85 protein-coding genes and 2 pseudogenes are annotated in these 98,368 nt (G+C 60.6%); 65 read left to right on the top strand and 22 right to left on the bottom strand.

The genetic code is table 11. The features are described 5' to 3' along the window. Positions 1 to 26: 26 nt before the first annotated feature. The 11 genes from DW796_RS06780 to DW796_RS06830 all read right to left on the bottom strand — a co-directional run bounded on the left by DW796_RS06780 (position 27) and on the right by DW796_RS06830 (position 12,009). Positions 27 to 1,172 carry a DUF4179 domain-containing protein gene (locus DW796_RS06780; protein ID WP_118094664.1) on the bottom strand — a complete coding sequence of 382 codons (1,146 nt, stop codon included), beginning with the start codon at positions 1,170 to 1,172 and terminating at the stop codon, positions 27 to 29. Further along, complete coding sequence (locus DW796_RS06785) at positions 1,153 to 1,713, bottom strand: RNA polymerase sigma factor (RefSeq protein WP_118094665.1); 561 nt, start codon at positions 1,711 to 1,713, stop codon at positions 1,153 to 1,155. The genes DW796_RS06780 and DW796_RS06785 overlap by 20 nt, the downstream gene beginning before the upstream one ends. 232 nt (positions 1,714 to 1,945) lie before the next feature. Continuing rightward, entirely contained in the window at positions 1,946 to 2,656 is a 711-nt protein-coding gene (locus DW796_RS06790; protein WP_117639531.1) for a metallophosphoesterase, read from the bottom strand. Continuing rightward, complete coding sequence (locus DW796_RS06795; RefSeq protein WP_118094666.1) at positions 2,653 to 4,572, bottom strand: BMP family ABC transporter substrate-binding protein; 1,920 nt, start codon at positions 4,570 to 4,572, stop codon at positions 2,653 to 2,655. The genes DW796_RS06790 and DW796_RS06795 overlap by 4 nt, the downstream gene beginning before the upstream one ends. Positions 4,573 to 4,666: 94 nt before the next feature. Then, entirely contained in the window at positions 4,667 to 5,434 is a 768-nt protein-coding gene (locus DW796_RS06800) for a mechanosensitive ion channel family protein (RefSeq protein WP_117635370.1), read from the bottom strand. A 335-nt stretch (positions 5,435 to 5,769) separates the two neighbouring features. Next, positions 5,770 to 6,564, bottom strand: a complete 795-nt coding sequence (locus DW796_RS06805) for an ABC transporter ATP-binding protein (RefSeq protein ID WP_022093887.1) — start codon at positions 6,562 to 6,564, stop codon at positions 5,770 to 5,772. Beyond that, positions 6,557 to 7,480, bottom strand: a complete 924-nt coding sequence (locus DW796_RS06810) for an ABC transporter permease (protein ID WP_117775872.1) — start codon at positions 7,478 to 7,480, stop codon at positions 6,557 to 6,559. The genes DW796_RS06805 and DW796_RS06810 overlap by 8 nt, the downstream gene beginning before the upstream one ends. Positions 7,481 to 7,684: 204 nt before the next feature. Further along, complete coding sequence (locus DW796_RS06815) at positions 7,685 to 8,665, bottom strand: ABC transporter substrate-binding protein (protein ID WP_118094667.1); 981 nt, start codon at positions 8,663 to 8,665, stop codon at positions 7,685 to 7,687. Positions 8,666 to 8,825: 160 nt separating this feature from the next. Beyond that, complete coding sequence (locus DW796_RS06820; protein WP_118094668.1) at positions 8,826 to 9,611, bottom strand: hypothetical protein; 786 nt, start codon at positions 9,609 to 9,611, stop codon at positions 8,826 to 8,828. Positions 9,612 to 9,860: 249 nt separating this feature from the next. Beyond that, positions 9,861 to 11,264 (bottom strand): asparagine--tRNA ligase, encoded by a 1,404-nt coding sequence (gene asnS, locus DW796_RS06825; RefSeq protein ID WP_117635367.1) that lies wholly within the window; start codon positions 11,262 to 11,264, stop codon positions 9,861 to 9,863. A gap of 181 nt (positions 11,265 to 11,445) precedes the next feature. Further along, positions 11,446 to 12,009 carry a PTS glucose transporter subunit IIA gene (locus DW796_RS06830; protein ID WP_117583092.1) on the bottom strand — a complete coding sequence of 188 codons (564 nt, stop codon included), beginning with the start codon at positions 12,007 to 12,009 and terminating at the stop codon, positions 11,446 to 11,448. Between the two features lie 246 nt (positions 12,010 to 12,255). Here DW796_RS06830 and DW796_RS06835 point away from each other — a divergent pair, with 246 nt between their 5' ends. Beyond that, on the top strand, positions 12,256 to 13,158 hold the full coding sequence (locus DW796_RS06835; RefSeq protein ID WP_117583091.1) for an alpha/beta hydrolase: 903 nt from the start codon (positions 12,256 to 12,258) through the stop codon (positions 13,156 to 13,158). Positions 13,159 to 13,430: 272 nt separating this feature from the next. On the opposite strand, the gene DW796_RS06840 is transcribed toward DW796_RS06835, so the two are convergent. Beyond that, entirely contained in the window at positions 13,431 to 14,081 is a 651-nt protein-coding gene (locus DW796_RS06840; RefSeq protein ID WP_117775869.1) for a GntR family transcriptional regulator, read from the bottom strand. Positions 14,082 to 14,335: 254 nt separating this feature from the next. On the opposite strand from DW796_RS06840, the gene DW796_RS06845 reads away from it, so the two are divergent. From DW796_RS06845 to DW796_RS06875, 7 genes are all read left to right on the top strand, one after another. Further along, positions 14,336 to 15,112: a dimethylarginine dimethylaminohydrolase family protein gene (locus DW796_RS06845; protein ID WP_117635364.1), complete on the top strand. Its 777-nt coding sequence runs from the start codon at positions 14,336 to 14,338 to the stop codon at positions 15,110 to 15,112. A 109-nt stretch (positions 15,113 to 15,221) separates the two neighbouring features. After that, complete coding sequence (locus DW796_RS06850; protein WP_118094669.1) at positions 15,222 to 16,685, top strand: basic amino acid/polyamine antiporter; 1,464 nt, start codon at positions 15,222 to 15,224, stop codon at positions 16,683 to 16,685. 464 nt (positions 16,686 to 17,149) lie between these two features. Beyond that, a complete protein-coding gene (locus tag DW796_RS06855) occupies positions 17,150 to 17,470 on the top strand; it encodes a hypothetical protein (protein ID WP_118094670.1) in 321 nt (106 codons plus the stop codon). 121 nt (positions 17,471 to 17,591) lie between these two features. Continuing rightward, on the top strand, positions 17,592 to 19,952 hold the full coding sequence (gene feoB / locus DW796_RS06860) for a ferrous iron transport protein B (protein ID WP_118094671.1): 2,361 nt from the start codon (positions 17,592 to 17,594) through the stop codon (positions 19,950 to 19,952). Between the two features lie 123 nt (positions 19,953 to 20,075). Continuing rightward, complete coding sequence (locus tag DW796_RS06865; protein WP_117786144.1) at positions 20,076 to 21,272, top strand: MFS transporter; 1,197 nt, start codon at positions 20,076 to 20,078, stop codon at positions 21,270 to 21,272. Between the two features lie 154 nt (positions 21,273 to 21,426). Beyond that, entirely contained in the window at positions 21,427 to 22,803 is a 1,377-nt protein-coding gene (locus tag DW796_RS06870; RefSeq protein WP_118094672.1) for an alpha-amylase family glycosyl hydrolase, read from the top strand. 3 nt (positions 22,804 to 22,806) lie between these two features. Continuing rightward, positions 22,807 to 23,370, top strand: coding sequence for a DNA-deoxyinosine glycosylase (locus tag DW796_RS06875; protein WP_118094673.1), 564 nt, complete (start codon positions 22,807 to 22,809; stop codon positions 23,368 to 23,370). Between the two features lies 1 nt (position 23,371). Here the strand turns inward: DW796_RS06875 and DW796_RS06880 are convergent, their stop codons facing one another. After that, on the bottom strand, positions 23,372 to 24,034 hold the full coding sequence (locus DW796_RS06880) for a hypothetical protein (protein WP_118094674.1): 663 nt from the start codon (positions 24,032 to 24,034) through the stop codon (positions 23,372 to 23,374). A 92-nt stretch (positions 24,035 to 24,126) separates the two neighbouring features. On the opposite strand from DW796_RS06880, the gene DW796_RS06885 reads away from it, so the two are divergent. From DW796_RS06885 to rpsJ, 12 genes are all read left to right on the top strand, one after another. Further along, positions 24,127 to 25,263, top strand: a complete 1,137-nt coding sequence (locus DW796_RS06885; protein WP_118094675.1) for a pyridoxal phosphate-dependent aminotransferase — start codon at positions 24,127 to 24,129, stop codon at positions 25,261 to 25,263. 505 nt (positions 25,264 to 25,768) lie between these two features. Then, positions 25,769 to 26,290 carry a 50S ribosomal protein L10 gene (rplJ, locus tag DW796_RS06890; RefSeq protein ID WP_089572500.1) on the top strand — a complete coding sequence of 174 codons (522 nt, stop codon included), beginning with the start codon at positions 25,769 to 25,771 and terminating at the stop codon, positions 26,288 to 26,290. Between the two features lie 102 nt (positions 26,291 to 26,392). Continuing rightward, positions 26,393 to 26,770: a 50S ribosomal protein L7/L12 gene (rplL, locus tag DW796_RS06895; RefSeq protein WP_006235005.1), complete on the top strand. Its 378-nt coding sequence runs from the start codon at positions 26,393 to 26,395 to the stop codon at positions 26,768 to 26,770. 314 nt (positions 26,771 to 27,084) lie between these two features. After that, on the top strand, positions 27,085 to 27,993 hold the full coding sequence (locus tag DW796_RS06900) for a UTP--glucose-1-phosphate uridylyltransferase (RefSeq protein ID WP_117716442.1): 909 nt from the start codon (positions 27,085 to 27,087) through the stop codon (positions 27,991 to 27,993). 350 nt (positions 27,994 to 28,343) lie between these two features. Next, positions 28,344 to 31,772 carry a DNA-directed RNA polymerase subunit beta gene (locus DW796_RS06905; protein ID WP_233539699.1) on the top strand — a complete coding sequence of 1,143 codons (3,429 nt, stop codon included), beginning with the start codon at positions 28,344 to 28,346 and terminating at the stop codon, positions 31,770 to 31,772. A 6-nt stretch (positions 31,773 to 31,778) separates the two neighbouring features. After that, positions 31,779 to 36,257 (top strand): DNA-directed RNA polymerase subunit beta', encoded by a 4,479-nt coding sequence (locus tag DW796_RS06910; protein WP_187362386.1) that lies wholly within the window; start codon positions 31,779 to 31,781, stop codon positions 36,255 to 36,257. Between the two features lie 312 nt (positions 36,258 to 36,569). Continuing rightward, positions 36,570 to 37,088 carry an RNA polymerase sigma factor gene (locus DW796_RS06915; protein WP_187362387.1) on the top strand — a complete coding sequence of 173 codons (519 nt, stop codon included), beginning with the start codon at positions 36,570 to 36,572 and terminating at the stop codon, positions 37,086 to 37,088. Further along, positions 37,039 to 38,115, top strand: a complete 1,077-nt coding sequence (locus DW796_RS06920; protein WP_118094677.1) for a DUF4179 domain-containing protein — start codon at positions 37,039 to 37,041, stop codon at positions 38,113 to 38,115. Before DW796_RS06915 ends, DW796_RS06920 begins: the two co-directional genes overlap by 50 nt. Before the next feature lie 682 nt (positions 38,116 to 38,797). After that, entirely contained in the window at positions 38,798 to 39,175 is a 378-nt protein-coding gene (rpsL, locus tag DW796_RS06925) for a 30S ribosomal protein S12 (protein WP_006235012.1), read from the top strand. Between the two features lie 73 nt (positions 39,176 to 39,248). Continuing rightward, a complete protein-coding gene (gene rpsG / locus DW796_RS06930; protein ID WP_006235013.1) occupies positions 39,249 to 39,722 on the top strand; it encodes a 30S ribosomal protein S7 in 474 nt (157 codons plus the stop codon). A gap of 19 nt (positions 39,723 to 39,741) precedes the next feature. Then, entirely contained in the window at positions 39,742 to 41,841 is a 2,100-nt protein-coding gene (gene fusA, locus DW796_RS06935) for an elongation factor G (RefSeq protein WP_118094678.1), read from the top strand. 60 nt (positions 41,842 to 41,901) lie between these two features. Further along, entirely contained in the window at positions 41,902 to 42,210 is a 309-nt protein-coding gene (gene rpsJ / locus DW796_RS06940) for a 30S ribosomal protein S10 (RefSeq protein ID WP_022094184.1), read from the top strand. A 117-nt stretch (positions 42,211 to 42,327) separates the two neighbouring features. On the opposite strand, the gene DW796_RS06945 is transcribed toward rpsJ, so the two are convergent. Further along, positions 42,328 to 43,104 carry a biotin--[acetyl-CoA-carboxylase] ligase gene (locus tag DW796_RS06945; protein WP_158563762.1) on the bottom strand — a complete coding sequence of 259 codons (777 nt, stop codon included), beginning with the start codon at positions 43,102 to 43,104 and terminating at the stop codon, positions 42,328 to 42,330. A gap of 176 nt (positions 43,105 to 43,280) precedes the next feature. Between DW796_RS06945 and DW796_RS06950 the strand changes: the two genes are divergently transcribed. From DW796_RS06950 to rplX, 25 genes and pseudogenes are all read left to right on the top strand, one after another. Further along, entirely contained in the window at positions 43,281 to 44,240 is a 960-nt protein-coding gene (locus DW796_RS06950) for a 3-oxoacyl-ACP synthase III family protein (RefSeq protein WP_117778561.1), read from the top strand. 52 nt (positions 44,241 to 44,292) lie between these two features. After that, the gene (locus DW796_RS06955; RefSeq protein ID WP_055285196.1) at positions 44,293 to 44,529 is read left to right on the top strand and encodes an acyl carrier protein; all 237 of its coding nucleotides are present in this window, start codon (positions 44,293 to 44,295) and stop codon (positions 44,527 to 44,529) included. Between the two features lie 2 nt (positions 44,530 to 44,531). Then, a complete protein-coding gene (gene fabK / locus DW796_RS06960; RefSeq protein ID WP_118094679.1) occupies positions 44,532 to 45,476 on the top strand; it encodes an enoyl-[acyl-carrier-protein] reductase FabK in 945 nt (314 codons plus the stop codon). Further along, the gene (locus tag DW796_RS06965; protein WP_117757103.1) at positions 45,464 to 46,390 is read left to right on the top strand and encodes an ACP S-malonyltransferase; all 927 of its coding nucleotides are present in this window, start codon (positions 45,464 to 45,466) and stop codon (positions 46,388 to 46,390) included. Before fabK ends, DW796_RS06965 begins: the two co-directional genes overlap by 13 nt. 30 nt (positions 46,391 to 46,420) lie before the next feature. After that, complete coding sequence (gene fabG / locus DW796_RS06970; protein WP_118094680.1) at positions 46,421 to 47,194, top strand: 3-oxoacyl-[acyl-carrier-protein] reductase; 774 nt, start codon at positions 46,421 to 46,423, stop codon at positions 47,192 to 47,194. 39 nt (positions 47,195 to 47,233) lie between these two features. Beyond that, on the top strand, positions 47,234 to 48,481 hold the full coding sequence (fabF, locus tag DW796_RS06975; protein ID WP_118094681.1) for a beta-ketoacyl-ACP synthase II: 1,248 nt from the start codon (positions 47,234 to 47,236) through the stop codon (positions 48,479 to 48,481). Positions 48,482 to 48,484: 3 nt separating this feature from the next. Continuing rightward, positions 48,485 to 48,958: an acetyl-CoA carboxylase biotin carboxyl carrier protein gene (accB, locus tag DW796_RS06980; protein WP_118094682.1), complete on the top strand. Its 474-nt coding sequence runs from the start codon at positions 48,485 to 48,487 to the stop codon at positions 48,956 to 48,958. Positions 48,959 to 48,967: 9 nt separating this feature from the next. Continuing rightward, the gene (gene fabZ, locus DW796_RS06985; RefSeq protein WP_022094192.1) at positions 48,968 to 49,390 is read left to right on the top strand and encodes a 3-hydroxyacyl-ACP dehydratase FabZ; all 423 of its coding nucleotides are present in this window, start codon (positions 48,968 to 48,970) and stop codon (positions 49,388 to 49,390) included. 10 nt (positions 49,391 to 49,400) lie between these two features. Next, a complete protein-coding gene (locus DW796_RS06990) occupies positions 49,401 to 50,744 on the top strand; it encodes an acetyl/propionyl/methylcrotonyl-CoA carboxylase subunit alpha (protein WP_118094683.1) in 1,344 nt (447 codons plus the stop codon). Then, positions 50,731 to 52,455 (top strand): acetyl-CoA carboxylase, carboxyltransferase subunit beta, encoded by a 1,725-nt coding sequence (gene accD, locus DW796_RS06995; RefSeq protein ID WP_118094684.1) that lies wholly within the window; start codon positions 50,731 to 50,733, stop codon positions 52,453 to 52,455. Before DW796_RS06990 ends, accD begins: the two co-directional genes overlap by 14 nt. A gap of 40 nt (positions 52,456 to 52,495) precedes the next feature. Further along, complete coding sequence (locus DW796_RS07000) at positions 52,496 to 53,710, top strand: PTS fructose transporter subunit IIB (protein ID WP_118094685.1); 1,215 nt, start codon at positions 52,496 to 52,498, stop codon at positions 53,708 to 53,710. Positions 53,711 to 53,858: 148 nt separating this feature from the next. Then, a complete protein-coding gene (locus tag DW796_RS07005; RefSeq protein WP_233539697.1) occupies positions 53,859 to 55,013 on the top strand; it encodes a cation diffusion facilitator family transporter in 1,155 nt (384 codons plus the stop codon). Between the two features lie 39 nt (positions 55,014 to 55,052). Further along, on the top strand, positions 55,053 to 55,679 hold the full coding sequence (locus tag DW796_RS07010; protein WP_118094687.1) for a histidine phosphatase family protein: 627 nt from the start codon (positions 55,053 to 55,055) through the stop codon (positions 55,677 to 55,679). A 450-nt stretch (positions 55,680 to 56,129) separates the two neighbouring features. Next, entirely contained in the window at positions 56,130 to 56,750 is a 621-nt protein-coding gene (gene rplC / locus DW796_RS07015) for a 50S ribosomal protein L3 (RefSeq protein ID WP_089572481.1), read from the top strand. A 46-nt stretch (positions 56,751 to 56,796) separates the two neighbouring features. Then, entirely contained in the window at positions 56,797 to 57,423 is a 627-nt protein-coding gene (gene rplD / locus DW796_RS07020) for a 50S ribosomal protein L4 (protein WP_006235032.1), read from the top strand. Beyond that, on the top strand, positions 57,424 to 57,711 hold the full coding sequence (rplW, locus tag DW796_RS07025; protein ID WP_006235033.1) for a 50S ribosomal protein L23: 288 nt from the start codon (positions 57,424 to 57,426) through the stop codon (positions 57,709 to 57,711). Between the two features lie 179 nt (positions 57,712 to 57,890). After that, a complete protein-coding gene (gene rplB, locus DW796_RS07030; RefSeq protein WP_055250219.1) occupies positions 57,891 to 58,721 on the top strand; it encodes a 50S ribosomal protein L2 in 831 nt (276 codons plus the stop codon). A 32-nt stretch (positions 58,722 to 58,753) separates the two neighbouring features. Further along, on the top strand, positions 58,754 to 59,014 hold the full coding sequence (rpsS, locus tag DW796_RS07035) for a 30S ribosomal protein S19 (RefSeq protein WP_006235035.1): 261 nt from the start codon (positions 58,754 to 58,756) through the stop codon (positions 59,012 to 59,014). A 14-nt stretch (positions 59,015 to 59,028) separates the two neighbouring features. Continuing rightward, on the top strand, positions 59,029 to 59,400 hold the full coding sequence (gene rplV / locus DW796_RS07040) for a 50S ribosomal protein L22 (RefSeq protein ID WP_006235036.1): 372 nt from the start codon (positions 59,029 to 59,031) through the stop codon (positions 59,398 to 59,400). Positions 59,401 to 59,406: 6 nt separating this feature from the next. Beyond that, the gene (rpsC, locus tag DW796_RS07045; protein ID WP_006235037.1) at positions 59,407 to 60,117 is read left to right on the top strand and encodes a 30S ribosomal protein S3; all 711 of its coding nucleotides are present in this window, start codon (positions 59,407 to 59,409) and stop codon (positions 60,115 to 60,117) included. Continuing rightward, positions 60,117 to 60,512 (top strand): annotated as a pseudogene (rplP, locus tag DW796_RS07050) (50S ribosomal protein L16); the annotation flags it as partial. The gene rpsC and the pseudogene rplP, both read left to right, overlap by 1 nt. Before the next feature lie 107 nt (positions 60,513 to 60,619). Then, the gene (rpmC, locus tag DW796_RS07055) at positions 60,620 to 60,835 is read left to right on the top strand and encodes a 50S ribosomal protein L29 (RefSeq protein ID WP_006235039.1); all 216 of its coding nucleotides are present in this window, start codon (positions 60,620 to 60,622) and stop codon (positions 60,833 to 60,835) included. 16 nt (positions 60,836 to 60,851) lie between these two features. Then, positions 60,852 to 61,112 (top strand): 30S ribosomal protein S17, encoded by a 261-nt coding sequence (rpsQ, locus tag DW796_RS07060; protein WP_117802948.1) that lies wholly within the window; start codon positions 60,852 to 60,854, stop codon positions 61,110 to 61,112. 118 nt (positions 61,113 to 61,230) lie between these two features. Beyond that, positions 61,231 to 61,599, top strand: a complete 369-nt coding sequence (gene rplN, locus DW796_RS07065) for a 50S ribosomal protein L14 (RefSeq protein WP_006235041.1) — start codon at positions 61,231 to 61,233, stop codon at positions 61,597 to 61,599. Between the two features lie 13 nt (positions 61,600 to 61,612). Then, complete coding sequence (gene rplX / locus DW796_RS07070; protein ID WP_099432059.1) at positions 61,613 to 61,918, top strand: 50S ribosomal protein L24; 306 nt, start codon at positions 61,613 to 61,615, stop codon at positions 61,916 to 61,918. Positions 61,919 to 62,684: 766 nt separating this feature from the next. On the opposite strand, the gene DW796_RS10650 is transcribed toward rplX, so the two are convergent. After that, entirely contained in the window at positions 62,685 to 62,786 is a 102-nt protein-coding gene (locus DW796_RS10650) for an IS3 family transposase (protein WP_231501554.1), read from the bottom strand. Positions 62,787 to 63,078: 292 nt separating this feature from the next. Beyond that, positions 63,079 to 63,186 (bottom strand): annotated as a pseudogene (locus DW796_RS10655) (hypothetical protein); the annotation flags it as partial. Between DW796_RS10655 and DW796_RS07080 the strand changes: the two are divergent. The 8 genes from DW796_RS07080 (at position 63,143) to DW796_RS07115 (ending at position 71,182) form a co-directional block, all read left to right on the top strand. Next, positions 63,143 to 63,460 (top strand): 5'-methylthioadenosine/S-adenosylhomocysteine nucleosidase, encoded by a 318-nt coding sequence (locus tag DW796_RS07080; protein ID WP_158567707.1) that lies wholly within the window; start codon positions 63,143 to 63,145, stop codon positions 63,458 to 63,460. The pseudogene DW796_RS10655 and the gene DW796_RS07080 sit on opposite strands and share 44 nt — an antisense overlap. Before the next feature lie 226 nt (positions 63,461 to 63,686). Next, on the top strand, positions 63,687 to 66,428 hold the full coding sequence (locus tag DW796_RS07085) for a PRD domain-containing protein (protein ID WP_118094689.1): 2,742 nt from the start codon (positions 63,687 to 63,689) through the stop codon (positions 66,426 to 66,428). 123 nt (positions 66,429 to 66,551) lie between these two features. After that, positions 66,552 to 67,025 carry a PTS sugar transporter subunit IIB gene (locus tag DW796_RS07090; protein WP_118094690.1) on the top strand — a complete coding sequence of 158 codons (474 nt, stop codon included), beginning with the start codon at positions 66,552 to 66,554 and terminating at the stop codon, positions 67,023 to 67,025. A 9-nt stretch (positions 67,026 to 67,034) separates the two neighbouring features. After that, positions 67,035 to 67,820, top strand: coding sequence for a PTS sugar transporter subunit IIC (locus DW796_RS07095; protein ID WP_117563755.1), 786 nt, complete (start codon positions 67,035 to 67,037; stop codon positions 67,818 to 67,820). Between the two features lie 2 nt (positions 67,821 to 67,822). Next, entirely contained in the window at positions 67,823 to 68,656 is an 834-nt protein-coding gene (locus DW796_RS07100) for a PTS system mannose/fructose/sorbose family transporter subunit IID (protein ID WP_118094691.1), read from the top strand. A 26-nt stretch (positions 68,657 to 68,682) separates the two neighbouring features. Beyond that, positions 68,683 to 69,081 (top strand): PTS sugar transporter subunit IIA, encoded by a 399-nt coding sequence (locus DW796_RS07105; protein WP_117629220.1) that lies wholly within the window; start codon positions 68,683 to 68,685, stop codon positions 69,079 to 69,081. A gap of 12 nt (positions 69,082 to 69,093) precedes the next feature. Further along, complete coding sequence (locus tag DW796_RS07110) at positions 69,094 to 70,218, top strand: glycoside hydrolase family 172 protein (RefSeq protein WP_172676343.1); 1,125 nt, start codon at positions 69,094 to 69,096, stop codon at positions 70,216 to 70,218. A 79-nt stretch (positions 70,219 to 70,297) separates the two neighbouring features. Then, positions 70,298 to 71,182 (top strand): ROK family protein, encoded by an 885-nt coding sequence (locus DW796_RS07115; protein ID WP_199579836.1) that lies wholly within the window; start codon positions 70,298 to 70,300, stop codon positions 71,180 to 71,182. 116 nt (positions 71,183 to 71,298) lie between these two features. Here DW796_RS07115 and DW796_RS07120 read toward each other — a convergent pair whose 3' ends face one another. Then, the gene (locus DW796_RS07120; protein WP_117786163.1) at positions 71,299 to 71,535 is read right to left on the bottom strand and encodes a hypothetical protein; all 237 of its coding nucleotides are present in this window, start codon (positions 71,533 to 71,535) and stop codon (positions 71,299 to 71,301) included. Between the two features lie 665 nt (positions 71,536 to 72,200). On the opposite strand from DW796_RS07120, the gene DW796_RS07125 reads away from it, so the two are divergent. Both DW796_RS07125 and DW796_RS07130 read left to right on the top strand, forming a co-directional pair. Then, the gene (locus DW796_RS07125) at positions 72,201 to 73,280 is read left to right on the top strand and encodes a Gfo/Idh/MocA family protein (protein ID WP_118094692.1); all 1,080 of its coding nucleotides are present in this window, start codon (positions 72,201 to 72,203) and stop codon (positions 73,278 to 73,280) included. 3 nt (positions 73,281 to 73,283) lie between these two features. Then, positions 73,284 to 74,030, top strand: coding sequence for a DeoR/GlpR family DNA-binding transcription regulator (locus DW796_RS07130; RefSeq protein ID WP_118094693.1), 747 nt, complete (start codon positions 73,284 to 73,286; stop codon positions 74,028 to 74,030). 399 nt (positions 74,031 to 74,429) lie between these two features. On the opposite strand, the gene DW796_RS07135 is transcribed toward DW796_RS07130, so the two are convergent. Continuing rightward, entirely contained in the window at positions 74,430 to 75,089 is a 660-nt protein-coding gene (locus DW796_RS07135; RefSeq protein WP_226798422.1) for an RluA family pseudouridine synthase, read from the bottom strand. 15 nt (positions 75,090 to 75,104) lie between these two features. After that, entirely contained in the window at positions 75,105 to 77,597 is a 2,493-nt protein-coding gene (locus DW796_RS07140) for a U32 family peptidase (protein WP_118094694.1), read from the bottom strand. A gap of 288 nt (positions 77,598 to 77,885) precedes the next feature. Here DW796_RS07140 and DW796_RS07145 point away from each other — a divergent pair, with 288 nt between their 5' ends. After that, on the top strand, positions 77,886 to 78,263 hold the full coding sequence (locus DW796_RS07145) for a RidA family protein (RefSeq protein WP_035137477.1): 378 nt from the start codon (positions 77,886 to 77,888) through the stop codon (positions 78,261 to 78,263). A 123-nt stretch (positions 78,264 to 78,386) separates the two neighbouring features. Here DW796_RS07145 and DW796_RS07150 read toward each other — a convergent pair whose 3' ends face one another. After that, a complete protein-coding gene (locus DW796_RS07150) occupies positions 78,387 to 79,043 on the bottom strand; it encodes a transcriptional regulator (RefSeq protein ID WP_233539698.1) in 657 nt (218 codons plus the stop codon). A 350-nt stretch (positions 79,044 to 79,393) separates the two neighbouring features. Between DW796_RS07150 and DW796_RS07155 the strand changes: the two genes are divergently transcribed. The 5 genes from DW796_RS07155 to xdh all read left to right on the top strand — a co-directional run bounded on the left by DW796_RS07155 (position 79,394) and on the right by xdh (position 88,768). After that, positions 79,394 to 80,788: a uracil-xanthine permease family protein gene (locus DW796_RS07155; protein ID WP_055285183.1), complete on the top strand. Its 1,395-nt coding sequence runs from the start codon at positions 79,394 to 79,396 to the stop codon at positions 80,786 to 80,788. A gap of 195 nt (positions 80,789 to 80,983) precedes the next feature. Then, positions 80,984 to 82,339: a putative aminohydrolase SsnA gene (gene ssnA, locus DW796_RS07160; RefSeq protein ID WP_118094695.1), complete on the top strand. Its 1,356-nt coding sequence runs from the start codon at positions 80,984 to 80,986 to the stop codon at positions 82,337 to 82,339. A 149-nt stretch (positions 82,340 to 82,488) separates the two neighbouring features. Continuing rightward, a complete protein-coding gene (gene ygfK, locus DW796_RS07165; protein WP_118094696.1) occupies positions 82,489 to 85,488 on the top strand; it encodes a putative selenate reductase subunit YgfK in 3,000 nt (999 codons plus the stop codon). A 10-nt stretch (positions 85,489 to 85,498) separates the two neighbouring features. Then, positions 85,499 to 85,978: a 4Fe-4S binding protein gene (locus tag DW796_RS07170; RefSeq protein WP_055252516.1), complete on the top strand. Its 480-nt coding sequence runs from the start codon at positions 85,499 to 85,501 to the stop codon at positions 85,976 to 85,978. A 12-nt stretch (positions 85,979 to 85,990) separates the two neighbouring features. Beyond that, on the top strand, positions 85,991 to 88,768 hold the full coding sequence (gene xdh / locus DW796_RS07175; protein WP_118094697.1) for a selenium-dependent xanthine dehydrogenase: 2,778 nt from the start codon (positions 85,991 to 85,993) through the stop codon (positions 88,766 to 88,768). Between the two features lie 469 nt (positions 88,769 to 89,237). Here xdh and DW796_RS07185 read toward each other — a convergent pair whose 3' ends face one another. After that, on the bottom strand, positions 89,238 to 90,236 hold the full coding sequence (locus DW796_RS07185; RefSeq protein ID WP_118094699.1) for a hypothetical protein: 999 nt from the start codon (positions 90,234 to 90,236) through the stop codon (positions 89,238 to 89,240). 653 nt (positions 90,237 to 90,889) lie between these two features. Between DW796_RS07185 and DW796_RS07190 the strand changes: the two genes are divergently transcribed. From DW796_RS07190 to DW796_RS07200, 4 genes are all read left to right on the top strand, one after another. Beyond that, entirely contained in the window at positions 90,890 to 92,269 is a 1,380-nt protein-coding gene (locus DW796_RS07190; RefSeq protein WP_118094700.1) for an ATP-binding protein, read from the top strand. Positions 92,270 to 92,351: 82 nt separating this feature from the next. Beyond that, entirely contained in the window at positions 92,352 to 92,528 is a 177-nt protein-coding gene (locus DW796_RS10430) for a hypothetical protein (RefSeq protein WP_158567708.1), read from the top strand. Positions 92,529 to 92,610: 82 nt separating this feature from the next. Next, the gene (locus DW796_RS07195; protein ID WP_118094701.1) at positions 92,611 to 93,906 is read left to right on the top strand and encodes an ATP-binding protein; all 1,296 of its coding nucleotides are present in this window, start codon (positions 92,611 to 92,613) and stop codon (positions 93,904 to 93,906) included. Between the two features lie 458 nt (positions 93,907 to 94,364). Then, positions 94,365 to 95,099: a 3'-5' exonuclease gene (locus DW796_RS07200; RefSeq protein WP_158567709.1), complete on the top strand. Its 735-nt coding sequence runs from the start codon at positions 94,365 to 94,367 to the stop codon at positions 95,097 to 95,099. Positions 95,100 to 95,323: 224 nt separating this feature from the next. Here the strand turns inward: DW796_RS07200 and DW796_RS07205 are convergent, their stop codons facing one another. Beyond that, entirely contained in the window at positions 95,324 to 98,236 is a 2,913-nt protein-coding gene (locus DW796_RS07205) for a type I restriction endonuclease subunit R (protein ID WP_118094703.1), read from the bottom strand. Between the last annotated feature and the right edge of the window lie 132 nt (positions 98,237 to 98,368).

Here is a 98,368-nt window from a genome sequence, read left to right on the forward strand (position 1 = left end):
TTGCAGCGACGGACCTCGGGACGCTCTTACACCACGTCTGCGCGCGCCACCATGGGAATGACCGTATCGCCAATTTGTACGCTTGCAATCTTGTCTGTGTCACAAACTTGCGAGAACGGCCAGGTCTTGTGGACATCAGTGGTGCCGTTATCCAGTTTATTTGCGAAATAGCCGCTGTGGCTGGTTGCGTCCTCAACATGACCGTCTTTGAACGTCACGATGAGGGGTATGTTGCCAACGGCATCCATAGACTCCTCCATGTTTTGAGACATCTTGCCGCTGTTGTTGTCGTGTTCGATGGAACGATCTATGTTGTAGCGGACTGAAACGCCAACGCAGGATACGGTGGCCTCTTGAATCGTCGCCTTGGTGCCGTTAAAGTTGACCGATTTGGGCGCGGGAATCGTAACGGATGTATCTTCGTAATTCAGCTGGAACTTAAGATCCCATGGGCCCGTAAGTATTTTCTTATACTCGGGAAGCTCTTTGCCAGCACGTGGCACAACGAGAGAGTTGATATGCGTGCGGACGGTCCTGCCCATAAGGCCGGGTGATTCAACGCTGAACTGTGCAAAGTATTGAATGCTGGAGTCATTGGGGTTCTTGTCAATGAGCCATGATTGGCCTTGGCCGCCATGCTCGCCATCAACGTATACGTTTCCATCGACACTTCCGGCGATAGTTCCGTTCTCGCCCGGCTCGGAAAGCTTTTTCAGGGCAGCGGGATCGTCGAACGTAAGCGTATAGGCGATGGTAACCATATCCTTGTCGCCCATGATGGCGTCGGCGGTCACGGTGACTCCGTTGTTGGAGCAGCTAGCACCGACGGGCCGGCCAATACGGTCGATGATCTCGGTTTGAGAAGCAGGTCCGTCAAAGATGTCGGAAAGCATGTCAGAAGGAAGCGGCAGGACGCCTGTTGCCATAGCCGTGCCAGCGCCTCCAATGACGATAGCGAGGACTGCCGTTACAGCGGCAATGCGAGCGACTGTTCTTACGGGATGGCGGGCGATGCGCGGCTTGCGTCGCGTGCCATTAAAGTTGCTTTGAGCGGTCGCCGCATCGCTCGAGGCGACGGACTGAGCAATCGAGTTTGCCATGTGCTGCTTCGCATTATCGGTAAACGAAATGTGCTCCAGGGCGTGGCGATAGTCATTCGAATTCGTAGTCATTGTGGTCTCCTTTCAAGGAAAGCCGAAGTGACGCACGTCCGCGGCTAAGGTGCTGGGCGGTTGCAGCTGGCGTCGCGTGAACGGCGTCTGCGATTTCCCTGATGCTCATGCCTGCGTAGTAGTGCAAAAAGATGGCGATGCGCTGTGCTTGAGGCAGGACCGTGACAGCGGAAAGAATGGCGCAGTCGCGTTGCGCGAATTCTTGCTCGGTATGTGTTACGGGTGCGCAGAAATCGGGGAGCGAATCGAGGTCGACAACCGGGTGATTCGCGTGCGTACGGCCGATATCGCGACATGCGTTCAGTGCGACTCGGATCACCCAAGCACGTTCGTGTTCGAGCGAGTCGAACGGTTGAGTGCGCTGGAGAATCTTGATCAGCGTGTCCTGGCAGATGTCTTGAGCGTCGTCAGCGGATCCAAGGGCCGAATAGCACAATCGAAGGATGAGGTCGGAATACGTGTCGACCAAGCGCTTTGCTTCCCGCTCGATCTGATCGGCATCGCATCGGAGCGTGCTATTGCGGTTACGGCGTGCAGGCATAGTGTCACCTCCAATTGGTCGTGGTGGATATAGGGAAGGCGTCTCGCGAGGTCCCTCTACATACAACACGGTCGAGACTGCATAAGTTGACAAAAAAAGACGGCACGTGAGCGCCGTCCTTACAAAACAATGAGTGTTCTCGTTAATTACACAAGCACCGTGATGGACAGGTCGGACGAGTCAGCAAAACCACCATAAAGGTGCCTATCCCCTTCGTGGTGGTTGTTGGCAGTTACCAGGGGGTTCTGGCGGTTGAAGACTCGATTGCTTCGTGGCGTTTGAGCTCGCGGCGCATGGTTTGCGAGTTGAGCCAAGCGGCCTTCCAACCGCGCGTGGGGTAGCGCGCCTCGTCAATTTCGATCTTGGTATAGCCGCAGGCGTTGACAATCTTCGTTCCGCATGGGTGTTGGCGCTCGCGTTGAAAGTTGGGGCCGTAGCTTTGGTGCACATGCCCGTGAATCATATAGTCGGGACCCCAAGACTCAAGAGCCGCATTAAAGCACTCGAATCCTCGATGCGGCAGGTCGTCCAGGTCGCCCATGCCTGCGACGGGTGCATGGGTAAGTAGAATATCGCATCCGTCTACCAGTGCGATTTTTCGCGATAGCTTGCGCATGCGTTTTGCCATCTCGCGCTCGGTATACATGTTCGCGCCGTCGCGGTAGCGCATGGAACCGCCCAGACCCGCAATGCGAATACCTCGGTACACATATACGCTGTCCTCAACACAAATGCACCCGCCCGGTGCATGGCGCGCGTAGCGGTCGTCGTGGTTGCCACGAACGTACACAAGCGGTTTGTTGATGACAGTGACCAAAAACTCAAGATAGTCCGGATCCAGGTCGCCTGCGGATAGAATCAGGTCAACGTCCTCAAAGCGCTCCTTGCGAAAACATTCCCACAGGCAGCGCTCCTCTACATCGGCAATGGCTAGGATATTCATAGGGCACGGACCTCCGGCTCGTTATCGAGCTGCGGAATCGAGCCTATAACGTTGTCAGCCAGCCAGTTCATCTCGACAATCTGCGTACTCGGCAGGGGAGGGAAGCCCTCAATCTGAACCACGCCGTCCTGGCTGTGGAGCTCGCCGCCAAATGGGTTGATGGAGCCCTCGACAATGCCGTTGCGAAGCAGCTGCACAAGTTTACGCGTCTGATAGGGTAGGCCCGGAGCGTAGCGAATATCGATGACGCCGGAGCTCATACCGTACCAGTAATTGACGGCGCGCACCTGCTGGTCATCGGCGGTCTCGTCCCATGTGCCGTGCAGTAGGCTGCGTACGATGAGTTCGTAGTAACGGCCCCAGTTCCATACCGGCATAGCAATACCGGTAACTTCCTTGCCGTTTACCAGACGGTGAAGCCCGTAGGCGGTGGGGTCCTCGAGAGACTTGGACATATCGGCGCCGGTCATGACGCTCACGCCTTCGCGGCACATGGCCTCGGCAAGGCCTCCGGCGGGCACATCGCCCCAGGTCAGGATAATTTGCGCACGGGGGTCGAGCAGCGAGGCGCCAATCGCAAAGGCGTTGATCTCGCTGAGTGCGCCCGAGGCGAAGACTGACGCGTGATAACCGATGCGGTGGTTGTCCGCCATGCTGGCGGCAAGGGCGCCCAGGAGAAACTTGGCCTCGTACATCTTGCCAAAGTACGATCGGACGCTTTGGTGGGGAAGGCCGATAGAGCAGTTAAGGAACCGAACCTGGGGATACTCAACCGCAGCCCTGAGCGTGTATTCCATCAGGCGGTGCGAGGTCGAGAAGATGACGTTTGTTCCATGTTTGACAGCCGTTTCCACGGCGGCGTAGAACACGTCCGGATCGTGACAGTCCTCGAACGCCTCGGTGCGCACGATACCGCCAAAGTGCTCATCGAGATACTGACGTCCTTGGTCGTGCAGGCTGTCCCAGCTCGACGTCGCACAGGGGAACTCATGGATAAAGGCGATGCGCAGGGGGTTGGCCGCCGAATAGACGGTCTTGCCCATAAAGAAGTTGAGCACGCCGGAGGTGGACTTGGCGGGTGTCTCTTGCTCATCGACGCTCGGCGCTTCGACAAGATCGACTTTGTCCTCGTCGCTTTTGCCGGCAATGACAAGCTCGCGCCAAATCTTGCACAGACGGTTGACGACGATATCCGTCGGCGTATCCAGCAGACGGTCCTGGTTGTAGACGTTGAGGTAGACGAGCATGGCATCGGCAGGCGTAATGTCCAAGTGGTCGCCGCCCGCGCGAAGATAGGCGCGCTTAAAGAGCAGGAAGGTGTGACGTAGGTAGTCGACCTTCTTTTGAGGCCATTTTTCGACAAGATCTTGGCCGAGCATTTTGGCAAGCATCTCGTAGCTGCCCTCGCGCGAAAACTCAATCTCGTACAGGGGGCATACGTACCAAAAGGCGCAAAACTCACCGTACAGGCGGCTCTCGACGGAATCCCACTTACCGGGGTACAGACGCGTCACCTTGGCCGAAACCGTCGGAGCGTCAAGGAATTTGAGGACGCTGACACGCTTGTTGCCCTCTTGGACGTAAAAGCGGTGCATGAACTCGGTGACGATGATGGGGTCGCGGTAGCCCTCGGAGATTTGGATATCGTAGAGGTTGGACCATTTGCGGGCGAATTCGGTATTCCAGGGGAGCAGCGGCATAAAGTTACACGAAAAGGCGGACTGGCGACCTTTGGTAACCGTGCCGACGACCATTTCGAGCGGAATGTCCCGCAGGCCGATGTTCTCGCGCTGCCCGCAGGGAAGCTGGGCGACCAAGCTGTCGAGGTCCGTAAGATATGGATGCTCGCTTTGGCTGATGGCGCGACGGCGTCCCTGTTCGCCGCGCTTGCGCGCTTGACGATAGGCCTCTTCCATGGTGTCTACTCCCTTAGTCGTTTAAACAACGATATGAACCATGGTACCACGATGCGAAACCACCACAAAGGTGCCTGTCCCCTTTGCGGTGGTTTTAGGCGATGATGGGGGCGATGGCGCGGATGCAGGCGTCGGCTGCCGTAAAGGTGGTGCTGTCGTCACTGACGATAAAGATGATCTTACCCTTAATGCCAAAGTCGCCGATCTCGCTAAAGAGCACGTAGGGTTCCTTGTCAAAGCCCGAGATGGGTGAAACGGCGACCTTGGTGGCACAGGCGAGCTCGTCTGCCAGCGCATCGAGCGAGTCCCACTTTGACGTGTCCTTCACCGCGACGGGAACGACAACGCGTCCAAAGGGCATGAGGTGCACGAGTGTGTTCTTGGAGATGTTGGAGTTGGGGACGATGATGGTCTGTCCGCAGGCGTCCTCGATGGTCGTGTGGCGCCAAGTGATGTCCTGGACCACGCCCGACACGCCGCCGACCTCGATATTGTCGCCGGGCTTGATGATGCCCATAAAGGTCACTTGCATGCCGCCGATAAGGTTTGATAGCGTGTCCTGAAAGCCGAGCGAGATGGCGATGCCGCCGACGCCAAGAGCGGCGACGAGCGCGTTTGCGTTAATGCCAAAGCAGTTGTCGAGGATAAAGCTGCCGCCGATCATCCAAATGACGGCACGCGCGATGTTGATGAAGATGCTCGATGCGGGAAGCGGGTTGTCGTCTCGGTTGAGTAGGTGGCGCAGGGTCTTGGATGCCACCTTGGCGGCGATGGCGGTGACTATTACCAAGATGACGGCCCAGATGATGTTGTGGACCCAGCGCTGCTCAAAGAAATGAAGAATCGGTTCAAACAATTCCATGTAGGGAAAACCTCCTAATGATCATTCAACCATGATACCCACCAAAAAGCCCGTCCGATCACATCGGACGGGCCGATAACTTGAGATGGGGTGGCCGCGGTGGCGTAAGCTGGGCCGCCGGCGAGCACGCCGGCAAGGAGTGCGGCGGTCAAGCAAGACGGGGAAGGAGTCTTCTCATGGCAGTTTCCTTAGTTCTTAACCAGTGGTTCCTGCTGACGCTGGATTATCGACATGATATGCGAAAACCGTCGCAAAGGTATCTGTTCCTTTGCGGCGGTTTTGACGTTTGCGCAGATAAAACCTGCCAAAATAAACCTGTCCCTTATTGGCAGGTTTTAGCTCAGCAGCATGCGGTCGTTGGCGAGCTCGCCGCCCGAGACCTCCTCGAACTTCTGCAGCAGGTCGGCGACGGTGAGCGACTTCTTCTCGTCGCCCGCCACGTCGTAGATAACGTGGCCCTCGTGCATCATGATCAGGCGATTGCCCAGACGGATGGCGTCATTCATGTTGTGCGTGACCATGAGCGTGGTCAGGTGGTTCTCGTCGACAATCTCCTCGGTCAGATTGAGCACCTTAGAGGCGGTCTTGGGGTCGAGTGCCGCGGTGTGCTCGTCGAGCAGCAGCAAGCGCGGCTTGGTGAGCGTGGCCATGAGCAGCGTGAGTGCCTGGCGCTGGCCACCCGAAAGCAGGCCGACCTTGGCGTTGAGGCGCGTGTCCAGGCCAAGGTCCAGGCGCTTGAGCAACTCAACGTACTCGTCCTTCTCGGCCTTGGTGACGCCCCACGAAAGGCCGCGACGCTGGCCGCGACGCTTGGCGAGGGCCAAGTTCTCGGCAATCTGCATGTCGGCTGCGGTGCCGCGCATGGGATCCTGGAACACGCGGCCCAGGTACTTGGCGCGCTGCGACTCGCTCAGGCGCGAGATGTCGGTGCCGTCGAGCTCGATAACGCCCGAATCGAGCGGATATACGCCGGCAATCATGTTGAGCAGCGTGGATTTGCCGGCGCCGTTGCCGCCGATCACAGTTACAAAGTCGCCGTCGTTGAGGGTAAGGTCGACGCCGGTGAGCGCGCGCTTCTCGGTGACGGTGCCCTTGTTAAAGGTCTTCTTGACGTGCGAGAGCTTAAGCATCTGCCTCATCTCCCTTCGTGTAGGAGCTGCGGAGCTTATAGCGCTCCCAAACCACGGGCACGCACAGGGCCACGGCGACAATCACGGCGGAGAGCAGTTTCATGTCGTTGGCGTCCATGCCCAGCTGCAGCACGATGGCGCGGATGAGGAAGTACACCACGGAGCCAAAGACGGCGGAGGCCAGACGGACGGAGAACTGCGTGAGACCGCCGGGCAGCAGGCGGCCGAGCACCTCGCCGATGACGATGGCGGCAAGACCGATAACGATGGCGCCGGTGCCCATGCCAATGTCGGCATACTTCTGGCTCTGGCAGATGAGCGCACCCGAAAGGCCAATGAGGGCGTTGGAGAGCACGAGGGCGATCATTTTGGTGGTGTTGGTGTTAACGCCCAGGGCGCGGATCATGTACTCGTTGTTGCCGGTGGCACGCAGTGCCGAGCCGATCTCGGTGCCAAAGAACCAGTACAGGATGGCGACGATGGCCACGGCCAGCACGATGCCTAGGATAATGGCAACAGTGGACTGCGGCAGGCCCGTCATGTTGCTGACAGACGAGAAGATAGTGCCCTTGGCAAGGATGGGCGTGTTGGACTTGCCCATGATGCGCAGGTTGATGGACCACAGACTGATCTGGGTGAGGATTCCGGCGAGGATTGCGGGAATCTCAAAGACGGTGGTCAAAATGCCCGTGACCGCGCCCGCGATGGCGCCGGCGCACATGCCGGCCAAAACGGCGAGCAGCGGGTCGACGTCGTTATTGACGATGAGCACGGCGCAGACACAGCCGCCGAGGGCAAAGCTGCCGTCGCAGGTCATATCGGGGATGTCGAGCAGGCGGAACGTGATAAACACGCCAAGCACCATAATGCCCCAGAGGACGCCCTGCGAAACGGCGCCCTGCAATGCAATGAGCATGCTTCATACCTCCTAGGATAGGGTGGACACGTGATTTTCCATAATAGCGGTACCAATGCATAAAAGAGCTGCGGACGGATGTTTTGTCTCATCCGAAACAAGCAGGGCGAACGCCGGTCTTTAGCGTTCGCCCCAAGGACTCAGATATTGAATAACGCGGCTGTGGCGCGCGTGCGGGCCCTAGACGCGTTACCGCGCATGGCGCTACTCGTCCAGAGCGGAAAGGTCGATGCCTAGGGCCTCGGCCATCTCGTCGTTCTTGACGACGACCAGGTCCTTGCTCGAGAGGTGCTTGATCGGCATATCCTCGGGCTTGGCCTCGCCCTTCAGGATCTTAACGGCCATCTCGCCCGCGGCGTAGCCCAGGTCCTTATAGTTGATGGAGAGGGTGAACAGGCCGCCGGCCATGCACATACCCTCCTCGCCGGTCACGAAGGGGAGCTTATTCTCCTTGCAGATCTGGCCGACCTGCGAAGCGCCCGCGGCGATGGTGTTGTCAGTGGGGGAGTACAGCGCGTCGACCTTGCCCACGGCAGACTCGACGACGGACTGAATCTCGTTGGAGCTCGAGACGGTGAAGTCAGTGTACTCGAGCCCCAGCTTGTCGAGCTCCTTCTTGGCGGCCTTGATCTGGACGTCGGAGTTGGACTCGGCGGTGCAGTAGAGCAGGCCGACCTTTTTAACGTCGGGCAGGACCTTCTGCATCATCTCGAGCTGCTCGGCGACCGGGGTGAGGTCGGAAGCGCCCGTGACGTTGGTGCCGGGCTTGTCGTTGTCCTGGACCAGGCCGGAAGCGGCGTAGTCGGTGATGGCGCAGCCAACGATGGGGATATCGGCCGTGGCGCCGGCGGCAGCCTGCGCGGCGGGCGTAGCGATGGCATAGATCAGGTCGACGCCATCGCCCACGAACTTGTCGGCGATGGACTTACACGTGGACTGGTCGTTCTGGGCGTTCTTCTGGTCGATCTTGACCTTAAGGCCGCTCTCCTTGATGGCCTTGACAAAGCCGTCGTTGGCGGCATCGAGTGCGGAGTGCTCGGTGAGTTGCAGAACGCCGATGGTGTAGTCGGAACCGGCGGCAGCAGAGCCGGAACCAGAGTTGCCGCCGCATCCGGCGAGCGGGGCGAGCGCGAGCAGACCGGCGGAGACCAGAAGGCTCCTGCGGCTGATGGTGATGTCCTTCATATCATTACCCCCAGTATAAAAATGGCTGGAAACACTGCACTGGGACAAAGTGCAAGTGGAACTATAGTAGCGCTGATGTCCATTTTTACAACAGCCTGGCGGGTTTTTTAATACAGAATCGGATGGGCGGTACGGGTAGTCGAATGGACGGCGGAGGGTCTTATGCGGTGGGGGCGGCGTCGTCCTCGTCCAGGGCGGCGAAGAGCTTCTTGCCGTCGAGGAGACGTGTGGTGACGTTTCTCATGCGGCCGATCTCAACGGTACGCAGCGTGTCGTCGGCGCCTCGCGCGTCATAGACCGTTCCCAGCAAATACGAGATGCCGTCTCGTTGCTTGATGGCAAAGGGCCGGAGTGTCATCCGTGCCACTTCGACCTCTCCGCGTGCCGTGACACTCGAAATATCAAAACTCACCGTGGTTCCGTGGTCGATGGCCTGCTCGATGAGCTCGCAGGCATCGATGCGCTTGACGGGCGTGCGTGTGGCCTTGGTGGATTTGCCGCCTACGCTTGGAGCAGGCTCGGGTGCATCGAGGTAGCCGCGAACGTCGGCGCTCGCCATGGCGACCAAGTGCTGCGCCATGCTCTTGCGGATAGCGATAGGCGTGGAGCGGTTGCGCATGACCATACCGTGGAGCCGGATGATCTCTTCATCGGTGAGCGGGCGGGTAAGAAGTTTGTAGCCCACGCCGCGTTTGTACTCAATTTCGTATCCGGCATGGCGAAGCGCGGAGATGGCGGTGTAGATGCTGCGCCGCGCCGCCGAGATGGGCATGCGGGCGGGGTCGTCGGGATGGGCGAGGCACCGGATCAACTCATCGGAAAGCATGGCCTTGTCCTCGCCGGTGTTTTCGCTTAATAGTTGCAGGATGCGAACGGCGCGATAGGCTGCCATCGAAGCGGCGCCCCTCGTCGTGGTGTCGTAGGTTTCAACAGCGGCTTCGGTCATGGTGTCCACGTCCTTTCCGTTTTGGGTGGCGACGGTATGGAGCCTAGGACGTGGGGCTTTCCCAGGGGCGCAGGGCGCTCTGGGCGGTCGGTAGTCGTCGGCAAGCGGCGGGTCGAGTTTTCAACAGCCCTGCCCAACTGACCAAAAACTTGCCAAAAGCTTGACGGATGCTGTTGAAAAAAGCGCCCCTCGGCTTGCCGAGAGGCGCTGGCGTGATGCGCTGGAACGCGTTTGGTGGCGCTGTGGCGATTAGAAGTCGGCGTTGCCCACGGTGCGCGGGTGCGGCAGGACGTCGCGGATGTTGCCCACACCGGTCAGATACATGACCAAGCGCTCGAAGCCCAGACCGTAGCCGGCGTGCTTGCAGGAACCGTAGCGGCGCAGGTCAAGGTAGTACTTGTACTGCTCGGGATTCATACCCAGATCCTTGATGCGGGCCTCGAGCAGATCCAGGCGCTCCTCGCGCTGGGAGCCGCCGATAATCTCGCCGATACCGGGAACCAGGCAGTCGGCGGCGGCGACGGTCTTGCCGTCCTCGTTCATGCGCATGTAGAACGCCTTGATCTCAGCCGGGTAGTCGGTTACGAAGGTCGGTCGCTTAAAGTGTTCCTCGGTCAGGAAGCGCTCATGCTCGGTTTGCAGGTCGATGCCCCAGCTCACGGGATAGTCAAACTTGTGACCGGCGGCGACGGCCTGCTCCAGGATTTCGACGGCCTCGGTATAGGTGACGCGGGCGAAGTCGGAGTTGGCGACATGGTCCAAGCGCTCGAGCAGACCCTTGTCCACAAACTTGTTGAGCATATTGAGCTCGTCGGGGCAGGTGGCCATAACGTCCTTAAGGACGTACTTGAGCATGGCCTCGGCGTTATCCATGTAGTCGTTAAGGTCGGCGAAGGCCATCTCGGGCTCGATCATCCAAAACTCGGCGGCGTGGCGCGTGGTGTTGGAGTTTTCGGCGCGGAAGGTGGGGCCAAAGGTGTACACGTCGCCAAAGGCCATGGCGAAGTTCTCGGCGTTGAGCTGGCCGGATACGGTAAGGCTCGCGTGCTTTCCAAAGAAGTCCTGGCTCCAGTCAACCTCGCCGGACTCGGTGAGGGGCGGATTTTTGGGGTCGAGCGTGGTCACGCGGAACATCTCGCCGGCACCCTCGCAGTCACTCGTGGTGATGATGGGGGTGTTGACGTAGACAAAGCCTTGCTCCTGGAAGAAGCGGTGGATGGCGGCAGCCGCGACAGAGCGGATGCGGAACACGGCGCGGAACAGGTTAGTGCGCGGGCGCAGGTGCTGCTGGGTGCGCAGGAACTCGACGGTTGCGCGCTTCTTCTGCAGCGGGTAATCCGGGGCGCTGACGCCCTCGACCTCGATGGAGGTGGCAGAAAGCTCGAAAGGTTGGGGCGCATCGGGGGTCAGCTTGACGGTGCCGGTGCAAATGAGTGCGGCCGAGACGTTTTGATGGGCGATCTCGTCGTAGTTGTCGAGTGCCTCGCGGTTCATGACGACTTGCAGGTCGCGGAAACAGCTGCCGTCGTTGAGCGTGACAAAGCCAAAGTTCTTCATGTCGCGGACGGACTTGACCCAGCCGGCGACGGTGACGGTCTGGCCGCCGAGCGACTCGGCATCGGCATAGAGCTGCGCGATTTTGGTGCGGTTCACGTATCCTCCCATAACGGTTGAATGATAGTTATCCATACAGTTCGATATTCTAGCAGCTCGGCTCATTTGGGCTATACAGATAAGGCATTGGCGGGATGGTTTTTCAAACGAAAAGCGCCCGCGGCCAAATGGTCGCGGGCGCTTGACGAGGTGCCTTTTGGCTGTGTGGTGCGGGGCCTGGCTACTTGGTCTTGGCAACCAGCAGCGGATCGCCAAGCTTGACGAGCGGATTGCCGCCGATAAGCGTGCCAGACTCGCCGACGTGGTCGATGCTCTTGAGGCGGTCGAGCTCAGAGATGATGACGGTCACGATGTCCTCGTGACCGGCGGCCTTGATAGCGTCGCGGTCGAAGCTGATGAGCGGCTGGCCGGCCTTGACCGTGTCGCCCATCTCGACAAAGCGGGCAAAACCCTTGCCGTTCATTTCCACGGTGCCCAGGCCAACATGGATGAACACGCGAAGACCGTCCTCGGTGATCATACCGATGGAGTGGTTGGTGACGGTGGTGGCGCCGATACGGCCGTTAGCGGGGGCGTAAATGGTGCCGGTAATGGGCTCGATGCCGTAGCCCTGGCCGAGCATGCCCGAGGCGATGGTCTCGTCGGGAACCTCACTCAGATTGACGAGCACGCCGTTGACAGGAGCGTAGATGACGCCTTCGCGGGTGGCGAAGCTTGCTGCGGGCGGAACGGACGCCTCGCCCGACGAAGTGAACGTGGACTTGAGCGAATCGAGCAGACCCATAGATGCCTCCAACGTATCAGGCGCGCATGTTGCACGCGTGTGGTTTGCCGGAAACGTTTCGTACGTGTTTCCCAGCACGGTCAGCGCTCCTATTTTACGCTGTCCAACGATACCTCTGAACAGCGATTTTGTGATATATCAGTTGAAGGCCAACTTATTGCGGGGGTGTTTCTGCGCCGCGGGCTCAAGTGGGGTACGCTAAGGTGCGAAAAACGAGTGCGCACGAATCGCACGGAGGGAGCACCTATGATTATTGAGAACCATGCGCTGTGGGGCGAGGAGCCGACCGAGGATTATCCGGCGACGTTTACGTATCTGGGTGCCGAGCCGCTGCCCGACAAGCCCAATGGCCGCCGCCCCGCGGTGATTATCTGCGGCGGAGGTGCGTTTACGCATATCGCTCCGCATGAGCAGGATCCCGTGGCGTTTGCGTTTTTGGATCACGGTTACCAGGCCTTTGTGCTCAACTATGTGACGAGCGGCACGGGTGACGTAAGTTTTCCGCACCCGCAGGCAGATCTTGCCAAGATGGTCGCCACGGTGCGTGCGAATGCCGACGAGTGGCATGTCGATCCCAAGCGCGTGTGCGTCGTGGGCTTTTCTGCGGGCGGTATGATCTGCGCCTCGCTGGCAACACAATGGAAGGCTGGTCCCTTCGCGGGCCTGGCAGGGGCGCGTCCGGACGACATTCGTCCCGATGCCGTAGTGCTGGGCTATCCGCTGCTCGACTTTGCCTATGTGCGCGACATGCAGACGCGCGACCCGCGCATCGACCTGCGCGTGCCAAAGACGGGCGGCAAGACGGGGCGCGATCTGCTCAACGACTACCTGTCGATGGTGACGGGTGGCGAGGCAACTGACGAGCATTTGGCCGATATCTGCCCCACCACACATGTTTCGCGTCAGATGCCGCCAACCTTTGTGTGGGGCGTGTCCGACGACAAGACGGCGCCGATCGCACAGGTCTACCCGTTTGCCCAGCGCATGGCCGAGGAGGGCGTCGTATGCGAGATGCACGTCTTTGACCAAGGTGGTCACGGCCTTTCGCTCGGCAACGCCAATACCGCGGTCGATAACGAGGACAAGCAGGTGGCGGTCCGTCCATGGATTCGCCTAGCCTTCCGCTTCCTGGAGCGCCACGGTTTCTAGTTACGCGGTTTTACCAAACCGCGTAACAGCTCGACGCTGCAAGCCCGCCAGAGCGGCAATCTGCCTTTCAACTTCGGCGGCATGACCAGAAGGTCAATGCCGCCTCGTTTCAAGGCACCTTGCTCGCTCTGGCGGGCTTTCGCTGTCCGATCCAAAGCATCGGCGTTGTCTTGGCTGCCAGAAGAATGATCCCTCGGGGACGGAGGAAAGCGGATTAGTTTGGGCGGTGCTGTCGCCAAGGTTTAAGACCGACGTCGTCCCTTGTTGTTTTCCTACCAGACGGTGAACTGGGCGTTTTCTGTGTTCCAATGGACATCGCGAACGTAGTCGCGCACGCCCGTCGCATCTCGTGCTTCGAACAACTCAAGAATATGAGCATGTTCGTTGTTGGCTTTATTGAGCAGCTTACACGCCGTCTCCTGGTCAACAGTCTCGTAATCGCGCTTGATAAAGCAACGCTCGAGCTGCGAGATCATATCGCGCAGACGGTCGTTGCCACAGCGGTTGAAGTACGTAAGGTGAAAGTCTCGCTGAATGTCGTCATACTTACGGATGAGACCGCCTTGGATCGCGAGGTCCATGGAGCCGACGAGAAATTTCAGCTGCGTAATATCGTCGTCAGTTAGATTCGGACAGGCGAGATATGCGGCCTGCCCGTCGAGCGGCCCCATAATCTCAAAGACTTCAACGGCGTTTTGCTGATCGAACCCACGGACGCGGAATCCGCGGCGGGGGAGATTGTCCAGGTAGCCATCGCTTGCCAGCTGGATGAGCGCCTCGCGGACCGGCGTGCGCGACACGCCCATGGCATCGCAGATCGCTTGCTCGCTCAGCCGGTCGCCGGCGGACAACTCGCCGGCGTCAATACGGCTCGAAATATAGTCGTATACGTGGTCCTTCAGGGGCCTTCTGAGCGTTTCCATGAGCTTGTGTTCCTTAACGGTATATTTCTAAAATTAAATACGTTTCGCTTGAATAGCTCAGTCGAATTATAGAACGACCAGCTAAATCGTGCTACTTTGCGCCGATAAGCAGGAATACGCTTACCGAGGATTATCTACCGTTCGGGATTGTATACAATATACAAAACAGCAAAGACACCCTAAGATAAAGCCATCGGAAGGAAGGCGGACGCAAGGAAGTCCGCTCAGTACTATGAGATCCAAGGAGGATCATCATGACCAAGTTCAGCCACGTCATCATCCGTCGTCCCGGCAAGTCCCTGAGCAATGGCATCACGAGCGCTCCCGAGCTTGGCCAGCCCATCTACGAGCGCGCTATCGAGGAGCATTACGATTACGAGCACGCACTCGAGCAGTGCGGCGTTGACGTGTCGGTGCTGCCGGCACTCGAGCAGTATCCCGACAGCTGCTTCGTCGAAGATCCGGCCGTTATCACTCGCTGCGGCGCCATCATTACCAACCCCGGCGCCGACAGTCGTAATGGCGAGAAGGACGAAATCGAGCCGGTCGTCCGTCGCTTCTTTGACGACGAGCATGTCAAGCACATCGTTTCTCCGGGCACGCTTGACGGCGGCGACGTCATGATGGTCGGTGACCATTTCTACGTCGGTCGCTCCGCTCGTACCAACGAAGAGGGCATTCGCCAGTTCTGCGAGATTCTCGAGGGCTGGGGCCTTGAGGGTTCTGAGGTTCCGCTGGAGGAGGTCCTGCACCTCAAGACGGGCGTCAACTACATCGAGGACAACAACATGCTCGTCTCCGGTGAGTTCATCGATAAGCCCGACTTTGCCCAGTACAACAAGATCGTCGTGCCCGAGGACGAGGCGTACGGCGCAAACTGCATCTGGGTCAACGGTACGGTCATCGTTGCCGAGGGCTATCCGACTGTGCTCAAGGCCGTGCAGGATCTGGGCTACAAGACACTCGTCGTTGACACCTCCGAGTATCGCAAGGTCGACGGCGGCCTTTCTTGCCTGTCGCTGCGCTTCTAACGCGATAGCTGTAACAGTCTGATGATCGCTTGACCGATGGCCCGGCACCCGATTCGGGACGTCCGGGCCATCTTTCGTTCGATCACATGATGAAGGGGGTGCACATACAATGGCCTCTAAAGCTCAAAATGAAGAGATTATCGACCCTAATGGCCTCGATCTCTTTCGTCTGACCATGATGGTTATTACCGCCAGTATTTGTGGCGGCATCTTTTCGCTTGCCGGCGATATGGCAGCAGGCGGGGCAAATACCGGTGCGGTTATCGTCTCGTGGGGAATTTGCTTTATTGGCGTCTTTGCGCTGATGATGGTGTTCAACGGTTTGTCTCAGGCCCGTCCCGACCTGACCGGCGGCATCTATGCATACGCTGCGGCCGGTTTTGGCGATTACATTGGATTCAACTCCGCTTGGGGCTACTGGATCAGCGCATGTCTTTCCAACGTGAGCTTTGCGCTCTTGCTGTTTAGCGCGCTGGGCTATTTCTTCCCCGCGTTTGGCGCGGGTAACAACCTGCTTTCTATCGTCTGCGCCAGCGTGTTTTTGTGGTTCCTTACCGCCCTTGTGCTTCGTGGCGTTAAGGAGGCTGCGTGCATTAACACAATCGTCACGTTGGCGAAGCTGGTGCCGTTGGGGCTCTTTGTGCTGAGTATCGTGCTCCTGGGTAAGTTCAACGTCGATATCTTTATGGACAACTTCTGGGGAGAGCCGGCTGGTCCTGGCTTTGGCGAGCAGGTTGTCTCGACCATGATTGCCCTTGTCTGGGTCTTCACGGGCATCGAGGGCGCTGTCGTTATCTCGGGCCGTGCTAAGTACGTGCGTGACGTCGGCCGCTCGACGGCGCTCGGATTTGCGGCTGTATTCACGCTGTATCTGATCATCTCGATGCTGTCGCTCGGCATTATGCCGCGCGAGGAGATGGCACAGCTTGCAACGCCCTCCATGGCGGGAATTCTCGAGTGCGCAATCGGTCCGGTTGGTGCTGCCATCGTAAACCTTGGCGTTATCCTTTCGTTGGTCGGCGCGCTGCTGGGCTATGTCATCATTGCGTCCGAGACGCCGTTCGAGGCGGCGCGCCAGGGATCCTTCCCTCTGGCGTTTGCCAAGACGAACAAGCACGACGCCCCGGTGGTAACGGTTCTCGTGAGCTCCGGCATTACGCAGCTCTTCTTGATCGTGTCGTATGTGGCGGCGAGCACCTACCAGTTCTTCTATAGCTGCGCAGTCAACACGATTCTGGTTCCGTATGTCTGCTCGGCTGCCTATTACATGGTGATTGGTTGGAAGAAGGAGCATCTGGACGGACCGCATGCGCCAAGCGTCGGCAAGGCGCGATTCTTCGGCACGCTCGGCTTCATTTACACATTGTTCCTTGTGTGGTCGACGGGCCTCCAGGGCGTCATGATCACGACGATCCTTTTTGCTCCGGCCATTCCCGTTTATATGCTGGGCGAGCGAGGTCGCGGTAAGCCGGTACTTCCGCACCTGCACGACAAGCTGATCGCAGCGGTGGTCATTGTCGTGGCGGTCATCTCGCTGTATCTGCACTTTGCCGGCATTGCGCCGATAGTCTAAGACTGCGGCAAGCTTCATCGCTTGGTAAGCCGACGGAGGCGTCGCGTGCCGGTGCCGTTCGGTAATCCTTAACTGACGTGGGCCTCTGTAACGTGCCTTTGTGAGCGCCCACCAAGCCCGCGCAGGTGACATTTGTTGCCAGCGCGGGCTTTTGCTGTTGCGGCGAAATAGTTCCTGTTTTTGCTGGTTAAAGCATCAAACAGGAACTATTCCACCGCAACTTGTTTTGATTCGCTGGGGGACGGAGGAAGCGGCGATCCGGAATCCACCTGCACAGTCGCTCCGCATCCCGTCCGTTGGCGCAAGTGGTACCAAATGTAATCTGCCCCCCCCCTTGCACGCTTGTCCTCCTTGCAGCAATCTGTTGGTTGAACGTCGTTATGTGCTTGCAGTTTCTGGGCAAGCCGTCTCGCAGCAAAGTAGACTAGATGGCCATTTCAAAAAGCCTACTCAGAGGAGGAACCATGCTTGAGGGTACGTATGTGGTTTCGGCCCAGACGCCGGTGGGGAGTAGACGCGGCGAGGTGACGTTTTCACATGGGGTGAACGGCGCGCTCAGGGCAGTACTAAACGTCAGGGGTCTCAATATCGCTCTCTCGAGTGCCCGTGCTGAGGGCGATTTCTTTGAGCTCTTGGGTACTATCTCCCACGTCTTGATAGGCAAGGCGCCCTTTACATGCACGGGGTCGGTCGAGGGTGATCGACTCACTGCTACCGCGCGGTCGGGTTCCGTTTCGATCTCGCTGAGCGGTATGCGTAAAGAGCCTTCGGGGCGCACCGCATAAAGTTTGCGCAGGTAAACATCGGTATTTGACTTTATAAAATAGTTCAGAGCGCTATCATTTGTCGTTACGAGTTGGTTAACCCCGGTAAACGGTTAACCGCGTCTAACGAAAGGATGAGCGCGTGAAGCTCGATACACTCGAGATTGGAAAGGACGCCGTTGTCGCATCGGTGACATCCGACGACCAGGCGCTCCGTCAGCATATTTTGGACATGGGCCTGACGCCGGGCACCGAAGTCACCATGATGAAGTACGCCCCCATGGGCGACCCGCTCGAGATTCGCCTGCGTGGCTACGAGTTGACGCTGCGCAAGGACGATGCCGCTCGCATCGAGCTCGTGGGTATTCACGACACCGATACGGGTCCGCGCGCTAACGCCGCAATCGGCACGACGGAGCATCCGGCACTCGGCGAGGGGACGTATTCGCCCCGTGCGGCAAAGACGGCCGTGCCCGAGGGCGCGCCGCTGCACTTTGCCCTCGCCGGCAACCAAAACTGCGGCAAGACCACGTTATTCAACCAGCTGACGGGCTCCAACCAGCATGTCGGTAACTTTCCCGGCGTGACGGTCGACCGCAAGGACGGCACTATCCGTAACCACCCCGAGGCGAGCGTTACCGACTTGCCCGGTATTTACTCGTTGTCGCCGTACACGGGCGAAGAAATCGTCAGCCGCCAATTCATCTTGGACGAAGACCCCGACGCCATCATCGACATCATCGACGCCACCAACATCGAGCGTAACCTGTACCTGACGCTGCAGCTTATGGAGCTCGATCGTCCCATGGTCATCGCGCTCAACATGATGGACGAGGTGACGGCCAACGGCGGCGCCGTGGACGTCAACCTGCTCGAGAGCCTGTTGGGCGTGCCCGTTGTCCCCATTAGCGCTGCCCGCAACGAGGGTATCGGCGAGCTGGTGGATCATGCCTTGCACGTGGCGCGGTTCCGTGAGCGCCCCGGTCGCCTGGACTTCTGTGCGCCCGATGGTCCAGACGGCGGTGCACTGCATCGCTGCATCCACGGCATTGCCAACCTGATCGAGGACCATGCCGCGACGGCGCACATTCCCGTGCGTTTTGCGGCGACCAAGCTGGTTGAGGGCGACGAGCTGGTGACCGAGGCACTTCATCTGGATCGCAACGAGCTTGACGCCATCGAGCACATCATTACCCAGATGGAGGGCGAGGCCAGCACCGACCGTCTATCTGCGCTGGCCGACATGCGCTTCGGCTTTATCGGCGACGTGTGCGGGCGCTGCGTCGTAAAGCCGCACGAGAGCCGCGAGCACGTGCGCTCCGTCAAGATTGACCGCATCCTGACAGGTCGTTACACAGCCATTCCGGCGTTCCTGGTGATCATGGGCCTCGTCTTTTGGCTGACGTTTGGCGTGATCGGCGCGGCGTTGCAGGGACTTATGGAGGACGGCATCGCTGCCATCATCGCCTCGGCCGATGCGGGTCTCAAGGCGTTCGGCACCAACGACGTGGTGCGCTCGCTGGCCGTCGACGGTGTTCTCACGGGCGTGGGCAGCGTGCTGACCTTCCTGCCGATCATCGTCGTGCTCTTCTTGTTCCTCTCCATTCTGGAAGACTCGGGCTACATGGCGCGCGTGGCCTTTGTCATGGATAAGGTATTGCGTCGCTTTGGCCTGTCGGGCCGCAGCTTTGTGCCCATGCTCGTCGGTTTTGGCTGCACCGTGCCGGCTATCATGTCGACCCGTACGCTCCCATCCGAGCACGACCGCAAGATGACGGTCATGCTCACGCCGTTCATGAGCTGTTCGGCCAAGTTGCCGGTCTACGGTCTGCTGTGCGGGGCGTTTTTCCCGCAGGCGACAGTTCCCGCCATGGTCTCGCTCTATCTGATTGGCATTGCGGTCGGATGCATAGCGGCTTTGGTGCTCAACCGCACGGCATTTAAGGGCGACCCGGTGCCGTTTATCATGGAGCTCCCCAATTACCGCCTGCCGAGCGTTAAGACGACGGTGATGCTGGCATGGGATAAGGCCAAGGACTTCATCACCAAGGCCTTCACCATTATCTTTGCCGCTACGGTGGTCATTTGGTTCCTTCAGACGTTCGACATCCGCTTTAATGTGGTCGCCGATCAGTCGCAAAGCCTGCTTGCGGGTCTCGGCAGCATCATCGCGCCGGCGCTGGCGCCGCTTGGGTTTGGCGATTGGCGAGCATCCACGGCGCTCGTCACCGGCCTTATCGCCAAGGAGAGTGTCATCTCGACCCTCACGGTGCTTTTGGGCGCGACCTCGCCCGCGGCACTGTCGACCATGTTTTCGCCGTTTACCGCTTACGTGTTCCTGGTCTTTACGCTGCTGTACCCGCCCTGCGTGGCGGCCATCGGTGCCGTCAAGAGCGAGCTGGGTGCGCGCTATGCCGTTGCCGTGTTCGCGTTTCAGGTGACGGTCGCCTGGATCGTGGCGTTTGTCGTGCATTCGGCGGGCATATTGTTGGGGTTGGCTTAGCTATTTATTGACGGCGCAACCCCTGTGTATTGAGTTGATTGCGGTCCCGCATCTGTACTGACGGATGCGGGGCCGTTGCTATATAATCGCCCACCGCCCATGACAATCGGAGAGGTTTCCTACATGACCCAGGCAAGACAAGATGGCATCTCGCTCAAGCAGTGGCTCCCGCTTATCGGGCTCGCCTGCTGTTCGTTCGTGTTCAACACATCAGAGTTCATGCCCATCGGCCTTCTGACTGATATCGCCGCGTCGTTCTCGCTCACCGAGGCCCAGGCAGGCATCATGATTTCGGTCTATGCCTGGGGCGTCATGCTGCTGTCGCTGCCGCTTATGGTGTTTGCCTCGCGCTTTGAGTTCAAGCGGATGCTGTTGGGCGTTTTGGCCGTGTTTTCGCTCGGCCAGTTCCTGTCCGCTGTGGCGCCCACCTATCCTATTTTGGTTTGCGCGCGTCTGGTGGTCGCCTGCGCGCATGCCGTGTTCTGGTCAGTCGCTTCAATCATGGCCTCGCGCCTGGTCGACAGTCGCCACGGGGCGCTCGCCATCAGCATAATCGCCACGGGCTCGTCCATCGCGCAGATCTTTGGCCTGCCGATCGGCCGCGCCATCGGACTAGCTGTGGGCTGGCGCATGACGTTTGCCGTGGTCGGTGCCTTCTCTGCCGCCGCGGTGGTGTACCAGGCCGCGGTGTTCCCGGCCATGCCGGTGGGCGAGCGCTTTACCGTTAAGCAGCTGCCCGAGCTGCTCAAGAATCCATTCCTCATCGCGCTTTATGCGGTCACGGTGTTCATGGCAACCGGCTATTATGCGGGTTACAGCTATATCGAGCCGTTCCTGGCGCAGGTCGCGCACGTCGACGCAAGCGCTATTACCATGACGCTGACGGCGTTTGGCTGCTCCGGTCTGCTCGGAAGCTGGCTGTTTGGCCGCCTGTTCGATGGGCATCGCTTCCCGTTCTTGGCTATCACGCTCTCCGGCGTGCCGGTGGCTCTGCTGCTCATGGGTCCGGTCGCATCGTCGCTCGTAGCAGTGCTTGCCGTCTGCGCGCTATGGGGCTGCTGCTCCACAGCCTTTAACGTGGCGTTCCAGGCCGAGCTCATCAAGTACACACCGGCGGATTCGTCGGCCGTCGCCATGTCGATCTTCTCGGGCCTGTTTAACCTCGGCATCGGCACGGGCACCGCAATCGGCGGCGCCGTGGTTTCGGGTCCCGGTATCGCTTGGATTGGCTTTGCGGGCGGGGCGATTACCGTCGTGGGCGTCATCCTCGCCATTACGGTGCTGTTCCCGGTCATACGCCGCGCAAAGCCCGTCGCCTAATCACGTTCCCTCATCAGTTGCGGTGGAATAGAGACTGTTTGCCCGGTTTATTGGTCTCAACAGTCCCTATTTCACCGCAACTTATTTTGGGGGAGGGGATGCGCGGCGGGCATACAATGGATGGCGTTGCGTGAAAGATTGCCGGGAGGTTGCTATGTGGGCATACGAGACGACGTTCTATCAGATCTATCCGCTGGGCTTTTGCGGAGCTCCGCGCGAAAACGCCGCCCCTGTTGCCGAGGATGAACTCGCCCAGGCTGCCAACGCTGCGCCCAACCCCGATGCGCCCATAATGAAGATTGCCCAATGGGCCGACTACCTGCAAGAGCTCGGCATCGGTGCTGTGCTCATTAACCCGCCGCTCGAATCCGACAGTCACGGTTACGACACGCGCAGCCTGCGCCATATCGACCGTCGCCTGGGTGGGGATGCCGACTTTGCCGCCGTGTGCGAGACACTGCATGCCCATGGCATCCGTGTGGTGCTTGATGCCGTCTTCAACCATGTCGGTCGCGGTTTTTGGGCCTTCCGCGATGTTCAGGAGCGCAAGTGGGACTCGCCCTACAAGGACTGGTTTCACATTAGCTTTGACGGCGACTCCTGCTATGGCGACGGCTTTTGGTACGAGGGCTGGGAAGGCCATTTTGAGCTTGTGAAGCTCAACTTGCAAAACCCCGCCGTGGTCGATTACCTGCTTGAGTCCGTGCGTCGCTGGGCCGAGGGCTTTGGCATCGACGGCCTGCGCTTGGACGTCGCCTATATGCTCGATCGCGATTTTATGCGCCGCCTGCATACTTTTACCCGTGAGCTCAAGCCCGATTTTGTGCTGATTGGTGAGACGCTCCACGGCGACTACAACCAGATCGTCAACGACGAGATGCTCGACTCCTGCACCAACTACGAGTGCTACAAGGGCCTGTACTCCAGCTTTAACTCGGTCAATATGTTCGAGATCGCGCATTCGCTGCATCGCCAGTTTGGCGGCGATCCGTGGTGCATCTACCGCGGCAAGCACCTGCTGTCGTTTGTCGACAACCACGACGTGCCGCGCCTGGCAAGCATCCTCACCGACAAGTCGTGCCTGCGTCCCGCCTATGGCATGCTCTTTGGCATGCCGGGCATTCCGTGCGTCTACTATGGCAGCGAGTGGGGGATTGCCGGCGAAAAGGGCGGCCCCGATGGTGACTGGGCGCTGCGACCTGCGCTCGATGAGCCTGCGCCCAACGAGCTGACGGCGTTCATCACGCAGCTTGCGCACCTTCGCTCGGCCGATGACGCGGCGGCCTGTGCTCTCAACTACGGTGCCTATCGCAACGTGGTGATCCAGAACAAGCAGCTGCTGTTCGAGCGCGCCTGTGATGACGCGACGGTGCTCGTGGCGGTGAACGCCGTGGGCGAGCCTTACACCTTTGGCGCCGGCGAGCTCAACGGGTCCTTTGTCGACCTGCTTGCCGACGATGCGCCCACGGTCGAGCTGACGGGTACCCTTGAGCTTGCACCCTACGAGGTGCGCTATCTGTTGAGAGCCTAGCCCATGGCCGTGTCTGACGAGGACTATCAACATATTGAGCATGGGTTTGAACCCGTGTTTGACGAGCGCTCGCGCGTTTTGGTGCTCGGATCGTTTCCCTCGGTGCTTTCGCGCGCCAACGCCTTTTATTACGGCAACCCTCAGAATCGCTTTTGGCGTGTGATGGCCGCGTGCCTCGGTGTGCCCGTGCCGCCCAACGAGGGAGACTCTTTGGCGAGCGGCGAGCCCGCGACGCTCGACGCCTCGGTTGCTGCCAAGCGGGTTATGCTGCTCAACGGCGGTGTGGCCCTGTGGGACGTGATCGAGAGCTGTGACATCAAGGGCTCAAGCGACGCGAGCATCAAAAACGTCGTTCCGGCGCATGTCGAGCGCATTGCCGGCGCAGCTCCGATTGAGCAGGTGATATGCAACGGTGGTACAGCTGGCCGGCTCTACAAGCGCTATCTACAAGAACGCACCGGGCTGCCCGCCATCGTCCTGCCCTCGACAAGTCCCGCCAATGCCGCCTGGCGTCTGGGGCGTCTTGTTGAGCGTTGGCACGAAGCCGTTGACTGGGGCGCCCTGTAATTTAGATATCTGATTGAGCATGGGCGCCGAGGCGTTTGATGATGGCGTGCCAGATCGGCGCGGGCAGCGCGGGCTCGACACGCACCATGCCGTCGGCGTTGACGCTACCGGCATCGCCGCCGCCGAGCAGCTGGGCGTGCTCAACTGAGCAGCCCATGCGCACGGCACCCACAAGCTTATCCATCGCTTCCGAAAACGGTCGCCGCAAGAGTCCCATGCGCGGGGAGCGACGAAGCGCCGCAATGCCGCTGCCGGCGCAGATGGCAACGCCGCCACACCACAATTGGTCATGGCGCTCACATGCCTTGTGCAGGCGAACGGCGGCCCCACGCGCCTGCTCAGTGCCCTCTTGTGCGGCTCGAATCGCGGCATAGACGCGCGTTCCCGTACCGCCAAAGCGCTCAAGCGTCTGCTCGATAGCTGTCAACGTCTCATCGTCAGCCACATCTTCAATGGCCAGCACGATGCCATCGGCAACGCTGCCGGCGTCATTTGCCTTCAAGTCGACCGGGCGGGGGAGTGCGGTGCCGGAAAGTTGAGCATAGGCGGCGATGGCATCCTGCAGGTCCCAGAGCAAAAAATCAAGATCGGCGCTATTGGGAATACTGATATACGCAATGGTGTGCAGTGTTTTTGGTACATCGCCGCGCGCGGTCGTCTCCATGCCATCTCCTTTCCGGCTCGTTTCCGTTTAGGTTACACCGTCTGGTGGCGCTGGGCGCGCTATCCTAGTGCAACCCTTACGAAAGGAACGCCATGCGTCTGCCCATGAATACCTCGCTTGCCACGCTCAAGCCCTCCGGCATCCGTCGGATTAACGCACTCGCCGCTCAGCACCCGGGATGCATCGCGCTTGCGCTTGGCGAGCCCGATTTTCCCACGCCCGATGTGATTAGTGCCGAGGTGACCGCCGCACTGGACCGCGGTGACACGCACTATCCGCCCAACAACGGTCGCCCCGCCCTGCGTGATGCACTGTCCAAATATATGGATGACGCGGGCCTGGCGTTTTCCGCCGATGAGGTCATCCTGACCGACGGCGCGACCGAGGCACTGTCGGCAACATTCATGGCCATGCTCAACCCCGGCGACGAGGTCATTATCCCCACGCCGGCCTTTGGCCTGTACGAGAGCATCGTTGTGGCCAACCACGCCAAAGCGGTCTTCTTGGATACGGAGCCCGCGCAATTCCAGATTGACGAGGATGCGCTTCGTGCTTGCGTGACGCCGGCGACCAAGGCCATCGTCATCTGCTCGCCCAACAATCCCACGGGTTGCATCCTCGACACGGCATCGCTCGACGCCGTGGCGCACGTGGCGGAGCAGGCGGGCATCTACGTGGTCTGCGACGACGTATACAACCGCCTGGTTTATGTGGATGGCTACGAGCGCTTTGCCCAGCGTCACCCGGAGCTGCGTGAGCAGACGGTCGTCATCGAGAGCTTCTCCAAGCCCTGGGCTATGACCGGCTGGCGCCTGGGCTGGCTCGCAGCAGCGGCACCCGTCATCGCCGAGATCGCAAAAGCTCACCAATACTTAGTATCGAGCGCCGTTTCATTTGAGATGGACGCTGCAGCTCGAGCTCTGACCGTCGACTCCACCCCCATGCTCGAAGTCTACCGAGCTCGTCGCAAACGTGTACTCGCAGCCTTAGAGGCCATGGGCCTCGACGTAGTGGAACCGGCAGGTGCCTTCTACGCCTTCCCCAGCATCAAACAATTCGGCCTAACAAGCGAAGACTTCTGCATCAAAGCCATCAAAGAGGCAAACGTAGCCCTAGTCCCGGGCGACTGCTTCGGCACCGAAGGCCACGTCCGCCTCAGCTATTGCGTTTCCGATAAAGACCTGGACGAAGGCCTCCGCCGCCTGTCCACCTTCCTTTCAACCTTGTAGCCATCAGGGACGCAACATATCAGCCCACCGACTTAAGGCTTATGAGTGGGGGCGCCGGCCAACGGGAAACCGGGCTGCCCCAAAGTCACCGCAGGCCGCGCCGCCGAAGGCCAGGCGCAAGGTTTTCGTAGATTCCGCACGAGCCGAAGAGCACTTAATGTGCTCTTCGTGCGAGCTCAGGACCTGACCGAGCGAAAACCTTGCGCCTGGCCTTCGGCGGCGCGGCCGGATGGTGGAATTGTGTGCAGCCCGGTTTCCCGTTGACCGACGCCGGGGTCCCCGCCATAATACTTTCGGTTCACGCACGAATCCGCTGCCAGAGACAGCCGGCGCAAACGGGTCTTACCCGCGAGCTTAATGGGACTTCCCGCCAGCCGAGGTGGTCGAGTAGATATGTCTTCTCGCCCCCGTCGCTCATGCAGCGCGGGGGCTTTCTTTTTGGACATGCCCCCGTCACGTCCTTGTGGCGGACCGTGCCCGGAAAGAATTCGAGGAGGTGTAATTCATGCCCCAGCAGTACAAAATCGACAAGGTTGCAGAGATCGAGTCCCGTATCGCCGAGAACGCCGGTCTGTTCGTCGTCAACTACAACGGTCTGACGGTTAAGCAGGCTCAGGAGCTGCGTCATCAGCTTCGCGAGTGCGGCGCCGAGATGAAGGTCTACAAGAACAACCTGGTCAAGATCGCTCTCAAGAACCAGGAGCAGCCCGAGCTCGACGAGATCCTCGCCGGCCCCGTCGCTTATGTGTTCTACGAGACCGAGCCGGTCGAGGCCGCTAAGGCCCTTAAGGACTTCTCCGCTAAGTCCAAGGGCGTCCTTGAGATCAAGGGCGGTATCTCCGACGGCAAGGCCGTTTCCGCTGATGATGTTAAGGCTATCGCCGAGCTGCCCACCAAGGATCAGCTTCTCGGCCAGATCGCCGGTCTCATCTCCGGTTTCGCTCGCGACATCGCTGTCTGCGTCAACGGCGTTTCCTCTGGTCTCGCTCGTTCGATCCAGCAGGTCTCCGAGCAGAAGGCAGCCTAGTTGCTGTTTTCACCCGCGGCGGCAACGCCGCACCCCTGGCGCATTCGCGCCGTGTTTTAACTGATCTCCGTGCATCCGCACGGAAACCGAAAGGACTTAGAAATGGCTAAGCTTACCACCGATGAGATCATCGATGCTCTTAAGGAAATGACCCTTCTCGAGGCTTCCGAGCTCGTTAAGGCTATCGAGGACACCTTCGGCGTTTCCGCCGCTGCTCCTGCCGCTGTTGTCGCCGCTCCCGCTGCTGGCGCTGCTGAGGCCGAGGAGAAGACCGAGTTTGACGTCGTGCTCGAGGGCTTCGGCGACAACAAGATCCAGGTCATCAAGGCCGTCCGTGAGCTCACCAACCTTGGCCTGAAGGAGGCCAAGGAGGTCGTCGAGGGCGCTCCCAAGGCTGTTCTCGAGGGTGCCAAGAAGGAGGACGCCGAGGCTGCCAAGGAGAAGCTCGAGGCTGCTGGCGCTGCTGTCACCCTCAAGTAATCAGGCTTTCTCGCCAGATTTCTTTGCAGACGGGGTTCGCATTGCGAGCCCCGTCTTTTTTGTTTTTAGGTCCCTCGGTATCGGTTGCTCAAACTGCCATGTTCTGTGATTTGCGTCGTATCGGGTGTCCTGCCGTTGGGCAATTAAATTGCACCATTCGAGCAATAATTTGCGTTGACCTGCTGAAGAATTGTCCCTGCCTTGTAGCGACATATAGTTCCAGCAGTAAGATGCTTGGGTATCGCAATTTGGTCTGCGGCTGTGCGCCGCACGCATGGGGCGCTTTTGCGCCTGCGAAAGGATCTTTGAATAACATGAAGGCAATCATCCCCGCCGCCGGTCTTGGCACGCGTTTTCTGCCTGGCACCAAGTGCACGCCCAAAGAGATGCTGCCGGTGCTCGACAAGCCGGTCATTCAGTATGTCGTTGAGGAGGCACTCGACCCCGAGGAGGTCGACGATGCCATCATCGTTACCTCTCCCGGTAAGCCCGAGCTGCTGAGCTACTTCCAGCCCGACCGTTCGCTCGAGAACCTGCTGCGCGAGCGCGGCAAGGATGCTTATGCCGACGCCGTCGCCCATGCGGGCGGTATGCCGGTCGACTTCCGTTATCAGTACGAGCCCAAGGGCCTCGGTCACGCTATTCGATCTGCCGCCGACGCTGTGGCGGGGGAGAACTTCCTGGTTCTTCTGGGCGACTACGTTGTGCCCAACCGCGACATCTGCGACAAGATGCTCGCCGTCTCCAAGGAGCACGGTGGCGCTTCGGTTATCGCCGTCGCTGCTTGCTCGCCCGAGGAAGTCAGCCGCTATGGCGTTATCGCCGGCGAGCGCGTCGGTTCGCTCGAGGGCGCCGAGGGCGTTGCCGATGCCGAGCCGGGTGCCGTGTGGCGCATCGGCGGCCTGGTGGAGAAGCCCGCTCCCGAGGCGGCTCCGTCCAACCTGTACATCGTCGGTCGCTACCTGCTGAGCCCGCTGGTCATGGACCTGCTGGCCGATCAGCAGGCCGGTAAGGGCGGCGAGATTCAGCTGACCGACGCCATGGCACGTTCGCTCGACCGCGAGGCCATGTACGCTGTCGTCATCGATCCGCTCTCGGGCTACGACACTGGTACCCCGTCTGGCTGGATGGCCACCAACGCCCTCATGGCCGCAAGCGATCCTCGCTTTGCCAGCGCCTTCTGGGACGCCATCGACGAGCGCGGCGGCTTGATGCGTAAGTAAGCCTTCGGGCATCGACATTTACGGGTGCGGACTTTGGTCTGCACCCGTTTTTTATGCGAGCTGCGATCGCCGGCTCTCTGTTCACAGAAAATATATGAACAGGTGTTCGATACGCATATATCTACCTGCACCTTTTCTGTCGAAAAACTTTGCTACTCCAAAAACTCAATCGCGTCAAGGCTTTTCTTGCTCAACGGTCGGTACCTGATAAACTATTAGATTGCGATAACTGGCGAAGCTATGCCTCGCCAACCCACCGAGCATTTCCGTGAAGGAGGAAAAACCTGGTGACCTACGCATACACTGCCACTGAGCGCAAGCGCGTCAGCTTCGGGAAAATCCCGGAGGCCATGGAGCTCCCCAACCTTATCTCTGTTCAAAGGGAATCCTTTGAGCGTTTTAAGGACGAGGGCCTTCGTGAGGCGTTCAAGGAATCCAGTCCCATCCAGAGCCAGAACCATGTTCTCGAGGTTACCTTCGGTGAGCATCAGTTTGGCGATCCCGCGCACACCGTCGAGGAGTGCCGCGAGAAGGACATGACCTATCAGGCCCCGCTTCTGACCGACGTCCGTCTCACCAACAAGGAGACCGGCGAGATCAAGGAGCAGCTCGTCTTCATGGGCGACTTCCCCATGATGACCGATCAAGGCACCTTCATCATCAACGGTACCGAGCGTATCGTCGTCTCGCAGCTCGTCCGCTCCCCGGGCGTGTACTACAGCTCCGAGATGGATTCGGGCAAGCAGATCTACAAGGCCCAGATCATCCCGTCCCGCGGTGCCTGGCTTGAGTTTGAGGTCGACAAGCGCGATCAGCTCATGGTCTCCATCGACCGTAAGCGTAAGCAGAGCGCCACGATGTTCCTGCGCGCCCTTGGCATCGCCGTCACCAACGATGACATCATCGAGCTGCTCGGTAACTCCGATGTGATCAAGCGTACCCTGGAGCGCGACACCGCTCTCACTCGCGAGGACGCCCTCATTGAGATCTACCGTCGTCTGCGCCCGGGCGAGCCTCCCACCGTGGACGCTTCCCGCAGCCTGCTCGAGGGTCTGCTCTTTAACCCGCAGCGCTACGATCTGGCCCGCGTCGGTCGTTACAAGGTCAACAAGAAGCTCAACCTCACCACCGAGGAAGAGGTCACGGTGCTTACCGACGAGGATATCGTCGCGACGCTGCGCTACCTGCTGTCCCTCGCTGCCGGCGAGCAGGGCTTCAAGGTCGACGACATCGACCACTTTGGCAACCGTCGTATCCGCACCGTCGGCGAGCTTGTCGCCAACCAGTTCCGTATCGGCATGAGCCGTATGGAGCGCGTCGTCCGTGAGCGCATGAGCTCCCAGGACATCGACGAGATCACCCCGCAGTCGCTCATCAACATCCGCCCGATCGTGGCCTCCATCAAGGAGTTCTTCGGTTCCTCGCAGCTCTCGCAGTTCATGGACCAGGCGAACCCCCTGACCGGTCTGACCCACAAGCGCCGTCTGTCCGCACTCGGCCCTGGTGGTCTTGCCGGTCACAAGTCCGGTTCCAGCCGCCGCACCAACGTGCCGACGGCCGTCCGCGACGTTCACAACTCGCACTACAGCCGCATGTGCCCGATCGAGACCCCCGAAGGCCCCAACATCGGCCTGATCGGCTCGCTCGCCCTCTATGCCCGCGTCAACGAGTACGGCTTCATCGAGGCCCCGTTCCGTCGTGTCGAGAACGGCGTTGCCACCGACCAGATCGACTGGATGACCGCTGACGAGGAAGAGAAGCACGTCATTGCGCCGGCCAACACGCCGCTCGATCCCAAGACCAACGAGTTCATCACGACCGATGCCGAGGGCAAGCTCGTCCGCCCGCACGCCGTGATCGCCCGTACCCGCGACTTCGACGGCTCCTTCGGCGCTCCCGCCGACGTGCCTGTCGAGGACGTCGACTACATGGACGTCTCGCCGCGTCAGATGCTCTCCGTCGCAGCCACGCTGATCCCGTTCCTTGAGCACGACGACGCCAAGCGTACGCTGATGGGCGCTAACATGCAGCGTCAGGCCGTGCCGCTGGTTCACCCCGCCGCTCCCTATGTCGGTACCGGCATGGAGCGCCGCGCCGCTCTGGACTCCGGCGAGGTCACCCTGGCCAAGAACGCCGGCGAGGTCATCTTTGCCGACGCCGCCAAGATCATCGTCAAGCATGCCAGCGGCATGGACGAGTATCACCTGGCCAAGTACCAGCGCTCCAACCAGTCCACCTGCATCAACCACCGTCCGCTCGTGCGCGTCGGTGACACCGTTGAGCAGGGCGAGCCTCTGGCTGACGGTCCTTCGACCGATCACGGCGAGCTCGCACTGGGCCAGAACCTCACCGTGGCCTACATGCCGTGGGAGGGCTTTAACTACGAGGACGGTATCGTCGTGTCCGAGCGCCTGGTGGCCGAGGACCTGCTGACGACCATCAACATCACCCGTCACGAGATCGACGCCCGCGACACCAAGCTCGGCCCCGAGGAGATCACCCGCGAGATCCCGAACCTCTCCGAGGACATGCTTGCCAACCTCGACGAGGACGGTATCATCCGCATCGGCGCCGAGGTCGGCCCTGGCGACATCCTGGTCGGCAAGGTCACGCCTAAGGGCGAGAGCGCTCTGACCGCCGAGGAGCGCCTGCTGCGCGCCATCTTCGGTGCCAAGGCTCACGACGTTCGCGACACTTCCCTTAAGATGCCTCACGGCGCTTACGGCCGCGTCATCGATGTCGTCCGCTTTAGCCGCGAGAACGGTGACGACCTGGCCCCCGGCGTCAACGAGCAGGTGCGCGTCTACGTCGCCCAGCGTCGTAAGATCCAGCAGGGCGATAAGATCGCCGGCCGCCACGGCAACAAGGGTGTTATCTGTAACGTTCTGCCGGTCGAGGACATGCCCTACATGGCTGACGGTACCCCGATCGACGTTATCCTCAACCCGCTGGGCGTTCCTTCGCGTATGAATGTCGGCCAGCTGCTCGAGTGCCACCTTGGCTGGGCTGCTGCCTGCGGTTGGGATACCGAGCAGGCCGACTCCGACAAGTACGTTCCCGGTCCGTTCTTTACCGCCACGCCCGTCTTCGACGGCGCCAAGGAGGACGAGATCGCCGAGGTCATCCGTCGTGCCAACAAGAACATGCTCAACAAGGCCACCGCTGCTTTTGGCGATCACATGCGCCCCGAGTTCGTCACCCAGCTTGACGAGCGCGGCAAGACCCGTCTGTTCGACGGCCGCACCGGCGAGGAGTTCCGCGAGCCCATTACCGTGGGTACGTCCTACATCCTCAAGCTCGGCCACATGGTCGACGACAAGATCCACGCCCGTTCGACCGGCCCTTACAGTCTGGTTACCCAGCAGCCTCTGGGCGGCAAGGCCCAGTTCGGCGGCCAGCGCTTCGGCGAGATGGAAGTTTGGGCACTGTACGCATACGGTGCTTCCAACGTCCTGCAGGAGATCCTGACCGTCAAGTCCGACGATACCGTGGGCCGCGTCAAGACCTACGAGTCCATCGTCAAGGGCGAGAACGTTCCGGTCCCGGGTATCCCCGAGTCCTTCAAGGTTCTCGTCAAGGAGATCCGCTCCCTCGCACTGGACATCGAGCCCATGCACGATGCTGACGAGGACGCCTCCGCCCCTGTGACCGCCGAGGAGACCTCTGCTCTCGACGACCTGGCTGCGCTCGCCGGCGTTGACGCCGACGTCGAGGCCGAGGATGCCGAGACCGCCGAGGCGCCCGAGGCTGTCGCCGCCACGACCACTGATAAGGAGTAGTTGACTGTGGCAGATTTCGAAGCTACTGATTTTGACTCGGTAAAGATCTCCCTTGCCTCCGCCGACCAGATCCGTTCCTGGTCGCACGGTGAGGTCAAGAAGCCGGAGACCATCAATTACCGTACCCTCAAACCCGAGAAGGACGGCCTGTTCTGCGAGAAGATCTTCGGTCCCGCCAAGGACTGGGAGTGCTCCTGCGGCAAGTACAAGGGCATCCGCTTTAAGGGCATCGTCTGCGAGCGCTGCGGCGTCGAGGTCACCTCGGCCAAGGTGCGTCGCGACCGCATGGGCCACATCGAGCTCGCCGCTCCCGTGTCCCACATCTGGTACTTCAAGAGCCCCACGAGCTTCCCGATGAGCCGTATGCTCGACATCAAGTCCAAGGACCTCGAGAAGGTTCTGTACTTTGCCAGCTACATCATCACCGAGGTTGACTATGAGGCCCGCGAGGCCGACGCTGATGACCTGCGCGAGGAGCTCGCCGCCGATCTGGAAGAGATCGATGCCGAGTGCGCCCGCCAGATCGAGTCCCTCAAGGAGCAGGGCGACCCCGAGAACTTTGACGAGTTCTCCGATGAGGAGCCGCTGACCCCCGAGGAGATCGCCTCTGGCATCGTCGACATCGAGGAAGAGTGCAAGGACGAGAAGCAGCTCCGCACGGACGCCTTCAACGCCTTCATGAAGCTCACCGAGCGCGACCTCATCTCCGATGAGCCGCTGTTCCGCGAGATGACCCGCTACTACTCCATGTACTTCAAGGGTGGTATGGGTGCCGAGGCCGTCCGCGACCTGCTCGCTGCCATCGACCTCCCCTCCGAGGCCGAGAAGCTCAAGGCCATCATCGCCGACGAGGACTCCCAGAAGCAGAAGCGCGAGAAGGCCGTCAAGCGCCTCGAGGTCGTTGACGCCTTCCTGAAGGGTGGCAACAGCCCCGCGAACATGATCCTGGACGTCATCCCGGTCATTCCGCCCGATCTGCGCCCGATGGTCCAGCTCGACGGCGGCCGCTTTGCCGCGTCTGACCTCAACGACCTGTATCGTCGCGTGATCAACCGTAACAACCGACTCAAGCGCCTGCTCGACCTGGACGCCCCTGCGATCATCGTGAACAACGAGAAGCGCATGCTCCAGGAGTCCGTGGACGCCCTGTTCGACAACGGCCGTCGTGGTCGCCCGGTCTCTGGCCGTGGCGGTCGCCCGCTCAAGTCGCTCGCCGAGGCCCTCAAGGGCAAGCAGGGTCGTTTCCGTCAGAACCTGCTGGGTAAGCGTGTCGACTACTCCGGCCGTTCGGTTATCGTTACCGACCCCAAGCTGCTGCTGCACCAGTGCGGTCTGCCCAAGACCATGGCGCTGGAGCTCTTCAAGCCCTTCGTCATGAAGCGCCTGGTCGAGCTTGGCAAGGTCGAGAACATCAAGGGCGCCAAGCGCGCTATCGACCGCGGTGCCACCTTTGTGTGGGACATCCTCGAAGAGGTCATCGACGGCCGCGTCGTGCTGCTCAACCGCGCACCGACCCTGCACCGTCTGTCCATCCAGGCCTTTGAGCCGGTGCTGGTCGAGGGCAAGGCTATCCACCTGCACCCGCTGGTCTGCTCGCCCTTCAACGCCGACTTCGACGGCGACCAGATGTCTGTCCACGTGCCGCTGTCCAGCCAGGCTCAGGCCGAGGCTCGCGTGCTCATGCTCTCTGCGAACAACCTGCGCTCGCCGGCATCCGGCAAGCCGGTCAACATCCCCTCGCAGGACATGATCATCGGTGTGTACTACCTGACCCAGGTCCGCGACGGTCTGCCGGGCGAGAACCACGTGTTCGCCAGCTTCGACGACGCGCTGCACGCCTATGACTGCCGTTCCGAGGTCGACATGCAGGCCAAGATCCAGGTTCGCGTGTCCGCTGCCGATGCCAACGTCATCAACGAGGACGGCACCCGTATCTTCCGCGTCAAGAACGGCAAGAACGAGTTTGTCGACTACGACGTCACCGGCAACAAGACCGCGCGCTTCGAGACCTCTATCGGCCGCATCATCTTCAACCGCCAGTGCCTGCCCGAAGACTATGAGTTCATGAACTACAAGATGGTCAAGGGCGACGTGGCCAAGCTGGTTGCGGACTGCTGCGATCGTTACCCCGAGGCCAAGGTCGGCCCGATCCTCGACGCCATCAAGTACTCCGGCTTCCACTACGCTACCCGCGCCGGCCTCACCATCTCGGTGTGGGACGCTCTCATCCCTGCCGAGAAGCAGGAGCTGCTTGACCGCGCCCAGGCCAACGTCGACCAGATCAACGAGTACTTCGAGGAGGGCTTCATCAACGAGACGGAGCGCCACATCGAAGTCGTTAACGAGTGGACCGCTTGTACCGACAAGGTTGCAGCGCTCATGCTCGACATGTTCGACGAGGAGAACCCGCTGTACATGATGGCCGACTCCGGCGCCCGTGGTTCTAAGACCCAGCTGCGTCAGCTCGGCGGCATGCGTGGCCTGATGGCAGACATGTCCGGCGAGACGATCGACCTTCCCATTAAGGCGAACTTCCGCGAGGGCCTGCTGCCGCTCGAGTACTTCATTTCGACCTACGGCGCCCGTAAGGGCCTGGTCGATACCGCATCCCACACCTCGGACTCTGGTTACCTGACCCGTCGTCTGGTCGACGTGGCCCAGGACGTCATCGTCCGCGAGGAGGACTGCGGTACGCACGAGGGCGTCACCTACAACCTCATCATCCCCGGCACCACCGACCTCAACACCGACCTCGTCGGCCGTTGCTTCATTGAGGACGTCGTGGCTCCCGATGGCACCGTGCTCTTTGAGCAGGACGGCTACATCGAGAAGGTCGCCGACATCCAGAAGATGGTCGATGCGGGCCTCAAGAAGGTCAAGCTCCGCGCGCTGCTCACCTGCCGCTCCAAGTACGGCGTGTGCCAGAAGTGCTACGGCTGGGATCTTTCCACCCGTCGTCCGGTCGCCATCGGTACCGCGGTCGGCATTATTGCCGCCCAGTCCATCGGCGAGCCCGGTACGCAGCTTACGATGCGTACCATTCACTCCGGCGGCGTCGCTGGCGTCGACGATATTACGCAGGGTCTGCCTACGGTCAGCCGTATGTTCGATATCGTCGGCAACGTCAACGAGAAGATCCTGGGTCGCGAGGCCGAGCTGGCTCCGTACTCCGGTCACCTCTCGATTAAGCCCGAGAAGTCCGAGTACGTGCTGACGCTCACCGACTCTGAGGATCACACCCGTGTCCTCGACGAGCGTCGCGTCCCCGCTTCGGTGCGCTTTATGCCCGAGATCGAGGACGGCTGCGAGGTTCGCGCCGGCGACCAGATCACCAAGGGCTTCGTCAACTTCCGCAACCTGCGCAAGCTGACCGACATCGAGTCGACGATGCACACCTTCGTCGAGAGCGTTAAGGACGTCTACACCAGCCAGGGCGTCGACCTGAACGACAAGCACATCGAGGTGCTCGCACGTCAGATGCTGCGTCGCGTTCAGATCACCAACCCCGGCGACTCCAAGTACCTGCTTGGTCAGTACGTCGACCGCTACGAGTTCGCCGACGAGGTCGAGCGCGTTGCCCGTCTGGGCGGTCAGGCTCCCGTGGCCGAGCCCGTCATCCTGGGTACGCTCAAGGTCGCGTCCAACATCGACTCCTGGCTGTCGAGCGCTTCGTTCATCCGCACCGCCGGTGTCCTTACCGAGGCTGCCATCGAGGGCAAGGTCGACCACCTGCTCGACCTTAAGTCCAACGTCATCGTCGGTAAGAAGATCCCGGCTGGTACCGGCCTCAAGCCGTATGCCAACGCCAAGCTGACGTATCGTACGGCCGACGGCTACGTGGACATCGACGGCCCGGCTTCGCCCAACGCCAAGTCGCTGCCCGAGTGGGCTCCGGTTGAGCTCAAGGACCTGGACGAGCAGCTCCCGCAGCAGCTCGACTGGGCCGGCTACGACGAGTTCGGTGGTGCTGACGGTTCGTTCACCCGCAACGGCCACACCATCTCCGCCGAGAAGGCTCGCCTGTACCTGTTCGACGACCTGGGCGTGTCGCAGCGCTGGACCAACAAGTTCAGCGAGGTCGGCATCGAGACGGTCGGCGACCTGGTCGGCAAGTCCGAGGAGGATCTGCTGCGCATCGATGGCATCGGTGCCAAGGCGATCGAGGAGCTCCGCGACGGCCTGGAGGCCCACGACCTGCTCTACATCCTCGAGAACAACGACGACGTTGCCGACGAGGAAGACCTCTCGCAGCTGCTGCAGATGGTCTTTAGCCCCGACGGTCCGGACGACATCCTGCTGGGCACCTCCGCCACGCCGACGCATCACGCCGACGCCGACGAGGAGCTCCTGGGCGCCCCGATCGACGACAAGAAGGCTCCCGCCAACGGTGCCATCAACGAGGACATGGCTTCCCTCGACGAGCTGCTCAACCAGCTCGTGGACACCGATGACGCCGAAGAGGCCAAGGACAACGACGAGGAGTAACTAGTTCCGCCGTTCTAACGAACGGCGGCGACCTCCGTCGCTGCGCGGCCCCCAGAGCTACAATCTGTCATTCAAAAGGCAGGGCATGACCAAAAGGTCAATGCCCTGCCTTTTTCATGCCACCTTGTACGCTCTGGGGGCCGCTCGCTTGCGTATGTTCAACCTGTTGCGTTTCGTTGATCCCTTGCCAAAAAGTGACGGATTTATTTTTTGGTAGGTTTTTCCTGCTTGGATTTGAAACATTTCACTCGGTCAAAGCGTATCTATGGTGAGGGCCCCATCAAGAACCATCAATGTCACCGGGAGGTGATTATGGAAGAACAAGCTTTTAGACAGGCGGTCGAAGACCACCGGGATGTCGTGTTTCGGATCGCGTTGACGTACCTGCGTGATCGCGCCGACGCCGACGATGTCGCTCAAGACGTCTTTCTGAAGTTACTCAAAAGCGATGCGCAATTTGAAAGCTGGGAACATCTTCGTCGATGGCTTATCCGGGTCACGATCAATGAATGCAAATCGCTCTTTCGAAAGCCGTGGAGGCGTGTGGAGGATATTGAGAACCTGGCCGAGTCGCTTTCGACAGCGCAGGATGAGACCAAGGCCGTCCTGTCAGATGTCATGCGGCTTCCGGAACGATTCCGTATCCCCATCGTGCTCTATTACTATCTGGGCTTCTCGACTTCAGAGATTGCCGAGTTACTGCATGTGCCAGCCGCGACCGTTCGAACGCGTTTAGCTCGCGGCAGATCGAAACTCAAGTTCATCCTAGAGGAGGGCGACCGTGAAATCCAACCAAATCAAGCAGGCCTTCGAGTCCGTCCAAGCCGATAGCGATCTTGCTGACCGTGTTCTTTATGCCGCTGCTGGCGAGCCGCTTCGCCGAAAGGGTCACGCGAAGCCTCTGTATGTTGCCGTAATCGGATGTCTTGCCGGAGTGCTGGCGACCGGAGGGGTCGCCTACGCTGTTGTCAATTCCAGTTATTTTGCCTCTGCCTGGGGAAACCATGGCAACGGAGAGTCCGTTACCTGGACTCAAGGTGGCTCGTCGGGGACGAAATATACCTACACCAGAGAGTTTGGTGATGGTATCGCGCCCCAAAGCTTGGAGGGTTCAGTACAGAAGGTCAATCTGTCCGTCGAGGGCAACGGCTATACACTCGACATTCATGATATGGCTATCGACCAAAACGGCTGCGGTGCTGTGACGTTTACGCTGTCCAATCCAAATGGTGTTAACTACTACAAGCCGGCAGCAGAGACAGGCGAACTTGTTCTCTATGGTGAAGAAGAACAAGGCATCGGTACACCCAGCATGAACTTCGGCGAGGAATGGGCTGATACACGCTGCACCATTGATAAGGACACATCAAGCGATACTGTCATTAATGGCACGATGTACTTTGCTTCTATGGATCGCGAGCGAGGTTTTCAACATGCGGTCACCTGGAATATCTCGTGGACCGAGGGCGAAGGAGAGGATGCGAAGCCGTTCGAGGCATCGACGCCCGAGTTTAGCGTTGGAGCGTACGTCGATACTAAGGAACTCCGCTCCGATGACTCGCCTCTCGAGATCAGCCCGTTTTCCATCCAGACGCACATCGATGATCTGGGCATTGACGCAGTCACGAAGAAGTTGACGGTTACCTACAAGGATGGATCGGAGCAGATTATCGAAGATGACGACGCAGGGGCGTTCAACTTATATTTTTCTTATACGCGCAATAGCGGAGAGAACATCTGGGTGCCAACGAAGTTGATTGATGTCGACCAAGTGGTTTCAGTAACGCTCGAAGGCACACGCTGCACTTCAACAGGGGGCGCCGAAACGCCGGAACCCTTTACCATCGTCTATTCGTAAGATTTGGGGCCGCTTTCTACTAGGGGAAGCGGCCTTCTTTGCGGTAAATGGGCGGTTAGACCGCACGATATTCGCCTGCATTCCTGAAGTATGCGGCAAAATCTTGATGGGTCGACCACACCGTATATGCTCAAGCGCTCTACCTGCGGGTTTATTATCGAAAAACCCCGGTGTGCTCGGCAGGTCCAGAATTTGCCGCATACTTCCGAAAACGCCGCCGATTTCCCTATGACAGATGAGGGCGGATCACCGCTGGAGCGCGACGTTTCCGCAGATAAAACCGACCAAAATAAACCTGTCCCGTTTTGGCAGGTAACGTTGCCCCAACGAGCACGTCGGATCCCCGGCCCGGGCGGCCCGCTGTTTAAGTTTGTCGCGAGTTCCGCACGCAAAGGAAAGCACTTAATGTGCTTTCCGTCTTGCGCAGGACTGTAGAGCAGCAAACTTAAACAGCGGGCCGCCCGGGCCGGGGATCCGCCAGCGCGCACAGGAGGGGATTCCTTTTGTGTAGGCTTTGCGGAAATGTGCCAATTTTGGGATACGCCCGGCGGCGTGGTCTGTTGACGGCACAGCTAACGCCACGTATCCTATCGAACTGCGTGTTTCGTAGGGGGATGCTGACCCCTCGATTCAAGCCGTTGCACTTTACAGAAAGCTGGAATCATTCGAGAAGGAGTACGCTTTGCCTACTATTAACCAGCTGGTTCGCCAGGGCCGTCGTTCCGTGCCCAAGAAGTCCAAGAACGCTGCTCTGCAGCACAACTCCCAGAAGCGCGGCGTGTGCACCCGCGTCTTCACCACGAGCCCCAAGAAGCCGAACTCGGCTCTTCGTAAGGTTGCCCGTGTTCGCCTTGTCAACGGCATCGAAGTTACTGCTTACATCCCGGGTGAGGGCCACAACCTGCAGGAGCACTCCATCGTGCTCGTCCGCGGCGGTCGTGTCCGTGACCTCCCTGGTGTCCGTTATCACGTCATCCGTGGCGCCTACGACGCTGCTCCGGTCCAGAACCGTATGCAGGCCCGTTCCAAGTACGGTGCTAAGCGCCCCAAGGCCAAATAAGCCAGATAACGTTTTGATACTTTCGCCGTGTGCCGCTTAAGCGCCGCACGGTAGACACTTAAGGAGATTTCACATGCCGCGTCGTGCAGCAGCTAATCGTCGTGAGGTTCAGCCTGACGCCGTTTACAACAACCGCCTGGTGACTCAGCTCATCAACAAGGTCCTTCTTGATGGCAAGAAGGCCACCGCTGAGCGCATCGTTTACACCGCTTTCGAGATCGTTGCCGAGAAGTCCGAGGGTGGCGACGCTCTCGCTACCTTCAAGAAGGCTATGGACAACGTCAAGCCCACGCTCGAGGTTAAGCCCAAGCGTGTCGGTGGCGCTACCTATCAGGTCCCGATGGAGGTCAACTCCCGTCGTTCCACCGCTCTGGGCATCCGCTGGATCGTCAACTTCTCCCGCGCTCGCAAGGAGAAGACCATGGCCGAGCGTCTCGCCAACGAGATCCTCGACGCCTCCAACGGCCTGGGCGCTTCCGTCAAGAAGCGTGAGGACGTCTTCAAGATGGCCGAGGCCAACCGCGCGTTCTCTCACTATCGTTGGTAAGTTAAGGTAAGGAACTAACATGGCTAAGCCTAAGTACAAGCTTTCCGATACCCGTAACATCGGCATCATGGCTCACATCGATGCTGGTAAGACCACCACGACCGAGCGTATTCTTTACTACACCGGTAAGACCCACAAGATCGGTGAGGTCCATGAGGGCGCTGCCACCATGGACTGGATGGTTCAGGAGCAGGAGCGCGGCGTAACCATTACCTCCGCTGCTACCACGTGCTTCTGGAACAAGGACGGTAAGGACTACCGCATCCAGATCATCGACACCCCGGGCCACGTTGACTTCACCGCCGAGGTCGAGCGCTGCCTGCGCGTCCTCGATGGTGCTGTCGCCGTCTTCGACGCCGTTGCCGGCGTCCAGCCCCAGTCTGAGACCGTTTGGCGTCAGGCTTCCACCTTCAACGTCCCCCGCATCGCCTTCATCAACAAGTATGACCGCGTGGGCGCTGACTTCTTCAACGCTATCGAGACCATGAAGGACCGTCTCGACGCTAACGCCGTGGCCGCTCAGGTCCCGATGGGCGCCGAGGACAACTTCTGGGGCGTTATCGACCTGGTCACCATGACTGCTTGGGACTTCAAGGCCGACGAGAAGGGCATGACCTACCCCGAGCCGATGGACGAGATCCCGGCTGAGTTCGCCGACATCGCTGCCACCAAGCGCGAGGAGCTCCTCGACGCTGCTGCCAGCTTTGATGACGAGCTCATGGAGAAGATTCTCATGGAGGAGGACTTCACCGTCGAGGAGCTCAAGGCAGCTCTGCGCAAGGGCGTCCTGGCCAACGAGCTCAACCTCGTCTTCGTGGGCTCCGCCTACAAGAACAAGGGCGTTCAGGAGCTGCTCGACGCTGTCGTCGACTACCTGCCCAGCCCGCTTGACGTCGAGGGCGTCACCGGTACCGATCCGGACACCGGCGAGGAGATCGAGCGCCATCCTTCCTTCGACGAGCCCTTCTCCGGCCTGGTCTTTAAGATCATGACCGACCCGTTCGTCGGTAAGCTCACCTACGTCCGCGTTTACTCCGGTCGTGCCGAGTCCGGCTCCTACGTGGTCAACGCTTCCAACGGTCAGCGCGAGCGCCTCGGCCGCATCCTCGAGATGAACGCCGCCGAGCGTATCGACCGTGACGACGCTGCCGCTGGCGACATCGTCGCTTGCGTCGGCTTCAAGAACTCCACCACCGGTGACACCCTGTGCGCCGAGGGCAAGGAGATCGTCCTCGAGAAGATCGAGTTCGCCAAGCCCGTTATCGACGTTGCCATTGAGCCCAAGACCAAGGCCGAGCAGGACAAGATGTCCCTGGCTCTGACCAAGCTCGCCGAGGAGGACCCGACCTTCCAGGTGTCCACCAACCACGAGACCGGCCAGACCATCATCGCCGGCATGGGCGAGCTGCACCTCGAGATCATCGTCGACCGTCTGCTCCGTGAGTTCAAGGTTGACGCTAACGTTGGTAAGCCCCAGGTTGCCTACCGCGAGACCGCTGGTCACGACGTCGAGAAGGCTGAGGGCAAGTTCGTCCGTCAGTCCGGTGGTCGCGGTCAGTACGGCCACGCCGTCATCAAGCTCGAGAAGATGGAGGAGGGCTTCGGCTACGAGTTCGTCAACGCTATCGTCGGCGGCGTCGTGCCCAAGGAGTACATCCCGTCCATCGACAAGGGCATCCAGGAGGCCCTGAACACCGGTGTTATCGCCGGCTTCCCGGTCCTCGACGTCAAGGTCACCCTGTTCGACGGTTCTTACCACGAGGTCGACTCCTCCGAGGCCGCCTTCAAGATCGCCGGTTCCATGGCTATCAAGGACGCCCTCAAGAAGTCCGATCCGCAGCTGCTCGAGCCGATCATGGCTGTCGAGGTCGAGACCCCCGAGCAGTACATGGGCGACGTTATGGGCAACCTCTCCGGTCGCCGCGGCAAGATCGAGGGCATGGAGGATCGCAAGAACAGCAAGCTCATCCGTGCCAAGGTGCCGCTGGGCGAGATGTTCGGTTACGCTACCGACCTTCGCTCCCAGACCCAGGGCCGTGCATCCTACACGATGCAGTTCGACTCTTATGAGCCCGCGCCCAAGTCCATCGTGGACGAGGTCATGAGCAAGAACGCCTAAGTTCGAGCTCCCTGTTACGTAATCCGCGAGATCATCTCTCGCACTCTTTGGAGGTTTAAGTTGGCTACCCAGAAGATCCGCATTCGCCTCAAGGGCTATGATCACGAGGTCGTCGATCAGTCCGCGAAGCTCATCGTCGAGACCGCTCAGAAGACCGGTGCTCGCGTTTCCGGTCCTGTCCCCCTGCCCACCGAGCGCAACCTGTACACGGTTATCCGCTCGCCGCACGTGAACAAGGACTCCCGTGAGCAGTTCGAGATGCGCACCCACAAGCGCCTCATCGACATCCTCGACCCCACCTCGGGCACCGTTGATTCGCTCATGCGTCTCGACCTCCCCGCTGGTGTCGACATCGACATCAAGCTCTAAGCGATATCGCTCATAGCTTACAGAGCCCCGCTGCCATTTTGGTAGCGGGGCTCTTTTGTTTTGAATGATGACCTTGGGGGGGCCGGGTAATGCTGTCGAGCGGGTGGCTGTGGCGCCTTATTTACCCATGGGACGCAGCGATGCCTCCTCAAAATGGAAGGAACGTAAGCCGTCTTCCGTTTCGATACACGCGCGACCAAAGGCATCGACCGTTTGAAAGATGCCACGTGCCAGCTCGTCACCGGCAGGGGAACGGGCGATAACGTGCTCCCCAATCCAATTGAGATGAGCGACATAATCATCGTGAACGGGCGCGATCGGACCAGCGTCTTCTTCCATGGCGTTGAGCAGATCTACCCACGCGTCCACAGCGTTTACGACGGTGTGATAGACCTCCTTGAGTAGGACATCGACGGTGGGAACATTCTCGTTGAGGTCTGACAGACCGATTGCCGGCAGGCCGCTATCGGGAACCTCCGAGGGCACATAGTTCACATTGACGCCAATGCCGCAGACGGCAAAGGGCTTGCCTTCGTTGTCACGAGCCGCCTCGACCAAGATGCCGCCGAGCTTATGTCCTCGTGCGACGAGGTCGTTGGGCCATTTGAGGCCGATCTCGTTAGCAAGACCTTGCGCCTCGAGCGCCTCGAGCACCGCTAGGCCGCTGACGGCGGCAAGGCCAGAGTACTTGGCGGGATTAACACGAGGACGTAGGACAATCGAGAGCAACAGGTTGCCGGCGGTTGAATCCCACTTGTGGCCGCGTCGGCCGCGTCCTGCCGTTTGCGCGCGGGCGGCAAGCCCCGTGCCGTGCGGCGCTCCCTGTTTTCCTGCCTCGAGCAGGTCATCGTTGGTCGATCCGGTTACGTCGACTATCGTTAATTGGGCATCCATAGCGGCTGCTACCTCCTTAATGAATAAGTGAATGACGCAATGGTGTCGAGAGATAGACACAATGTGAAGCCTTTGTCGCATTTGGACAATTTAATGTTAACACGTCAACAAAGCGAAGAATGCGCTATCCTCTCTTGGTCGATGTAAACACGTCAACAACTCAAAGGAGGTTAGTGATGGGTTTCACGATTCTTGGAACAGGCTCGGCGCTTCCCAAGCGCAGTGTTTCCAATGACGAGCTGTCCGAGTTCCTCGATACCTCGGATGAGTGGATTTTTACCCGCACAGGCATCAAGAGCCGCCATGTGTGCACCACCGAGTCGCTCGACGACCTTGCCGTGGCAGCGAGCGAGCAAGCGCTCCAGACGTCCGGAATCGATGCGAGTCAGCTGGATCTTATCGTCTGTTCGACGACGACGGGCGACCATCTCGTTCCCGCCGAAGCGTGCGCCGTTGCTGAGCGCCTGGGTGCCACATGTCCTGCCTTCGACGTTTCGGCGGCTTGTGCCGGCTTCGTATTTGCGCTCGATGTCGCCGAGGGCTATATCGCCCGCGGTCGTGCCAGGCGCGTGCTTATCGTTGCTGCCGAGCAGATGACGCGCGCGCTCGACTGGACCGACCGTGCCACCTGCGTGCTCTTTGGCGATGGCGCGGGTGCTGCGGTCATAGAGGCTGGGGGAGAGAATCCCCTCGCCGTTGAGCTTTCGACGTCGCCTGACGTCGAAACACTGCGTGTCCCCGGATTGGCGGGCTCCTCGCCGTATAAGACAGCGCAGGACCGCGAAAGCGTGCTGTCCATGAACGGTCGTCGTGTGTTCAAGTTCGGCGTCAATGCCATCTGCGACATGGTCCATAAGCTTGCGAGCGATGCGAGCATTGCGGTCGAAGACATCGATCATTTTGTATTCCATCAGGCTAACGAACGAATCCTGAGCCAGGCGGTCAAGCGCTTAGGTGTGCCGGACGACCGTGTGGTCCGAACGTTGCGTGAAACCGGCAATATTTCGAGCGCCTGCATTCCCTTTGCGCTTGATCGGCTGGCGCGCACCAACGCACTGAATGCGGGCGACACCATCGCCCTCGTTGGATTTGGCGCCGGCTTGGATGTAGGTGGCTATCTACTTCGCTGGAAGTAGTTGCACATAGGAAATGAAAACGCCCCTGGGGCACAAACAAAGGAGAACTACCATGGCAGATCAGAAGACCTTCGAGCGCGTTTGCGACGTTATCCGCGAGACCGCCGGCCTTGACGATGTCGAGATGAAGCCCGAGTCCACGCTCGAGGAGATTGGCCTCGACAGCCTGGGTACCGTCGAGATCCTCGTTGCCGTCGAGGACGAGTTTGGCATTGAGCTCGATACCGAGGAGAACCCCAAGACGGTCGGCGAGTTCGTCGATACGGTCGAGGCGGCATTGGAGAAGTAGTGATGCTCAAGTCTCCTCTCTGCGATCTGCTCGGCATCGAAAAGCCCGTGTTCCAGGGCGGTATGGCCTGGATCGCCGACGCCTCGCTGGCGTCCGCAGTGTCCGAGGCGGGCGGCTTAGGGATTATCGCGGCCATGAACGCCGACGCCAACTGGCTGCGCGACCAGATTCATGAGCTGCGCGCCAGGACGGATAAGCCCTTTGGCGTCAACGTCATGCTCATGAGCCCGTTTGCCGACGAGGTCGCGCGGGTCGTGATTGACGAGCGGGTGCCGGTCGTCGTGACGGGTGCCGGCAATCCCACCAAGTACATGAAGGCGTGGAACGAGGCGGGCATCAAGGTCATCCCGGTCGTTGCCTCGGTGGCGCTGGCGCGTCTCGTGGCGCGTCGTGGAGCCACTGCCGTGGTTGCCGAGGGTACCGAATCAGGCGGCCATATTGGCGAGACCTCGACGATGGCACTGGTGCCACAGGTTGTCGATGCGGTCGATATTCCCGTGGTTGCGGCTGGCGGTATCGCCGATGGCCGCGGCGTGGCGGCCGCCTTTATGCTGGGCGCCGCCGGCGTGCAGGTGGGTACGCGCTTTCTGATCGCAGATGAGTGCACCGTATCGGAGCAGTACAAGGAGATGGTCCTGAAGGCCAACGACACCTCGACGCGTGCGACCGGCCGCTCGACGGGACACCCGGTGCGTGCCCTCAAGAGCCCCTTCACTAACGCCTACGCCAAGAGCGAGGCGGCGGGCGTAAGCGTCGAGGAGCTCGGGGCCATGGGCACGGGCGCCCTTCGCAAGGCCGCCAAGGACGGCGATTACGAAGAGGGCTCGTTTTTGTGTGGACAGATTGCCGGCATGGTCAACGAGCGCCAAAGTGCACGTGAAATCGTTGACGACCTAGTCGATGGCGCCGAGCACGTCCTGAAGGGTGCGTGCGCATGGGTGGCGTAGCGTTTCTGTTTGCCGGCCAGGGCGCCCAGCACCCCGCGATGGGCGTCGACCTGATCGAGGCATCGCCGGCGGCCGCCGAGGTGTTCGCCATTGTCGACGAGGTGCGCCCGGGGACCAGTGAGCAGTGCCGAAGCGCCTCCAAGGAGGAACTCTCGCAGACCGAGAACACGCAGCCGTGCGTGTTCGTTCACGATCTGGCAGCGGCTGCCGCCCTGCGTGAGCGCGGCGTGGTACCTGCCGCCTGTGCGGGTTTTTCGCTTGGCGAGGTCGCCGCGCTCACCTTTGCGGGGGCGTTCGATACGCGAGCGGGCTTTGAGCTCGTGTGCGAGCGCGCGGCGCTGATGGCCGCGGCTGCCGAGCGCCATCCGGGCGGCATGCGCGCCGTCATCAAGCTCGATGCGGCGCAAGTCGAGAACCTGGCAAAACAGGCCGGCGAGGACTGCTGGCCGGTCAACTACAACAGTCCGCAGCAGACGGTTGTTGCCGGAGCGCCCGAGGCGCTGCAGGAGCTCGACGTCCTAGTAAAAGAGGCTGGCGGCCGCGCTATGAAAGTCGCGGTGTCGGGCGCATTTCATAGCCCCTATATGGCCGAGGCGACTGAGGGGCTGGCGACGTATATCCAAGCCGGCCACGCGCCGTCACCGCTGCTGATTCCGGTCATGGCAAACATGACGGCGGCGCCCTATCCGGCGGACCCGCGAGCGGCATCGGATGTCTTGGCCAATCAGGTGAGTCATGCCGTTCGTTGGGTCGACACGCTGCATACTCTGCAGAATCAGGGCATCGACACGTTTATTGAGGTCGGCCCTGGCAAAACGCTGTCGGGCCTGGTCAAGCGTACGCTGAGCGACGTTCGCGTGTATTCGTGCGAAACGGCCGAGCAGGTCGCAGCTATTGCCGACGAGCTCGCATAGTCCACAGGGCTGTAACCCGAAAGGAATGACATGGGCAACTTGAACAACGGCGCGCTCGGGCGCGACGGATCGCGCCGCGTGGCGCTGGTCACGGGCGGCTCACGCGGCATTGGTCGCTCTTGTGCCGTGGGCCTGGCGGAGGATGGCTACGATATCGCCGTCGTTTATGCCGGCAGCGTCGATGCGGCGTGCGAGGCGTGCGAGGCCTGCGAGGCGGCTGGCGCCACGGCGCGCGCATATCAATGTGACGTGGCCGATCCCGCCGCCGTCAACACGTGCGTGGAGACGGTCCTCAACGACTTTGGCTCCATTTGGGCGCTCGTCAACAACGCCGGCATCACGCGCGACGGCCTGTTCATGCGTATGGGCGACGATGCCTTCGACCGCGTGCTCGATGTCAATCTCAAGGGCACGTTCAATACGACGCGCGCGCTCGCCAAGACCTTTATGCGCCAGCGCGGCGGTTGCGTCATCAACATGAGCTCGGTTGTGGGCCTGATGGGCAATGCCGGGCAGGCCAACTACGCTGCCTCCAAGGCGGGCGTGATAGGGCTTACCAAGGCGGTAGCGCGCGAGCTTGCGCCCCGCGGCGTACGAGTGAACGCGGTCGCCCCGGGGTTTGTCGAGACGGATATGACGTCAAAGCTCTCGGAGAAGGTTCGCGCGGCAACCGAGGAGCAGATTCCCCTAAAGCGCATGGCGCGCCCCGAGGAAGTGGCCGGCGTGGTGCGCTTTCTGGCGAGCGATGCGGCTTCCTACATTACGGGCGAGGTTGTACGCGTCGACGGCGGAATGGCGATGTAGAAACCAGGGCCGAAGAACGGCTTGGATGAGGAGACCATGATGGAACAGAGAGTTGCAATCACCGGCATAGGTGCCGTATCGCCGCTCGGCAACACCGCGCTTGCCACCTGGGCGGCCATGTGTGCCGGGACCTGTGGCATCGGCCCGATTACGCACTTCGATACGGATGCGTTTGCTGTCAAGGTGGCGGCCGAGGTCAAGGGCTTTGACGGCAACGAGTACTTTGGCAAGCGTGACGCCAAGCATCTCGACCCCTGCGTTCAGTTTGCGATGGCGGCTTCGGACGAGGCCATGCACGATGCGGGCTTTGATGTCGAAGGCGCCATCGATCGAGAGCGCCTGGGCGTCTACGTGGGCTCGGGTGTGGGCGGCATGCAGACACTCGTCGACAACGTCCACGCGATCGCCGATCGGGGGCCTCGTCGCGCATCGCCTTACATGATCGCGATGATGATTCCCAACATGGCTTCGGGCAACATCGCGATTCGCCATAAGGCAAAGGGCCCGACCCTACCCGTCGTGACTGCCTGCGCGACTTCTGCCCATGCGGTGGGTGAGGCGTTCCGCGCCATCAAGCACGGCTATGCCGACGCGATCCTCGCGGGCGGCGCCGAGGCCGCAATTATCCCCGATGCCGTTGCGGGCTTTACGTCCTGCCGCGCATTGACCACCAACCCCGATCCTGCGACGGCTTGTCGTCCGTTCGATGCGAATCGCGACGGCTTTGTGATGGGCGAGGGCGCCTGCGTGCTCGTGCTCGAGAGCATGGAACATGCGCAGGCGCGCGGTGCGCACATTTATGCCGAGGTCGTGGGCTACGGCAACACCGATGATGCCTATCACATCACGAGCCCCGATCCCGAGGCTGCCGGCATTGCCCGTGCGATATCGCTGGCGGTGGCCGAGGGCGACGTTAAGCCTTCCGAGGGCCTCTACATCAACGCTCACGGCACCTCGACTAAACTCAACGATTCGTCCGAGACGGCGGGCATTAAGCGTGCACTCGGCGAGGACGCGGCACGCGCCGCGCACGTCTCGTCGACCAAGTCGATGACGGGGCACATGATCGGTGCCACGGGGGCCATCGAGGTCATGGCCTGTGCCATGGCGCTCGAGCAGGGCGTGGTGCCCCCGACCATTAACTACCACACGCCCGATCCCGCCTGCGATCTTGATTACACGCCTAATCGTGCGGTTCGCGCCGACCTTACCTGGGCGCTTTCGACCAACCTGGGCTTTGGCGGGCACAACGCCGCCATCGCGCTGCGTAGATATGCAAGGAGCTAGAGCATGGATTCCAAAAGACTTGCCGAGATAGCCGATGTTATGGAGGACCGCGGCCTCACGCGCGTGCGTGTTGAGGAGCCCGATGGCACCGCGGTCGAGCTCGAGCGCGCGAGTGCGGCGCAGCCGGTTGCCGTGCCCATGCCCGTGCCGAGTGCCATGGCCGCTCAAGTTACAGCTCCCACAGTCGCGCCTGCCGCACCGGAGCCCGCCGCGCAGGCGCCTGCCGCCGCACCGGAGCCCAAGGGCACCGAGGTGACCGCTCCCATGGTCGGCGTTTTCTATGCTGCCCCGGCGTCGGGCGACGAGCCGTTTGTGCACGTGGGCTCCAAGGTCAAGGCCGGCGAGACCCTCTGCATCATCGAGGCCATGAAGGTTCTCAACGAGGTAACGGCAGAGGCGGATGGCGAGGTGCTCGAGATCTGCGTGGCCGACGGCGACCTTGTGGAGTTTGGAAGCTGCCTCATGAGGATCGGATAGGTGATATCCATGAACAAAGAAGAGCTCAAGAAGCTGTTGCCGCATCGCGAACCGATGCTTTTGCTCGACGAGGCCGAGCTGGTGGGCGACGAGGCCCACGGCAAGATCACGATTACGGGTGACGAGTACTTTTTGCAGGGGCATTTTCCGGGAAACCCGGTAGTCCCCGGCGTGATTCAGTGCGAGATGCTCGCCCAAAACTGTTGCGTGCTGCTGATGGGCGACGAGGAGGCGCGCGGCGCGACGCCGTTCTATACGAGCCTCGATAAGGTGCGCTTTAAGCGTCCGGTGCGCCCGGGCGACACGGTTGATCTGGTGTGCACCATCACGCGTGCGCGCGGGCCGTTCCGCTTTGCGACGGGTACTGCGAGCGTCAACGGTGAGGTGTGCTGCCGCGCCGATATGTCTTTTGCACTCATGCACGAAAGTTAAGGAAGGCTTCATGTTCGACAAAGTGCTCATCGCCAACCGCGGAGAAGTCGCGGTCCGTGTTATCCGCGCGTGCCGCGATATGGGCATCAAGACCGTCGCCGTTTATTCCACGGCCGATGCGGACGCGCTACACGTGCAGCTTGCCGACGAGGCGTATTGCATCGGCGGCCCGCGTCTTGCCGAGAGCTACCTCAACGACGATGCCGTGCTCACCTGTGCCGTAAAGTCGGGAGCTAAGGCAATTCATCCCGGCTATGGCTTTTTCTCCGAGAAGGCGAGCTTTGTGCGCGACTGCGACAAGTACGGTCTGGCGTTTGTTGGTCCCTCGGCCGAGGTCATCGACAGCATGGGCGACAAGGATGCCGCACGTAGAACGGCTGCCGCGGCGGGCGTGCCCATCGTGCCGGGCTGCGATTTGCTCAAAAGCCCCGAGGAGGCGACGGCCGAGGCCGAGCGCATTGGCTGCCCCGTGCTTATTAAGGCGCGTGCAGGTGGTGGCGGTCGCGGCATTCGCAAGGTCGAGCGCGTGGAAGATGCGGCAAAGGCGTTCATCGAGGCGCGTGCCGAGGGCGAGGCCGTTTTTGGCGACGGCGAGTGCTACATGGAGAAGTTCGTCGCGCCGGCGCACCACGTTGAGGTGCAGATTATGGCCGATAAGCAGGGCCATGTGTTTTCGCTCGGCGAGCGCGAGTGCTCGGTGCAGCGCCGCAACCAAAAGCTGATCGAGGAGAGCCCCGCGCCGTGCCTCGACGGACGCGATGGTATTCGCGCGCGCATGCACAAGGCCGCGCGCGACCTGGCTCGTGCCGTTGGCTATGAGGGCGCTGGCACCATCGAGTTTCTGTACTCGGACGACGGCAATTTCTACTTTATGGAAATGAACACGCGTTTGCAGGTTGAGCATCCGGTTACGGAGTTTGTGACCGATACCGACCTGGTTAAGTGGCAGCTGCGCGTGGCTGCCGGCCAGCCTCTGCCCTTTGAGCAGGAGGACATACCAGTCCGCAATCATGCCATGGAGTGCCGCATCAATGCCGAAACACCGGACTTCCTGCCGTCATGCGGAACGGTCACTGCGTTGCGTGTACCGGGTGGTCCGTGTGTGCGCTGGGATTCGGCCATGTTTACCGGTGCAAAAGTTCCGCCGTACTACGACTCCATGCTCGGCAAGCTCATCGTGTGTGCGCCCACGCGCGACGGCGCCATTCGCAAGATGCGCTCGGCCCTGGGCGAGCTCGTGATTGAGGGCGTAAGCGAAAACAGCGAGCTTCAGCTCGACGTGCTGGCAAACGACGAGTTCTTGTCGGGCATGTATCACACCGATCTGATGGGGCATCTCTATGCTGATGAATAGAAAAGCGAAGACGGTCAATGTCCTTGAGGGGCCGATAACCGAGTCGTGCGCCGAGTTTCCCGCGCGCCACGTGTTTATCAAGTGCCCGGAGTGCCGCCGCGTGATCGATGAGGCGCGCCTGCACGACAACCTCGAGGTCTGCCCTCGCTGCGGTAAACACTTTCGCGTGAGCGGTCGCGCGCGCATGCGCATGACGGTCGACGAGGGCACGTTTGAGGAGTGGGATGCCGAACTGGCGTCAGAGGACTTCCTCTCGTTTCCCGGTTATGCCGACAAGCTTAAGAGCGCTTGCGAACGTTCGGGCGAGCGCGATGCCGTTGTGTGCGGCAGGGGCAAAATCTGCGGCTGCGATACCGCGCTCTTCTTTATGGATGCCAACTTTATGATGGGCTCGATGGGTTCCGTGGTGGGCGAAAAGATCTGTCGCGTCTTTGAACGCGCGATCGAGCTGGGATTGCCGGTCGTCGGCTTTACCGTTTCGGGCGGTGCGCGCATGCAAGAGGGCGTGACATCGCTTATGCAGATGGCCAAGATTTCTGCGGCGGTTAGGCGCCACAGCGAGGCGGGCGGCCTGTATATCACGGTGCTCACCGATCCCACGACCGGAGGCGTAACCGCGAGCTTTGCCATGGAAGGCGACATTATCCTGGCCGAGCCCGATGCCCTGACGGCATTTGCCGGCCCGCGCGTGATCGAGCAGAACATGCACAAGCGTCTGCCCAAGGGATTCCAGCGCTCCGAGTTTTTGCTGGAGCACGGCTTTTGCGATGCCGTTGTTCCGCGTGGCGAGATTGCGCTCACGGTAGGCGAGCTGCTGGCGCTGCACGAAGGGCACGCGCCTGGCCTGGGGGCACCGCATGAAATCGTGCATGCGGTTCGCCGCGGCAAAAAGTTGGGACACTTGTTTAAGCGCTCGGCGGCACCAAAAACCGCGCTCGAGATTGTCAAGCAGACCCGCTCGGCAGATCGCGCCACGGCGGGTGAGATGGTCTCGCTGGGCCTGGATGGATTTGTGGAGCTGCACGGCGACCGTTACTTTGGCGACGACGCCGCTGTGGTGGCTGGCATTGGCTGGAAAGACGGACGCCCCGTAACGGTCATCGCCATCGAGCGCGGCACCACGACCAAAGAGCGCATGCGCCGCAACTTTGGCATGGCGCATCCCGAGGGCTACCGCAAAGCGCGTCGCCTGATGCGCCAGGCCGAAAAGTTTGGTCGACCGGTTCTGTGCCTGGTCGATACTTCGGGCGCGTTTTGCGGCATCGGTGCCGAGGAGCGCGGCCAGGGCGAGGCGATTGCCCAGAATCTCATGGAGATGAGCGGCCTTAAGACGCCGATTGTCTCGGTGGTGACAGGCGAGGGCGGCTCTGGTGGCGCGCTGGCGCTGTCCGTGGCCGACCGCATCCTGATGCTCTCGAGCTCGGCCTATTCGGTCGTGAGCCCCGAGGCCTGTGCGTCGATCCTGTGGAAGGATACCGAGCGCGCGAATGAGGCCGCCGAGGCGCTGAAGCTCACAGCCCCCGATCTGTTGGCACTCGGCATCATCGACGGCATTGTTGACGATAGGGGCCTGTCGCATGAGGAGATCGCCGGTGCCGTCATGTCCTCGGCATTTGATGCCTTCGATACGCTTGAGCAGCTCGACGACGCGACCCTCACGAACCTCCGCTACGAAAAGTACCGCGCAATCGGTCAGTACCGCACGATGTGACAAAGGGACAGTCCGCATGTCACATTGGGAAAGGCGTTCCATGCCACAAGTTTCTAACACCTCGTTTACAACGACGGTTTCATCAAACGCCATGGCCGTGGTGGACTATCTGTCCAAAAGCATGATGTCGGCTCTGCCGTTTATTGTCTGCGCGGCATTGTTCCGCACCGTCGCCGTCATTATGGGCGAAGGCATGCTGGGCCTGTGGTCTGCCGATTCCGAAATCTATCGCCTGTTCTACAGTTGGCTCTACAACGCCGGCTACTACTTTTTGCCCATTTATCTTGGTTGGGCGGCCGCCCGCCAGCTCGGTTGCTCGGAGCAGCTGGGTATGATGCTGGGCGGCGTATTGATTGCACCCGATCTGCTTAAGCTTGTCGATGCCGCATCGACGGCGGGGGCATCGATGACTTATGTGTATGGTCTGGTTCCCGCGCCGGTCAACGATTACACGACGACTGTTATTCCGGTTCTCATCTCGGTGCCCGTGCTATGGCGAGTGGAGTGTTTCTTTCAGCGCATTATCCCCAAGGCCGTGGCGTTTTCGTTCGTTCCGTTTGCGACCATGCTTGTCATGGTTCCGGTTTCGCTGTGTATCACGGCGCCGGCGGGCAGCTATCTGGGCATGCTGCTGGGCCAGCTTATGTTTATGCTTGGCAATTCCGGTGGCGTCGTGTCGCTGCTCACGCTCATGGGGCTTGCCGCGGGTTGGGAGTTCCTAAAGATCGCGGGCGTCAGCAACGTTGTCCTATCGCTCGCCTATGCGCAGTTTATGAGTGTGGGAACGGATTCGTGCATCCTGATCGCCGCGACGATGGCAACGTTCGCCGTTTGGGGCATGCCCTTTGGCGCGTCGCTCCGCGTTGCGGATAAGGACGAGAAGGCGCTCATGCTGGGCTATTCAATCTCGGGTGTTCTTGGCGGCGTAAGCGAGCCGGCGCTGTACGGTTGCGGCTTTAAATATGGCAGGTGCCTGACGTGCATGGCCATTGGCGGCGCCGTCGGAGGCCTTGTTGCAGCCGTGGGCCACGTTACGGCCTATACCATCGGCATGACAAATGTCCTCATGGTCATTGGCTTTGCCACGGGCGGCATCTCGAACCTGCTGTGGTGCTGCGTTGCCGGCGGTGTGGCATTTGCGGTGTCTGCGGCGCTGAGCTACTGCTTTGGCGTGGTGCCGGCGAAGGGGTGGGCGGCAGAAGACGAAGCCGATTCGCCCGAAACAGTGGCGAGCGCTGCTGAAGTAAGCGCATAAACCTGTGCGACAAAGGACGATTCCTTTGTCATGTTCCAAGGCCGTGGCTCGTGTGGGTTGCGGCCTTTTTGTATCTGGAGGACAAAGTGGCTACACTACAATCCGTTTGAGCAATAGATATTAGGTAGTACCGTGGGGACTGATGAGGATGGTCGAGTGGATTGTTCGTCGTGCGCAGGGCGACCGTGCGCGCGTGGGCACGTTGACGGGCGTGGTGTGTATTCTCGCCAATGTGGCACTATGCGCTGCGAAGGGTGCAATTGGCGTGCTGTCGGGATCGGTTTCGATCGTGGCGGATGCCATGAACAACCTGTCCGACGCCAGCTCGAACATCGTGAGCGTGCTGGGCTTTAAGCTGGCGGGCAAGCCAGCAGACCCCGAGCATCCTTACGGCCATGGCCGCTACGAGTATCTCTCGGGTCTGGTCGTGGCGGCGCTCGTGCTGCTGATCGGCCTTGAGCTTATCAAGTCCTCGGTTGAGCGCGTCATCCAACCCGAACCTGTCGAGTTCTCGCTTGCCCTGGTGGCAGTCCTTGCGCTTTCGATGGTCGTTAAGCTGTGGATGGCGGCCCTCAACCAAAAGCTCGGCGATCGCATTGAGTCCGAGACGCTGCATGCGACCGCTCAGGACTCAAAGAACGATGTCCTAGCCACGGGCGCCGTGTTAGCGTGCGCAATTGTTTCGCAGGTGACGCACATCAATCTTGATGCATGGGTTGGACTTGCCGTTGGCGCCTATATCGGCTGGAGCGGCTTTGAGCTCATCCAAGATACGGTGAGCCCGCTTTTGGGCCAGGCGCCCGATCCCAAGCTGGTCAAGCACATTCGAGACAAGATCATGAGCTACCCCGGCGTTTTGGGCGTTCACGACCTGATGGTTCACGACTACGGCCCGGGCAGGAAGTTCGCAAGCGCTCATGCCGAGATGGCAGCCGAGGCCAGCCCGCTGGAAAGTCACGACACGCTCGATAACATCGAGCGGTCGTTTAGGAACGAAGACGGTATGATCGTCACGCTCCATTACGACCCCATCGTGACCGACGACCCCAAAGTGGCGAGCATGCATCTGCGCATCAACGCTATGGCTCAAGAGATCGATAGCCGCCTCTCGATCCACGACCTGCGCTGTGTTCCGGGCCCCACGCACACCAATGTGATTTTTGACTGCATGCGACCCTCGGATTTGGCGATGAACGCCGAGGACCTAAAGCGCGCGTTGGCGAAACGTGTCGAATCCGAATATCCTAAGTCGATTGCCAAGATCACGATCGACGAAGACTATGTCGGCCATGCCCACGAGTAGGGCTGCGCCGGTAAAGCAAGTTATACAGAAGGGGAGAGCATGAAGCGTCTATATCTACTCCGCCACGGCCAGACAGAATTCAACGTTAAAAAGCTGGTCCAGGGCCGCTGCGATTCTCCGTTGACCGACCTGGGCCGCAAACAAGCGGGAATGGCAGCCGCATGGCTCAAGGACCACGACGTCGTTCCCGACAAAGTGGTCTCTTCGCCCTTAGGCCGAGCCATGGACACGGCAAGTCTTGTCGCAACCGAACTCCTCGGCCTTGATGCAGCAGTCGAGCCCTGCGGAGGCATCATCGAGCGCAGCTACGGCTCCTTCGAAGAGGGTCCCCACGATGCGCTGCCCACCGACGTCTGGGATCCAGGCGAGGACTTGGTTCCCTTTGGAGGAGAAGGAAGTCATGCCCTGCAGGAGCGCATGGTAGGCACTCTCACCAATCTCATGGGCGCCGAGGGCATCGAAACCCTCCTAGCAGTAAGCCACGGCAGCGCCAGCCGCCAATTCATCAAGGCCGCAGCCCCAGAGGGCTTCGAGCTCCCAACAAAACTCCCCAACTGCGCCATCATGATCTTCGATTTTGAAGAGGCAAAGCCACAAGCAGAAGGCGAGCCCCATCAATGTAAGTTCACCCTTCAGCAAATAGTGGACCCCCAACAAAGTCATTAGCCTGAGCGAGCAAGGTTTAGCAGACATCAACGTGGCGTCTCCCGAGCACGGCGGAGGGCCGGAGAAATATATTAAGGTCATCGCGAGTTCCGCACGCAAAGGAGAGCACTTAATGTGCTCTCCGTCTTGCGCAGGACTGTAGAGCAGGGACCTTAATATATTTCTCCGGCCCTCCGCCGTGCTCGGGAGCCATCCACGCACTTTACCTGCGTAAACAATGTGAGTGAAATATGAATCTCGATGGATACGCCCGTAGCCGTGTATACTAAACAGCTGTGTGTAACCAGGGGAGTATTCTGGCTGGACAAAATGCCTGCTTAATAGGGTTGTCAGGTAGTCTGGGCGAAATACAAGGCTGGGGAGCACGTCGTGTAAGTAGTGGTCCTCTAGGGGCGTACGCTCGGTGGTGTACGCATTGTCCCAAGACCACGCGAGAGTTGGGATCATATCTTGATCAGCATGATTCTCGGCCGCAAGATTGGCATGACCCAGGTTTGGGACGAGAACGATAACGTCGTTCCCGTCACGGTCATCCAGGCTGGCCCCTGCGCTGTCTCGCAGGTTAAAACTCAGGCAACTGACGGCTATGACGCCGTCCAGATTGGTTTCGGCGACATCAAGGCCAAGAACGTGAACAAGCCCATGGCTGGTCACTTCGCCAAGGCCGGCGTCGAGCCTGTCCGCTTCCTTCGTGAGGTCCGCGTCGAGAACGGCGAGGAGCACAAGGTCGGCGAGGTCGTCACCGTCGCTGATTTCGCTGATGTCGAGAAGGTCGACGTCATCGGTACCTCCAAGGGTAAGGGCTTCCAGGGTCGCATCAAGCGCTGGGGTCAGCGCCGCGGTCCTATGACGCATGGTTCTCACTTCCAGCGTCACCCCGGTTCTATCGGTCAGTGCGCCTATCCTGCACGCGTCCTCAAGGGCGTCAAGATGGCCGGTCACATGGGTAACGAGCGCGTTACCGTCAAGAACCTTTCCGTTGTCCGCATCGATGCCGAGCAGAACCTCATCTTGGTCAAGGGCGCTGTCCCGGGTGCCAAGAATGGTCTCGTCGCCATCCGTATGGCCTAAGGGCCCAGCCCATTTAGCCCAGCGTCATACCAAGGAGAACACTTAAATGGCAAAGTTTGAAGTAAAGAACAGCGAGGGCAAGAAGGTCGCCGAGGCCGAGCTCGCCGCTGAGGTGTACGGCATCGAGCCGAACATCCACGTTATGCACCACATCGTCAAGTGCCAGATGGCCTCTTGGCGTCAGGGCACCCAGTCTGCTAAGGGTCGCTCTGAGGTTTCCGGTGGCGGCAAGAAGCCTTGGCGTCAGAAGGGCACCGGCCGTGCCCGCCAGGGTTCCATCCGTGCTGCCCAGTGGCGTCACGGTGGCGTTGTCTTCGCCCCCAAGCCCCGTTCCTACGCTAAGCGTATGAACAACAAGGAGGTCAAGCTGGCTATGCGCTCCGCGCTGTCCGCCAAGCTGGCCGATGGCGAGCTCGTGCTCGTCGACGACTACGGCTTCGAGAAGCCTTCCACCAAGGCTGCCGTCGCCATGCTCAAGGCTCTCGGCCTTGAGGGCAAGCGTCTGACCATCATCGTTCGCGATGAGGACGTCAACGCCTACCTGTCGTTCCGCAACATTCCCAAGACGTTCATCATCACTGCCGACGAGGCCAACACCTACGATCTCGTCAACAACAACGCCGTGCTGATGCCCGCCGACATCGCCGCTCACTTCGGGGAGGTGCTTGCATAAATGACCGCCCACGAGATCATCATCCGTCCGATCGTGTCCGAGCGTTCCTTCTCCGGCATGGAGCAGAACAAGTACACGTTCGAGGTCGCCAAGGATGCTAACAAGTATCAGATCAAGGACGCTGTCGAGGAGATCTTCGGCGTCAAGGTCGTTCGCGTGAACACCCTGACGGTCAAGCCCAAGACCAAGCGCGTGCGCTATGTCGCTGGCAAGACCCGTTCTTGGAAGAAGGCCATCGTCACGCTGGCCGAGGGCGACACCATCGAGGTCTTTGGCAACCAGGCCTAAGACTCGCTGCTGTTGAGTGAGCTCATGCCTCCCAAATAGGGGAGGCGAGAGCTCAAGGTTTTGGGCGTATAAAATGGACACGCCCGGAACCGTGTATACGTCCGGTGTCATCGCACCCGAGGCAGAACCTCGAATCCCTGTCTGCGATGGCTAACGGATTCCTATTGAAAGGGATTGTAATGGCTGTAAAGCACCTTAAGCCGACCTCCGCTGGTAGGCGTTGGCAGACGATCTCCGATTTCTCCGAGATCACCTGCACCAAGCCTGAGAAGTCTCTTCTCGAGCCCCTGCCCAAGAAGGCCGGTCGTAACAACAACGGCCGCATCACCACCCGCCACCAGGGCGGCGGCGTGAAGCGTCGTTACCGCGTGATCGACTTCAAGCGCAACAAGGACGGCGTGCCCGCCAAGGTTGCCACGATCGAGTACGATCCGAACCGTTCCGCTCGCATCGCTCTGCTGCACTACGCTGACGGTGAGAAGCGCTACATCCTGGCCCCCAAGGGCCTCGAGGTCGGTCAGACCATCATGTCCGGTTCTGACGCCGACATCAAGCCGGGCAACGCTCTGCCCCTCGCCGACATCCCCGTCGGTACGCTCATCCACGCCGTCGAGTTCCAGCCGGGCAAGGGCGCCGCTATCGCCCGTTCCGCCGGTAACTCCTGCCAGCTGATGGGTAAGGAGGGCAAGTACGCTATCGTCCGTATGCCTTCCTCCGAGATGCGCCGCATCCTCGTTACCTGCCGCGCCACCGTCGGTGAGGTCGGCAACGCCGATCACGCCAACATCGTCATCGGCAAGGCCGGCCGTAAGCGTCACATGAACGTGCGCCCGACCGTCCGCGGTACCGTCATGAACCCTGTCGACCACCCGCACGGCGGTGGCGAGGGCAAGAACCACACCTCTGGTCGTCCCTCTGTTACCCCCTGGGGTAAGCCGACGAAGGGCCTTCGTACGCGCAAGAAGAAGAAGGTCTCGAACCAGCACATCATTCGTCGCCGTAAGAAGTAATTTCGGATACCGAGTTTTAGGAGAAAGCACTTATGAGCAGAAGTCTCAAAAAGGGCCCGTTCGTGGAGACTCGCCTTCTCTCGCGTATCACCGCGATGAACGAGGCTGGCAAGAAGGACGTCGTGAAGACCTGGTCCCGCGCGTCCACCATCTTCCCCGAGATGGTTGGTCACACCATCGCCGTCCACGACGGCCGCAAGCATGTGCCCGTGTATGTTACCGAGTCCATGGTTGGTCACAAGCTCGGCGAGTTCGCGCCGACTCGTACGTTCCGTGGCCACAAGGCCAAATAGGGGGTTAACCGTAAATGGCAACTAAGTCTATTGAAACTGAGGCCACCGAGGTTCGCGCCGTCGCTAAGTACGTGCGTGTTTCCCCCAGCAAGGCCCGCCTGGTGGTCGATCTGATTCGCCGCAAGCCTGTCGCTCAGGCCTTCGACATCCTCCACTTCTGCGACCGCGCCGTCGCCGTGGATGTCGAGAAGGTTCTCCGTTCCGCCGTTGCGAACGCCGAGAACAACAACGGTCTGCGTGCCGACAACCTGGTTGTCGCCGCTGCCTATGTTGACGAGGGTCCGACGCTTAAGCGCATCCGTCCCCGCGCCAAGGGTTCCGCTTCTCGCATTCTGAAGCGTACTTCCCACATCACCGTCGTCGTTGCTCCTCGAAAGGAGGCGTAAAGCTGTATGGGTCAGAAAGTCTACCCCACCGGCTTCCGTCTTGGCATCACCGAGAACTGGCGCTCCCGCTGGTTCGCAGAGAAGGATTACGCTAAGACCCTCGGTAACGATCTCGAGATCCGCAAGTACCTCGAGAAGCGTCTTTCCCGCGCAGCTGTCTCCCGCGTCGAGATCGAGCGCGCTGGCGACAAGGTGAAGGTCATCATCCTCACCGCTCGCCCCGGCGTTGTCATCGGTAAGAAGGGTGCCGAGATCGATACCCTCCGCACCGAGCTCGAGAAGGTCGCTGGCGTCTCCAAGGGCCAGCTCTCCGTCGACGTTGTCGAGATCAAGCGCCCCGAGCTCGACGCCAATCTCGTTGCTCAGTCTATCGCCGAGCAGCTCGAGGGCCGCGTTGCCTTCCGTCGCGCCATGCGCAAGGCTGTCCAGTCTGCCCGCAAGGCCGGCGCTAAGGGCATCCGTATCCAGTGCTCCGGTCGTCTCGGCGGTGCCGAGATGGGCCGTCGTGAGTGGTACCGCGAGGGTCGCGTGCCTCTGCACACCCTCCGTGCCAAGATCGACTACGGCACGGCTGTCGCCAGCACCACCATGGGCGCTTGCGGCGTGAAGGTCTGGATCTACCTGGGCGAGAAGCTCCCGGGCCAGCCTGTTCCCAACCCTGCACTCGAGGGCTCTTCCCGTCCTCGTCGTCGTAACTCCGAGAGGAGGGGTCAGTAGTGCTTGCCCCTAAGCGTATTCTTCACCGCAAGGTGCAGCGTGGCTCCATGAAGGGCCAGGCCAAGGGTAATACCGAGCTGCATTTCGGCGAGTTTGGTATCCAGGCTCTCGAGGCCCATTGGATCACCAACCGTCAGATCGAGGCCGCTCGTATTGCCATGACCCGCTACATGAAGCGTGGCGGTCGTGTCTACATCACGATCTTCCCCGATAAGCCCATCACCAAGAAGCCTGCCGAGACTCGCATGGGTTCTGGTAAGGGTAACCCCGAGGAGTGGGTGGCCGTCGTCAAGCCCGGCCGCATCATGTTCGAGGTCAAGGGTGTTCCCGAGGAGGTCGCTCGCGAGGCTCTGCGTCTTGCGCAGCACAAGCTCCCCATCAAGACCAAGATTGTTGCTGCCAAGAACGCTGAGCAGCGCATCGAGAAGGAGATGGCTGAGGAGGCCGCTCTCGAGGCCAAGTGGGCTGCTGAGGACGCCGCCGCCGCCAAGGAGGAGAACTAATGAAGCCCGCAGAGATTCGTGAGCTCTCGGACGCTCAGCTCGTTGAGAAGCTGAAGGAAATGCGCGCCGAGCTCTTTAACCTTCGTTTCCAGATGGCCACCAGCCAGCTGGACAACACCGCTCGCGTCAACACCGTGAAGAAGGACATCGCTCGCGTCCTCACGGAGCAGCGCGCCCGCGAGATCGCAGCGGAGAAGTCCGCTGTCGCCGAGTAGGACCTAAGGAGAGAACATGACTGATTCGCGTAACACGCGTAAGGTCCGTACGGGTGTCGTTACCTCCGTCTCCGGTGCCAAGACCATCGTTGTCACCGTCACCGAGCGCAAGCGTCACGCCAAGTACGGCAAGATGATGACCAGCTCCAAGAAGCTGCACGCTCACGACGAGGAGTGCACGGCTGGCGTGGGCGATACCGTCCGCGTTATGGAGACCCGTCCTATGTCCAAGATGAAGCGTTGGCGCCTCATCGAGGTCGTCGAGCGCGCTAAATAAGCAGTCGCTCTTACGACTTGTACGTTTCCGAAGATGTGCGTATGCCTGGCTTGCATACCACAGGCCGTATAAAGGCTGCGCACCTCTCTTCGGTTCTTAGTTCGGAGGAACATCTACCATGATTCAGATGCAAACCATGCTGAACGTCGCCGACAACTCCGGCGCTCGCAAGATTCGCTGCATCAAGGTGCTTGGCGGTTCCAAGCGTCGTTATGCAGGCATCGGCGATGTGTTCATCGGTGCTGTCCAGGAGGCTACCCCTGGCGCCAACGTCAAGAAGAAGGACGTTGTCCGTTGCGTCGTCGTTCGCACCGTTAAGGAGATCCGCCGCAAGGATGGCTCCTACATTCGCTTTGATGAGAACGCTTGCGTTGTCATCAACAACGATGGTTCGCCCGTCGGCACCCGTATCTTCGGGCCCGTCGCTCGCGAGCTTCGTGACAAGAAGTACATGAAGATCGTCTCGCTCGCTCCCGAGACCCTGTAGTTAGGGGAGATATATGTATATCAAGAAGGGCGATAAGGTCCAGGTTCTCTCTGGTAAGGATCGCGGCAAGCAGGGCGTTATCCTGCGTGCTCTCCCTGCCGAGAACAAGGTCGTTGTCGAGGGCGTTTCGGTCGTCAAGAAGGCCGTCAAGCCCAACGCTGCCAACCAGCAGGGCGGCATCGTTTCGCAGGAGGCTCCCATCGATGCCTCCAACGTCAATCTCGTCTGCCCCGAGTGCGGTAAGGTTACCCGCGTCGGTCACGAGAAGGACGGCAAGAACAAGCTGCGCGTCTGCAAGAAGTGCGGCCACAAGTTCTAAGCTGCCCGCAACATCAAGTTGCTAGCAAAGGCCCGGATGCCACGGCACCCGGGCCTTTTTCTATCCCCACTCGATGGATTCGGTTCTGCCGTCCCGTCATTCCGGTTGCCCCACTTTTCGGTGCCGTCTCGAATCGAGTGCCGCCAGGTGACACCCTGTCGCGTTTCGTCGGCTTCGGGGACAAAAGTCGGGACAACTCCAAAAACTATTTTCGAATTCAGGGCTTTGAGTTTTTGTTTTTGTCCCAAAGGGCGCGGCGGGATGCCTTTGGAGGCTCGATAGCGCCGAAAACGCCCGTTTTGAAACTTAAATGCCTTTTCGCGTGCAAGCCGCCAGCTGCAATAGGAAGTGAATCAACGCAGGCGGCTTTCAAGCAGTTTGCAAAACTGCAGGTCGCAGGTCTTCATTGCCAGTAGGAGAAATGAGTAGTCTCAGGTGGCTTGCCCATGAGTTGACGAACGGGATTTGAGATTACGCTGACGTCCGGAAACGCTTCGAGCACGGCGTTACGTTTTTGGGGTTTGGGCGTAGCCCCTGCACCCGCGAGCGCGGGCCTTAAGCCCGCCGAGAGGGTGACGCGTCGAAAACGAAAGGGAAAGAGAGAAGGGGCCGTCCCTATTATTCAGGTTGCGACCGAAGAAGACAAGGAGACCCCCTGAGCCTGAATGATGCCCCACAGACCGCGTCCGACCGAGCTCAAGCCGAGCTTTTCCTGACGTCCGCCTTCGCGGAGATGATGGCTGGATTGGCTATGGATTGGCAACACTTATTTGGACGATTCCGGGAGGGACGGCCCCGCCTCCCTGAACTCGACCGGCGACATGTAGCCCAGCGTCGAGTGGATCCTGAAGTTGTTGTACCAGTGCACGTAATCCAAGAGCTTGGCTCGGAGCTCGCGCGTCCCTCCTCAGTCCTTCGGAGTGGCCGACGATCTCCCCGTTGCAGAGGTCGATGAGCAGGCAGACGTAGTTCCATGACGCCCCGACGCGCACGCAGGCCAAGTCGCTGCTTATATGGGTGCACGGCGCCCTGCCGCCGAAGCCGCGCGCGACGACGTTGGGCACGTCGGCCTCGTTGACCGTCCCGGGGTGCACCTTGAACCTCTTCCTGCCGTATGCGCCGGCCAGGCCGTTCTCCCTCATGATGCGGCAGACGCGGCGCCGGCTGACGGTAACGCCCGACCTCCCGGGCGACGCCTTGATCTTGCGCGATCCGTTCCGGCCCTTGCTGGCGGCGTGCGCCGCCGCGGCCGCCGTCGCCCCCGACATTAAGGTCCTCAAGGGCCGTGTCGTCTCCGGCGACCAGTTCGTCTCGCCCGCGGGACAGAAGGAGCACATCCTCGCGACCTTCGGCGACCTGTGCTGCGAGATGGAGGGCTGCACCATCGCGCAGGCCGCCTATCTCAACGGCGTGCCCCTCGTCGTCGTGCGCGCTATCAGCGACAAGCCCTGCGCCGAGGGCCAGGTCGTCGACTACAACACCTTCGAGAAGAAGGCCGCCTGCGACTGCGCCCGCATCGCCGAGCGCATGGTTAAGCTTTAGACCCTGTGCACCGGGGCCCTTCTTTATGTTGGGGCCCCGGCGCGCAGGGCCCTTTCCAAAGCGAAGTGTCGAGCCGAAGTGTTGAGCGTCGGCCCTGAATGTTCAATGGCCGTTGTTTTCTGCCCCTCAAGTGGTGAACTTCTCCTCGGGGCTGTTGATTCCCCCACGCGCCCCCTTCCGTTCTCTGTGTTCCCCTTATACTCCTTGTACAAGGAGGTAAGAAGTCATGGACAAGACCGCACAGGACAGCTTGGCAAAGAAGCCCGTCGACATGAGGGACAGGATTCTCGAGCATCTCGAGGCCCTCACCTCTGCCGTCTCGCTCGACGACCTTGCCCGTCTGTCCACCTCCGACATCGCCGAGACGCTCATCATCTCCAGGAGCCTGGCGAGCCAGTACCTCAACGACCTTGTTCGCGCCGGCCTTGTGGTTAAGGTGGCGGGCAGGCCTGTCCGTTATTTTCATCGCCGCGCGTTCCAGAAGCGTTTTCAGGTAAAGCTCTCTGCAAGCGAGTACGCCTCGCTCGCCGACCTCATCCAGGCGACGGGAATCGCCGATCACCGCGACTTCGCGCGTGCCGTGGGCTTCGACCTGAGCCTCAGCTCCGTTGTCGAGCAGTGCAAGGCTGCGGTTCAGTACCCTCCGTTTGGCCTGCCCATCCTCTTGAGCGGCGGCGTGGGTGTCGGTAAGTCTTTCCTTTCTCGCCTTGTGTACGAGTACGGCAAGAACCAGGGCTTGCTGTCCCGCGACTCCTCCTATGTGCGCATCGACTGTGCCGGGGTCCCGGACGCCGCCTCGTTCAACGGGCTTCTTGACGAGTCGATCGCGAAATCGCACGGGGGTGTGGTCTTTGTCAACGGCATCGAGACACTCTCTCCCTCTGCGATGGAGCGCTGCCTTGCGACGGCCCTCGGGCTCGATGCCTCCCAGGATGCGCCGCGCGCTCGCCTCGTTCTTTCGACGACGCTTTCCGCCGATGACCTGAAGGTTTCCTCGGCCTACAGCAAAATGCCCATCTGTGCCCGCGTCCCCTCACTCAAGGAGCGGACCCCCGAGGAGCGCGAGGATCTCATCTTGAGCTTCCTGCGCAGCGAGGGGTGCCGAATCGGTTCTGATGTGAAGATCAGCCGCGGCGCATACCGTTGCCTCGTGAACGCGGACTTTTCCGATAACATCGCCGGCTTGCGCGCCTGCGTGACGAACTGCTGCGCCAAAGCGTTCCTCAATCGCGAGGGCGACTACGTCGTCGTTCGCCCGTATCTTCTTCCCAGTGGGCTCCTCTCCTCCGCGCAGATCGATCAACAGCCCGACGATGGCGTTCTGATCGACGCGTCTCTGGATGCCGCCGAGAGCACAGGGCCGGTCGAGCAGGCGCTCGATGCCCTGTGCTCCCTCGATGAGCGATTCTGCGCCGGGGAGCTCTCTGTCTCCGAGCTTGTCTCGCAAGCTGTCTCCGCTGTGCGCGGCGTTGAGGATCACTTGATCTTCGACCACGGCGTCGCCTCCTCGAGGTCGCGCGCCTTCGAGCGCGTCGTGGGCGCGGTCCTTGCCGACGCAGGCTCTTCTTATGGCATCGAGCTTTCGAGGAAGGTCGCTTTTCTACTGGCCCAGGAGATTTGCCTGCAGTTGTGGCCGGGTATCGGCCTGGCTAAGCGAAAGTCTGCCTGTGCGGAGCAAATCTCCCATCTCCTCGGTGCCGTGACCTCCGAATTGCCGTTTGCCTCGAGTGTCTCCGATCAGGTCGCCGCAGACGTGGAAGGGGCGCTGGGAATCTCGCTCGATCACTTCACGAAGACGCTTCTGACGCTGTGCGTCGCATCGGAGTCTCGCGATGCGAAGGCCCTTCGGACGCTCTGCGTCATCTTGTCCCACGGCTACTCAACGGCGACGAGCATCGCCGACGCGGCGAACCGTATGCTCGGCATGCATGTGTACGAGGCTGTCGACATGCCCTACGACCAGCAGCTGAAGGACATCGTCGGTCCGCTCCAGCGCCTCGTCGACCGCCATTCCTACTGCACCGGGGTCGTGTTCCTCGTCGACATGGGCTCCTTGGAGGAGGCCTATAAGGCCCTCGAGAACGTTACCGACTCCACTATCGGCGTGGTGAACAACGTCTCTACCGGTCTTGCGCTCGAGATCGGGGTCGGGCTGCTCGGCGGCAAGTCCATCGCCGAGGTTCTTGGCGATGCGACCGCCGCGTGCGTGACGCACTGCAAGGTGATCGAGCGCGTCAACCGTGAGGACGCCATCGTCTTCTGCTCCGAGTCCGGGGTCGAAGCCGCGGAGAGGATACGCCAGCTCGTCTCGCAGAGCCTCCCGCGCACCATAGGCGCGCGCCTGCTCACGAGGCCCTTCAAGCAGCTCGTCGCGAACGGGTCGAACGACGCCGTTTTCTCCGAGCACCGCGTCTGCGCCGTCATCGGCACGGGAGACCCCGGGGTCGCCTCCGTCCCCTTCGTCGCCCTCGAGGACATCATGTCGACGGCGTCCGCCTCTAAGGTTGATGCCGTGTTCGGCAGGTGGCTTGACGCTTCCGAGCTCTCTTCTTTCCACGAGAAGCTGCTCTCGAACATGACGCTGCAGAACGTCATCCGCTCCATCACCATCCTCGACCCGGAGCGGCTATTCCACGAGATCGAGAGCGCCGTGCACGAGCTTCAGCGCAGGACAGGCGAGAAGATCGGCAGCAACGCCATCATTGGGCTCTACGTCCACCTCTGCTGTCTCGTCGAGCGCCTTGTTACCAGAAACCCCATTGAGACCTACGTTGGCCAGGACCGCTTCGAGGAGGAACGCGCCGATTTCATCGAGTCCTTCAGGCAGAGCTTCTCGAGCATCTCGACGCGCTATCGCGTAGAGGTTCCCGTAAGCGAGATCGCATATGTCTTCGACTACATAAGCGTGAGCGCCGCCCCGGCGCGAGAAGAGCGCCTCGGCTCCTCGGACCTCCTGCTCGACGAGTGACCTTCCCCGCGCCGCCGCGAGCTGACCGCGCGTCCTCAATAATCCGATAACCCCTTGCCCGGCGCGAATCCGGATAGCGCCGAGGCAGTACCGAACGTAAAACTTCATTTGATAGGAGCAAACATGAGTGTTGTTATGGCACGAATCGACAATCGCCTGCTTCACGGCATCATCGTGACGCAGTGGGCCCCGGTGTCGGGCGCGAACCGAGTCATGGTCATCGACGACAAGGTCGCCGGCGACGAGGTCCTGAAGTCCACCATGAGGATGGCGCGCCCCGCGGGCATGGCCGTCTCGATCATCTCCGAGCAGACCGCGCTCAAGAACTTCGCGGCGGGCAAGTACGACCGCGAGAAGGTCTTTGTCATCGCCAAGGAGCCCGAGACGATCCTTCACCTGGTCGAGTCGGGCATCGAGCTCCCGTCGCTGATCGTCGGCGGCTCTCTTGTCAAGGAGGGCGGCGTCCAGCTCACCCAGCGCGCCTATGCCTCCGCCGAGAACGTCCAGAGCTACAAGGCGCTCATCGCCCGCGGCGTCAAGGTGACGGCACAGTTCGTGCCCGCCGACAAGCCCGTCTCCGTCGCCGACCTCATCTAAGGAGGGATCATGGTCAACTTCACTATCCTGCAGGTCGTCCTTTTGACCCTGCTGGCCTTCATCAAGCACGTGGACTACTACGGCATCCCGATGATCTTCGTCAACTATGCCGTCTTCTGGGGCCTTATCACCGGTGTCGTCATGGGCGACTGGCAGACCGGCCTCGTCATCGGCGGCACCATCCAGCTCATGCAGCTCGGCGTCGCGGGCTTCGGCGGCTCGTCGATTCCCGACTACGGCACGATGGCCATCATCGCCACAGCCTACGGCGTGACCCTGGGCGCGGACACGGGCCTCGCCATCGGCCTGCCGGTCGGCATGCTCGGCATCCAGCTCGACGTCATCGTCAAGATCCTCAACGGCTTCGTCGTCGAGAAGTCCCAGAAGTTCTGCGACGAGGGCAAGTTCAAGCAGATGAACGCCATCCTGTGGGTCTGCCCCGTGCTCTTCGGCCTGTGCGCCGCCCTGCCCGTCTTTGTCTCCGTGACCCTCGGCCAGCCCGCCGTCAACTGGCTCCTCGAGGTCATGCCCCAGTGGTTCCTTTCCGGCCTCACCCTCGCCGGCAAGATGCTCCCGGCCGTCGGAATCGCGATGCTGCTGCGTTACATGCCCACCGGCAAGTACTTCCAGTACCTGCTCGCCGGCTTCTTCCTCTCGGCCTTCCTGAACGTGCCCATCATCGGCGCCGCCATCGTCGGCTTTGCCCTCGCGATCGCGTTCTACCAGCGCGCCGAGAGGGACACCGAGCTCGCCGCCCACGCTTCCGCAGACGCCTTCATCGGAGAGGATGAGTAACCATGGAAAACGAGAACATCACCGCCGTCGCCAAGGGCAAGCCCTCCGGCTACAAGGTCACCAAGAAGGACCTGCGCAACGCGAACTGGCGCTGGCTCATGAGCGTGTGCACCTTCAACTACCAGACCCAGCAGGGCGCCTCAGTCGCCTACGCCCTCTCGCCGGTCCTGAGGAAGATCTACACGAACGACGAGGACTATAAGCAAGCGCTCAACAACCACTTCCGCTACTACAACACCCAGCCTTGGCTCGCCGCCATCATCCTTGGCGCCTGCGTGGCCATGGAGGAGCGCGACGGCCTAGCGGCGGCGGACGCCGTCCAAGACCTGAAGATCGGCACCATGGGACCGCTCGCCGGCGTCGGCGACTCCCTGCTCATGACCATGATCCCGACCATCATGGGCTCCATCGCCGCCTACATGGCCATCGAGGGCAACCCCGTGGGAGCCGGCATCTGGTTCGCGCTCATCCTGGCCATCTTCTGGGTCCGCATGCACGCCCTCGAGTTCGGCTACAAGCAGGGCGTGAAGCTCGTCACCGACTTCAGCGAGAAGCTTCCCAACCTCACTGCCGCCGCCTCCGTGCTCGGCCTCACCGTGGTCGGCTGCCTCATCGACTCGGTCATCGGCGTCACCTGCCCGATTAGCTTCAGCTTCGGCGACGTCGCGATGGAGATTCAGCCGCTGCTCGACAAGATCCTGCCTGCCATGATCCCCGCCGCCATCACGGGAAGCGCGTATTACCTTCTTACCAAGAAGAACGCGAGCATGACGGCCCTCATCCTCGTGGTGATTGTCCTCGCGATGGTCGCCTCCGCTGCCGGCATCCTCGCTTAGCTTCGACCCAAGAGATTGGTGAATCAATGAGAAAGATAGTTGTGGCGAGCCATTCCCTTCTCGCCCAGGGCTTCAAGGACACCCTCGAGTTCCTTACGGGTAAGGGCGACGCCGTCAACGCCGTGTGCGCCTACGTGAACGACAACGGCGAGGGGCTCGACGCGGCGGTCGAGGCGGCTCTTTCGGGCACTGACGAGGTCGTCGTCCTTACCGACGCGTTCGGCGGTAGCGTGAACCAGCGCTTCTCCCGCTTCGCCTCCGACCGGATCCACGTGATCGCGGGTGTCAACCTCCCGCTCGCCATGACGGTCGCGCTCGCGCGCCCCGACGAGAAACTCGACTTCGACGCCCTCGTCAACGAGGCGCGCCAGCAGATCATCTACGTGAACGGTGTCAGTTCTGCCGAGTGCGACGACGACGAATAGAGGAGGTCAACGATGAGAGAGTTCCTTAAGGACGTGTGGATGCACGGCGGTGAGGAAAGCCGCGCCATCACCCCCGAGAACATCACGGGCGAGAAGGGCCGCGCCGCCATGTCAGCCAGCCACCTCGGCGTCGGCCGCAAGGGCTCGTGCTGCGTGCCCCTTGAGTCCGGCGAGACCATCACGCTCGCGGACATCGAGGGCCCCGGCATCATCCGCCACATCTGGATGACCGTCCCCGACAAGACCGCCGCCGGCAGCTTCGTCATGCGCGACCTCGTGCTGCGCTTCTACTGGGACGACGAGGAGACCCCCTCGGTCGAGTGCCCTGTCGGCGACTTCTTCTGCAACGGCTTCGGTGAGCGCGCCATCGTCAACTCAATGCCCATCTGCGTGAACCCGACGGGCGGCATGAACTGCTACTTCGAGATGCCCTTCAGGAAGCACGCCAAGGTCACGCTTACGAGCGAGCACCCCGGGTTCATTAAGTACATCTTCTACACGTTCAACTACGCGCTCACCGACGTGCCGGACGACGCCATGTACTTCCACGCTCGCTTTAACCGCGAGCGCAGCACCCGCAGGGGCGTCGACTACACCGTGCTCGACGGCGTGCGCGGCAAGGGCTACTACGTCGGCACCTACATGGCCCTGTGCGCCCTGGAGCGCTATTGGTGGGGCGAGGGTGAGATGAAGTTCTTCCTCGACGGCGACGAGGAGTTCCCCACGGTCACCTCGACGGGAGCCGAGGACTACTTCGGCGGTGCCTGGGCCTTCCTCGACAGGCCGCCCCACGCGCTGCCCGAGGCGCAGTGCTTCAACACGCTGTTCGCCGGCTACCCGTACCGCTCGACGCGCGACGCCACGCGCGACCGCTTCAGCGCGGGCAAGCCGAACCCGAACCCGATGCTCGCGACCAACGACGACGCGCTTCCCAGGCACGGCCTCTACAGGTGGCACCTTCCCGATCCGATCTCGTTCAAGGAGGACCTGCGCGTGACGTTCCAGGACCTCGGCAACGACGACATCAAGCTCTACGAGCGCGAGGACGACATCTCCACCGTCGCCTACTGGTACCAAAGCGAGCCGCACGCCGTGCTCGCCCCGTTTGCCGCAAGGCAGGACCGCGTGCCCAGGTAGGGTCGCCTCGAAACAAGCCAACGTTATGGGCGCCCGCGGTTGACCATGACTGCGGGCGTCCCTTTGCAAGGAGGATCACATGAGCGAAAAGCAAATGAGGCTCGGCGCCCTCGAGGCCGGCGGGACCAAGATGGTCTGTTCCGTGGTGTCCGGCGACGGCGAGGTCCTCGACCGTATAGAGACCCCGACGCTTACGCCCGTCGAGACCGTCCCGCAGATGATCGAGTGGTTCACTGCCCGCGATGTGGACGCGTTGGGCATCGGCGCCTTCGGCCCGACCTGCGTCGACCCCGACGATGAGCGCTACGGCTCCATCCTCCAGACGCCCAAGCTCGCGTGGCGAGGCTATGGTCTTCGCGCCGCGTTCGCCGACGCCCTCGGGATTCCGGTGGCCTACGACACGGACGTGAACGTTGCCTGCCTCGGCGAAGTGGTCTTCGGCTGCTGCAAGGGGCTCGAGGACGCCGTCTACGTGACCATCGGCACCGGCGTGGGCGCGGGCGTCATGTGCGCGGGCAGGCTCCTTCACGGCATGCTGCACCCCGAGGCCGGCCACATGCTGGTAAGGACCCGTCCCACCGAGGAGGGACGCTGCGTCTGCCCGAGCCACGCGAGCTGTCTCGAGGGCCTCGCCTCCGGCCCCGCCATCGCCGCGCGCTGGGGAAAGCCCGCGGCCGAGCTCGCGGACAACGATGAGGTGTGGGCGCTCGAAGGGGATTATCTGGGGCAGATGTGCGCGAACCTCGTGCTCATGTACTCGCCTCGCCGCATCGTCCTCGGCGGCGGCGTGATGCACCAGGAGCAGCTCTACGGCATCGTCCGCAAGAAGACCCTCGAATATCTGGGTGGCTACATCCAGACCGCCGAGCTTAAGGACATGGAGAGCTACATCTGCGCCCCGGGCTGCGGCGGCGACCAAGGAATCCTCGGCGCGGCCGAGCTGGCAAGAAGGGCGCTCGCGTAACTTGCGCTCTCTCCGCCATACAACGCGTTAAGAAAAGACGAGCGCTTCTTGCCAATTGAGCGGCAAGAAGCGCTCGTCTTTTGCATTTGTTTTTGGGGCAGGACGCCCCGCCTCCGCTAGAGTCCCTGGACCGCCACACCCACGAGGTTTGGACCGGTGTGGACAAGAAACGCGGGGCTGATGTCGGAGCGGACGACCTCCACCGCGTTGGCCACGCGCTCGCACAGGGCCTGCTCCATGCGGTCGTAGAGGTCGGCGTGGGCCGAGGTGCAGCTCGCGGCAAAGCGCACCTTGGGGTGCTTCTCGACGATGGCGGCGATGAGCTTGATCTCGGTGCGATGCGGTGCTTGCACAGCCATTTCGTGTGCGCGAGGCTGTTGGCTTTCTGGGCCACAGCAATCACCTTCCCCCTAGCATGATGACCTGAACAATCCTCATGCTAGGGGGAAGGTTTTTGTCGCGTAGCGGAAATTGGCCTCCACCCGCTGAGCGGGTGGCTTTCTATGCCGCGCGTGCCGTGCGGCACGGACTAAAGTCCATGAATAAAAACGAGGAAGGCCACGTCCGGCCTCCCTCGCAAAGAGTCTCTGATTGCTCCCACTCATTGGGGACAGACTTACATGAGTGATTGCACTTATTGGGGACAGACTTAAATGAGTGCTCTTGAAATGCCGGCGCCTGGGGACGTTCTTTTTCTGTCTGCAGTTTGGGACGTTCCTTTTCTGTCGGCAGTTTGGGACGGTCCTTAGAGCTGCAGCGCGCCATGAGCGACGAGGCGAAGCGGATCATCCTGTCTTTCGAGTTCTAAGCAGAATTCCCCGTCTCTGAGTAATGATTAGTGCGCATTTGTGCGTATTTGTGTGCGTAGGATTGCGTGGCTATGCGTGTATAAGCGCCGTCTGCGGCTGTATTTTGACCATTTAGCGGTTATATACGCAAAAGTACGCACATACGCGCTAATTTGTGCGAATATAGAGACGGCAGAAATGTTAGACGCTCCATGACCCAGGAGGCACATATGGCAGATTCCAAGCAGGCTCCACTCGACGCCGCGGCAGCCGCCAAAGCAGCATTCGCTTCGGTCCAGGACAAGCCGTTCCCTAACGACATCTTTACGGCTCCCGAGCTCCGCTGGGCCGTGATCGGGTGCGGCGTTATCGCCAACCAGATGGCCCAGTCCCTCGCTCTTGCCGGCCGCAAGCTCGCGGGCGTCGCCAACCGCACGCTGTCCAAGGCTCAGACTTTTGCCGAGCAGTATGGCATCGAGAAGGTCTATGACACGGTCGAAGACCTCTACGCCGATCCGGACATCGACGCTGTCTATATCACCACGCCGCACAACACGCATATCACCTATCTGCGTGCCGCGCTGGCCGCCGGCAAGCACGTGCTCTGCGAGAAGGCCATTACCCTCAACTCTGCCGAGCTCGACGAGGCCCGCGCCATCGCCGACGAGCACAACGTGGTCCTTATGGATGCCACCACGGTGCTCCACATGCCGCTGTATCAGGAGCTGCGCCGTCGCATGGATGCGGGCGACTTTGGCCACATGAACCTCGCCCAGCTCAACTTTGGCAGCTATAAGGAGTACGGCGACCTGACCAACCGCTTCTACAACCGCAGCCTTGCCGGCGGCGCCATGCTCGACATCGGCGTCTATGCCCTTTCGGTCATGCGCCTCTTTATGGCAAGTCAGCCCGCTGAGGTCGTGTCTCTGGGCAACACCTGTGAGACTGGCGTTGACGTCGCGGGCGGCATTGTCTGCCGAAACGCCGAGCAGCAGCTGGGCGTCGTGAGCCTTACGCTCCACTCGAAGCAGCCCAAGCGCTCGGTCATCAGCTTTGACAAGTGCTATATCGAGGTCAACGAGTATCCGCGTGCCGACCATGCGATCATCGTGTGGACTGCAGACGGTCACCGTGAGGAGGTCCACGCCGGCACCGAGGCCTACGCGCTGTGCTACGAGATGGCTGACCTCGAGAAGGCCGTCGCCGGCGATGATTCCAAGCGTGAGCTTCTGGATTATGCTTCTGATGTTATGGAGCTGATGACCAAGCTCCGTGCCGATTGGGGAGTCGTCTACCCCGAGGAGGAGTAAGCGATGCTCGCGGAAGATAGGCTCAATGCGATCGTCTCGATGGTGCAGCAGGCTGGTTCAGTAACGGTGCCAGAGCTTGCCGATGCCCTGGGTGTGACGGCTTCTACCATTCGACGCGACCTGCAGACGCTTGACCGAGCGCACCGCATCGCCAAGGTGCACGGTGGCGCGACAAGCCTTGAGCGCGCGCACGTGACGCGCGACTTAACGATCAGTGAGCGCAGTGATCTCCATAACGATGACAAGGAGCGCATCTGCGCCCGTGCGGCGGCGCTTGTGGAGCCCGATAGTTTCGTGTATATCGATTCGGGTTCCACGACCCTCAAGCTCATCGAGCATCTTCCGCATCTCGAAGGGGTTACCTATGTGACTGATTCCGTGCTCCATGCTCAGCATCTCGCTTTGCGCGGCATGCGTACCGTGGTGCTGGGCGGCGAGCTCAAACCCGAGACCGAGGCGCTCGTTGGCCCCGATGCCTTGGCAACTCTAGAACGCTACAACTTCAACTGCGGCTTTTGGGGCTCCAACGGCATTGCCGCCGAGCAGGGTTTTACGACTCCCGATATCGAGGAAGCGCAGGTCAAGCGTATCTCGATGCGCCATACGGCCAAACGCTTCGTAATCTCGGACGCCAGCAAATTTGGCATGGTGGCGCCCGTCAAGTTCGCGGACTTCCGCGACGCAACAATTATTACCGCGGGCGAGGTGCCCGCAAAGTACCGGGCAATGGACAACGTCATCACGGTCTAGCGACGGGGCAAGGCCAAAATCATTTAGTTCTCTCAATAGAAAAGCGGCAACGTCCATTACGGGCGTTGCCGCTTTCGTTGTCTGCCGGTTTGTCTAAATCTGTAACAACCAGACCGTTAAAAGCAGGCTAGATGTTACAGATTGAGATTGCTTGGGGCGACGCTGGTGGTTTGTCTAAATCTATAACATCTGAGGCTGATTATGCCGAGTTACTGTTAGAGATTGAGATTTTCCCTTAAGGGGGATTCGAATGTCTCGATCTGTAACAGATAGACCGGAAAACGGGTTCTAACTGTTACAGATCGAGACGTTTTGGCGCCACGGCTGAGCCATCGTGGTGGCTTTGACGTTTTCCAAGATAAAACCTGCCAAAATAAGCCTGTCCCTATTTGGCAGGATTTAGGGCTCCCAGGGGCAGGGAGCTTCGATGTGGATGTGCTCGCCGGTTACGGGATGCGTAAAGGACACGCTGTGGGCGTGGAGCATCAGGCCGCAGGGACGCGGCGTGCCGTAGAGCTCGTCGCCAACCAGGGGATGGCGCTCGCTTGCCAGGTGCACGCGGATCTGATGCTTGCGACCGGTGAGCAGCTCGACATCGATATACGAGCGCGTGGGCAGACCTCGGCGGCTCTTAAGGCGCTTGAGCACCTTCACGCGCGTCTGAGACGGCTTTCCGCTGGCGCCGACGCGCATCTTGCGGCTATCGTGGCGGTCGCGCGCGATGGGCTTGTCGATGAGCTTCTCGTTCCAGTCGATCTTGCCCTCGGCGAGCGCCAGGTAGTGCTTTTCGAACGCGTGGTCGATGACCATCTGGTCAAAGGCGGGCTGCGTCTGTTTGTCGAGCGAGAACAGCACCACGCCGGTGGTGTCGCGATCCAGGCGGTTGAGCGGCTGCATGTCAGTCGCGGCAAAGCCGTCGCCCATCGCCAGCAGCAGATCGCTGGCGTAGTCGGTAAGCGTGCGCTCGCCGGTGCCGTCGCCGTGGACAATCATGCCGGCGGGCTTGTCGATGGCCATGAGCCAGGCGTCGCAGTAGAGGACTTGAGGTTCTTCGTTCACGTGTAAGCCTTTCGGTTAGCTGATTCCCACAAACATGCAGCCCGAGGTCGCCCCGCGTAGGCGGGCGGCGGGCTTGCGGCCGGCCTGCGCTGCTTCGACGGCGCGACGGACGCGAGCGACGGCACGGCCCACCTCATCCGTCTCGAGCAACGTTCCGTCCACCATGAGACGACGCACGCCGGCATCGAGCAACTGTGGTACCTGCGGCGTGAGGTCGATGGGGTAGGCATCGTACAGGCGAGAGCGGCCGTGGATGTCGGTGCGGACGGGCATGACCTTTCCGTCGATATTCTTGAGCGAGAGCTTGCGGGCACGCAGGCGGCAGTTGGCACAATCGTGGATGCAGCCGTTGGCAACCTGCAGAATGCAATGCTCGCTTGTCATGACGCGCGGGCGGCCAAAGACGGTGATGCCCAGAGCCGCGGGCGCGGCGGCGCCGAGCGAGACAATCTCGTCGAGCGTGATCTCGGGCGAGAGCCAAAACGCACCGGCTCCGCACTCGGCAAGCGCTTCCATGCAGGGCGTGTTGTGAACCGGCAGGCAAGAGCGAATCTCGGCCGTGGCGCCAACCTGGGCGGCCAGGGCAAGCTCGGAGATATTGCCGACGGCGACGGTGGCCCCGGCATTGATCCAGGGATCGACGCGTACGTGGTCGACGGCGCGGCAGACCTCGTCGAGTACGGGCACGATACCCTGCTCAAATGCATCGGCAGGGGAGATACCGGCGGCCTCGAGCGCGTCGGTGGTCATATAGATGCGCGCGGCGCCCTCGGCACGAGCTGCCTCGGCGGCTTCGAGCGTGGTGACGGCGGCGCAGATCTGCGGCCCGTCGCGGTAATGCTCGGGCATGGCGCGCGTACATTTGTCGAGTACCGGCAACTCGAGCGTCTTCGCGCGCTCCTCGTACGGCGCCAGAATGGCCTCCTCCAATGCCTTACAGGCGGCGGCGCGCACCTTGTGCACGGCGGAGAAGCCCATACCGCAGCCGGCGTCGAGCGAAACGTCAAAGCTCGCTGCCTCAAAGGGCGAGGAGCCCATGCGGCCCACATGCTCAACCAGGTCTGCCGCCTCGACGGCGCGGGTCTTGGCGGCCTCGACGGTGAAGCCCGTGGCGGTGGCGGTGAGCGCGGGGTTGTCACAGCAGGTGAGTGTAACGGTAAACGGCTCGCCCAGGCGCGCCACGACGGACACATCAACAGCTCGGCGGCGCAGTACATCGCGCTTGAGTGCGGCGCCGGCGGCGTCGATGGCGCGCTGACTGCGAATCACGCGGACGCGGCAGCCCTCGGGCATGCTGCGGGGCACGCGACATTCGATGATGTCGCCCGCGGCGGCATCATCGGCGGCAATGGTGGTCAGGAACTGGTCGAACTCATCGTCGTGGCGAAGCTCCAGCAGGTCGCCCTTGCCCACGGGCTCAAACAACTCAATGCGGGCGATGGCGGCGCGGCGACGGCGGTCGTCGGGCTTGAGGCCGCGCACATCGCGGTTGGCCGGGCGGCTGCCCAGCACCGTGCCCACGATCTGGCCGCGGTTGTTGGAACGCTCATAGCTCATCATCTCGTCGCCCGAGGTGCCGTCCTGATAGGCGTGCGTAAAGTCGCGGTTGAAGCAGCGCTTGAGCTGGCGCTGGCGGGCAGCTTCCTCGTCCTTGGCAACGGTGGTTCCGGCCAGCATGTCATCAATCTGATGACGATACACGTCGACGATGGAATACACGTAATCGGGAGCCTTCATGCGGCCCTCGAGCTTGAGCGATGCGGCGCCGGCGTCATACAGACGGCGAACAAGCTGTGAGGTGTTGGTGTCACGCGGGCATAGCGCACGCTCGCGGCCGGCGGGGGAGAGCGTGCGGCCGTTCTCGTCGATCAGCTCGTAGGGCAGGCGGCAGGGCTGGGCGCACATGCCGCGGTTGGCCGATCGTCCCGCCATGGCAAAGCTCGAAAGCAGGCACAGGCCCGAGTAGCAAAAGCAGATGGCGCCATGGCTAAAGACCTCAAGGTCCACATCGGGCGCGGCATCGTGGATGGCGGCAATCTCGTCGATGGAAAGCTCGCGCGAGAGAGTCACGCGGTCGGCGCCCTGCTCGCGGCACCAAAGAGTTCCGCGGTCGTCGTGGATGTTTGCTTGGGTTGAGATGTGCGTCTCGATGCCGGGCATCGTGCGCTTGACCTCAAAGAACAGGCCCCAGTCCTGGATGATAAAGGCGTCGGCGCCCAACGTGGAGCAGCGGTGGATGAGTTGCAACGCATCGCCCATCTCGGACTGCTTGATGACGATGTTGACCGTGACGTAGACGCGCGACCCGGCTAGATGCGCGGCGCGGCAGGCTTGCTCAAAGGCCTCGTCGGTAAAGTTGGTGGCCTTGCGGCGGGCGTTGAAGCTGCCCATGCCGCAGTAGATGGCGTCTGCCCCGGCGGCGAGTGCGGCGGCAAAGGGCTCGGGCCCTCCGGCGGGCGCCAAAAGCTCGGGTCTGCGGTTGGTGGTTCGACTGGCGGTTGCGGTCATATCCTGCCTTTCAAAATGCTCAGATATTCAAAAGTATAGTGGTGCTGTTGCGATGGACGATGCCCGCAGTCTAAGCAGGACAAAGTTTTCAGGTGGGTCGCCAGTCACGCCGCTCATCGGCCCGTACGCGCCGTTGGGCGATAAAATATTCTCGCAACGTGATAATAATCTTGCACTGCGCGGAAACCTTGAGTACTATCCCAATCAAGCGCGGCGTTCAGACCGAACTGTGCCTCCCGGTGTGAACGCCGCGCTCACGCTCTCTCAACTGATCGTAAGGAGAAAAACATGAGCAAGACCGTCGTGTCTTCCGATAACGCACCCGCAGCCATCGGCCCGTATTCCCCCGGCATCCAGACCGGCAACATGGTGTTCCTGTCCGGCCAGCTGGGCATCGACCCCGCAACCGGCAAGATGCCCGAGGGCGTCGAGGCCCAGGCCAAGCAGTCCCTTGCTAACGTCGAGGCCCTGCTGACCGCTGCCGGCGCCACTTTTGCCGATGTCGTCAAGACCACGGTCTACCTGGCCGATATCGCCGACTTCGCTGCCGTGAACGAGATCTACGCCTCCAAGTTCGAGGCTCCGTTCCCCGCGCGCAGCGCCTTCCAGGTTGCCGCCCTTCCGGCTGGCGGTCTGGTCGAGATCGAGGTCGTCGCCGCTCTCTAAGGCGTTGACAACAACTAAACATGACATGCAAAAAGACCCTGCAGTGCGTGTGAACTGCAGGGTCTTTTGTCAAGCGATGCGGCAAAATGATCTGTTTTCCTTCGTCCCCAAGGGATCAGCGGGTTAGCCCTCCTTGCGGACTTTTTGCAGGTAGCGGTATACGCTGGGCTCCGAGATGCCCAGCGCGGTGGCGGCGCAGGCCACAGCGCCCTTGAGCATGAACACCCCGTTGCCGTTGAGGTGGCGAATGACGTCCACGCGGTCGCTCTGACCAAGCGACGCTACATCCAGCCCGCGCGCGCTCAGCAACTCGGCAATGCTGCGGTCGATGAGCTCCTGTGTAGATTCCGAAAGGCTTTCGACCTCGATAGACGCGGGCTCCGCCTGCCTAGACACAGCGTCGAAGTATGCCATGAGCTGCTGCGCCATGGCGTTGATGGAGCGCACGGTCGAGAGGTCGGTGTTGACGCAGAGCATACCGACGATCTCGTCATTTTCGCGGATAAAGAACGTCGCGGACTCCAACGTCTTGCCACCGGCACCGCGCCCCTCGTAGCCCGTAATAAACGGCAGGTCGCGATACTTGGGGTCGTGCATGATCTTGAGCGCCAGATCGGTGGCGGGACCGCCGACCTTACGGCCGCTCACGATGCCGTTGCGAATATCGACGATGGCGTGGTCGGGATCCGAGAAATCATGCAGGACGATCTCGCTGTTCTTACCGAGTATCTGCTCCAGGAAATCGACCATCGGCAAAAAGCGACGTACGGTCTCGTTCACGGGCAACTCCTTTGGGTGAAATCGGAAGGTTCATAACAATTTTTTCTCATGGTAACACGCTGCTCTTCATCTCGTATATCCGCAGGTACATTGCGTAATACAGACGAACGGTAGGAATTTGGCGGTAAACGGTTGACCAAAAGAAAAGTTAGATGTTATTTTGACCAGACACTTTCCTGACCTGCGGAAATGCATTATCTCAGCTGAAGAATAGTCTGATAACAAAAAATTATTATTGAGAATGAGAATCATCTTTAATACGATATGCAACGAAGGCACAACCTCAACCCCGCACTGCGTCACAATAGAGCGTTAGATGCGAAACAACTATTTCGAGGATTGGTGGTCAAATGACCCAGGAGACGGTTACGAACGGCACTGAAGCCCTGTTCACTCGTGAAGGCATGCCTCCCGTTAAGGAAATGATCCCGTGTGCCCTTCAGCACGTACTGGCTTCGTTTGCCGGTATCATCACCCCGGCTGTCATCATGGCCGGCGTCTACGGCTTTAATAGCCAGCAGAGCACCGACATCATTCAGGTTGCGCTCATTCTTTCGGCGATCGATACGGCCCTTCAGGCCTTCGCTCCCTTCCGTCGCATCGGCGGCGGTCTGCCCATCGTCATGGGCGTTTCGTTCGCGTTCCTGCCGGCCCTGCAGGCCATGGGTGCCTCGGGCTTTAGCTTTGGTGCTCTGCTGGGCGGCGAGATCGTCGGCGGCGCCGTCGCGGTCCTCTTTGGTCTGGCCTACAGCAAGATCAAGTGGCTGTTCCCGCCCGTCGTGACCGGTACGGTCATCTTCTCCATTGGCGTCTCACTCTATCCCACGGCCGTCAAGTATATGGCCGGCGGTATGGGCACGCCGCTGTGGGGCACTCCGCAGGCCTGGTGCGTCGCTCTTATCACCTTCGCCGTGGTCTTTGCGCTCGCCAACTTTGGCAAGGGCACGCTCAAGCTGGGATCCGTGTTCTTTGGCATGATCGTTGGCATGATCGTTTCGATCCCCTTTGGCATGATCGACTTCTCCAGCGTCGCTACCGCCCAGGTCTTCGCCCTTCCCAAGCTCATGCCCTACGCGCTCGAGTTTGATCCCGAGGTCTGCATTACCCTCGCTGTTGTGTTCCCCATGGTTGCCATCCAGGTTATCGGTGACGTTTCCGCCGCCTGCCTGGGCTCCATCGACCGTATGCCCACCGAGCGCGAGCTCTCCGGCGCTATCGTGTCCCAGGGCCTCACCTCTATGGTCGGCGGCCTGCTGGGCGGTCTCCCCACCAGCGCCCTTGGCCAGAACGTTGGTATCATCTGCTCCAACAAGGTCGTCAACAAGTGGGTCTTTGTGATCATCGCGGCCGTCTTTGCCATCGCCGGCCTGTTCCCGCAGCTCTCTGCCGTCCTTTCCGCTATCCCGCAGCCCGTCATCGGCGGCGCGACCGTCGGCGTCTTTGGCACCATCACCATGAACGGCGTGCGCATGTTCACCCGCGAGGGCCTTACGCAGCGCACTACCACCATCGTCGGTACCTCCGTCGTCTTTGGCCTGGGTATCTGGATGGCCAGCGGTTGCCTTGCCGGCGAGGGTATGCCCGCCTGGGTATCCACCGTCATCGGCTCCAATGCCGTAACCCCCACCGCCATTATGGCCATTGTCCTTAACCTGATCCTTCCGCAGACGCCGGTCGTGGCTCAACACATCGATGCTGCCAAGGACGCTGCCGTGGATCTGGTCTTGCCCGAGAGTAAGAAGTAACCAATTCGGTGCTATTCGTCGGCGGGCGCATCGCCTCGTCCGCCGACGTCATGCGGCGCCAAGCCGCACTTCAAAGGGTTTGTCCCTTTGGTGAAGCGTTGACGGGAGAGGGCCCGTTTCCGGTGTAGGCCGGCGCTTCGCACTCCGCCATGTCAGAGGTGTCAAACCCCGCCCCTGATGTTGAAGGGAGCATTCATGCTTCTGGTCGCTAACGGTTCCGTTTTTACCCGCAACGCTCAGACCCCGTTCATTCCCAACGGCGCGGTCGCCATTGACGGAGATACGATCGTCGAAGTAGGTCCCGAGTGCGAGCTCAAGGCCAAGTACCCGGATGCCGAGTACGTCGACGCCCAGGGCAACCTCATCATGCCCGGACTCATCAATTGCCACACCCACATCTACTCGGGTCTGGCCCGCGGCCTTGCCATTAAGGGCTGCAACCCCACCAACTTCCAGGAGAATCTTGAGCAGCAGTGGTGGAAGATCGATGACAACCTGACGCTCGACGGCACCAAGGCCAGCGCCTATGCCACGATTCTTGACTCCATCCGCGATGGCGTCACCACGATCTTCGATCACCACGCGAGCTTCTGCGAGATCCCAGGCAGCCTCTTTACCATTAAGGATGCAGCTCAGGAGCTGGGCATGCGTTCGTGCCTGTGCTACGAGGTCTCCGACCGCCGCGGTCAGGAAAAATGCGACCAGGCCATTGCCGAGAACGCCGAGTTTGCCCAGTGGGCCGCCAAGGAGCGTCGCGATAACGACAACCACATGATCGCCGCCATGTTTGGCGGTCACGCCACCTTTACGCTTTCGGACGAGACCATGGACAAGATGGCCGAGGCCAACAACGGTCTGACCGGCTTCCACATCCATGTGTGCGAGGGCATGAATGACGTGTGGGACTCCCGCCTCAACCGCGGTGGCATCAGCCCCGTCGAGCGCCTGCTGCAGCACAACCTGCTGGGTCCCGACACCATGCTCGGCCACTGCATCCACGTGACGCCTGCCGAGATGGATATCGTCAAGGAGTCCGGTACCTGGCTCGTCAACAACCCCGAATCCAATATGGGCAACGCCGTGGGCTGCGCCCCCGTGCTCGAGTTCTTCCGCCGCGGCATCCCCGTGTGCATGGGCACCGACGCCTACACTCACGATATGCTCGAGAGCCTCAAGGTCTTCCTGATCATTCAGCGCCACAACGCCGCCATGCCCAACGTGGGCTGGTGCGAGGCCATGACCATGCTGTTCGAGAACAACGCCAAGATGGCGAGCAAGTACTTCGACCGCAAGCTCGGTGTGCTCGAGGCCGGCGCTGCCGCCGACGTCATCGTTATGGACTACAAGCCCTTTACGCCGCTGAGCGAGGAGAATATCGACGGCCACATGCTCTTTGGCATGATGGGCAAAAACTGCCGCACCACCATCATCAACGGCCGCGTCCTGTACAAGGATCGCGAGTTCGTTGGCATTGATGAGGACAAGATCAACGCGTGGACCATGGCTGAGTCCAAGAAGCTCTGGAGCACGCTCAACGGTCGCACCTACTAATTCACAAGTAGATTCGCGCGCGTCAGATGTTTCGCCGCATCCGACGCGCGTATAGGCGACCTCCGCGGGGTCGCCGGCGCTGTGCTAGCGCTACACCGTATTTGCGCCCGCCGCGCGGTCTCGCCGGGCGTTACAGAGAGGAGCTCACTATGAGCGACATCATGAGGCCGATCCCGTTTTCGCAGCTGATGAACTGGATCATCGAGGAGCACAAGACCCAGGACGCCATCTTTGGCGTGCGCAAGATGGTCACGACCAACCAGGAGGGTGCGCTTCCCATTTTTGACGAGCGCATCGAGACTCCGTTTGGCCCGGCCGCCGGCCCCAATACGCAGCTTGCCCAGAACATCGTGGCATCCTATGTGGCCGGTTCTCGCTTCTTTGAGCTCAAGACCGTCCAGGTTATGGACGGCGAGGAGCTCTCCAAGTGCGTCAACAAGCCCTGCATCGTGGCTCAGGACGAGTGCTACAACTGCGAATGGTCGACCGAGCTCGAGGTTCCGCAGGCCTTTGCCGAGTACGTGAAGGCATGGTTTGCCTGCCACCTGATCGCTCGCGAGTACGGTCTGGGCAGCCCGGACGGCTTTGTCTTCAACATGTCGGTGGGCTATGACCTGGAGGGCATTAAGAGCCCCAAGGTCGATGCCTACATCGAGGGCATGAAGGACGCCAGCGGCTCCGACGTCTGGAACGAGTGCCGCGCATGGGCGCTCGCCAACCTGGACAAGTTTGAGCATGTCGACGCCGCGTTTGTCGAGTCCATCCCGGCGCGCGTGTCCAACTCCATAACCGAGTCCACGCTGCATGGCTGCCCGCCGGCGGAGATCGAGCGCATCGCGACCTACCTCATCACCGAGAAGGGCCTCAACACCTACATCAAGTGCAACCCCACGCTGCTGGGCTATGAGTTTGCCCGTCAGCGCCTCAACGAGCTGGGCTTTGACTACATCGTCTTCGACGATACACACTTCCGCGAGGACCTGCAGTGGGCCGACGCCGTGCCCATGTTCGAGCGCCTGATTGCCCTGTGCGCCGAGCGAGGCTTGGAGTTTGGCGTCAAGCTGACCAACACGTTCCCCGTCGACGTGACGAGGAACGAGCTGCCTTCCACCGAGATGTACATGTCGGGTCGTTCGCTGTTCTCGCTGACCATCGAGGCCGCCCGCCGCATTACCGAGCAGTTCGATGGCAAGCTGCGCATCAGCTACTCCGGCGGTGCCACGGTCTACAACATTCGTGCCCTGTACGATGCCGGCATTTGGCCTGTTACCCTGGCGACCGACGTACTCAAGCCCGGTGGCTACGAGCGCTTTAGCCAGATGGCCGGCGAGTTTACCGACCTGGATGGCAAGCCGTTCGCGGGCGTCTCTCTCGAGGCCGTGACTGCGATCCAGACCGACTCGCTCACCAACCCGCTCTACAAGAAGCCGCTGCGCCCGCTGCCCGACCGCAAGGTCGCCGGCAAGAGCCCGCTTTCCGACTGCTTTACCACGCCTTGCCGTACGAGCTGCCCCATCCAGCAGGATATCCCTGCCTATCTGGCGGCTGTTGACGAGGGCCGCTACGAGGACGCGCTCAACATCATCATCGAGCGCAACGCCCTGCCGTTCATTACCGGTACCATCTGCCCGCATCCCTGCGGCCGTGCCTGCGAGCGTGCATTCTACGAGCCCGAGGGCGCCCAGATTCGCGCCAGCAAGCTCAAGGCCGCCCGCGAGGCCATGACCGCCGTGCTGCCCAAGCTGCGCGCCCAGGCCATTGCCAACGACGCCGAGCGCAACGTTGCCGTTATCGGCGGCGGCCCGGCCGGTCTGGCGACGGCGTTCTTCCTGACGCGCGCCGGCGTGCCCGTCACTATCTTCGAGGCCCGCGACTCTCTCGGCGGCGTGGTCCGTCACGTGATCCCCGAGTTCCGTATCGCGAGCGACGATATCTCCCACGACGCCGAGCTCTGCCTGGCCTTTGGCGCCAAGGTTCAGCTCAACGCTCGCGTGGAGTCCATTGACGAGCTCAAGGCCCAGGGCTTTACCGACGTGGTCGTGGCCACCGGTGCCTGGATGCCCGGCTCTGCGGGCCTGGGCGAGGGTGCCGAGCTCGACGTGCTGGAGTTCCTCGAGGCCGCCAAGAAGGGCGAGAAGCTCGAGCTGGGCGAGGATGTCGTGGTCATCGGCGCCGGCAACACCGCCATGGACGCGGCCCGCGTGGCCAAGCGCCTTGCTGGCGTGAAGAACGTGCGCCTGGTGTATCGCCGCACCAAGAAGCAGATGCCCGCCGACGAGGAAGAGCTCGATCTTGCTCTTGCCGACGGCGTTGAGTTCTGCGAGCTGCTGGCGCCCAAGGCGCTCAACGGCGCCGTGCTGACCTGCGACGTCATGGAACTTGGCGAGCCGGATGCAAGCGGCCGTCGCAGCCCCGTCGCCACGGGCGAGACCGTCGAGCTTTCCGCCACCACGGTGATTTGCGCCGTGGGCGAGGGCATCGATGCCAGCCTGTACGACACCGCGGGCGTCGAGCACGACCGTCGCGGCCGCCTTGCCGCCACCTCCACCGGCGTCGAGGGCGTTTGGGCTGCAGGCGACTGCCGTCGCGGTCCTGCCACCGTGGTCGAGGCTATTGCCGACGCCGCCGAAGTCGCCCGTGCCATCGCTGGCGTGGACTTTAACAAGTACGTCGACTGCAACGAGCAGGCCGGCCGCGAGGACACCTGCTACGAGTGCAAGGGGTCGCTGTGCCGTGACAAGCGCAACTGCACCAAGACTCGCTGCCTGGGCTGCGGCTCGGTGTGCGAGGTCTGCTGCGATGTGTGCCCCAACCGCGCCAACGTGGCAATAAAAGTGCCGGGCCTGGCCAAGCATCAGGTCGTCCACGTCGATGGCATGTGCAACGAGTGCGGCAACTGCGCTGTGTTCTGCCCCTACCAGGAGGGTCGTCCCTACAAGGACAAGCTCACCCTGTTCTGGAGCGAGCAGGACATGGAGAACTCCGAGAACGAGGGCTTCCTGGCCGTGGACGAGGACCACTTTAAGGTTCGCGTCGCCGGCACGGTTCGCACCGTCTCGGTCGATGCCGTCAACACCGGTCTGCCCGAGGCCGTCCGCCTGACCATCAAGGCCGTGCGCGACAGCTATCCGTATCTCCTTAAGAAATAAGGGACCCCTTATGGCCAAATCCATTCAACATAACGTGGCCTACGTTGCCTGCGGAAGCGGTTGCGCCTCCGCAGGCGGCGACGCCCGCTGCAGCGAAGGCTGCATTGGCTGTGGCGCCTGTGTCACGGCCTGTCCCCACGGCGCCATTGCGCTGGTCGATGGCATCGCCCGCGTGGACCGCTCCAAGTGCACGGGCTGTGGCCTGTGCGGCATGGCGTGCCCGCAGCGCGTGATTGCCTTTGTTCCCGGCTACCAGAACATCCTGGTGCGCTGCAACAACACCGATAAGGGCGCCATTGCGCGCAAGATCTGCGACACGAGCTGCATCGGTTGCGGCATGTGCGCTAAAAAGTGCCCCGCCGGCGCTATCCGCATCGAGGACAACTGCGCCCATATCGATGGCGCGGATTGCCTGTCCTGCGGCATGTGCGCCGTCGTCTGCCCACATGGCGCCATCCACGACCGCACCGGCATCGCCGCCGGCGTGTAGAAGGGAATCACCATGGCACAGGAATTCACTTTTACCGTTAACGGCGTCGAGCGCACGACGACCCAAAATAAACCGCTGCTGCGCTACCTGCGCGACGACCTGCACATCCATTCCGCTAAGGACGGCTGCTCCGAGGGTGCCTGCGGTACCTGCACCATCCATGTGGACGGTGCAGCCGTCAAGGCGTGCGTGCTAACCACCGCTCTTGCCGCCGGCCGCAACATCGTGACTGTTGAGGGCCTGCCCGAGGATGTGCGCGAGGCCTTTGTGTACGCCTTTGGCGCCGTGGGCGCCGTGCAGTGCGGTTTTTGCATCCCCGGTATGGTCATGGCGGGCGCTGCGCTCATCGCCGAGGATCCCGAGCCCACCGAGGAGCAGATCAAGTACGCCATCCGCGGCAACGTCTGCCGCTGCACCGGCTACAAAAAGATTATCGAGGGCATCTCGCTGGCCGCTGCAGTACTCCGCGGCGAAAAGCAGATCGACGAGGATCTGGAGCGCGGCGACGACTACGGCGTGGGCAAGCGCGCCTTCCGTATTGACGTGCGTAAGAAGGTGCTCGGCGAGGGCAAGTACCCCGACGACATCGACGAGCTCGATCAGCCGGGTCTGACCTACGCCAGCGCCGTGCGCTCCAAGTACCCGCGCGCCCGTGTGCTCTCCATCGACACCTCCAAGGCCGAGGCCCTGCCCGGCGTGGTGGGTATCCTACGCGCCGAGGACGTGCCGGTCAACCAGGTCGGCCACCTTATCCAGGACTGGGACGTCATGATCGCCCAGGGCGATATCACCCGCTGCGTGGGCGATGCCATTGTGCTGGTGGTTGCCGAGGACGAGGCGACGCTCGAGAAGGCTAAGAAGCTCGTAAAGATTGATTACGAGCCGCTGGAGCCCGTGCGTAACATTGTCGAGGCCAGGGCTGCTGACGCCCCGCGCCTGCACGACAGCTTCTTTGCCTTCGGCAACACGGTGGAGCTCAAGGACAACGTGTGCCAGAGCCGCCATGTGACGCGCGGTGACGCCGCCAAGGCGCTGGCAGAGAGCGCGTTTACCGTGACGCAGCGCTTTGCCACGCCCTTTACCGAGCATGCCTTCTTGGAGCCCGAGTGCGCCGTCGCCTTCCCGTACAAGAACGGCGTCAAGGTGCAGTCGACCGACCAGGGTGCCTACGATACGCGCAAAGAGTGCGCCCACATGTTTGGCTGGGATAGCGAACCCGAGCGTGTGGTCGTCGAGACCATGCTCGTGGGTGGCGGCTTTGGCGGCAAGGAGGACGTTTCGGTCCAGCACCTGGCCGCGCTCGCCGCATATAAGTTCCAGCGTCCTGTGAAGTGCAAGCTCACGCGTGCCGAGTCGCTCGCGTTCCATCCCAAGCGCCATGCCATGGACGGTACCTTTACGCTGGGCTGCGACGCCGAGGGCAACTTTACCGGCCTGGACTGCGAGATCAACTTTGACACCGGCGCCTACGCGTCGCTGTGCGGCCCGGTGCTCGAGCGCGCCTGCACGCACGCCGTCGGTCCCTACAAGTACCAGAACACTGACATCCGCGGCTTTGGCTACTACACCAACAACCCGCCCGCCGGTGCGTACCGCGGCTTTGGCGTGTGCCAGTCCGAGTTTGCGCTCGAGAGCCTGATCGACCTGCTGGCAGAAAAGGTCGGCCTGGATCCGTGGGAGATCCGCTACCGAAACGCCATCGAGCCGGGCGAGGTTTTGCCCAACGGCCAGATCGCCGATTGCTCCACGGCGCTTAAGGAGACGCTGCTCGAGGTCAAGGATGCCTACTACGCGCATCCCGGCCACGCCGGCATTGCCTGCGCCATGAAGAACGCCGGCGTGGGCGTGGGCCTGCCCGATGCCGGTCGCTGCAAGATTCGCGTCGAGGATGGCTGCGCCGTGGTCTACGCCGCCACGTCCGACATCGGCCAGGGCTGCAACACCGTTTTTTTGCAGGACGTTGCCGAGGCCTGCGGTCTGCCGCTGAGCTGCATTGCCAATGGCGAGTGCTCCACCGAGAACGCTCCCGACTCCGGCACCACGTCTGGCTCGCGCCAGACGGTCGTGACCGGCGAGGCCGTGCGCGGTGCCGCCTTCCTGCTGCGCGATGCCATGGTTGGCATCGAGGCCGGCAAGCCTGCGCCTACCGCCCCGGTGAGCGCGCATGGCGACGGCGTCAAGATCGAGTACGACGACGGTCGCGCCTATCAGCTGCGCACGCAGGAGCTCGTCGCCGGCCAGGGTATGCATCCTCAGGATCCCGCGACCGCCATCAAGGCGCTTGAGGGATGCGAGTTTGGCTACGTGTATCTGGAGCCGACCGACAAGCTGGGTGCGGATGTTCCCAACCCCAAGAGCCACATCTGCTACGGCTTTGCCACACATGTGGTCATTCTGGGCGACGACGGCCGCGTGAGCGAGGTCTATGCCGCGCACGATTCCGGCAAGGTGGTCAACCCCATCTCCATCCAGGGTCAGATCGAAGGCGGCGTGCTTATGGGTATGGGCTATGCGCTTACCGAGGACTGGCCGCTCAAGGACTGCGTGCCCCAGGCAAGGTACGGTACGCTCGGGCTGTTCCGTGCGCCCGAGATTCCGGATATCCACGCCATTTACGTGGAGAAGGACGAGCTGCTGCCCGTGGCATACGGCGGCAAGGGCATCGGCGAGATCGCAACGATCCCCACGGCGCCCGCCGTGCAGAACGCCTACCGCGCGTTTGACGGCAAACTGCGTCCCGATCTGCCCATGGTGGATACGCCCTACAGCCGCGTCCGCAACCGCGGGTAGAGTAGAGCGCGGACGCCCATTGCTGACGGGCTGTTCGCGCTCAACATCAACTACATATGCTGCGTCTTTGGCCCCAGCTCCATCGCGAGCCGGGGCCTTTTGCTTAGAGCGGAAACTGCGTCCCGGAATTGGCGCTCAGAATGGGACACACTTTCCGGTTGGAGCTTCAAACGGAAAGTGCATCCCGGAATCCGCGCCTGGAATGGGACACACTTTCCGGAACGGCCCTCAACCGGAAACTGCGACCCGGAATCGATGCTCAGAATGGGATGCGCTTTCCGAATCGCCTTCAGGCGGAAATCGCATCCCATTCCGAGTCTTCATTCTGGGACACGCTTTCCGCAAGGAGCTTCGTCGGGAAAGCGCATCCCGTTTTGAGCACTCAGTCTGGGACATGGTTTCCGCGGGAGCTTCCGACCGGAAAGCGTATCCCGGTTTGGTAGGCAGGCGGGCATAAGCTCAGCGGTCCCTACAGGTCTACCTCGTTGAGCCATGTCGGTAGCGCGGTCTGCCGGATGCCTGCCGTCTGCAGCTTTTTGGCGAGCATTCCTGCCGAGCGGACCTCGTTCATGGTAAAGCGCAGCAGAGGGTGACCGTAGAGCGATAGATGCGCCTCGCGCTGTCGTTCGGCAACGAGCGCCTCGGCGGTGGTGCGTCCGGCCAGCATGGTCTGGTCGGTATATTTGATGAGCCCGTCGAGTTCGCCCAGCGTGAGCTCCCTGGCTTGACGCTCCCAGGCAAAATCCGTTCGCATGCTTTCGGTCGAATCGAAGGGGTCCGTCAGCTCGTATTGAAGCCAGTCGGGCGCAAAGCCCATCTCGATCATGACGGCTCGGGCGACCGATTCCCCGCCGCTCTCGGCGCGGGCGTCGGCATATCGAAGCGTTGTGAGGGCGGTGCGAATCGCGCGACCATTGCGGGCAGTCGCTCGTTGCTCAACGGCCTCCATCAGCTGTTCCCGCGCAAGGCCGAGCTTTAAGATCGCCGAATCGGCAATGGGCATGCCGTCGGCAAAACCAGTTTGCAGCAGACAATCTGTGACCGTTTGGATGGGCGGCGTTACCGATATGCCGGATAGACGGATTGCTCCGGCCGGCTCGATCTGATGCCGCTGAATATGCGCGCCCGGGCGAGCCGATGGCTTGGTGGCGCTGCAGATATGCGCGACATTCAGATGTCGCCACGAGACCTCGAGCCCCAGCAGGCAAGCTGCCGAAAACGAGCAGAACGTCCAATCGGGGTGGATGATCGCAAGGGCGCAAATAATCTCGCAATGACGCTGCGCCCGGTTGAGCTCATCCCAGCGCATTTTGCGCGCGAACAGTCCCGGCATGGGCGAGACAACCGTGCTGCCGGTGCGCCGAAGGAGCGCTTTTCGGATCGCCGCGCTCGGGGGAATCAGACAGCGCCCCTCTTGTTCGGCTTGGTTCAACAGCTGGTCGATGAGTTGGTCATTGCAATGGGTCATGAGCTACCGCCTCCTTTTGGGTAGCAAAAACGTATCAGCCGGAACTTGCCGCTCAACTGACCAAAAGCTGACCAAAATCTAACCATGCAGGTAGATGGCCTGTTTTCGGCGACATTTTTACATCCGAATCGGTGGGCGGTAATCGGCGACCTTGAACGGTAGCGAGTTATGGAGACTGGGTAAGTTTCGGGACGTGTACTTTTTTGAAAAAGAGCATTCTATCTGCTGTTTTGTGTTTCTGGATCGCATATTTGAAGGCATGTGATAAGGGCTGCGGATCGTCGTCTTGTATCTGCGGAAACTGTGACCCGGAATTGCCGCTCGGAATGGGACGCGCTTTCCGGGACGCCCCTCAACCGGAAACTGCGTCCCAGACTTCGGTCCCAGAGTGGGATGTATTTTCCGGTAGAAGTTTCAGCGGAAACCGCATCCCAGAATTCAGGCTCAGAATGGGACGCGCTTTCCGGATGGCATGTTTGGCGGAAGCTACGGCCCAGTTTTTTGCACCAGAACGGGATGCGTTTTCCGGAACGGCCCACGTACGGTGGGTTACCGTCCCTTTTGCGTGGCCCGCTTGTCGAATTACGTTATAGCTAGCTATATTATAGGAAGGTATAATATAGCTAGCTATAACGTAAAGGAAGGATGACCCTATGTTTATCGGAAGAACAGCGGAAATGTCCGAGCTCAATCGACTGTATGGCACGGGCTCCTTTGAGATGCCTGTGATTTACGGCCGCCGTCGTGTGGGTAAAACGCGTCTTATCACAGAGTTCATCCAAGGCAAGAAGGCTATTTACTTTCAAGCTCGTCGTACCAATGCAGAGGCAAATCTGCACGGCTTTAGCCAGGCGATACTTGCGGGTTCGGTTGGTGCTGCAGGCGTGTCGTTTCGTAGTTTTGACGAGGCGTTCGATGCATTGGCCACCATGGCTCGCACGGAACGTTTGATTGTCGTGATTGACGAGTACCCCTATCTCGCCCAATCGAATCCCGAGATCAGCTCGTTGCTGCAAGACAAGATCGATCACCTGTACAAAGAGACCAAGCTCATGCTGATTCTATGCGGCTCGTCTCTTTCGTTTATGGAGGAACAGGTGTTGGGCTACGAGAGTCCACTATACGGTAGGCGTACGGCCCAGTTTAAGATCATGCCGCTTGATTTTACGACGACCCTCGGCCTGTGGCAGAGCATGAGTCGCGAAGACGCTGCAGTTTGCTATGGTATGACGGGCGGCATTCCTGCTTATATCGAGAAAGTCGATCCTGCCGCATCACTCAAGGATAACGTCAAACGTCTTTTCCTTACCCCTACGGGCTATCTCTTTGAAGAGCCGAGTAACCTGCTAATGCAAGAGTGCCGCAATCCCGAGCAATATGATGCGATCGTGCAAGCAATTGCTCAGGGGCGCTCGAAGATCTCGGAGATTGCGAGCTCTACGGGAATCCCTGCGAGCAACGTAAAGAGCTATGTGGATAAGCTGGCGTCGCTTGGGATTGTCGAGCGCGAGCTGCCCCTAAACGAGACGAGCAATAAGCGGGCCGTGTATCTACTGAGCGACCAGATGTTTAGGTTCTGGTACAAGTTTGTGCCGCAGAACATCGGGTTGATTCAAAACGATATGGCCGAGATGGCGTATAAGCGCATTGAGCCGCACGTGTCGGATTACATGGGCACGGTCTTTGAGCTTATATGCAGGCAATACGTGTACGAACTCGCGCGCGCGGGCCAGCTCAATGTGGTTCCGGCGAGCGTCGGGCGCTGGTGGGGGACAGACAATCGCACGCATACGCAGGAAGAAATCGACTTGATTGTTGACGATGGCGAGGGCGCTGCGCTGTTTGCGGAGTGCAAATGGCGCAATGAACCGACGGGTGAAGACGTGCTGCAAAAGCTCGTGCATCGAAGCGAGCTCTTTAGACGGCAACGAAAAAGCTATGCACTTTTCTCAAAAAGCGGCTTTACGCAGGGATGTCGGGATGCCGCAGAGAGTAGGGGAGACGTCAAGCTGATCTCGTTTGCCGAGATGTGAGGGCGGAGATAACCAAGCGCGCTCTGATGTGATGCTCGGAATGGGACGCGCTTTCCGGATCGCCCTTCAAGCGGAACCTCATATGTTCAAGAAATGGGAGGCAGCTCATCGCGAGCCGGGGCCTTTTGTTTGGAGCGGAGGCAGCATCCCGGAATTCGGGCAATCCGGTGGTCAGGGGTTGAGCGAGCGTCGCGCTAAGGATGTCAAGCGTAAAACCTTCAATGAAAACAGCGTAAAAACTACATCTGTAAGGGCGTAAAAACTACATTGAAAGTAGCGTAAAATCCGCATTGAGAATGGCGTAATTTCGCATATCGCGTGATAGAGAGGGACGGCCGTCTATGGATGCACCAAAGAGATTGACCCAAAAGGGATATAGGCCCCGGCTCATAGAGGAGCGCCTCGACACCCTTATGCGGGCGTTTGGCTGTGTGGAGATCAACGGCCCCAAATGGTGCGGCAAGACCTGGACGGCGCTCTCTCGCTCGGCAAGCGTCTCCAGGCTCGATGAGCCTGCGCAGCGCGCGGCGGCAGAGGTTGACCCAAGCCTGGCGCTCATCGGCGATGCGCCACACCTGGTCGATGAATGGCAGGAGGTGCCCGAGGTTTGGGATGCCGCCCGGCGCTTCGTGGACGCGAGCGGCAACGAACGCGGGACACTTTTGCTCACGGGCTCGACCGCGCTCAAAAGCGAGGAGCGCAGCCATGTTCGTCATTCCGGCACGGGTAGGATCGCCCGTCTGTCAATGCGCCCCATGGCCCTGTGTGAGTCGGGCGACGGCGAGCCGCTCGTGTCACTGGCAAGCCTCTTTAAGGGCGAGGGTTTTGCCCCTCAGCGTCGCGAGAGCACGGTGGATGACGTCGCCCGCTGGTGCTGCAGGGGCGGTTGGCCTGCAAATCTTGGGCTTTCGGAAGATCTTGCGCGAGAGACGGCAAGCCAGTACGTGCACTCGGTGCTCGACGTCAACGTGCTGGATGAGGGCATGTCGCCCGAGCTTGCACACGGCCTTTTGCGAGCTCTTGCCATGAACGAGAGCCAGGCTGTCACGTACAAGACGCTCATAAAGGACGCCTCGTACGGTGAGGCGGGCCCCGACGAGAGGACCATCGCTGCGTACTTGGACCTCTTCAACAGGCTCAAGCTGACCGAGGACCTGTGCGGATGGGAGCCGCCCATGCGCTCGAAGGCCCGCGTTCGCGTGCGCCCCAAGCGCTACTTCTGTGACCCGTCACTTGCGGCGGCGTTGCTGGGGGCTACCCCTGAGCGGCTGCTTGGCGATATGCAAACGCTAGGGATGCTCTTTGAGAACCTCGTTCTGCGCGACGTGCGCGTGTTCCTTTCCACCTACGGCGGTGTCGACAACAGTGTCCATTATTTCCGAGATGAGAAGGGCCTTGAGGTCGATCTGATCGTTGAGCACGACGGGCGCTGGGGAGCCATCGAGGTCAAGCTGAGTGATGCGAAAGCAGACGATGGAGCGAGAAATCTCAAGGCGCTGGAGAGGAAAGTGCTCTCCAATCCTGCCGCCCAGAATGCCGCGCCGGCGTTTTTGGCGGTCGTGGTTGGAAAGGGGAGCATTGCCTACACACGCGACGACGGCGTGGCGGTGATCCCCATGGCGGCACTTGGGGCGTAGTGGTTTTGCGGGCGTGCCGTGCTTCCTTTACCGAAAATCCATTTGGTAAACCAGATGCTCGCGGATAGAATAAAGTCGACGGCAGCCCAAGTTCTGGAGAGCTGGGCAGCGCCGTTGCTTGGTCAAGGGGTCAGTGCCTTAATGGCAGCGACTCGTTATGCTTCGAATGCTGCTTGAGTGCCTCGGAAAGTTCGATAAGCGCCGTGAAGAGCGAGACCAAAGCAACCAAGAGCTCTACGAGCTCTGATGGGCCCGGGATGACCGCTGATTCAAGTCACCGGGCCTCAATCTTTTTCATGCATTTGAATAGAGCGGGCGGGATCCCTTGGGTCCGTCTGCGTGGCGCGTGCCTGGTGCGTGGCATTGCGCTCCGCTTTCATGTCCGCACGGGCGGCTACGCTTACCGCAACGTAGCCGCCTATGTAGCAAGCGGCAAGCAGTGGAGAAAGGCCCTAACCGTGTCAGCTGAAAAGACGCCGTGTATCTTGGCTGTCGATACGACGAACTTTGCGCGCCAGATTGTGCTGGACTTTGAGTTTGCGCCGGTGCCAAAGCAGCGCCAGCGCCGCGGGCTGCGCAACGAGATTATCGAGGTCGGCGCTGTCAAACTCGATTACCACGGCAACGTTATGGGCGAGTTCTCGCAGTTTGTGCAGACAGAATTTACCGAAGGCGTTGCGTTTCCCGTCCGCGAGCTCACGGGGATATCGGCCGTGGACACCGCGATGGCCGACCCGCTCTACATGGTGATCAAAAGGCTCAGCGATTGGATTGGTCGCTACTCCGCCCAGGTGGTCTGTTGGAGCGGGGCGGACCGTCGACAGCTTTTGACCGAGTGCCAGGCAAAGCATATCGACCTTTCCGTATTTCCTACGGATTGGGCTGACTTGCAGGCGTTTTACACCTCGATCATGGACGTGGGCAGCCACGGGTGCGTCTCGCTGGGCGACGCGGCAGCGTGGTTTGGCATCGATTTTGACGAGTCGACGGGTCACGCCCACAGCGCCCTAGCCGATGCACGCGTGACCGCCAAGCTGCTCAAGCAGATGATGGAGGGGGACTATCACGTGAGTCCGCACGCCCAGGAGATCCGCCAGCGGTGGGGGATGGGCGAGCGAACCCAGACGCGCCTTTCCAAGAAGTGCCCCGAGCTGGGTGACCTGCTGCTGAAGCTGAAGGCGGAGGGGAGGTAGGGGGCGGACATCATTGTCGTTTTCGCCTGCGAAGAAGGAATCAATTAACTACAAAGTGTGGATGGCTTCTAGTGAAGACTTAACCACCAGATTATGAAAGGGTTAGCGGGCCATTGGGGTTGCAGTGTTCACCCGTCGCAAGACGTTGCTCGTTCAAATTGGGACGCTCCGCATCCGATGAAATGGTTGATGCGGAGCGTCCCTAGAGACCTGTCTTCTGTTGCCTAATAGTAGAGTTCAATATACGAATACGCCTTATCAAAAAGAGCCTGGTCTTTGAGCTTGTAGCGCATCCAAAGAATGGCGCGTAGCCGCTTCTTGACCTCTTTGACGCCTGCTGTGGTTGCCTGCCAACCGTCGAATCGGGTGATCTTAACGATTTCGTCGATGTCGCCGACGATGTTCTCGACGATGATTGGCGTGTCCCCATTCTTTACACCATTGAAGAGTTCTGTGAGGGCAGCCTTGCCCTTGTCCTCCTCTTCTTCGGGCACGACTTCCTTTTCGGCCGCTCGAGCCTCTCTGGCGAGGTCGATGAGCATCTTGAGGAACTCGACGCTGTTGATGAGACCTTGCTCGTGACGTTCCCTCAGGTCCTCCAGGCGCTCGCCGAGCTTCTGGAACTTGCCATTCTTATCGTGCCTGCGGATTCGGGCGACGAGATCTATCTCCAGCTTACGCGTGATCTTCTCGGTATTGCTCTTGTCGTTGATGAAGTGCTCGATCATGTCCTCGTCGAGTTCAAGGATGTCGTCATCGTCTCGGACTCTCTCGACGGTGATGTTCTCGTGCACGAGCTCGATTGTCTTGGGCCCGAGCGCTGCCCAGATGAGCTTCCCGCGATTGTCTACCGGTCTCACGGAATCGTAGACCTGCGAGAGCCAGATGAAATCGGGCTTGTAGGGATTGAGACATGGGTCGGGCGAAAGGGCTTCCCACGCTCTGTTCAAGACCGAGAAGTCGGCCCCAAACTGGTCTTTCACCTTTGTCGTTGGCAGGCATTGTTGAGCTTCGAGAAGGGACTCCCAATCCGCGCTGCGGCGGTCTCTGACCGTTGAGAAGTACTCAAGACAGCAATGCATAAGCCCGGGCAGCTCAGCCTTTACCTCGTCGATGTTGGTTATAACTTTCTGCACCTCGGCCTCGTCGAAGTGCAGAGACTTGGCGACGTTGTCGAAGAGGCCGATATAGTCGACAATGAGACCGAATGTCTTCTTGTCGTTGTAGACGCGGTTGGTTCGACAGATTGCCTGCAACAGCGTGTGGTCGCGCAAGGGCTTGTCAAGGTACTGAGTTTGCAGGATGGGCGCATCGAACCCCGTGAGCAGCTTTGCAGTGACGATGAGAATCTTGAGCGGATCGTCCGGGTCGCGGAAACGGTCAAGGAGCTTTTCCTCGGCATCGCGATCTCGACGGTATGCCTTGTAGCGGTCTTCCTTGTCGTTGTTTGTGTCCATGACGATGGTGACTGCATCAGTGCCCAAGAGCTTGTCGAGCTCCTCCTTATACAGCAGGCAACACTCTCGGTCGTAGCAGACTACCTGCGCCTTGAAGCCGTCGGGCTCAACCTTTGACTTGAAGTGCTTGGCGATGTGCTCGCATACCTTGTGGATGCGGTCGGGGGCCTTCATGACGGACTCGATCTTGACGCGCCTGGTGAGTTCCGCCTTGTCCTCTTTGCTGAGGTCTCGGGTCATTTCGTCAAAGGCGGCGTTCACGACCTCTTGGTTGACGTGGAGCTCGACGGGAACGGTTTCAAAATGGAGCGGCAATGTGGCGTGGTCGCGGATGGAGTCGGCGAAGGAATAGCGGCTCATGTAGCCGGACTTGTCCTCTTTGGCACCGAAGGTGTGGAACGTGTTCTTGTCGGTTCGGTTGATGGGCGTGCCGGTCAAGCCGAAGAAGAAGGCGTTTGGCAAGGCGAGTCGCATCTTCTCGCCGAGGTCGCCCTCTTGGGTGCGGTGCGCCTCGTCGACCATGAGGATGATGTTCTCGCGCTCGTTGAGCGTCCCCGCAACCTCGCTGAATTTGAAGATGGTGGTGATGAGGATCTTTCTCATGTCCTGCTTGAAGAAGGACTCAAGCTCCTCCTTGCTGCCGGCGCTTGCGAGGTTGGGGATGTCGGATGCGTTGAAGGTCCCCGTGATCTGGGTCTCGAGGTCGATTCGGTCATCCACGATGACGACGGTCGGGTTCTTGAGTTCGGGGACCATGCGCAGCTTCTGGGCAGCGAATACCATGAGCAGTGACTTTCCTGAGCCCTGGAAATGCCAAATGAGGCCACGCTTCGGGTATCCTGCGCGGACGCGGTCTACGATGAGGTTCGCGCCCTCGAACTGTTGGTAACGACAGATCAGCTTGATGCGTCGATGCTTCTTGTCGGTGGCGAAGAGCGTGAAGAACTGGAAGATGTCCATGACGTTCGTGGGGGTTAGCATGGACGCCATGCTTCTCTTGACGTCGGCAAGTGTGCCCTCGCTCTTCTTGTCGCCCTCATGCCAGGGTCCCCACATCTCGGGAGGCATGTTCACCGACCCGTAGCGATAGCATTTTCCTTCGCTGGCGAAGTTGATGGCGCTACAGACGAACATCTGCGGGATGCTCTTCTCATATTTAGCGATGTCGCCAGCGCCGTCGAGCCAGGTTATCGAATCGCGCACCGGCGTCTTGAACTCGCCGATGACGAGCGGAAATCCATTGACAAGAAGGACGAGGTCGAGGCGCTTACCGCCCTGTTCCTGGGGGTAGACCCACTGGTTGGTGACGATGTACTCGTTTTTGTCAAGATCGCCGTCCGCCGCCGTGCCAAAGAAGCGGATGGGGACCATGCGGCCGTCTTTGCCGTAGGGGAATGAGTTCTCCTCGATGACGAGCTTTTTGAACCGCTCGTTGGTGGAGACCAGGTTCTGCGGACTTGTGGACTGAATGAGGGCCCTGAGTCGGTAGATGATCTCGTCGGCGCGATCGGGGTCTTCTGCGATCTCCGGGTTAAGCCTGATGAGGGCGTCCTTGACCATGGGCTCGACCATGACGTCGGCATGGCGGCGCGGGAGGTCTTCGGCAGCAACGTATCTCCAGCCAAGGCTGGCAAGCGCCTCGACGCTCATTTGCTCGATGGTGTTGTCCTCGTTAAACATCTCCGAGTCCTAACTCCTGGTTCAAGATTTTCTTCGTCGTGGCGTTTAGCTCGTCGAGGGCCTTTTGTACGGCAAATTTCGATTTGTCCGCCTCGGCAGCGAAGTCGGCGAACTCCTGTTGGAGGGACAACG

This window comes from Collinsella sp. AM31-2AC (assembly GCF_003469285.1).
Taxonomy (GTDB): Bacteria; Actinomycetota; Coriobacteriia; order Coriobacteriales; family Coriobacteriaceae; genus Collinsella; species Collinsella aerofaciens_AT.

Bases quoted from the DNA above. Each gene is read 5' to 3' on its own strand.
- DW796_RS06780 (WP_118094664.1), bottom strand. From the start codon at position 1,172: ATGACTACGAATTCGAATGACTATCGCCACGCCCTGGAGCACATTTCG.
- DW796_RS06785 (WP_118094665.1), bottom strand. From the start codon at position 1,713: ATGCCTGCACGCCGTAACCGCAATAGCACGCTCCGATGCGATGCCGAT.
- DW796_RS06790 (WP_117639531.1), bottom strand. From the start codon at position 2,656: ATGAATATCCTAGCCATTGCCGATGTAGAGGAGCGCTGCCTGTGGGAA.
- DW796_RS06795 (WP_118094666.1), bottom strand. From the start codon at position 4,572: ATGGAAGAGGCCTATCGTCAAGCGCGCAAGCGCGGCGAACAGGGACGC.
- DW796_RS06800 (WP_117635370.1), bottom strand. From the start codon at position 5,434: ATGGAATTGTTTGAACCGATTCTTCATTTCTTTGAGCAGCGCTGGGTC.
- DW796_RS06805 (WP_022093887.1), bottom strand. From the start codon at position 6,564: ATGCTTAAGCTCTCGCACGTCAAGAAGACCTTTAACAAGGGCACCGTC.
- DW796_RS06810 (WP_117775872.1), bottom strand. From the start codon at position 7,480: ATGCTCATTGCATTGCAGGGCGCCGTTTCGCAGGGCGTCCTCTGGGGC.
- DW796_RS06815 (WP_118094667.1), bottom strand. From the start codon at position 8,665: ATGAAGGACATCACCATCAGCCGCAGGAGCCTTCTGGTCTCCGCCGGT.
- DW796_RS06820 (WP_118094668.1), bottom strand. From the start codon at position 9,611: ATGACCGAAGCCGCTGTTGAAACCTACGACACCACGACGAGGGGCGCC.
- DW796_RS06830 (WP_117583092.1), bottom strand. From the start codon at position 12,009: ATGGGTCTGCTCGATTCGCTCAAGTCCACGTTCACTTCGTCGGGCGAG.
- DW796_RS06835 (WP_117583091.1), top strand. From the start codon at position 12,256: ATGATTATTGAGAACCATGCGCTGTGGGGCGAGGAGCCGACCGAGGAT.
- DW796_RS06840 (WP_117775869.1), bottom strand. From the start codon at position 14,081: ATGGAAACGCTCAGAAGGCCCCTGAAGGACCACGTATACGACTATATT.
- DW796_RS06845 (WP_117635364.1), top strand. From the start codon at position 14,336: ATGACCAAGTTCAGCCACGTCATCATCCGTCGTCCCGGCAAGTCCCTG.
- DW796_RS06850 (WP_118094669.1), top strand. From the start codon at position 15,222: ATGGCCTCTAAAGCTCAAAATGAAGAGATTATCGACCCTAATGGCCTC.
- DW796_RS06855 (WP_118094670.1), top strand. From the start codon at position 17,150: ATGCTTGAGGGTACGTATGTGGTTTCGGCCCAGACGCCGGTGGGGAGT.
- DW796_RS06865 (WP_117786144.1), top strand. From the start codon at position 20,076: ATGACCCAGGCAAGACAAGATGGCATCTCGCTCAAGCAGTGGCTCCCG.
- DW796_RS06870 (WP_118094672.1), top strand. From the start codon at position 21,427: ATGTGGGCATACGAGACGACGTTCTATCAGATCTATCCGCTGGGCTTT.
- DW796_RS06875 (WP_118094673.1), top strand. From the start codon at position 22,807: ATGGCCGTGTCTGACGAGGACTATCAACATATTGAGCATGGGTTTGAA.
- DW796_RS06880 (WP_118094674.1), bottom strand. From the start codon at position 24,034: ATGGAGACGACCGCGCGCGGCGATGTACCAAAAACACTGCACACCATT.
- DW796_RS06885 (WP_118094675.1), top strand. From the start codon at position 24,127: ATGCGTCTGCCCATGAATACCTCGCTTGCCACGCTCAAGCCCTCCGGC.
- rplJ (WP_089572500.1), top strand. From the start codon at position 25,769: ATGCCCCAGCAGTACAAAATCGACAAGGTTGCAGAGATCGAGTCCCGT.
- rplL (WP_006235005.1), top strand. From the start codon at position 26,393: ATGGCTAAGCTTACCACCGATGAGATCATCGATGCTCTTAAGGAAATG.
- DW796_RS06900 (WP_117716442.1), top strand. From the start codon at position 27,085: ATGAAGGCAATCATCCCCGCCGCCGGTCTTGGCACGCGTTTTCTGCCT.
- DW796_RS06905 (WP_233539699.1), top strand. From the start codon at position 28,344: ATGGAGCTCCCCAACCTTATCTCTGTTCAAAGGGAATCCTTTGAGCGT.
- DW796_RS06915 (WP_187362387.1), top strand. From the start codon at position 36,570: ATGGAAGAACAAGCTTTTAGACAGGCGGTCGAAGACCACCGGGATGTC.
- rpsG (WP_006235013.1), top strand. From the start codon at position 39,249: ATGCCGCGTCGTGCAGCAGCTAATCGTCGTGAGGTTCAGCCTGACGCC.
- fusA (WP_118094678.1), top strand. From the start codon at position 39,742: ATGGCTAAGCCTAAGTACAAGCTTTCCGATACCCGTAACATCGGCATC.
- DW796_RS06945 (WP_158563762.1), bottom strand. From the start codon at position 43,104: ATGGATGCCCAATTAACGATAGTCGACGTAACCGGATCGACCAACGAT.
- DW796_RS06950 (WP_117778561.1), top strand. From the start codon at position 43,281: ATGGGTTTCACGATTCTTGGAACAGGCTCGGCGCTTCCCAAGCGCAGT.
- DW796_RS06955 (WP_055285196.1), top strand. From the start codon at position 44,293: ATGGCAGATCAGAAGACCTTCGAGCGCGTTTGCGACGTTATCCGCGAG.
- fabK (WP_118094679.1), top strand. From the start codon at position 44,532: ATGCTCAAGTCTCCTCTCTGCGATCTGCTCGGCATCGAAAAGCCCGTG.
- DW796_RS06965 (WP_117757103.1), top strand. From the start codon at position 45,464: ATGGGTGGCGTAGCGTTTCTGTTTGCCGGCCAGGGCGCCCAGCACCCC.
- fabG (WP_118094680.1), top strand. From the start codon at position 46,421: ATGGGCAACTTGAACAACGGCGCGCTCGGGCGCGACGGATCGCGCCGC.
- fabF (WP_118094681.1), top strand. From the start codon at position 47,234: ATGGAACAGAGAGTTGCAATCACCGGCATAGGTGCCGTATCGCCGCTC.
- accB (WP_118094682.1), top strand. From the start codon at position 48,485: ATGGATTCCAAAAGACTTGCCGAGATAGCCGATGTTATGGAGGACCGC.
- fabZ (WP_022094192.1), top strand. From the start codon at position 48,968: ATGAACAAAGAAGAGCTCAAGAAGCTGTTGCCGCATCGCGAACCGATG.
- DW796_RS06990 (WP_118094683.1), top strand. From the start codon at position 49,401: ATGTTCGACAAAGTGCTCATCGCCAACCGCGGAGAAGTCGCGGTCCGT.
- accD (WP_118094684.1), top strand. From the start codon at position 50,731: ATGCTGATGAATAGAAAAGCGAAGACGGTCAATGTCCTTGAGGGGCCG.
- DW796_RS07000 (WP_118094685.1), top strand. From the start codon at position 52,496: ATGCCACAAGTTTCTAACACCTCGTTTACAACGACGGTTTCATCAAAC.
- DW796_RS07005 (WP_233539697.1), top strand. From the start codon at position 53,859: ATGGTCGAGTGGATTGTTCGTCGTGCGCAGGGCGACCGTGCGCGCGTG.
- DW796_RS07010 (WP_118094687.1), top strand. From the start codon at position 55,053: ATGAAGCGTCTATATCTACTCCGCCACGGCCAGACAGAATTCAACGTT.
- rplD (WP_006235032.1), top strand. From the start codon at position 56,797: ATGGCAAAGTTTGAAGTAAAGAACAGCGAGGGCAAGAAGGTCGCCGAG.
- rplW (WP_006235033.1), top strand. From the start codon at position 57,424: ATGACCGCCCACGAGATCATCATCCGTCCGATCGTGTCCGAGCGTTCC.
- rplB (WP_055250219.1), top strand. From the start codon at position 57,891: ATGGCTGTAAAGCACCTTAAGCCGACCTCCGCTGGTAGGCGTTGGCAG.
- rpsS (WP_006235035.1), top strand. From the start codon at position 58,754: ATGAGCAGAAGTCTCAAAAAGGGCCCGTTCGTGGAGACTCGCCTTCTC.
- rplV (WP_006235036.1), top strand. From the start codon at position 59,029: ATGGCAACTAAGTCTATTGAAACTGAGGCCACCGAGGTTCGCGCCGTC.
- rpsC (WP_006235037.1), top strand. From the start codon at position 59,407: ATGGGTCAGAAAGTCTACCCCACCGGCTTCCGTCTTGGCATCACCGAG.
- rpmC (WP_006235039.1), top strand. From the start codon at position 60,620: ATGAAGCCCGCAGAGATTCGTGAGCTCTCGGACGCTCAGCTCGTTGAG.
- rpsQ (WP_117802948.1), top strand. From the start codon at position 60,852: ATGACTGATTCGCGTAACACGCGTAAGGTCCGTACGGGTGTCGTTACC.
- rplN (WP_006235041.1), top strand. From the start codon at position 61,231: ATGATTCAGATGCAAACCATGCTGAACGTCGCCGACAACTCCGGCGCT.
- rplX (WP_099432059.1), top strand. From the start codon at position 61,613: ATGTATATCAAGAAGGGCGATAAGGTCCAGGTTCTCTCTGGTAAGGAT.
- DW796_RS07085 (WP_118094689.1), top strand. From the start codon at position 63,687: ATGGACAAGACCGCACAGGACAGCTTGGCAAAGAAGCCCGTCGACATG.
- DW796_RS07090 (WP_118094690.1), top strand. From the start codon at position 66,552: ATGAGTGTTGTTATGGCACGAATCGACAATCGCCTGCTTCACGGCATC.
- DW796_RS07095 (WP_117563755.1), top strand. From the start codon at position 67,035: ATGGTCAACTTCACTATCCTGCAGGTCGTCCTTTTGACCCTGCTGGCC.
- DW796_RS07100 (WP_118094691.1), top strand. From the start codon at position 67,823: ATGGAAAACGAGAACATCACCGCCGTCGCCAAGGGCAAGCCCTCCGGC.
- DW796_RS07105 (WP_117629220.1), top strand. From the start codon at position 68,683: ATGAGAAAGATAGTTGTGGCGAGCCATTCCCTTCTCGCCCAGGGCTTC.
- DW796_RS07110 (WP_172676343.1), top strand. From the start codon at position 69,094: ATGAGAGAGTTCCTTAAGGACGTGTGGATGCACGGCGGTGAGGAAAGC.
- DW796_RS07115 (WP_199579836.1), top strand. From the start codon at position 70,298: ATGAGCGAAAAGCAAATGAGGCTCGGCGCCCTCGAGGCCGGCGGGACC.
- DW796_RS07125 (WP_118094692.1), top strand. From the start codon at position 72,201: ATGGCAGATTCCAAGCAGGCTCCACTCGACGCCGCGGCAGCCGCCAAA.
- DW796_RS07130 (WP_118094693.1), top strand. From the start codon at position 73,284: ATGCTCGCGGAAGATAGGCTCAATGCGATCGTCTCGATGGTGCAGCAG.
- DW796_RS07140 (WP_118094694.1), bottom strand. From the start codon at position 77,597: ATGACCGCAACCGCCAGTCGAACCACCAACCGCAGACCCGAGCTTTTG.
- DW796_RS07145 (WP_035137477.1), top strand. From the start codon at position 77,886: ATGAGCAAGACCGTCGTGTCTTCCGATAACGCACCCGCAGCCATCGGC.
- DW796_RS07155 (WP_055285183.1), top strand. From the start codon at position 79,394: ATGACCCAGGAGACGGTTACGAACGGCACTGAAGCCCTGTTCACTCGT.
- ssnA (WP_118094695.1), top strand. From the start codon at position 80,984: ATGCTTCTGGTCGCTAACGGTTCCGTTTTTACCCGCAACGCTCAGACC.
- ygfK (WP_118094696.1), top strand. From the start codon at position 82,489: ATGAGCGACATCATGAGGCCGATCCCGTTTTCGCAGCTGATGAACTGG.
- DW796_RS07170 (WP_055252516.1), top strand. From the start codon at position 85,499: ATGGCCAAATCCATTCAACATAACGTGGCCTACGTTGCCTGCGGAAGC.
- xdh (WP_118094697.1), top strand. From the start codon at position 85,991: ATGGCACAGGAATTCACTTTTACCGTTAACGGCGTCGAGCGCACGACG.
- DW796_RS07185 (WP_118094699.1), bottom strand. From the start codon at position 90,236: ATGACCCATTGCAATGACCAACTCATCGACCAGCTGTTGAACCAAGCC.
- DW796_RS07190 (WP_118094700.1), top strand. From the start codon at position 90,890: ATGTTTATCGGAAGAACAGCGGAAATGTCCGAGCTCAATCGACTGTAT.
- DW796_RS10430 (WP_158567708.1), top strand. From the start codon at position 92,352: ATGTTCAAGAAATGGGAGGCAGCTCATCGCGAGCCGGGGCCTTTTGTT.
- DW796_RS07195 (WP_118094701.1), top strand. From the start codon at position 92,611: ATGGATGCACCAAAGAGATTGACCCAAAAGGGATATAGGCCCCGGCTC.
- DW796_RS07205 (WP_118094703.1), bottom strand. From the start codon at position 98,236: ATGTTTAACGAGGACAACACCATCGAGCAAATGAGCGTCGAGGCGCTT.